Genomic DNA, 90,285 nt, shown 5'->3' on the forward strand with positions numbered 1-90,285 from the left:
CCTGATACAATTTTTCGAATTGTCTTAAAGGTATGCTCTTTATCTCCAGGGTTAATACGTTCCGGAGAATATCCTACAAAGAAATCCTTACCCGCCTTCAATCCCGATTCCTTTTCTAAGATTGGAATACAAACTTCTTCAGTTGCACCTGGATAAACTGTTGATTCATATACAACAATTGATCCTTTAGTAATATTTTCCCCTACGGTTTTTGAAGAACTTTTTAATGGTGTTAAATCTGGTTGTTTATTATTACTGATTGGTGTAGGTACTGCAACTATAATAAAATCACAATCTCTTAAATTTGCCGGGTCAGTCGTATAGACTATATCAGCTTTTTCTAATTCAAGGGGGTCTACTTCATTCGTATAATCTTCACCTTGTAATAATGTATTTATTCTATGCTCATTTATATCAAACCCAACTATTTTATGTTCATGTCCAAAAGCTACAGCTACTGGGAGTCCTACGTAACCGAGTCCAACAACTCCTATTTTTCTATCCATTTCTTAAACACCTCTAGTTTATTATTATTTATTCATATTCGCTATTTAGTATCTCAGCAAGAGGGTAGTTTAGGAGGTTTTAACGGAAAGGCGGGTATGATTACGTAGTGAACTGTGAGCCAATACCCCATGATAATGGCTGTGTGGCTCGCGTATCATACCCGCCAAGGTTCAGGTAAAACCTCTTAAAATTATCCCTTTAGTATCTAACATATATACCGGATGTACTTAATTCAAATTATTATCAATCTCAAACTACCACCTTGCAAAAGATAAGGCGTTAGCATGTATCACACTAGCTGTCTGTTAGGACTATTCCTTAAGATTATTTCAACATCAACTTATAATTAAATGCACTTTCCTTTTGAGCATACACAAAAGTACAAGGCATTAGAATTTTAAACTAAGTTATTTATTATTATAAAAAGATTTTTTATGAATTGCACCCACACTTAATAATCTCTCATAATGACTTTTATCACGGTATTTAAAAACTTTAGCCGGACTACCTCCTGCAATCCCGTATTTTGGTATATCGTTGACAACTACAGAGCCTGCTTGGATAATTGCACCATCTCCTATCGTTACACCTCCAAGTATTAAAACTCCATGGCCTAACCAAACATTGTCCCCAATTATTACATCTTTTGTGATATATGACCTATCATAAGGTAAAGCTTCTCCCTGATAATTATGAGAATCCAGTATAACTCTACAATCGGGGCCAGAATGAAAATTATCTCCTATAATTAATCTACCTTTGCCATTTACCACAAATCCGTTGAAATTTGTATTTTCCCCTAATTCAGTGTTTGTATTGAACCAAGACTTATTGTTCACAATAAGGGGGGCTTTAAACGACTTAACAGTTTTTTTTGCTTTTCTTGTGTAATATGTTTTAATTATCTTTCTTAAAGTTTTTCTAATTAGAGTAATCATTAATTTCCCCCTAATAACAACTTTTTTTTTGATTTATTGAAACCTAATTTTTTGGTTAGCTATCAATTAAATTGTTTTTGTATTATAAATGTTTATTTACTCCAAATTACAACTAAAAAAGATCGTTTCAAAATTCGGTAAAAACGTCACTATGATTTCTTATTTCAAAATTAAATCAGGCTATATTTCTGCCTGATTTTAATACGAGTTTTCTATATTTTAATTTTTATGTTTAATTTAAAATCGACACTTTTTAGTTTATAGCTTCTCTTTTTTACTTTTTAATCTTTAATCATTCCGTATTGTAAAATAGTGTCTTCTGAAATTTTATTTCTAGCTACTTTACCAATTACGTTGTTAATTTCTGATGGTGAAATACCAATACCTGGCCTTTTAAAAGTAAGCATCTCTCTTGTAATTACTGTACCCTTTTCGATATCTTCATTAGCTACTAGCGACCTTCGTGCATTCTGCCTTGAAATCTCTTCTGATTCCAAAAATTTTATATCATATGAGCCTCTTATGCTATCTATAAAATTTATTCCATTTATTATTTTACTTGCATCATATTGGTCCATCGCATGATAATGATCATTCCCCGGTAATGATTTATCCAATGTGAAATGTTTCTCTACGACTACCGCTCCAAGATTATATGCTGTTTTAATTACATCTACATCTTTGTCGGGTTTTGTATGATCTGAATAGCCAATTATTACATTAGGATACTTATTTTTTAAAGTTACTATTCTATTTAGGTTGGCGTGTGCAAAAGGTGTAGGATACTCAAGAACACAATGGAGTAATATAATTGGTTTATTATTGTGTTCTCTTATCACTTTAAGTGTTCTATCAATTTCTTCTTCATTTGATGCCCCAACTGAAAGTAAAATAGATTTCCCTTTTTTGGCTTGGTATTCAACAAAAGGTAGATTGTTTAAGTCAGAAGATGAAATTTTATAGACATCCATTAATTCATATAAATAATCAGCAGACTCTATATCAAATGCTGTTGATAGAAATTCTATATTAAGTTCATTACAATAATCAAAGAGCTCTTTATAGTCTGAGTATGTGAAACTATCAAACTTCTTAAATAATTCATATTGAGAAGTTGTAGATTCTTCTGTTGTATCCCAATAGGATGGAGAATCTTTTGCAGCTAATGTATCCGCCTTATATGTTTGGAATTTAACTGCATGGATGCCTGCTTCTTTTGCTTCTTTCACCATTAATTTTGCTGCTTCTATAGGTGTAATATTCATTTTGATAGCAATATCATAATAATTGACACCTATTTCTGCTATTAATACAAATTTCCCTTTAAGTGCTCTATCAATTATTTGACTCATCATACTATACCTCCATTTACATGCTTTGATTAAGAATTAAATTAATGACTCGCTTTAGACCACTTTTCAAGTCTTTTTTCAGCATTTGGTTATTCATTTGTTTTCTTATTTGAGGGCTATTTATTAACCAAAGCAACGTCTCTTTAATTGTACGATCTTCAACTTCATATCCAAGTCCCAAATTTATAAAACCATTCTTTAAATAGCCAAACTCATGGTGCAGTTCCCTTTCGTTTTGTGCCAAAAGAATAGTGGGTACTGCCATCGAAGCAAGTTCCAACATCGTTCGTCCCTGAGACGATATCGCAATATCTGCTCTGCCCATATACTCTGTCATTCTTTTTACGTCTTTTATAATATCAATACTTATATCTGTTTGGTTAGCCTCAGAAATTAACTTCTCAGTATGCTTATATCCCAGCCCAACAATAAAAGTATAATGAATATTTTTATTTGAAATCTTTTTGATTATATTAAAGATTCTATTTGTTAAATCACAAGGATCAGTTCCACCAAATATAACAAGGATTTCTTTTACCTCCTCTTTATATTCAGCTGGTTTCGCAAGTAGGAACTCATCCCTTATACAATAATAACTACTTCCCCAATAATGATTATTAAAGTCATTACTTTTTTCATAGAGATCATTTATGACTACATCTGCATATTTTGCTCCTGTGCCAAGGTCTTCAAAATTGACTACTCGAATACCTAGTTTTTTACAGAACCTTACATAATCTTCTGTCGTGTCAAGAATATCATTTATTATGATATCACTTTGATATTCTTCTATTAAGCCTTCAATATCATAATTATCTTCTATAATGTGATACTTAAAATGACTCTCTTGAATTTTTTTTATTCCAGTATCAGATCGACTTGAGAGAACGAATATTACATCATGGTCAATAAGATTATGTGCTAAAAGTAAGCATCTATATATGTGCCCTAATCCTATCTCTGCATAACCATCAGTCCTAATTAATATGCACTTTTTTGAAAGTTCTTTTTCTGCAATCCACCAGTCCTGCGGGCTATCAATATCAATAGATTCATTGTCTGGAACTTCATAAATTGAAATGTTAGAACCAAGTCTACTCTGTTCTGTTACAAATTTTCTTCTTGTAATAACAAATGCTCCCGTTTCGAACAAATTCTTAGGAAGATACTGACGATTAAGCCTTTCTTTATAAAGTGGAACGATTTTTCCATCCTTTTCTGTCCAGGAAAGATGTGGACGATTAATTCCACTAATTATCGTGTCATAATTGTTTTCTAGGAATTGGTAAATAGCATTATCTAAAGTTGCTGTAGTTAATAAAGGTGATGTAGGTTGCATAGTAATCACCTGATCATACAATATTCCTTTCTCCTTCTCCATCTCTATCAGTGTATGATAGATTACAGGGTCTAAAGTTACTTGATCTGTAGCCAATTCTTCTGGCCTTTTTACTACCTTTGCACCATATATTTCAGCTATTTTTTTTATTTCTTCATCGTCAGTAGATACAACAACATCTAAATTATATGAACTATTTATTGCATTTTCTATACTGTAGCTAATAAGAGGTTTTCCGCACATTATTCTCACATTTTTCCTTGGAATACCCTTAGATCCTCCTCGTGCGGGTATTACAACTAATACCTTCAACATTATACCTCCTTATTCTTGCTAGTTATATCTTTAATGTATTTTTCCATCACCTTGTAATTGCTATCTATATATTCAGACACTTCTTTAAAACAGTCATAATTTGAAGTTTCAATTCGAGTAATTAATTGCTCTAAATCTTGTGTTATATCACTATTAATTCTAAAAGCAAGTTTTTTATAGATAGATAGCAAACGTCTACTTTCCCTAAATCCACCAAATAAACCAGAATATATATTTGATGCTCTGTATGCATTAATTCCAGGCGATCTAAGTGCCTCAGACACTCCATTACCTCGCCCATCTTCATGTAATAAGATACTTGGGAGGCGTTTACTTAAAAAGTATATATGAGCATGGACACGATACCCAATATGAAGATCACAATCATCATAAAAATTTAATTTAGTAGCATCATACGAAACGTCGACTACATTTGCCCCCATTCCTTCAGCTACGGCAGCCAGTTTTCGGGTGTTTTTAGCATCACTTTCTGAGGTAAACTCATCAACTTCTCCTATTCCTCTATGGAATGAAACAATTATCTCCGCATCTTTATACCTACTCTTTATATACTTTAATACTTCAATACTTTGTTGAGAAAAGAACTCACCTTGTGCTGGTGTATAAACAACCCTATTTATTTTTTGGGGAGGGACAAACATTTTCCCAATTGAATTAATATCATACCAAACAGGACAACCAGTCATAGTAACATTTTTATAACCGGTATTTCTTAAAACCCTTAATGTTTGATGATCTCTACAACTCATCCCAGCAGCAGTATCGTTCATTTTATCTAACAATTGCTTAGCAGAGCTAGTAAACTCATACAACTTCTCAGTTGTCTTATCTCCCGGAGTTCCTTTCCATCCTCCACCAAGTGTGAATATAGGAACTTCTATTTTCTTAATATCTTTGACCAATTTATAAACTCCAGGAAACATATCCATTTGGAAGCCCGGTCCTCCAAGTATAATAATTCCTTCACTATTATTTACAAATTTAATATCATCTATTTCTTTCCAATGAGAATGTATAATAAATTCAAATTCTGGTGCTATATAATTTAGCAGTGCAATAGCTCTCTCTGTTATTAAGAAATCTCCTACGTTTTTCTTGGCGCCCGTTAATGCAATAAAGTATTTCTTGTTTGAATTGGTCACTTTTCCCATCCTTCCAAAATTACATTCAAGTTAATAATCTAGTTTTTTTTATTAAAGATAAAAAATATATACTATTACAAAAGAAATAGTGAAAATTAACATATAATAATTATTAAAAAACGAAATAAATATTAAGTTACTTATTAGTAAAACTTGAGCAGTATAAAGCACTTTAGCTTTTACTTGAAAATGACTTTTAGTATAACTATCAGCAATTCGTTTTACATAATAAAACATAAAGAAAAATGATATATATGTTGCCAAAGAAGCCCCAAATATCCCTAGGGAAGGTATTAATAAAAGGTTAAGTAAAATATTCACTCCTGAAGTAATTATAGTAATTAAAGCTACCTTTTCTATTTTTTAAAATTATACTAAAGAAGACACAGCTAATACGTATCCCAAATGCCATATTGTCCCACCAAATAAAAGACCAAATAAACAAATAATTTGATTGATATGAGACATGTCCAAAATATTTAATGAATAGTGGAACTAAAATTAACCCTAATAAACTTATTATCAATATAAGTAAAATAGCAGTATCAAAAACTTTCGAGTAAAACTTTTGATTTACTTCTTCTTTCTTCATCATTTTAAAAAACCTAGGTGCAAATGCCATATTAAACGAGGTTACTAACAAAATGAGACCTGCATTAAATTGTGCACCTAAAGCATAGATCCCTAATTGATACAAATCTAGAAATTGTTCAATTATTATCCTGTCACCGACATTATTGACCCAAGCTGCTAAAAAGTGTGGAACCAAAGGCAAAGCAAGAGCTAAAGAACTTGTTATGTAGATGACTCTACATTCTGGAATCTTTAACCTTGTAATAGAAGCAATAAATATTAAATAAATAATTGCCATTATAATTCTTGCATATATAATGGCTTGGAGACTCCCAACAGCTCCCATATCCTTAACTATTAGTAAGTACACTGTTAAAACAACTGTTAATAAAGTTTCAGTAGCATTAAAAGTAACATACTTAAAAGCTTGCTCTTTTATTCTCAAAATAGTTAATGGTATCGTAGGAAAAATTGATAAGAAACTTAAAAGAATCATATAGCTATAATAAGGATCTGTAGGAATATTGTTAAATAAAAATGGAGTTATAAAACTCTCTGATTTTAGTAATATTAAGCTAAGGAAAAAAGAGAAAGTAACTAAAAATAAAAAAACAGAGAGAATAAATCCCCTTTTCTCTCTAGCGCTATCGTAGTCTATATAAGAGCGCGTCACACTAGTTCTTAAAGATGTTAAATAAAATATAGACAGAACACCAACTAAGGCATTGATTGTTTGAATCAACCCATATTCTTCGGGAGTCAGGTAATTCATATAAATTGGTAACATTAAAAAGACAATTAGGTTAGGTAGCATACTTCCAATTGTGTAAATAACTGTATTTTTTATCACTATCCTCACTCGTTCCTATCACTTAACATAAATAGTAAAGCTTTTTATTTTTAAATAGAGGGCTGACAGTAGCCTAATGAATTTTCATTGTAAATTGACACTGACATTATAAACTGCTTCCAAATAAAACCTAAGAAGCGAAACAGAATAACTAATTACTTTTATTTGAAAAGAATTAAGAATAATATTTTAATTAATAATATACTTCTTTAAAGGGCTTATTACGCATTTCCAATGATCTATATATTTATCTTCTTATTACTTTCCATTATAAATCAGATCAATTTCATTAATAATATTCTCTATAGCATTTTCCTTCCAGAAGTATTCAACATTAAAATTTGTCTCCTCATCCTCGTTCTTTATTTTTTCCAAGGCTGAAGCAAATTCATCACTATTGAGAACTAATGTAGCTAAATCATTTTTATAAAGTTCACCTATATATTCGTGACCATAAAACTTAAAAATAAAAGTCTTTAATCCATACCCAAGACCTTCAAATATTGCTGTAGAATAAACACCTACTTGAATATCAGCTTGCGCAAAGTAGTAATGCATATCATAATTATTAGTGTCAATAATTTCAATATTTGAATTTATTAACCACGGATAGTCAGTTCTCCACCTTTCATATTCTCCTGGATGGAGTTTATAGATAATCCGATAGTTACTATCGTTAATTTTCTTAGATATATCTACAGCCATTTCACTTAATTTTTTTCCTATTGTGCCTTGCGACACAAACAATATTGTTTTTTTAGTATCATTTTTCTTATTCTCATATTTATATTTTCTAATTTTTTCTTCATAATAAGGCCAGCCTACCACCTTAATTTTTGAATCAATTATCGGAAGTCGTGTAGTATCTTTCCAAAACTCTCCGAATACAAACAAGTAGTCAGGAAATGTGTTTAGCTCCATCTTTTCTACAAAATTATATGCTATATGGAATTTTCCCATAGTTCCGTGTTGTAACTCAATGACAGGAATTCCTCTTTCTTTTGCAAGCTCAGTTATAACGTGTCTGTCCACACTGTATGATATTAAATTAACTATCATTCTTGGCTGTACTTTATCTAATATTTTTCTATAATATTTCTTATTCGCTTTATAAGATAAATATAAATTCTCAACCAAATTAATAACTTTTTTTGATTCTAGGTTTGTTTCAAAATTACTATTTAGTTTGTCTACTAATTCCTCAATCTGTTCTCTCTCAGCTTTATTCAGACTAAACTTAAATATTCTCTTCATGAATTCATTATGGATTGCTACCCTAAATCCAATATAGTCTACAAATCTAACATTATTTGTCTTCGAAGGTTTGTAATGTTTTTCTAAAAAAGGTTGTTCAAAGACATAATATGAATGATTCAACTTATCTAAAAAACTATCGGTATATAAGCATTCATAATGTTCTCCATTTTTAACTTTTCTTGGATGATTTAAAACGATCAAATCTTTTTGTTTTAAATACCACATTGGATTACGAAATATAAAATTAGGTATTTGTTTTAATTTTAGGAATAAACGTTTAGCATATTTTTCTTTTGATAAATTAGTATGTGCTTGTCCTAAGTTTTCTTTTTTGTTAAGAATATCAAAATATAAAACAAATCTAACATAGTGCCAATATTTGAACCCTCTGATATCTAAGCTGAATAAGTTATTTTGTTTTTCAAATTTTATAAATGATTCAATATATTTCATAATTTACCTACCTATATATATATTAATAACAGGAGATATATTTGATTACCTATAACTTTGAACTTTATACAAAATGTTGAGCGAATTAGTAAAAGTATAAAGTAACTAGAAAATAAGCAAAAGCTTTAATAGAATACCGAAAAAAAAACAACTAGCGTTAATAATTGTAAAGGTTCCAACATTTAGTGTTTAATTTTCTTCTAGTACTATTTCTATTATATCTCCTACTCAATTCTTAATAGTCTTTTAGAATTCTATCATATTCCTTGACTATATTTTCTGCATTAAAATACATAGATCTCTTGTAACCTAAATTTGCAAAATGCTTGAGCATAGTGTCATTTTTCAGCATAGTGATAGTGTTTTCAGCTAAACTCTTATAATCTTTTATAGGAACTAATATTCCAAATTCACCATCATTAAGGATCTCCGATGGTCCAGATTTACAATCCGTTGCAATTACAGGGGTTTTGGTAGCCATTGCCTCGACAATCACATGGCCAAATCCTTCAACTCTTGAACTCAAAATAAATAAATCCGCTCGATTCATATATTTGTATGGATTTTTTTAAATCCTAAAAAAATAACACTCTTACTTATACCTAATTCTTCACTCAACTCTCTAAGCTTGGATTCTAACGGACCTCTTCCCAATATAACTAATCTCGATTTAACAGAATTTGATACTATACTAAATGCTTTCAACAATGTGGTATAATCCTTTAATTCTATTAACCGACCTACAGCTATAATAATTTTTTCATCACCATTAAATATTAAATCTTCTACTGGTTCCACACTTAAATTCTCTATTTTCTTAAGTTCGATAGGATTATAGATAACTTTAATCTTCTTCTCATTAATGCGAAAATTCGTAACTAAATCATTTTTTTACTCCTCTAGATAACGCAATTATCTTATCGGCAAAAAAATTATAAGTTATATTGGTAAGCAATCTATTTATTCTAGTAACACTTCCTGTCTCGGTTCTATTACTAGACTCTCTTACAATAGTAGGGATTTTATTAAACCAAATTGCTTTAACTATTAATAATACTAAGTTAGTTTGATTGATGGTACTGAACAAGATGTCAGGATTTTCATTAGTTATTAGTTTTTTTCAATTTAAATAGGCAGTATCTTAATTTTTTGCTACCTAATACAATAATCCGCACATGACTATCAACCAAATGCATGTAATCACTGTCTTTTTTTGTACCTAGTACTAATACTATGTCAAATCTTTCTTTATCTAAATTATTTATAATATTAATTACTGTTCGTTCTGCTCCCCCTCCACCTAAAGAAAATAAAAAAAACAGGATTCTTTTCTTATGGTTTTTCATTACGCCCCTCCTCTATAAAAAATAAATTATTCTTCTTAATAGGATCAAACAAATCAAGAATAGCTGAGCTTCCTTTCACCATTCACTCTTTTGCAAATAGACAATTAATAGTTTCTATTAAATATCCATTGAAAACTAATACCTGACGCTTCAACATACCAATATGCCAAATATAAAATAATAATTATATACTGAAGTAAAGACTTCAAGTGTTTATCTTTAAAATTAAGAAGCCTTGGAATAGCAAGTGTTGTAAAAATACTAGTATAAATATAAAATCTTGCTAAATATGCACTATCAGAAGTTGCAATTGAAACAGCTGCATTAACAAATAACATATTAATGTAAAATAGATCAAAGGTATTTAAGTCTTTTTTAATAGTTAAAGTAAAATAGATTATTAACGGCGCAACTTGGACAGCCACCCTTAATAAATTTACTTCCCGCATCATATAATCATACGTACTTAACTCTCTTCCTCTGACAGATTCAACAAATTGAAAAACAGTGTCATATGAGTAAAGAGCAATGACTGTAATTATTGCCATCAAACCTATCTCTTTGAGATTAAGTTTTTTGAGTGGTATAAAGTACAATATTAATAAAGCTAAAGCACTCATATGAAATAAACTAGCTATTAATACCACAATTAAATATTTTATGAATTTCCTTTCCACTATGAACCGATGTCCGGCAAAAATAATAGCACATGCAAGATACTGGCGGACACCATTAAATGAACCATGCCAAGCTCCTATGAATATATACAGTAAAACGCTAAATGTTAACATATTACTATGTTTAGCTATAGTTCTAATTGATAATCCTATAGTTATAAGTGCTGCTAAAAAAAACATTGTTACATAATCGTCAAAAATCCAACTTGAAACTTTGGCGATTATTGCAATACCTGGTTCATTTAGTGTCAAGATATATTCCCAAATATTAATTACATAGCTTGTGTAATGAATAGAATATTGTCTATAATCAGTACCAACTTGCCACCGTAATCCTGATACTATTATTAAAACTGCCCCTGTCATAAATACAAAAAATTTATTATAATAAAAGTTAAAATTATTATTACTATCATTATATTTACTTACTGTAATTTGAGCTAATAATGAGGTAGCCAATACTATTAATATTGTCAAAACATATACGACCATTCTATTGTCTCCAGTCCAATCTATCCTTACATTAAGATAACTTCAGTACTTTAAGCTTTTTTTGCATTTTCATTTTTATAAAACCTTTTCTTTTGTATATTCCTATATAGATATATCAATCTATCAGGAATTATACTCTTTGCAAGAGCTTCGAATGTCGGTTTTATATACCATAAGAGTGGATAATTTAAGAGCCTATATCCTATCATCGTGGTCTTATATGCATTCCATCTTACGCGAAAAGTTCTTCTTTTTATTGCTGCTAAATCTTCTCGGACAAGGTATAGAGGTTCCATAATATTCATCCCTTTAAACCCTTCATGAAAAAACCTAAACCATAAATCCACATCTTGTCCACGTACTGTACGTTCTGAAACAGTATAACCACCTAAAGTGTCGTAAACATGTTTATAAGTCATTATTGTTGCGTGAAAAAATGGAACATTATACCGTAATGTGTACTTATCAGGTTTTTCATTATTATGCATAATGTCAGCCAATCCACCACTACTAAACCTTCTCATTAATGTTCCAACAACATGGATACTAGGATTATTCTGCAAGAAAAATACTTGTTTTTCAAAACGATCTGGCAAAGAAATATCGTCTCCATCCATACGAGCAACATATTTCCCCTTAGCTACCTCTAGACATCGATTTAAGGAGTAAGAAAGCCTTGAATTAACTTTATTCTTGAGGAGAATAATTTTCCCGGGATATTTCTCCTTATAAAAGTAAAGTTTTTCATAGGTATTATCAATAGAACAATCATCACAAATTATTAATTCCCAATTAGTGTACGTTTGGTTAATAATAGAATCTATTGCTTCATCTATTGTACTTTCACAGTTATATGTCGCCATAATTATAGAGATTTTATGTGTATTTTTTTCCATTATAAATTCTCCTTATACCATTCTATCGCTTCCGCAATACCCCTTTCAAAACTCCACTCAGGGCGATATCCTAAATAATCTATCGCTTTACTAATATCAGCATTGCTGTGTTTAATATCACCAGTTCGATTAGAACCAAAAATTGGTTTAATATCTTTCTTTAATGCTCCGCACAATTCATCATATACATCGATTAGATATTCTCGACCACCATATGCTATATTGAAAGCTTGGCCTGCAATTTGACTCGATGCAGTACAAGCCTTTAAGTTGGCTTCGATAACATTTTCAATATAAGTGAAATCTCTACTCTGTCTACCATCTCCATTAATCGTAGGTCTCTCACCTTTTAATAATTGGCGGATAAATTTAGGGATAACTGCAGCATACGCTCCATCTGGATCTTGTCTTCTTCCGAACACGTTAAAATATCTAAGGCCATAAGTATCTAAATTATAAAGAGTTTTATAAAGTCTGCCATACTCTTCATTTACTTTCTTCGTTAAAGCATATGGTGATAAAAGGTTACCTTCTCTGCCTTCCAGTTTAGGTAAGTTTGGCTCATCACCATAAACAGAAGAGCTCGAGGCATAAACAAATTTCTTAATATTATTTTGTCTCGCTGCTTCCATCATATTTAAAGTTCCTTTAATATTTACCTCTTCATATAATAATGGCATCTCTATACTCCTAGGGACACTCCCCCAGGCTGCTTGATGCAGAACATAATCAACACCATCACAAGCATGCATACACGTATCTAAATCTCTAATATCTCCATTAATAAAGGTGTAATTTGAATTATTTATAAACAGATCAATGTTTGATTTTTTTCCAATTGAAAGATTATCTAAGCATCGAACCCTATATCCTTTATTTAATAAAACCTCACATAAATTAGAACCAATAAAACCAGCTCCACCAGTTATTAGAAAAATACTATCTTTTTCAAAAGTTACACTTTCATACCCCATCTTATTGCCGCCCTTCTGTTCAATCTCTAGTATCTACCAGGTCCAAAAGGGAGTTCGATTAGAAGTACCTTATTCATTATTCTTTTACTCACAGAATAATATTTCTCATTTTAGATTCTGATAGATAGCACGTGATATGTTTATATTTGTTTACCACATTTATTTAAGTAGAATTGTTCTAAATTCTTTGCAACATGAGCAATTTCATATCCAGCATTTATAATCTGGTTATTTAAACTTCTTTTTCTTTTCCACCTATTCTTCAATACAATCTGAGCCCAATCCTTGCTATTCTTTGTCAAAGGTATATATTGTAATAGATTGGTTACCTTCGCCTCATTTGGTATTACATCTTTGGATGCAATACAATGCAATCCAGATGCTTGTGCTTCCACAAGCACAATACCTAAACCTTCAAAATAAGATGGTAAAATAAAAACATCCATGGAAGATAAAAGGTCTGGTATATCTTTCCTTGGACCCGTAAATATTACGTTCTCTTGTAAACCTAATGAGGTAACTTTAAATTTTATATCATCGAACAATTCTCCAGTACCTATTAACATAAGAACTGCATCTTTATTCTCTTCATATACCTCTTTAAATATATCAATCAAAAACGAATGATTTTTTTTGATAGGTAAATCTACCTATATGTCCTATTACAAATTTATTTTCTAATTTAAATAGCTCTCTGACTTTTTTACGTTTCTCTTCATTGAATTGAAACTTGTTCACATCTATTGCATTATTAATAACCTTATATGAATTATTAAACATCCAATCTCCAGCCATTTTAGAACATGCAAAAAAATCAGTTGCTTGTTCAGAGATAAATCTTTTGTTCCAATGATGAATATATTTGTATAAGGGATTATTTGCGGTCTGGGTATTGTGACTATGAATGATTCTACAATTCACCCCATATTTTTTAGCAATTTTAAGTGGTTTCACATACATAAGAGCATTCGCATGTACATGAACAATATTGTAGTCTTTATTTCTTTTAAAAAACTCATTAATTTCTCTATAATTTTTTATAAAATGACGCGGAAACTCAGAAGTAATATATACTTTTCCACCTAGTTTCTCGATCTCATTTTTTAATAAATTATCTTTAGTACTTCTGATTAAGAAATCAAATTGAACCTTACTCCTATCTATATTTCTATAAATATTCATTATAAAGGATTCCGTCCCACCGCTACCTAACCCATTTAAAACATGTAAAACTCTTATGGGTTTATTCTTCATATCTGCACCTCCTTCTTAAAAAAATTTTATTTTTATTACTACTTTCTTTTTATAGACCATAAGTATTATACCTATACATTTCTATAGATTCTCTTAACTTCTTCCAACACAGTATTAATGTTAAATCTCTTTGCTACTTCTATATTATATTGTCCCATCATAATCCTATTATCTGGCTTATCAATAAGCTTTTCTATTGCTCTTGCAAAACCTTTAACATCCTTTGGGTTACAGGTATATCCAGTTTTGCTATCAACTGAATAATCAACAATTCCATGTACATTAGAGGTTATGATCGGCAAACCTGAAGCCATAGCTTCTATTGCTGCTAAACCTAGTCCTTCCCTTAGAGAAGGAAAAGCGAAAGCATCAGAAGATTTACAAATCTCTGCAATATCTTTTCTAAATCCTAATAACTGAACTTTCCCCTCTACTCCCAAATTTACTATTAGATTTTTCAAATGGCTCTCTAATGGCCCTTGACCACATATAATATAATAAATTTGAGGATGGTTAAGTTCTTTTATAGCTCTAATTATTGTTTCATGGTTTTTATTCTTGTTAATTTCCCCAACCGATAATATTACAAATGCATCATCTGGTAGCCCAAGTTCTTTACGCTTTGCTTTTTTATCAACTAATACACTACTAAAATTGCTGGTATCAATTCCAACTCCTGGTGTAAATTCAACTTTTCTAGCCCTAAATGAATTTTTAGCTCTATTATAATCTTCCTTATTTATAGTTATAAGTACATCAGTATCTTTCGCCAGAAAACGTTCTACTGGATAATAAAATAGCCAATTTATAAGTGGCGCGCCGTCAAAAAAATGAAAACCGTGGGCAGTATAAATTATTTTTGTCCCTTTTTTTCGAGCTTCAATGGCTGCTAACCTAGTTAAAACTCCACCCATTGGCGTATGGCAATGAATAATATCGTATTCATTCTGATTAATTAATTCCTTTAGTTTCTTATACAACATAATGTTTTTTATTTTAAACGGCGAACGCAGGAACGGTAAATCAATGTATTTGTCACAATACGGGATATTACAGTCTTCTTTATTTTCATAATCATTTCTTGCACAAACATGCGTTTCGTAACCGTTCTTTTTTAGCCATTCTAAATAAGGAAGATGGAATACCATAATATGTTTTTTTACTACTGTAGCAACAAATAATACTTTTTTCATTGTTGATTACTATCCCTTTCAGTTAATAAAATAGATGTCTTGAAATCATATATGCAATATTTATCTTTATATTCAGAAATAGACTTATCATAAACCAAACTACCAAACACCTTTTTTACAGTACTCAGCTTTAATACACTTATTAAATAATTGAACAGCTTAATTAGCTTGATCTTTTTGCCGTGTGTTTCTGCTATAGCCACAACCATTTCTGTAGTACACACATACTCTTCATTTTGTGGATAAAACAAACCGCTTTTTCCATCATCAATTAATAACCTTACGAATTCACTTAAAATTATCTATATAGATCATGCTTCTTTTATTTTTAATGTCTAAAAAGAAAGGAGATTTTTTTGCAAGGTTTACTAATTTCGGATAATTACCATTACACCCTTTACCATAAATCATAGGAGGGCGTAGAATAATAACTTTAAAGTTATCATCCGCTAGATCTTCAATTAAATATTCAGCTTCAAGCTTAGACTTTCCATAATTACTAATAGGTCTTGGAGGAGTATGTTTATCAATCAAACCACTCTCAATTCCATAAACACTCATCGAGCTTAAAAAAACAAATAGATTAACCCCATCATTCTTTGCCTTTTTAGCTGTTTCATATGCCAAATCACGATTTACTTTATAATACAAGTGAGCATTTTCTTCAGTTTCCTTTATATGTGCTATCCCAGCAACATGAAATACAACATCATACTTTGAAAAATCTTTTTCCTTCCACGAATCATCTCTTAAACTAATTGAATCCGTTAAATACAAATCGGGCGGGTACTTGTTAAGCCATTTTTCCAGGTTCTTTCCTACGTAACTGTGCTTACCTGTTATTAATATATTTTTCATTTAGTAACGCTCTCCCTGCTACTTGCAACTTCCTTCTTACCGTTTACTCCATTACCACCTTCAACAACCCCATCACTCTTCACTACACTCACGATGGTCCCAAAGAAACACTTAAAATCCATCCAAAAACTGATCTTCTCAACATACTCCCCATCCAACTTCGCTTTCACTTCAATAGTAAGCTCGTCTCTACCATTAATCTGTGCCCAGCCAGTTAATCCAGGTGGTACATCATTAGCACCATACTTGTCCCGTTCAGCAATCAGATCATACTGATTCCATAGTGCTGGTCTTGGCCCAATAACACTCATCTGTCCCACAAAAATATTCCAAATCTGCGGAAGCTCATCAAGTGAGGTTTTTCTCAGAAATTTACCCATCTTTGTGATATACTGTTCTGGATTACCTAATAAGTGCGTTGGAGTGTCCTTCGGTGTATCTATTCTCATAGTACGGAATTTCAAAATATTGAAATGTGTCTTGTTAATTCCTACACGCTTTTGCTTAAAAAGAACTGGCCCTCTTGAATCAATCTTGATAGCAATAATTAGAATTAAATAAATTGGTGATAAAACAATAAGTCCTTTTAAAGAAAGAATGATATCTATGAATCTTTTAATTTTCATATACATGCCTGTAACACTCCTTGAAAAATTATTTAGTAAGTTAGGACTTAATTGGAAGCTTTTAAATTATCATTCCAACCAACTACTAAACCACTAAATTAATCTACTTCTGATAGCTACCTCGTATTTAATATTCATTATGCAAAATAGATTAAAAAATTAATATATAGTATGTTTATCTGGTAAAGTTCGCAACCTAATACTACATGTTGTGTTTTGTTGTCAAATTACGATAGTCACCTCATAATATCTAATCAATCTACCAATCAAATACGAAATAGATATTCTCGCATTTACCACCCTAAACCCTTATCCCGCAAGGTTCCTAGCGTTCAATATAACAATGATAGTCAGTTCCCCATCACCATACAATCTAGAGAGCACATTTCTCTTATCTCTATGTGACACTTTCTATACTCTCCTCCACCCTCTACAAAAACGGAACATCTCCATCTTCTTCCTCATGGTCTATATTCCCATGCTCACTACACTCCACTTCCTCATCAACATAACGATATGTCCCACCTAACGGACACACATACTCACCATGCTCAACCAAAAATGAAGTGAATTCTAAATCACTATGATTCTTATCCTCTAACACTAACTCCTGATTATATCTCTTCAACAATTCACTAGAATTAACATCACACACATCAATCTCGGTCTTACTAATATGCCCAAGTACCGAAGGTACAGCAATAGCAGCCAATATCCCTAAAACAACCACAACAGCCAAAATCTCCACCAAAGTCAACCCATCATTCTTCCTAGCAGCAAAATTCTTTAACATGTACTTACACCAACCTCCTGATGTATTTATGTACAAAAAAATAAAGGGGCATTGAACCACACCTCACACCACACCATTGATAACTCCTCGTATCTAAGGTGAGGATTTCTCCCCAACCACAGTGCAACCGAGTACCTCCATTGATATAGGTAAGGAGACATCACTTTGTTACTTTAATCTACTAACACTTGGGCCGTAAGGCACATTAAATCCCTGTCTTTGCCTTATCTACCAACAACTCCATGTACTCCATAACCTGCTCCCTAAGCTCTTCCCTCTCCACCGCAAAATTCAACTGCGCCTTAAATAAAGCCAAACTTATCACCAACATCATGGCGCACTCCACTAAACTCATAAGCAACCACCATCTGCTTCTCATTCAATTCCTTAATCGCATCCGTTAACTGGATCTCTCCTCCAGCGCCAGGTTTCTGTCTATCCCAAATCTCAAAAATCTCCGGCCGAAGGACGTACCTACCCATAATCGCATGATTAGAAGGCGCATCCTCCATCTTTGGCTTCTCTACCAAACTATCAATATGGAAGCAACCCGCATCAATCTCCCCATTCTTCTTAGAGATCACACCATATTTAAGTACATCCTCCATAGGCACCTGTTGCACACCTAATACAGAAGAATTAAACCGCTCATACACCTCAATCAACTGTTTCAAACAAGGCTTCTCTGGCGAATGAACAATATCATCCCCAAGCAACACCGCAAACGGCTCATCTCCAATAAAACGCTTCGCACAACCAATCGCATGTCCAAGGCCGAGTGGCTCCTTCTGACGAATATAATGAATATTAGCAAGCTTCGAGATCTCCTGAATCTCTTCCAACTGCTCAAACTTTCCCTTCTTCGCCAACGTTTCTTCCAACTCATAAGGTTTATCAAAATGATCTTCTATCGCACGCTTCCCACGACCGCTCACAATAATAATATCTTCAATCCCAGAAGCTACAGCCTCTTCATAATGAACTGGATTGTCGGCTTATCCACAATCGGCAGCATCTCTTTCGGCTGAGCCTTCGTCGCCGGAAGGAAACGAGTCCCCAACCCTGCCGCAGGAATAATTGCCTTTCTCACCTTTTGCATAATGTCATCCCCTCTTAAACTGAAACTTTTGTTCTATATAAGTGCTTCAACTCATCTTCTTTATTATTCGCAACTGCTAAAAGATACTCTCTCAATTCTGCTTCACTCATCGTCTCAAAATTCCTCAAGAAGTAACTCAGTACCTCTCCATTCTTCAACGGCGCCTTCCCAATATGGATTTTCGGGAACACATCCGCCTTATGAATCTCATTTTCATTCAATAACTCTTCATACATCTTCTCCCCAGGACGAATCCCAGAATATCTAATCCCAATTTCATCGATAGAATAGCCCGAAAGGGTGATTAGGTTTTTCGCCAGATCAACAATCTTAACCGGATCCCCCATATCCAACACAAATACCTCTCCACCACGTGCCAAGGTACCAGCTTGAATTACAAGTCTTGAAGCCTCTGGAATCGTCATAAAGTAACGCGTCATATCCGGATGTGTTACCGTCACCGGACCGCCAGCCTGAATCTGCTTTTTAAACAGAGGAATAACACTCCCCCTGCTTCCAAGCACATTTCCAAATCGCACAGCAACAAACTTTGTCTTACTCTCCTGAGCCAACTGCTGAACAACCATTTCCGCAAAACGCTTAGTCGAACCCATAATATTTGTCGGATTAACTGCCTTATCTGAAGAAACGAGCACAAACGTATCAATACCAAAGGTATCTGCCGCTTCCGCTACATTCTTAGAACCGAAAATATTGTTCTTCACCGCTTCTTCCGGGTTACGTTCCATCAATGGTACATGCTTATGCGCTGCTGCATGATAAACAACATCAGGCATATACTTTTCCATAATAGAAAAGATCTTGCTTCTATCTTGTATGTCTGCTATCTCTGTATAAATGTTAATCGCTGCATCGTATTTGGCACGAAGCTCTAACTCAATCGAGTAAATACTGTTCTCCCCATGACCAAGCAAAATCAGGTTTTCAGGAGTAAAGTTAGATAACTGACGACAGATTTCGGACCCGATGGAGCCTCCAGCACCCGTTACAAGTACTGTTTTACCTGTAATAGATTCCGAGATACTTGCCATATCTAGTTTTACTGGATCTCTACCAAGCAAATCTTCCACCTCTACATCACGAAACTCATTGACAGATACTTTTCCTGACATGAGGTCTTCAAGCATCGGAATAATCTTTGTTTTTGCATCAGTTTTGACACATTCCTGATAGATCGTGTTGATCTCTTTTTTTCCAAGTGAAGGGATGGCGATAATGATATTCTCAATTTCCATCTTCATTACAACAGATTCAATATCACTAACTCCACCGTTTACCGGTATACCTAAAATTTGAAGTTTTTGTTTTTTCGGATCGTCGTCAACAAAAGCTACCGGGACTAAATCTGCGTCTCTGTTTTGTAACAGTTGTCGTGCCACCATTGTTCCGCCTGCACCTGCTCCCACAATAAGAGTGCGCTTCTTATTTATGTTCTTTTTATAATAGAAGTCTCTGTATACACGCCAAGAAAAGCGGGATCCACCAATTAGAATCATATGTAACATCCATGTGACGATTAACACACGCAGATATACATGACCATTAACAAGCAGCTGCACAAATCCGGCCACCGTAACAGAATAGGTCACAGCCTTTGTAATTCCCATTAGTTCCCCAATACTCGCATACTCCCAGGCCTTATGGTATAGCTTGTATGTATAAGCAAATAAATGATGCCAGATGATCAACGTTAAGGAGCTAAGAAATAGTGTACCTGAGCTAAGTATATTCGCATCAGGCATAAGCAGCCAAAAGCCCACATAAATAGAAGACAGGACAATTAAAGAATCAACAATGATTAAGAATGATAGTCTCTTTTTGTATGTCATAGGTGGAATCCCTCCTTTTCTTTGAATTATTTGTAATTATTATAGTAATATAGTCATGCTACAATGCCGAAAAATAGGAGGATGATTCATCCTCTTATTTTCCACCATAATAGTAGTAATACGAACTTTCATTTTGCTTTTTCATGTTTAATACTACACCGAGTAGTTTAGCCTTGGCTGAATTTAGTAGGTCTTTTGCTTTGATAGCACTGTCTTTGTCCGTGGAACCGCTAGCTACCACCAGAATTGTACCGTCACATTGATTTGCAAGAATCTGGGCATCTGTTACCGCAAGTACAGGTGGTGTATCAAAAACCACTAAATCATAGATTCTATATGCTTCTGCAAGTAATTCTTCCATTACACGAGAGCTTAATAGCTCTGCAGGATTCGGGGGAATTGGACCGCTTGTTAATATATCAAGATATTCAATACGTGTTGGTTGAATCGTATCCAGTAATGCAGACTGCCTGGTAAGCACCGTCGTCAGGCCACGGAAATTCTCCTGTTGGAACGTATAATGCGCTGTTGGTTTGCGAAGGTCAGAATCTACAAACAATACCTTCTTCCCTTGTTGTGCATTAACCACCGCAAGGTTACTTGCTGTCGTTGACTTTCCTTCTGATGGTCCTGAAGAAGTAATCATAATGGAACGTAGTTGTTGATCAACAGACGAGAACTGAATATTTGTACGAATGGTACGATATTGTTCTGAGATTGGAGATTTTGGTAATTTATCAGAAATTAAATGTCTGCTCGCCGTTGCTTTAGCTGTTGACTTTTGCTTTTTTCTAAGACCCAACTGTCTCACCTCTCGTTCTTGCTTTTACTTGGTGTCTTTGCATCGCTTCTCGAATGTCTTTATCTTCGATTATGGTAATGGAACCCAATACAGGCAATTCTAATAGTTTTTCCACATCTTGCTCGTTTTTTACTGTGTTATCAAGGAATTCTAACAAGAATGCTATGCCCACTCCTGCCATAAGACCTATAACGAATGCAATGGCCATATTAAGTACAGGCTGTGGCTTGATTGGGGATGGATTTTCTCCAACCTGCGCTCCAGAAAGAATGCTAACATTATCGACATTCATGATGTCAATAACTTCTGCTTGGAATGTTTGTGCCGTCACATTCGCAATAGTAGCAGCCAATACAGGATCAGCATGTTGGACAGTTATATCTAAAACTTGAGAGTTATTCGCACTTCCAACTGTAATCATGCCGTTCAACTGCCCCGCATTAACTTCCCCATCCAAATTCTCACTCACTTTATCCAATATTGCCGGGCTTTTAATAATTACATTATACGTATTAATTAATTGCAGGTTGGTTTGTATATCCGCAGAAGTAAATTGAGCTTGTTCAGATTTCGCCTGATTTACTAGTAGTTGTGTAGAAGATTGGTAGATTGGTGTTAACAAGAAATAGCTCACTACCCCACTGACTGTTGTTGCAAGAACGGTTAAGAGTATGATGAGCCATAGACGTTTTTTTATGGTTTGAAATAGTTCTTTTAGACTAATAGTTTCTTCCATGTCGACCTCCGATAGTTATTGGTAAAGTTTATTTTTCTTACATATTTCTTCATATTATGTCACATAGAAACTATTATAGGTGAGATTCCCTTACTTATCTATATAATAAATGTAATTTCTTTGTAATAAAAGAGGAATTTCATTGAAAACGCTGTAGCATTTAGAGTAATTTTTGACAAATAAATCGTATTTTGTCGAATAGATAAAGAAGTTTGTCGAACTGCTAATAATTTTTCTCGTGTTGCATATATTTGGTTATAGTTTAAGGACAACATAGGGGAGATTATGATGCGGAGATATAGAGGAAAACGGGCAGTGGTTTTTGTTGTAGGGATAGGGGTGTTTTTATTATTAATTTATATAGTGTCCTCTTTATTCATGGGGGAGGAAAGAAAGGCAAAGCGCGTGGTTATGAATTATTATAAATATGAGAGTGCCCAGGATTATAGCAGATCATGGGAATTACTCCACACAGAAATGAAAGCTAAATTTGGCAGAGGCGCGTTTGCTTCTGACAGAGTACATGTTTTTAATGGGCATTTTGGGGCTGATACTTTTTCTTATGAAGTAAGTAAAGTCAATGATAGGAAGAATTGGAAGATGGAGAAGGATGGAAAATCTTTTGGTACTGCTTATGAGTTTGAAGTTAGGCAAGACTATCGAGGAAAGTATGGGCATTTCGCGTTTGTACAATTTGTGTATGTGGTGCGTGAGGACGGGGAGTGGCGGATATTGTGGGATTATAAGGAGAGAAATTAAATATGGATTTAGAAAAGGGACAGCATGCACTGTCCCCCGCTTTATGAAAGAGATTACTGCTGGTCTTCTTCCTCTTCCATTTCCATATCTTCTTCCATGTTCTCTTCGTCTTGCTCCATATCTTCTTCCATGTTGTTCTCTTCTTCCATTTCAGGATCTGCAGGTTCTTCCATTGGTGGCTCTTCTTCTGGCGGAGGAACATCCTGATTGTTTGCTGCACATCCTGTAATTAGCATCGCTGCTAAAGCAGTACCAGTTAATTTCAATAACCATTTGCTGTTCATATAAACCTTCTCCTTTCGTAAATGGAATTTCAAGACCCTTTTAGCTCATGTTGCTTGGTCCCTTTTTATATTCCCCATTTTTTGAGAAAGCTTACATGGTTTTTGCAAATTTCTTCAAATTACTGCTTTGGCCCTAATGCAAACATCATTTCCAGTTCACAGACGAGTTGGCCATCCACTGTTGCTACGCCCTTGCCTTTTCCAATACTGCCGCGGACTCTAGTCATTTCGACTTCCAGGCGAAGCTGGTCCCCAGGCACTACTTGCTTTTTGAAGCGACAGTTGTCGATTCCAGTAAAGAATGCAAGGCGTCCTTTATTTTCTTCTTTTTTCAGCATAGCTACTGCTCCGACTTGTGCCAATGCTTCTACAATAAGTACACCTGGCATTACTGGGAACTCAGGGAAATGTCCGTTGAAGAACTCTTCGTTTGCTGTCACGTTTTTAATGCCAATAGCACGTTGGCCTTCTTCTATCTCGACGATTCTGTCGATTAAAAGGAATGGATATCTATGTGGAATGATTGCCTTTATTTCGTTAATATCAAGCATGGTTTTAAGACCTCCTACTAATAGTTACTTACAATTATATAGGAAGGCATAAAAAATAGGAAGTCCTTTATAGGACTCCCTTATTCTTTGTTAACGAGATCGAGAATATGTTGCCACGTTTCTTTGTTCAATACATCCATTGGGTTGCCGCCACCAAGGACGCCGTAGCCAAACATGGCACCTGCAACGATTGCCACTACCATTACAATAACTAGGATGATTAGACGTAACCATATAGGTATAAGTCGGATTCTAAACTTATATTTTTTCGGTCGTTCACCTTTTGTTGCACTTACTTCTTCTTGCTGACTTTCTTTATTTTTCTGAGCTTTGCGCAACTCTTCCCTTGATAAGCTCTTTTTGCCTGTTTCTTGCTCCATTGCGCAACCTCTCCTTTTTCTTGGATTTCCTAAACGATTATGATTTCAATCCGTTTACAAGTCCCATCATCTGGTCTGCAAACTGGACAGATTTAGCATTGAATTGATAAGAACGTTGCATTAACGTCATTTCCGTCATTTCTGAAGCAAGGTCAACATTGGACTGCTCGAGCATTCCTTGCTGCATACGTATATCTTGACGTGCTCCACCTTGTAAGAATCCTACCACCGATTCTTGATTAGCAACATTCTCTGGAGGAAGTGCATATAGAGAACCTGGTCTTGCCTCAAGCATCTGCGGTCTAATCACTTCTGCAACTCCAAGCTCACGTGCAATGGCTTGTCCATCTGTCATAACGGCAGATAAAATGCCACTTTCCTGAAGTTTGACTTCTTTCACATTTTCCGGCAGGATGATTGGCTGCTCGTCACTATCCAGCACAGGATGCCCTTCGGAAGTAACAAGCATCACTTCGGCATTATTGACCGGCGACAAATAGAATACACCATTTCGTGTAAATTGTGTACTAGTTTGCCCATTTTCCGTGACTTGAACAGTAAAGAACTGATTTTCTTTAGTCAGTGCAAAGTCTAACATACGATCCGTCGCTTTCATAGGTCCTTGCGTTAAATGAAGCTGTGTTTTACTTAATCCTGACCCAGAGCCAACTCGAATGCCTAGCTCAGATTGACGGGCCGTTTGATTATCATATTGTGCTAATGGCTGGTTATTTGATTGTTGGGCAAGCAGCTCTTGAAAGGAAGCACTTCTTTGCTTATATCCGACTGTATCTACATTCGCCACATTGTGTGAGATTAAATCCAGTTGTTTTTGTAACTGATTCATTGTATTAGTAGCATTCAGCATGATTCTGTTCATTTATTTTCTCCCTCCGTTAAGGGCTTTTTAGTTAATGCGGCCAATTTCATTTGCTGCTTTTTGCATGCTCATATCATACGCTTGAATTACCTTCTGATTGGCTTCAAATGCTCTGTAGGCGGCTGTCATATCACTCATTGCTTGGGCGGTGTCCACATTAGAGCGTTCAATATGACCTTGAGAAATGGAATAGTTCACTCCAGGCGCTCCTGCTGCATTTTGAAGAAGAGGAACGTTTTCTGCGGTTCGGTACAGCCCATTTCCCTCTCTCACCAACTCATCTGGGTTATTGGCAAGCGCAATTCCAAGGCGAGTATTTCGAATATCGCCTTCTAGGATTGTGCCGTCTTGTTGAACAAACATAGAGCGTGATCTTATCTGAATTCGGTTATCATTTTCATCTAGCACATAAAGACCGCTGTTTGTCGTTAAATAACCTTCAGGATCAATAGAGAAATTCCCGTTCCTCGTATATCGCGGTGTCCCATCCACCTGCTCCACCGTGAAATAAACCGATGCATTCTCGGGAAGGTTTTGATTTAGGATTGCAAGATCTGTATCATTTCCAGTCGGACGCAAATCCCCCTGTGTATGCTTAGGCTTTGTTTCTTGTAGGTACACACCTGTACTAAGTCGTACCGGATCATTCGGATTTGACATAGGACTGAATGTATTCGTACCGCTTGCTTGCTCCATTCGTTGTAAGAGCATATCAGGAAAAGATCTTAATGATCCTTGGTCCGCTTTATAACCAGGCGTATTTGCATTAGACAGATTGTTCGACATCATTTCCATGCGACGTTGCTGAGAAATCATCCCCGCTGTTGCAGTATAGAATCCACGTAACACTCGACTTCACCTCAAATTTTATAACGTACAGATTTTTCTAATATCTATTATAGTACAAATAAGAGTTTGTCGATATATGTAATTTTATGATTATTGGATTTTTTTAGGAATATCTTATAAACTGCAAGAAAAAAAGCCCGTTTCCATTACTGGTAGGGGCTTAATTCCTGCATTTCATTCAGTTTTTGTCTATGGTAGTTGCGTTTATTAATTAAATTCTTTCGTATTGTTTCATCCAAACAATCGTCAATCAATATTTCATGATAACTCACTCTGTAAGAATGCCATTGCCTCAAAATTCTTTGGTACATGTTCAGATGCACCTCCACGGTTTTGTGATGTATTCTTTCTATACCCTTCGTGGAGGATTTCTAACATGCGTGGGTAGAATTCAGGGTAGACTGGGTAGACTCTAAATTATTTATTCAACACAGCGAAGAGTTCTTTTTTCAGGATTGGAGCCATCGTCTTAGCATATGTTGCTGTAATGTGGTGTTTATCTCTATAGACCAGTACATTTCCTTTAACCGGTTTGCAATAGTCCTCATCACACAAGTAATCCGTCAAATCCACATAGTTTACATTAGCTGGTACGGACTCTAATTTACTGAACGGACTCTCAGAAGGCAGTGCCTTTTCCCTCTCTTGCGCACATTCTAAGGAATCCTCTCCCTTTTCCTCCACACAAGACGGCACATTGAATTCAAACCAAGCATTGTCTCTTAGTGCGAAGACAGGAATGTTTGCTTCATTAAGTGTTACCCACTGCTGAACAAATCCTTCTGGCACCTCCGCCTTACGACCAACATCAGCCGTCGTAAATACTAAATCCGGTTTAGTTGATACAAGTGTCTGAATCAATTCCTTGTTCCACTCATAACAAGATTCCGATGTACTTGCATTCACTTCTTCACCAGTAAAACGACAAGCACTTTTCGTGTAATTGATGACCTTAATCTTCTCTTCTTGGGCAAATTCCTCCAGTGCAGGCAGCCATTGTGCTGAATGAGATCCACCAACAAGAGCCACTGTATATTCAGGGTTATCTGTTTCTCCATATTCACAGGCTATTACTTCCGAGTCCTCTAATGACTGATGACACTCGTCCTCATAGACCTTTGGAAGATCGTTCTGTGCCTGCAGTGGTGTTGGCAAGACAGGGACATCTTCCACGACATTATTGGAAAACGCCTCAAGAGCACCTGGGTATTCTTCATTCTCAACAAGGTTGGCAAGTTCCGCTTCTGCCTTCCCGATTTGATTGGCCCAAAGTGACGCCGTTAACACAACCGGCACCATACAAGCAATAACTACCGACCCGCGCTTCCATTTTGGGCTTTCTTTTTTCATGGAACGAATCGGTTTTTCAATTAGGTTGGTTGTAATGTATGACAAGGTTATTGACGCAAAGATAATGATTAATCCATCTAGCAATGGAACTGTCTCTTTGTCTGCAATAATGAAATAAAAGACCAAGATTGGCCAGTGCCATAGGTAAAGGGCATAAGAAAGATTGCCGAGTTTTGCTAATGGCTTTAGGCTTAGGAATCTATGGACTCCAAATGTACCTCCGTTGTTGCCGGCCAAGATGATGAAGATGGCAGCAAGGGTCGGCCATAGTGCGGCGTACCCTGGGAATACGGTTGATACTTGTAGGATGATTCCACACATAACGATTGCGACTAACCCAATCCAGCCGATGATAAAGCTGACGGACTTACGCAAAACAACCTGCGAACCGAGTACTGCAACTATACCTCCAAGTGCGAACTCCCATACACGTGTGAATGTGTGGAAGTAGGCAAATGCTTGGTTGGTGGATGTTAGATAGATGGAATAAGTTAGGGACACTGTGAAAACAGTAAGTAATACTGTGATAAGTGTCGCTTTAAATTTCCAATTGAATAGTTTGCGCATGAGTAGTGCCAGTCCGAATACAACAGTTGGCCAGAGCAAATAGAATTGCCCTTGAATGGACATCGCCCAGAAATGTTGGACCGGGCTTGCTTCGTTGTTTTGCGCCAAATAATCAACTGCGTTAAAGGCCAGCTGCCAGTTTTGATAATAGAAAGCAGATGCAAAGATTTCCTGGAGCGTCTGTGCCCATTGAACTTGTGGCAGCCAGAGCATGCTTGCTACTGTCACGACAAGCAGCACAAAGAAGGCTGCTGGAAACAATCGCTTTGCAAGGCCTAAGATGAAGTCTATTATGTCTATTTTCCCTTCCCTTTGAACTCTTCCTAGTAAAGAAGTGGTGATAAGGAAACCAGAGACGACAAAAAATACATCGACACCCCCAGAGACGTTGCCGAGCCATATGTGATAAATTGCGACTAGTAATGCCGCGACAGCACGCAATCCTTCTATTTCGGTACGAAACCGTTTTTTTGTAGCTGTTAATGGTTGGTTATTGGATGACATGGTGTCACTCCTTTATATAGAACGTCTAGTGTGAAGACGAACATTGGTTTTGTTGGTTGTTAGCCATGGACTATGATAACGGAGATTCTTGGGGGTGTAAACCGGTAAATGGTAGAAGGGTTGGTTTAGAAGTTTGGAGAGCTTGAGGGCGGGGTCAGTCCCCCGCGAGGGGGATTTAATTATTTTTGGGGTTTCTTTTTTGGGGGACAGACCCCTAAGTGTTGTTGCTTTAAATTTAAGTTAGTGCATTTAAAAAAGGAGCTGCCCTTGGGGGGTGCTCCTTTGGTGGTTGTTTTGTTTTGTGTTAGGCGAAGCTTTTGGATGGAAGGCGGTCGATGTGGTCGAGCATGATGCCTGTGCCGATTGCTACGCAGTCCATTGGTTGTTCTGCTACTAGTACTGGTACTTTTAATTCTTCTGCTAGGAGTTGGTCCATTCCGTGCAGGAGTGCTCCTCCGCCTGTCAGGATGACGCCGCGGTCGATTATGTCTGCGGATAGTTCAGGTGGCGTGCGTTCTAGGACGCTTTTTGCCGCTTGAACGATTACTTGGACGGATTCGCGTAGTGCTTCTTCGATTTCAGTGGATGTGACAGTAATCGTTTGCGGAAGTCCGCTTACCATGTCGCGTCCGCGAATGTCGATGGATTCGTTGCGGCCGCCAGGGAAGACGGTTGCGATTTCAATCTTGATGTTTTCCGCTGTTCGCTCACCGATTAGAAGCTTGTATTTCTTTTTGATGTGTTGAAGGATTTCTGCGTCGAACTTGTCCCCGGCCATTTTAATGGAAGAAGCAGTTACGATGTCGCCCATGGAAAGGACTGCAACGTCTGTTGTTCCGCCACCGATGTCGACAACCATGTTTCCACTAGGTTGGAAGATGTCCATGCCCGCTCCGATTGCTGCTACTTTTGGCTCTTCTTCTAAGTAAATTTTCTTGCCGCCGCTCTTTTCTGCCGCTTCTCTGATTGCTTTTTGCTCAACAGACGTGATGTTTGTCGGGCAGCAAATCAGGATGCGCGGTTTAGAAAGGAAGCCTTTTACGTTTAGTTTTTTGATGAAGTGTTTGAGCATTGCTTCTGTTACTTCGAAGTCTGCGATAACACCGTCTTTTAGCGGACGCATTGCGACGATGTTTCCAGGTGTACGACCTACCATCTTGCGGGCTTCTTCTCCTACTGCCAATACTTTGCCTGTGTTCGTGTCAAGTGCTACTACAGAAGGCTCGTTCAGTACGATCCCTTTTCCTTTTACGTGGATGAGTACGTTCGCCGTACCCAGGTCAATTCCGATATCTCTTGCAAACATCTTTCTGTTTTCCTCCTTGCGTCATTGCTTTATTTATGACTTTTATCTGAATGTTCTTTGATTGTTTAGTTGCCATTGCTAATTTTGAACACTATCTTTAGTCCTAATTGTATATTCTATCACATTTTACTAAATAAAGGTGAAATTTAACAGTAGTTTGGTGTCATTTTTTTGAGTATTTTGTCGAAAGGAGTTGTGGGATGTTGGAGGGAGGAGTGGACGGGTGAGTATAAAGACTTTTGTGGTTGGATTTTTGGTGTTGAGAGTGCTTGAGGGGCGGAATAAAGACTTATGGTAGTGAGTTTTCGGGCGTGGGAGGGCTTTAGAAGCGGTATAAAGACTTCTCGGACTGGGGTTTCGGGCGTGAGAGGTCTTTAGAAGCAGTATAAAGACTTTTGGAACTTGGTTTTCCTGATCTAGAGGTCTTTAGAAGCAGCCTAAAGCTCTCTTGCATTGCATTTTCCTCGTGCAAAGGTCTTTATAATTGGAGATGGTGATTAAGAGTTTGAACACCTACCCTCGCTCCAATAGATCTCCTCCCCTTCGCAATCCCTCCACGCACACAAAAACCAAAAATACCAGAGCATCTCCTTCGCCCTGGTATCTCCTGTTTATTTTACGGCTTCTTCTTCTTTCTTGTACTTCATCTTGGTTGCTTCGCCGCCCCGTAAATGCCTGATGGATTTATGGTAATCAAGGATTGTTTTGACTTCGTTTGCTAAGTCTGGGTTGATCTCTGGCAGTCGTTCGGTCAAGTCCTTGTGGACAGTACTTTTGGAAACGCCAAATTCTTTCGCTATCACGCGAACTGTCTTCTTCGTCTCCACGATATACTTTCCAATCTTGATAGTTCTCTCTTTGATGTAATCGTGCACACCACTCGCCCTCCCTAAATTGTGGATGTTGAGAAGTGTGAAATGAGACCCGCTTATTTCGATGTAACGAAGTGCTTATTTTTATAGTTGTATATGAAACATAAGTAGGATGGCTGGTGTAATTCTTCGAGACAATCTACGATCCCTCACCTCAAACACTCTCTTTGTATGTTTGGTTTGTATCAGTTTATTAGCTTGGTTGGTTGTTTATGCCAACAATGTCAAGAGGGACAAGGCTTTTGTTTGTATTTTTTTGAAAATAACACAATTTTTCCTCTGTTGAAATTTTTTAGGGGGTCATACATATGAAACGTTTTACATTGCCGCTATTGGTACTCGTGCTGTTAATGAGTGCGTGCGGCGCTGTTGAAGTAGAAAAAGAGGCTGGTAAGTTAGATAACCAAACGGTAACTGCTACAGAATCAGTTGAGGCAGGAGAGGTTACGGACCAGGAAGATGCCGTGGAAGAAAAGGAAACTGCTGCGGTTGCAGAACCGGTTGAAGAAGAATCTGTTGATACTGAACTTGCGAATCCTTCAATGGGATGGGCTGGGAAATGGGCGATAGATGCTCCAGCAGGCGTATATGGACAATTGTCTATTTATGATGAAACAGATGAAGGTTTTTATTTTAATATCAATGTATCCACGACACATGTTGCTTCCTTGGAGGAAGTATATGCAATTAAGGATGGAAATGTTGCGCGTTCTGCTGAAGATGAATACGGTTGTATACTGACATTACATAGAGAAGGAAACCGCATTGAAACCGAACAAACTTCTGGTTGCTCAGCATGGCATGGTGCTGCCATTAGCTTTGAATCAAACTTTGTGATTACTGAAAAATTAACGATTGGAACAGACTTTTCTGAACTGGTTAAGCAAGGGAAACTCAGCCAGAACACTTATGCATTGGGGACCGACTACGGAACAATTGTTCAGGAGGTCGGTGAAGCAAACAAAGTTTATATGGATGCTGGAGCAAGTATGAGAATGCACGATTCACTCACTTATGGAATTGATGCGATTTCCGAAAGCGGACCTGTCGTAGCTTTAGTTGCCAATAATACTGATCCACTGACACCCGATGAAATTAAAAGCATTATGGGTGAGCCAGAATCCGAAGAAATCAGCGAGTTTGATGGCTTTTACATCCTCTACTACTCTATTGATGAAACTTACAAACTGTTCTTCCGTATGGATGTGGAAACGAAACAACTGTTAAGTGTTTCCCTTGGTAACCTTTGAGTTCAACCTTTTAATCTATAAATAAATCATCATTAAAGGTATAGCATTCATTCTGTCGAATATTTTATATAAGTATTTGTATAGGATTGGAGTGTTGTTGATGAGTTTAGAAGCCAAGTTGACCTATTCAGAAAGTGGTCCGAATTCAGTGATGTTGCATTTTGTCGTAGAAAATACTGGTGGGTCCAGTGAAAAAGTTACCTTCCGTAGCGGCCAGCGATATGATTATATCTTGTATCGAGATGGTGCTCGGGTTGAGCAGTTTTCAGAAGGCAAAATGTTCACGATGATTTATGAGGAGATTATGGTGGGGGCCGGGCAAGAATTGAGTTTTGATATCCCGTTGAAGAATCTGCAGCCTGGCCATCATAAGGTGATGGTGTGGCTGGCGGATTCCGATTGGCCGGGAGTTAGGGACCGGTTGGAATTTGATATCTGAGTTTTGTGGGACCCGTTCTATAAGGACGGGTTTTTTATTTTGTTTAAGTCTTTTTTGAAACTGTTTCGTCTTAATAGGTGAGGTGATAAGGGTTGGCGGAGGAATTTGAGTTGGTCGAGGAGATCATCCGGGGCAGTGAGGCGGCGATGAAAGTGCTGACGCGCCGGTATTAGACTTTTTGACTTTTTTAAGACGGTAGATTTGTTTGGAATCCCCGTGCTTTTCTCATTGGTGGCGGTAGGTGTGATGGTAGTTGTTTCGGGTGTTGCTGTTGGGGTTGGTTTGCGGTATATGAAGGGGAAGGAACTGTCGATATAGATAGGTTGATGGATTAGGGGGCGGTCCTTTGGGAACGTCCCCTTTTTTTATTTCATGAATTTTTTTTTGCTGGTACTGCTAGATGATGGTGCATTTTATTGCGGTTCAACAGGGAGTTCAATCGTTTGTTCAATGGTTTCTCAACAAATTGGTAAGCCAGTAGCCCGCCAATCGTGGTCAGCAGAAGGATTACTATCATGGTGAGGTCCCAACCGATGACCTCTTGTATTTTTACGTTTTCAATTAAAAGGATGATAAATAGCATGAGAAACAAGCTGTGTGTTAAGAAGATTGAGAATGATGCTTTTCCGATATAGTCGAGTAGTTTATTGACTATAGTTTTTTGGTAGAGGTCAATGGATGCTAAGCCGGCCACAAGAAAGCATGAGCTGATGCCGTATAGAAGTGGTCGAATAGTTCCTTGTTCTATATATAGGAACCGAATGGTGTTGTTGGTCCAGAGAAACAGGAACCCCGCGATTCCTATGACGGTCAAGGCTCCTCCTATTAGGCTGTTTACTTTGACGCGTGAAGTTGTTAGGAAAAATGCCACGAACGCACCGAGCCATATGGTCAGATTGCTGACATTCAGCAGGGTGGCAGCCAGCATATTTTCTGGAAAGAAGTCGATGAAGTAACTCGTGATGATAACTGTAAGATATATTGCGATGGCCAGCCTGCCTATAGTTGGCCTGAACAATAGCAAGGTGAACATAAAATAGAAGAAAAAAATGTGAGTCAAGGACCATGCGACTGTCAGTATCGGATCATCTGATAGGAGAAACATGGATTTAATCAGATATGAAAGACTGAGTTGTTCGCCAAAGTATGGAAAGATGAGCAGAACGGAAAGTACTCCAAAGGTTGTGAGCCAATAATACGGGATTATCCGTGTAATGCGTTTTTGGAGAAAGATGCCAGCTTGTCCGGACTCCCCTATTTTGTGCTTGTATAAATAAGCAATCATGAACCCACTAATGACAAAAAACATGTCCACCCCGCCTGTTCTCCCCCATTCGCCCATGCCGAACCAGTCCTGGGCATATCTTTTGTAAAGAAGTCCGTTGAGATGACCTAACATGACGAAAAGGATGGCGACTGCGCGAAGTAGCTGGATAAGGTGGAGTTGTTGGGTTTTTGCCTTTGGCATGGGATTTGCGGCTCCTTTTAAGTTCAGGTTGCGAAACTCTTTTGTTCTTTATAGAGAACATTATAGCATGTTGGTGGGAGCTTGGGAATTAATTTGATTTTTGTGTGAGGTTAAATTTCTTTAAAATAGGGAGACATTAAACTTAATTTTGGCTTCCTTTAATTTTCAGTAAGTCGCCCCATGTTTTTAAACCTCTATCTTGGCTTAGTTGGAGCAATTCAGTGAATAGATAGGCAGTAGTGAGTGCATCCCCGAGGGCAGAATGGCGCTGGTAAATTCTCGTGCCAAAATCCCTGGCGTACTTCTCCAGATCTCTCATGTCGTAGCTAGGGGCGATATAGCCGATAAGGTCCAGTGTATCAAGGGATTTAGGGTTTTTCCATTTTAGATTGTTGCGTTTTAGTTCTGCTTGTATCGCCTGCATATCAAATGCTAAGTAGTGCCCGACATAGCAGACAGATGTTTGGTTGGCCATGTTGGTCAGTTTGGTGATGGCTTCAAGTGCTTGTGGTGCTTCGTCTGTTTGTTCTTGTGTGATGCTAGTTAGCTCGATAATTTCCCGAGGAATTTGTCGATTTGGGTTAATGTATGTTTGATAGGCGCTGTTGTCGATGACTTGGAGGTTCTTTATTTTCACGGCGCCAAGTTCTATTAGTCTGTCATCCCTGGCCACGTTGAAACCTGTTGTTTCGGTATCGAATACGGTGAATTCGAGTTTGTCGACAGGTGTGGAAAGCGGGATGTTTTCTGCTAAATTGCTCGGGAAATAATGCTTTTTTGCGAATGAGAACATATTTTGTAGGTACCTCCTTTTCGTATGCTGGGCTCCTCTTTTAATAGTAGGAAAGCATGTGGTTTTGTAGTTCTTTAATAAGACGGATGCTTAACATTAGCTCTTCCTTTTCGCGGGTGGAGAGTGTTGTCAGCGTTAAGGTTGATGTGAGCTCTTCTCCGTTTTGATGTTGCTTGTATCTGTTGCGGACGTAATAGTTTAGGATGGTACTGATTGATGCTTTGAGATCCTTTTGAAAGTTTTCTGAGAGGATCTTTTTTTCGTACAGCTGGTCTAGTTTTTCGATTGGCGTTCCGTATGTGATGCCGTGCATGAGTGCGAGTATCTGCAGGCTGTGATGGTAAGGGAACAGAACTTCTTTTTTCAGATCTAGTTGTTTTTTGTTGCGGCGGAATATGGATCTGAGTGGTTGTTCCAAGGTTGGGATTGGATTTTCCCTTTCCAGTTGGGATAAGCGGAATAGAAAGATTTTTGCTCGGTCTAGGGAGTTGATTATGGTTTGTTGGAACTGTTGGTGTAGGTTTTCGTCGCCGAAGATGTGGCGATATGAGAAAAAGTTTTGGGCTAAGAGCAAGCGGTCATTGGTGGCCTTTAGGGTCCATTCATGGATGCGGGACTCCCATTGTTGGAGTGTGCCGCGCCAGATTGGATTGGATGCCATCATATCGCCATTGCATCGTTTGTAACCGGCAAGTTCTAGGTTTGCGACGATTTTTTCTGCTAAATCTGCGAAGTATCGGGTGGCGATATGGTCGATATGATTGTTTGAGTTCTCCTGTGTATCGCCCTCGTAGACCAGGAAATGATCTTGGTCAGTAAGAAGGAACTGTTCTTTCCTTGCTCCGCTGCCCATGAGGTAGAAACAGAATTTCGTCGGTGGATCGGTTGGCATTTCTCTTATGGAAAGCTCGATACACCGGTGAATCAGCTGGTCGTATAAGGTGTTCATGACTTCTAAGGTGTGAAGGATCGGGACTTGTTGTTGAAGCATGGTGTTGAGGGTTGCATAAAGTTCTTTTTTGACTTGTGGGAGTTTCTCCTTGTTGATGTTTTTAAGCGCTTCTGTGTTTTGATGAATACCGGTTGGTTGCTTGGCTTGAAGCAGGTCTGTCATGGTGACGAGTCCTGCCAACTGGTTATTTTCGGTGGTGACTGGCAGATGTTTGATTCCGTTTAGAAGCATGGCGGTGAGCGCTTCATAGTAATAGGCAGTTCTCGGGACGGTGATTGGTTTTTCTGTCATGATGGTTTGGATTTGATCTTGGGTGTTTATGCCTCTAGTGATGACGCGATTGACGAAGTCGTGCATTGTGACGATGCCTTGGATTTTATTGTTGTTTAGAATGACGGCGGCGGTTTTCTTGGTATGTTGGGACAAATTTTCTGCGACGGATTGGATGGTGTCGGTTGGTTTGGCTTGAATGACTGTCGTTTTCGGTAGCATGATGTCTTGGACCCTTAGAATGGTGGGATCGCTTGTTGGATCGATGGAGGAATTCATGTTAATTTGTTCGGCAAGGGAATGGTAAACGTCGTGCAGTCTGGAACTAACCTGGTCAAGAATGTAGTCGCGAACGTCAGGCTCTGCCCATCTATCTTTTAGCACAGCATAGGGGATGTAGAGTGCTTCTAGGTCGTCGATGGCACGGACTTGAATGAGAGATGGATTTGGTTGAGATTTGAAGTTTGAGACCTGGTCCGGGTACAGGGGTTTCTTAGGGTCTTTTTGTTGGTTTTGCGGGAAGTGGGTAGCAAGAAAGTGATGGATGTTGGACAGGCCAATCAGTTCGTTCGGCTTGATAATTTCGAGCACTTCTTCACGTGATTTTTCGGATGGGATATAGACTTCAGCCATTCCGGAGAGCACAAGAAAGATGCCTTCACGGTTGTCTGTGGCATGAAAGATGATTTCGTCTTGGTTGTAGTGATGGGTGTGGCATTGGTTTAGAAGGTTTGTGGCTTCCGTTTGTGTGAGGTTTTTTGTTAGGATGTGCTTCATGTTAGCGGCTCCTTTTTTGCAGGAAAGAGGAGCAACGTGGTTGGACGCTGCTCCTCCCTGCTATTTGGTTTATTTGTCGATCCAGACGTTTCCATCTTTATACGACATTTGTTCTGGATAACGAAGGTCGACTACTTCGTCTTGAAGTTTTTGTGATGGTGCTTTTGTTCTAAGAGATACGACGATGATCGTGATGATCGCTGATGCTGCTCCAAAGACCCCTGCACCTGTATCGATGATTCCTAGGATGGTGAAGCCGCCGTATTTTGCCGCGAAAATATAGGATAGAGTGACGGCAAGTCCTACGAGCATTCCAGCGATGACCCCTGGTGCGTTCGCACGTTTCCACCATACTCCAAGAAGGAGTGCCGGGAAGAAGGTACCGGATGCGAGCGCGAATGCCCATGCAACGATCTGCGTGATGGCCCCTGGTGGGTTAAGCGCTACAAGACCGGCCAGAACGGTTGCGGTGACGATGGTAACTCGGCCGACCATGAGGCGGTTTTTATCGGTTGCATTCGGTCTCATGACACGGTAGTAGATATCATGCGCGAATGAGGACGAGATGGCGATCATCAGTCCGCCTGCTGTCGATAGTGCAGCGGCCATAGCGCCTGCCGCTACGAGTCCAATAACGAACACGCCAAGGTTGGCGATTTCCGGCGTGGCCATAACGACGATATCATTTGCGATGATAAGCTCGCTCCATTGGAGGGTTCCGTCACCGTTTGTGTCAGCAACTTGCAGTTTCCCTGTATTGACCCATGATTGTGTCCATGCCGGAAGCTGGTCGATCGGGCTTCCTGCTACTTGTTTCATTAGGATGAAGCGTGAGAAAGCTGCATATGCCGGTGCTGACAGGTATAATAGGCCGATGAAAAGTAGTGCCCAGGCGCCTGACCAGCGAGCAGCTTTCATTGTGGAAACGGTGTAGAAACGTACGATAACGTGTGGCAGGCCTGCTGTTCCGGCCATCAGAGTGAACATGAGGGCTAGGAACTGCCATTTGGTGCCGTTGGTGAATGGTGCGAAATATTCCGATACGCCGAGTTCTCGGTCTAGTTCCCCAAGCTGGCTGACAATGTTACCGTAGGATAGCCATGGCAATGGGTTGTTGGTTAGTTGGAGGGACATAAAAATAACAGGGACCAAGTATGCGATGATGAGGATGATGTACTGTGCTACTTGTGTCCAAGTGATCCCTTTCATTCCGCCGAATGCCGCGTAGAATGCGATCAGGACTACCCCAATCATGGTCCCGACTCTTGCGTCCACTTCCAGTAAGCGGCCGATTACCACTCCGGAGCCGGAAAGCTGTCCGATGGAGTAGGTGAAACTGATGATGATGGTACAGATGGCTGCGATGACGCGTGCGGTGTGACTGTTAAAACGGTCGCCGATGAATTCCGGTACGGTGTAGCGGCCGTATTTTCTAAGTTGTGGTGCCAACAGGAAGGTCAGGAGCAGGTAACCGCCTGTCCAACCCATTATGTATGCTAGTCCGTCGTATCCCAGTAGCATAATGGTTCCGGCCATTCCGATGAATGACGCTGCACTCATCCAGTCTGCGCCGATGGCCATTCCGTTGAAGATCGGTGGAACGCCGCGGCCTGCTACGTAGAAGTCGGAGGTTTGGCGTGCTTTGTTGTAGATGGCGATTCCGATATATAGTCCGAATGTGATCAGGATTAGTGTGAGTGAGACGAGAAACTGATTATCCAAACGTTTGGCCCCCTTTGGGTTTAGTGTGATTTCTTTTTATAAGTGCTTTTTTGTTGTGAGATTCATGGTGTGTGAGATTCTTGGATGTGAGAATTTCGGGTATAGAATTGGTTTGGTTTATGTGGGCTTCTAGGTGTGAGTTGGGTTCGATTGGGCTGGTTTGTCGAGTTAGTGATCTAGTGTTTTGCCTGCGCTTAGGACTTCGTTGGCCTTTTCGTCGATGCCATACTTGGCGTCAATTTTGTCGCTGACTTTGGCGTTGACGAATAATAGGATGATGAATGTGATAACAGAGCCTTGCGCTCCCATATAGTAGTGGAATGGGAAACCTCCGAAAATGGTAAATTGCAAGGACTCGGCAAACAGGACAATGCCAAACGAAACACCAAGCCAGATAGCTAAGTAGATTAAGATAAATTTATTCTTCTCTCTGAAATAAGCATCAGCAACGGACTTTTCGATTTTTCTCAAGGTTTAGCCTCCTTTTGTTTTTTGGGGTGTGGAGTTTCGACGTGAGTGACGAAATTCCTGCGGGGGTCTGACCCCTTTTGGGTTAAAATTTTTTAAAAGAATCGTTCGTATCGTTATCTTAGGCTGAAGATGAATTTGATGGTGTCGAGGAAGGGTGCCGGTACTAGGGCGATTTCCACGACGGCGTAGGTGATTAGGGTTGCTATTGGGACTGTCAGTAGGATTGGTTTTTGTTTTTTGATTGCTAGAAAGATGCTGGTGACGGTGATGATTAGGAATAGATAGAATAATAGCATGATGTGCTCGTCTCCTTTTTGTAAGCGCTTTATTTTTTGTTGTCGAATATCCCTCCCCTTTGTTGTGTGTTTTATTCTGTATTAAGACAGAATTTTATAATAATTCTAATAATTAGATTATGATATAAGGGCGGTTGCTAGTCAACTGTTTGTTTTGGAATAGAAATCTACAATTTTCGAGGTATCGTTTTCGGTGTGTATTAGTACAATGGGTTTTTAGTTTTAAAGAGGTGAATTACTGGTGGAAATTGTTAATTTTATTATTCTTTCGATTTAGTTAGATAGATTCTTCTGGTTATGTGGATTTATTGTTCTTGTTGAAAGATTTTTTCTTTTCAAAGCGGGGATTGAGTGTATCGCCAGGCGATATGGTTTGGAGCGCTTCCGTATATCGGGCGCTCCAGACCTTTTTGGGTGGGTTTTTAGAGGATTTCCTCTTCCCATTCGACTTCGTGCTCTTCCATTAGTTCTTCTAGTTCGTCTTGGAATTGACGGAGTTTGGTGCGGCCTTCGTCGAGGAGTTCGTTAGCTTCTAGGATCTTGTCGTAGCTTTGGAGTTCGAGTGCGATCAGGATCATTTTCATGGCTCGGAATTGGGTGTTGCTGGCGTCGATGTAGATTTCGTGGACTGCGCGTACTTCTTTTGTTTCGGGTCGGATGTTTTCAAGTTTTTCAATGAATTCGGTGTAGGCGGGTATGGTGACGGTTTCCATTGTTTCGTACATGGTCCAGTCGTCGGTGTAGTTGTTGCCGGAGACGCTGGAGTAGGAGTCAACTGCTTCTGCTTCGAGTTCAAAGATGCTCATCAGGTCCTCGTTTACGTAGGTCATCAGGTCCTCTTGGACGGGGTCGGCGCTGCAGGCTGAGAGTGTTAAAAGGGATAAGATTGCCAGGAAGCACAGGAGTTTTTTCATGGTTGGTTTTGTCATGGTGGTCCTCCATGGGTGTTGGTTTTTGACACTTTAGTATGGTATTCGGGGTGGACGGTTTTTAGCACTTGGTGGTTTCCCACCATTTTCATATGTGTATAACAGTATTTTTTTAGGAATAGTATGTAGTGAATAAAGTGCGGGTATAGACAGTATAAATCTGTAAAAGAAAGGAGCTATATATGGATAAATTCTATAAGTTACCCTTTGAAGAAGTGATGAAGTCTATTGAGGTTACAAAGGATGGCCTTACTGATTCGGAAGTGAAAAAAAGACAGGAGCAGTATGGTTTTAATGAACTTGGAGAAGAACAGCGAAAAAGCACTTTTCAGGTCTTTTTGGAACAGTTCAAGGATTTTCTTGTCATTATTCTTATTGTAGCAGCTTTATTATCTGCCTTTTTAGGAAAATTTGAAAGCACCATCGTAATCGTAGTGGTGGTTATCATCAATGCCATTCTTGGAACCGTTCAGCATGTAAAGGCGGAGCAATCGCTAAAGAGCCTGAAAAGCCTGTCCTCGCCCACTGCCAAAGTTTTAAGAAATGGAGATAAAATTGAAATACCATCCAAGGAAGTCGTGGTGGGAGATATACTCTACCTGGATGCAGGAGATTACATAAGTGCGGATGGCAGAATCATCGAAGCCCACAGCCTTCAGGTAAATGAAAGCTCCTTGACCGGTGAATCCATCAGTGTACTTAAGACCCTTGATCCGATTAATGAGGACGATGTTTCCATTGGCGATAAGACGAATATAGTATTCTCCGGGAGTTTTGTTACATATGGAAGAGCTGTCATTGTGGTTACAGAAATCGGAGAGAAAACGGAAATCGGTAAAATCGCCAACTTGATGGAAAGTGCTAAAGAAAAGAAAACGCCGCTTCAGATGAATCTTGATAATTTCGGAAAGAAGCTTGCCGTGGCTATTATTATCATTGCTGTTCTCATTTTTGTGATTGATATCATTCGGGGACGGACATTGATTGACTCCTTCATGTTTGCCGTTGCCTTGGCAGTCGCGGCCATACCGGAAGCTTTAAGCTCCATCGTGACAATCGTGCTTGCGTTTGGCACACAAAAGATGGCAAAGGAAAATGCCATCATTCGAAAGCTTCATGCAGTAGAAAGCCTCGGAAGCATCTCAGTCATTTGCTCAGATAAGACCGGTACCCTGACACAAAATAAAATGACCGTGCAGAAAGTGTTTCTGGATTCAGAAATCCATGAGCATGACAAATTGAGGCTGGACAAGAAGCTGCATGAAAAATTCCTTCTTATGCAGCTTTTGTGTAACGATGCAGAGACCACCAAGGATAAGGAGATTGGAGATCCCACCGAGATTGCCTTGGTGGATTTTGGGGAAAAAATATATGAATTGGACGAAATAAAAACCAGAAGATCCTACCCTAGACTGAAGGAAGTCCCATTTGATTCTGACAGAAAGCTGATGAGTACTGTCCAAACCCTAGATTCCAAACAGGTACTGATCACTAAGGGTGCCGTTGATGTTTTATTAGATAGGGTAGTAAAAAAAGAAACTTCAGATGGCCTATCTAATTTTTCAGAAGAGGACAGAAAGAAAATCGAGGAAGTGAATCATTCCTTTTCGGAAAGCGGATTGCGTGTTCTGGCCTTTGCTTATAAAGAGGTGGAGAATTATGAGAATATCTCGACTGAGGATGAACATGACTTAATATTTGTCGGATTGACTGCCATGATGGACCCTCCCCGTGCGGAGTCTAAGGAAGCGGTCGAACAATGCATTTCAGCAGGCATCAAACCTGTGATGATCACAGGAGACCATAAAATAACTGCTTCTGCGATAGCAAAGGAAATCGGGATTTTCAGAGATGGCGATAAAGCGGTCGAAGGATTTGAGCTTGAAAAGATAAATGACGAGGACTTAAAAAGCATGGTGGAGGACATTTCCGTCTATGCACGAGTATCTCCAGAGCATAAAATACGAATTGTCCGAGCCTGGCAGGAAAAAGGGAATATCGTTGCAATGACCGGCGACGGAGTCAACGATGGTCCTGCATTGAAACAGGCGAACATTGGAATCGCCATGGGAATCACAGGAACGGAAGTGGCCAAGGATGCCTCTTCCATGGTCTTGACAGATGATAATTTTTCCACCATCGTTAAGGCGATTGCCAACGGAAGAAGCATCTATGCCAACATCAAAAATTCCATCCGGTTCCTGCTTGCCGGTAACACCGCAGGAATTCTATCTGTTTTATATGCTGCTATAGGCGGATTGCCTGTTCCATTTGCGCCAGTGCATCTGCTATTCATCAACTTGCTCACAGATAGCCTACCGGCGATTGCAATTGGACTTGAACCTCATAATAAAAAAGTGATGAATGAAAAACCGAGGGATGTGGAAACCCCGCTTCTCAATAAAGTGTTTGCAGCCCGGCTCCTTAGTGAAGGATTCCTGATTGCCGTGGCTACCCTGATTGCTTTTCATATCGGACTAACCATGGACGACCCGCTGACAGCCAGTACCATGGCTTTTTCCACACTATGTCTTGCACGGTTGTTTCATGGCTTCAACGCACGTTCCAGACAGTCGATATTCAAAGTTGGATTGTTTTCAAACCTCTATTTGATAGGGGCAGTCCTCATTGGCATCGCGCTCCTGCAGCTTGTTCTGCTGGTTGATCCTTTAAAGGGGATTTTTGAAGTTGCCACACTAACTTCTGCCCAGTTCGGCTATGTCTATGGTCTGGCACTTATGCCGCTGGTGCTGATTCAACTGTATAAGTTGATATTTGTGAAAGATTGAAAAAGGACCTGTATTCCATATGGAGTACAGGTTTTTTTAGTTGTGAATTGATAGGTCCCTTCACTTACATCGTTTCAATTGTCAGTTTGATCGCTGCAGTCAGGTCAGTCTGGGACCAGCTTGGTGTGTTGTTGAGCTGGGCCGCGAGCTGGTGTGAGGCTGGAATGTGGATGAAGCCTGCCGGGATTTGGGCTGTGTTCGGTTCATCTGTATCAGTAGGGTTAGCCTTACTACCTGTTCCCTGTTGCGCTAGCTTGTGCAGGGCCGCGTACATGACGTTATTACATAGGTAGGTTCCTGCTGTATTGGATATTTTTGCAGGAAAGTTATTTTCAATTAAATGGTTTACCATCGCGCGGATCGGCAAGGTGGAAAAGTAGCCGTCGGGTCCATCTGGGTTGATTGGTGCATCCTGAAGCACGACTCCATTATTATCAGGCGCACCACCAGCATCCTTACAATTGATTGCAATTCGCTCCGGTGTAATGTGCGCCCTACCCGCAGCAAGCCCAAGGGAAACCACGGCATCTGGTTGTAGCTCCTCGATATACTCCAATAACAATTTTTCCGATTCGGTGAAATCAACAGGCAGCACCCGGCTTATGACTTGGTATTGACCAATTTTTTGTTGGTCCAATTCCCTGACAATCTCCTCTGTTGGATTGATCTTAAAATTCAAAAACGGTTCAAAACCTGTTAAAAGTAGGGTTTTGGTCATGTTGGAAGACCTCCTTATATTTTGGAAGGGGAAGGACGGGTTTGGCGCCTCGATCGATGTTCGAAGGAGCTAGTGAACCGTCCCACCTGCTTTTTCAAAGTAATATTGCTCCGTAAGTTAATGCTCCCACAATGACGTATGCGGGGTGCACTTTCCATTTTTCAAGAAGTAGGTAGCTTGCGATAATTAGAAACACTGTTTGGATGGTGCCACTTGCTTCGTAGGATTCAGCGAAGAATCGAAAGGCCATGACACCAAGCAGGAGTGCGATGGTTGGTCGCACGTAGTTGGACATTCTTTTTACTTTAGGTGAGTCTCGGAATTTGTACAGGAGGCTCATGAGCGCGATCATCAAGATGAGTGATGGTGCGACGGTGGCAAATACGCCTACTGCTGCGCCTAGGATTCCTGCTTGTTCGTAGCCGATATAACCGGCCATTTTGGTTGCAATCGGTCCTGGTAAGGCGTTTCCGAGTGCGAGTACTTCACTGAATTCAGAGACCGACAGCCAGCCATAGCGGTGGACGACTTCGTTTTCCACGAGCGGAATGGATGCGGGGCCTCCACCGTATCCCAGGATGCCCGGTATGAAAAAGGCGAGGAATATCTCCCAATATATCATCATGATTGGGTCCCTCCTTTTTCAGGTTTTGGTTTGTCTTTTTTCAGAACCGCCGCAGCAAGTAATAGCGCGATTACGATTCCTGGGTGGATGCCGAGAATCTCGATGAATAGGAAACTAGCTAGGATTAGGAAGATGGCTACGGGCCAACCTAGTCCTTTTTGTGATTTTGATAGAAAGTCCCACGTCAGGACGGCAAGTAAGACGCCGACCACAGGTAGTACTGCTTTGGTCATGCCTTGCACCCACGCTTGGTCTTTGAAGCTTGTAAGCGTGGTGAGCAGGACGATCATGAGTATGATGGTCGGAATGGTGGAGGCTAGGATGGCGTTCATCATGCCTGTGTAACCGCCGACGCGATATCCGATGTAACCGGCCATCTTGGTGTTGATGGGTCCGGGCATTGTGTTGGCGAGTGCCAGGATGTCAGAGAAATCATCATCTGAGAGCCATTTGTACTTGCCTACTACTTCTTTATGTACAAGCGGAATGCTGGACGGACCTCCGCCGTATCCGAGCATCCCAACACGGAAGAATGCGATAAATAAGTCCCATTGCTTCATGGTGTGGTGGTTTCCTCCTTTGTGAGGAGGGGCTGACTGGCTCTACTTTGCTTTGGTGCTTTAGTGGAGTGAGGGTCAGACCCCTCTTTAGTTGTTTAGCGCTTTAACGGAGAGCGGGTCAGACCCCTCTTTTATTCTTTAGTGCTTTAACGGAGAGCGGGTCAGACCCCTCTTTAGTTGTTTACCTCTTTATCTCGTTACCACGCTGCGATGGCGCCGTCGGTTCTTGGTTCGGTGCCGCCTGTGAGGGTGCCGGTTTTTGGGTCGCGCCAGATGATTTGGCCGCGGCCGAAGCTGCCTCCGTCCAGTGTGATTTGGATGTTGTGGCCTTTGCGTTGGAGGGCTTGGGCCAGGTGTTGCGGAAAGTGATGCTCGACGTGTACGGTTTTGTCTTCCATCCACTGCCATCTTGGTGCATCCAAGGCAGCCTGCGGGTTCAGGTGGAAGTCGATGGTGTTCATGACGACTTGCATGTGGCCCTGTGGCTGCATATAGCCTCCCATGACGCCGAACGGTCCGACCGCTTCGTTGTCTTTTGTCAGGAAGCCAGGAATGATGGTGTGGTATGTCTTCTTCCCTGGTGCCAGCGCGTTTTCGTGTTCTGGGTCTAGGGAGAAATCATGTCCTCTGTTTTGTAGGCCAATGCCTGTTCCTGGTACGACGACGCCTGATCCGAAGCCCATGTAGTTGCTCTGGATAAAGGATACCATATTCCCTTCCCCGTCGGCAGTGGCCAAATAGACGGTTCCTCCTTTTGGTGGAGTCCCCGGTTCTGGCGTGAGGGCTGTGTGGGTGATGAGGCCCCTTCTTTGTTTTGCAAAGGAATCGGACAGCAATTCTTTTGCGGTGTGGGTCATGGTCGTTGTATCTGAAACGTATTTCTTGGCGTCAGCAAATGCGAGTTTCATTGCTTCGATTTGTTTGTGATAGGTTTCGAGACTGTCGCGTTCGGTGAAAGTGTCTTCTTTTAGCATATTGAGTGCCATGAGGGCGACGATTCCCTGGCCGTTCGGCGGAATCTCCCAGACGTCGTAGCCTCTGTAGTTGACTTTGATCGGCTGCACCCATTCCGGTTGGTAGGCTGCCAGGTCATCATATGTAAGAAAGCCGTTGTGCTGTTTGGAGAAGTCTGCGATTTTATGGGCTAGTTCCCCGCGGTAGAAGGCTTCTCCGTTTGTTTCACCGATTTGCCTTAAAGTGTCGGCATGGCCTTTGGAGGACCAGATTTCGCCAATTTCCGGCGCACGTCCGTCTGGTGCGAATGTTTCGAACCAGTGCGTGAATTCTTCGGTTGTGCAGAGTTTTTTATAGGCATTGTAGGCGCCTTTCCAGTACTTGCCGAGTGTTGGCGAGATTGGGTAGCCTTTTTCCGCGTAGTCGATGGCAGGTTGCAGCACTTCTGAGAGTGGTAGTTTGCCAAATTTTCTTGGATAGCTCTGCCCAGGCAGATGGTGCGCCGGGAACAGTCACAGGAATAAGGCCCATTTTCGGCATCGTGTCGTGGCCTCTTTCTTTTACCGCTTCAATCGAGATGGATTGTGGTGCAGGGCCGCTTGCGTTTAGGCCGTGGAGCTCTCCTTTTGTCCAGACGAGGGCGAATGCGTCGCCGCCGATTCCGTTGGAGGTTGGTTCCACGACCGTCAGGCAGGCAGCAGTAGCTATGGCTGCGTCGATGGCGTTTCCTCCTTTTTTCAGGATATCGAGTCCGGCTTGTGCAGCTAATGGTTGTGATGTGGCAACCATGCCGTTTTGAGCGAATACAGTGTTACGGTTAGATGGATATGGGTTGTTCAGATAGTCGAGTTTGAGTGTCATTTGTGTTCCCCCTATTATTTCGTTATGCGAATTAATTTCTATTATACGTAATTTTCTTTATTTTTTCAAAATAAGAAATTTTGTTTTGTTGTTGGGGGTGAAATGGATTCGCGTGTTTGGGGTGTTGACGTATTGTGGGTAAGAGCCTTCGTGGTGGGTGGTGGAAAAGTATTTCAGGATGTCTTTAGTGGTGACGAGCGGGTCGTGTTGGTTGTTGTAGAGGTATTGCTTGTAGCTGCTGAATGGGTAGTCTTCGGGATTGTGGACCATCTGGGCTGCGACCGGGTTCAGGTGGATGTATTTGCTGACGTCGATCTGGTAGTCGATGTCGTGGATGATGCTGGACTTGAATCTTCCTTCTAGGAGGTGGCCGGTGAGTTTGTATTTGCGGTTGATGTACTGGGCGTATTTGGTGTTGATCTTTTGCATAATGAGACTGATGTTAGTGGTTTCGGTTTCGATAAGCAGGTGGGTGTGGTTGGTCATAAGGCAGTAGGCGTGCAGTTTGAACGGGTATTTGTGTTTGATTTCGAGGAGGATGCGCTTGTAGGTTTGATAGTCCTTGGGTTCAAAAAAGATAATGCTGCGGCGGTTTCCTCGTGTTGTGACGTGGTACATGGCTCCGGGGAACCAGAGCCTTGGTTTTCTAGGCATGATGGGTGGTACTCCTTTCGGGGTGGGATTTTGGTTTTTTGTTGGCGTGCGACTTAGTGGAAAGTGCTGAGGTCATGGTGTGAGGGAATGGCACGCAATGGGCCAACTTATATAGTATTCGACAAGAAGTGCAAAACACCTTTAGGGGTCTGACCCCATTTCAAAAAAAGTTTTAAAACAAAAAAATACCGCCAAACGGTACCTGCGTTTGGCGGTTTTGACATTCTCTTGTTTTTGCGCTGTTGTGTTGTTTGTGTATCGGTATTGTTAGTATACCCAGGTTGGCTTGGTTTTATTCCTTGTTTGGGTGGAAGGTGAGAAAAATTTGCATAGAAAAAGAGCAGCTTTCCGGAGTATGTTTCCCGTTTGTAAGCTGCTCTTTGGCTCAATAGAGTTTATCGTTCTAGCATTTATTTTATTAACAAGACTTTAGATTATGTTAGATAGCTAACGGACTCTTCTTCTTCGTCAGAAGATCCTTCGTCGCCGTCTTTGTCTTCTCCGTCTTCAGGCTTGTCTTCGCCCTCTGCTGGAGTTTCTTCTTTTTCTTGTTCACCAGCTGGCTCGCTTCCTTCTTCAGAAGCTTGTCCTTCTTCCTCTAGTAGGGAAGTGACTGGTTTGTTAAAAAAGCTGCTCGGATTCACTGCTACATTGTCCTTGCGGATTTCAAAATGAACGTGTACTGCGTCTTTGTTCAGTTGGTTTGTGTGTGCTTTGGCGATTGTTTCACCTTGATCTACGAAATCGTTGACTTTGACTTGTACGTCTGTCAGTGATTGATAGATTGTTTTTACACCATCCAAATGCTCAATTTCTACGACGTTTCCTAGTAATGGATCATTTTCAACATGCGTTACAGTTCCACTTAAAGAAGCGACTACTTCGAATGTTTCGCCGTCTTTCATTGCAATGTCGATACCTGTGCTAGGTTGGTAAATGCCATTGTACTCAATGAAGGCTGCTTCTTGGTCTTCTTTAGATGCATTTGCATCCCAGAAAGGTCTGTGGATAACAGAAGAGTTAACATCTGTTACCGGCATTACAAAGTTTTCTACCGGGCTGTTTACTTCCATGGAATCTTGATCACCATAAGAAATGCTAGTTCCTTGCCCATCTGTGTTTCCTGGGTTACTTTCTGTTTCATTACCTGTTTGGGATACTAAAACCGCTGTCAAAATGATTGCCGCGCACCCAAGATAGATTGCTGGGAACACCCAACGCTTTTTCATTAAGCGTTGCCAATTTGAATTTTGAGAAGTCCGTTTCTTTTCTTCCTCTCTCATTGTATCATCACCTCAGCAATCATTCTGAACAGATTCACAGAATAATATACATCCACGGTGAAAATTTTTTTGAAATGCTTATTTTCCTTCACTGGCGGGGGAATTATGCATAGATTTTTAAAAAAAGTTCGAAAAGGGGTCAGACCCCGGCAGGAGCCGGGGGCTGACGGGTGTACCTATATTCGACATGGAGAGGCAAAATCCTTTGGGGGTCTGACCCCCAAAGGGTTATTTTTTTCATTTTTTTATCATCCCCCTCCCTCACACTCTATCTCTTCGCTGTCACCTTGTTGATGTATTGGTCGGCGCTGGCGATTTGGACGTCTTTGTAGTAGTGGGAGATGATTTGGGTGTAGTTTTTGCCTTCTAGGGCCATTCCGTTGGCTCCGTATTGGCTCATCCCTACTCCGTGCCCAAAGCCTTTGGTGGTGATGACGATGTTGTCTCCTTTACGCTCCCAGGTAAAATCGCTGGAGCGCAGCTTAAGGAGGTCACGCACTTCCCTTCCGCTCAGCTTCTTCCCATTGATATCTACCGCCTCCACACGGTTACCCGTTGTACGTGCGATGATTTTCCCCACCGACCCGTCACTTCCCAATGTTACCCCGAGTTTGGATTGAAAATCTTGTACCGGTAAGGAAACTTGGCTTAAGTATTTTTCAGAATCTACATCCCACGGGCTTTTTACACTTCGCAAATATGGGATTTCGTTTGGCCAGTATTCCTCTGAGTTTTCTGTGAACCCGTTGCTGGTGGAGAAATAACTTGCTTCAATTGGTGCATTATTATAGGTAAGGACGGATCCTGCTGTTTCCGCAACCGCCTGTTTTATTTTATCTATCTTCCAATTAAAATCTTCCGCTGCCCAAATTGCTTTTAGTTCCTCGGGGCTTTTATACACCTGGTGCTGTTCGGTGTCTGTGACATCTGCCCCTTCTGGTGTGCCTAGTTTTTCTTCCGCCATCAGCTGCCTTAATATATACGTACGCGCCGCCAATGCCTGTGCCTTTAGCGCTTCTAGTTCAAAGTCGGCAGGCATCTCTGAAGCGACCACGCCCACAATATAGTCCTCGAGCGGAATGTTTTCGATCATCTCTTGCTTGTGACGATAAACCGCTACATCAATCGGAGAATCAATTGGTTCCACTTGGTTTTGGATTTGTTGATTTGGTTGGAGTTCCTCTGCTAATTGGCCGCTTTCCTTATCGACAAACGGCATGACTAATAATGTTGGTACCATTAATACCATGACAAATAGAATAGAAGTGAGTACGATGATTGGTTTCAAGTTTCTCATAGCGCCGAGCCTCCGATAACAATAAAGTAGTAGTTGTTTGTTGATAATTAATGGCTGGATACCTTTACTCTTCATTCTTATGGAAGTGGACAAGCAATTATGACTAAAATATGGGCAGGTTTAACGACTTCGTTCAGAACTCTCAAACCCTAAAAAACTCCTAAAAACTTCTATATTATATAGACATAACCCAAAACTATCAGAAAACAATACAACATCCCACCAAGAAAATGGTCTGACAGAAAAAAAGTTGGGCTATTAATAAGCAGTGAAAAAAATGCTGTGCTGGGGTCAGACCCCAGCAGGAATTTCGCCCCTCACGTCGAAGGCCAGCAAAAAAAGTTCAAAAAAGGGTCAGACCCTTAAAGGAGTCTGACCCTCAATGTAGAATATAAATATATAATTGGCTATTTTGGTGTGTTTAGGCTTCTTTGATTTGCTCTAGGATAACTGTTTGTTCTTGTTCCATGGAGCTTATTCGTTCGATGTCTGCGCCTAGTGCTGCTAGTTTGTTGTGGAAGTTTACGTATCCACGATCTAAGTGTTTTAGCTCGGTTACACGAGTGTATCCGTCTGCGATTAATCCTGCTAGGGTTAATGCTGCTGCTGCACGAAGATCTGTTGCTGCCACTTCTGCACCTTGTAGTTTAGAAGGTCCATTGATCACAACGGAACGTCCTTCGATCTTGATGTCACCGTTCATACGACGGAACTCTTCTACATGCATAAAGCGATTTTCGAATACTGTTTCCGTAATCATGCTCGTGCCTTCAGCCGCTAACAATAGTGACATCATTTGGGATTGCATATCTGTTGGGAATCCTGGGTGAGGCATTGTTTTGATGTCAATTGACTTCAGTTTTTCAGGTCCGATAACGCGTAATCCGTTTTCGACTTCTTCAAACTTAACGCCCATTTCTTCCATTTTGGCGATTAAAGAGCTGGAATGTTCCGGCACTGCGCCTTCCACGATAACGTCTCCGCCTGTGATTGCAGCTGCTACCATGAATGTACCTGCTTCAATGCGGTCAGGGATGATGTTGTGTTGGCATCCGTGTAATTCGGAAACCCCTTCGATTCTAAGAGTACCTGTACCTGCTCCACGAACTTTCGCTCCCATGGAGTTCAAGAAGTTTGCCAAGTCCACGATTTCCGGTTCTTTTGCAACGTTTTCCATGATAGTTGTACCTTCAGCAAGAGTTGCAGCCATCATGATGTTTTCTGTTGCTCCCACGCTTGGGAAATCAAGATATATTTTCGCGCCTTGTAATCTTCCGTCTACTTCGGCATCGATATAACCATTTCCAACTTTCACTTTCGCACCCATTGCTTCGAATCCTTTTAAATGCTGATCAATTGGTCTAGAACCGATGGCACAGCCTCCAGGTAGAGCAATTTGTGCTTTTCCGTTACGTGCAAGCAATGATCCCATTACTAGGACAGATGCGCGCATTTTGCGTACATATTCAAACGGTGCTTCTGTGTGAAGCTCTCTTGTTGCATCGACAATTATACGATTATTTTCAAACTCAACATCGGCATTCAAATAACGCAAAACCTCGTTAATCGTATAAACGTCGGAGAGCTCAGGTACATCTAAGATTTCGCATTTGCCTTTGCTAGCTAATAAAGTTGCGGCGATGACAGGTAGTACTGCGTTTTTTGCTCCCTCTACTTTAACAGTACCCTTTAACCTTTGTCCGCCGCGGACGATGATTTTTTCCAAAACGTTCCCCTCCGCGTCTTTTATTCTATATATTAATATTCAACAGTAATAATTGGCGTGCCTACAATCACGGTAGTCTTATCGCCCATTCCTTGTGTTCGTAACCCAATTTGTAAGTTCATCTTTCCCTGATGTGTCGGAAGAACATTATTCCATGCATCAGTATATGCTGAAACTGATACAAAGGTATCTTCCTGAATCTCTTCAACTATTTGTGCTGAAAATGCGTCTAGCAAAATATTTGTCGTATTTTGCAAACCACCTTCAATTTTAGCACTGAAATCGCCAGACATACAACTAAATATTTCAAAGTCTTCATGAGAAATATTGGTAAGATTCGAATGGAAATTGTTAATTATCTCTGTTGCTACAGGCTTTTCCCAACCATACCCAGTTACCTCATATAATACATACGATGTTTGGGATGCGTTTGCGTGGGTGGTGATGAGCTGAAGAGTCTCTTCTTGTTTTAATAAGTCATTATAATGAGTCCCAACTGCCTTCCATTGATCCTCTTCTTCCATCACATTCCAACTAAGATGGCCCATACTCTGTTTTAAACGATTTACCTCTTTTTGAAAAGTGACTAAATCCCTAATTTTATAGACGTTCTTCCGCCCATAAAGTTTCCATTCCTGAACATTAATTTTCTCCTTTTGAAAAACTTCTGCGATTTCAAGTATCTCAGTACTGATATCGTTTGGTAATTGAGCTCTGCTTCTTTCATTCCCAAGAATTACCCCTGTAAAACATATTACGAAAATAAAAAATAGTCCTAGCAATCTATTAATATAAAGTTTCCACTTTTTTTCTGCATATTTAGTATTAGTTTTCAAGCCCTTATTTGTGTTCCCCATCTTATTAAACATATCCCCCACGCCCCTTTGTTTGTTACTAAACAGTGTCGCCAATATGGGAGTAAGAGATACATAGAAATGTTCGTCAAAATATTTGTGGTTTTTATATATTTTTTTAATATTTGGGGTCAGACCCCGGCAGGAATTTCAGCTCTTATGTAGACGGCAACAAGTGCGGGTAGTTTCTTGGTCTTGGGCAGGTTTGGGTGGTTGTCGGTTTTTGGGGAGGTTGGTCGAATGGCTTGTATTTGGTGTGTTTTGGACAGTATTCTGGCTTCGTTGGACAGTATTTTCGATTTTCCCGCTTGTATTTGGGTCAGTTTGGACAGTATTTAGAGGATTTCCGCTTGTATTTTAAATTCTGCTGTATTATTAGCGGTTTGAAGCTTTCTAAATTCGAGAAATTACTATAAATAACTCCAGATTAACCCGAATCCAGTAATAAGCCAGGGGAATGAACCCCCTGGCATACAGAATTACACTTATTTTCACCAAATCATCGGCAGTCTTTGTGATAGGAACAGGTAGTCCAGGAAGAAGTTGCTGACGGAGGATCCGATGGCGATGGTGATTAGGATCAGCAGCAGTCTGATTTGGACAACTTTGTTTGGTTTCATCCATTTTTCGTAATTTACGGCTTGGAGTGCCCACCAGGTGATGCTAATGAATAGTAGGTGGGAGATGATGCTGACGAGTGCTTGTACTCCTATATCGATCATTGTGAAAGCAGCCTCCTCTTTATTTTCAACTAATAAATTTTAGTTTCTTCCTATAATAATCCACAAAAAAGAAGGAGCATGTGATCTCCTTCTTTCTTATTAAATCATATTCCCCTTAACCGTGACAATCGGTTAGTTGCCTGGTACTAAGATATCTTTTAAAATATCGAAATTGTTTCCGAACATGTCTAGGGCAAGGCCTGGCAGGATACCGAGCACTAGTGTTCCGATTGCGCAAACAAAGACGGTGATCCAGATTCCAACGGGAACGTGGATTTTTTCTTGGCTTGCTGCTGGGCGGAAGAACATCTGGGTCATGATTCCAAAATAGTAAAAGTATGAGACGACGGTGGTCAAAATTAAGACCGATGCCAGGACATAAGCGTTGCTTGGTTCAGAAATGGCACCGACGAAAATCGACAGTTTTCCGATGAATCCGGCTGTGCCCGGGATACCTGCCAATGAGAGCAGGAACACCGACATCAACACTGCAAGCAATGGGGAGCGCTGGTACAGTCCGGCGAATCGGCTCAGATCCTCGGAGCCATCTCGTGCGGTGACGACTTGTAATACTGCAAGTGCCCCGATGTTCATGAACAAGTAGGCGATCAAGTAAAACCACATTGCTTCAAAAATAAAGATGAAGTTTACGGTTGCCAGTGGCACCAACAAATATCCGGCGTGTGCGACTCCTGAGTAGGCGAACATCCGCTTGACGTTGCGCTGGCGCAGAGCAACGAAGTTACCGATGATCATGGAGGCCACGGCCAATACTGCGATGAATTCTCCCATGGAGAACAGCATAGATGCGCCTTCTGCTGCACGGGTCGGAAAGAACAGTGTCACGAATAGGCGCAATACGATGATGAAGCCTGCTGTTTTGGATACGACTGCAAGGAATGCCGTTACTGGTGTTGGCGCGCCTTGGTAGACGTCAGGTGCCCACATGTGGAATGGTGCGGTCGCGAGCTTGAAGGACAAGCCAACGAACATCATCATGAAGGCGATGACCAGTAAATATTGCATGTCGCGTGCGTTGATTTGGGACAGTGTGACCCACATTTCCTGCAGGTTGGTGGTGCCGGTCAGGCCGTATACGTAGCTCATTCCGAACAGATTGATGGCGGTGGCGATCCCGCCGTTGATAACGTATTTCATGGCGGCTTCGTTGGATTGCAGGTTCTTTTTGCGCAGTCCTGCTAATACATAGGAAGCAAGGGATAACAGTTCAAGTCCGACAAACAACGTGATCAGGTCGCCGCTTGAGGACATAATCATGGCACCTAGGACGCCTAACAGCAAGAGGTAGAAGAACTCCCCTCTATACTCGCGCAAGCCTTCTTTTGGCTCGTAGCTGATAGCCATTAGCATCACGAAGGCTGCTCCGACTAAAATCAACGTTTTGAAGGCCATCGCAAAGCTGTCGAGTCGGTATGTTTCGTAAAGGATGGTGGTGACTTGCATTGGATCTTTGTCGTACATGCCCACCAAGAATGCGAGGGCTGCCAGGATGCTGGCGAATCCTAGCCAGCCGAGCAGTCTCCGATCTATTTTTTTCGGTAAAAATAAGTCCAGTAGTGAGAGAAGGGTTGCTACACCAAGGATGATGAATTCCGGTGCCATGACACTCCAATCAAAGCTGAGTAAGGTTTCTAAATCCATCTCCTGTTCACCCCCCTATCCCTAAAATGATGGCGTTGATGGTGTCTTGCAGCGGTTGTGCGAGAATGCTAGGGTATACTCCGATCAGGACGATGAAGAATAGCATGGCAAAGACGGGAATGTACTCGATTCCGCGCAGGTCCACCACTTTTTCGCTATAGCCTGCTGCTTTCGTTCCAAAAGTCATGCCAAGCACTGCACGCAATAAGTATGCCGCTGTTAAAATGATTCCGAGCGTCCCTACTGCCGCGACCACAGGCATTTCATTGAAAAGCCCCATGAAGGCAAGGAATTCGCTGACAAACCCAGACATGCCAGGCAGACCGAGTGAGGCCATGGCCCCAACAAGGAAGAATCCGGCTGTGAGCGGCATCGCTTTGGCAAGTCCGCCAAGTTTGCCGATGTCGGTCGTTCCTGTGCGTTCGTACATCACTCCTATTAAAAAGAACAAGAGTGCCGCGATGAATCCGTGGGAGACAACCTGGAAGATCGCGCCTTGGATTCCCGCTTCGTTCAGGGCCGCAAGTCCGATCAGGACGATCCCCATATGCGAGATACTGGAGTAGGCCAGCACCATTTTGAAATCTGTTTGAATGAGTGCGAGAAATGCTCCGTAAAGGAGATTCATTACTCCCAAGATTGCTAGAATGAAAGCGAGCTGGTCGAATTGTTCAGGAAAGATTCCTACTCCGAAACGGATAAGTCCGAATGCCCCTATTTTCAAAAGAACGCCGGCATGCAACATGACGATGGATGGCGGTGCCTGGACGTGGACTTTCAGCATCCAGCTGTGAAGCGGAACGATCGGCAGCTTGATACCGAATGCAACAAGCAATGCGATCAGCAGTCCCATGCGCAGGTCGTCTGACACTTCCCCAAGGAACATGGCGTCGCTGTTGCCGGTGAACATGGCTGTGATTTCGGCGATATTCATCGTTCCTGTTTTGGTGAAAAGGACCACAAACACGATTAATAGAATCGCAGAACCGAGACCGTTGTAAATAAGGAAACGGTATGCTGCGCTTTCTTTTTCAAAATAACCCCATTTTCCGATCAGGAAGAACATCGGGATCAAGGTGAGCTCAAAGAAAAAGAAGAATAAAAGCAGGTTTTCCGCTGCAAAGACACCGAGCATTCCTATTTGTAAAAGAAGAAAGAGAATGAAATAGCCTTTCCATTCTTTTTTTACATGAATGCTTGCGATGGCTGCAAGGGTGGAAAGCACTGCTGTCAGTAGAATCATGACGAGCGAGAAGCCATTGATGCCAAGCTCGAAGGAGATCGGCTGGTACACTTGAAAGCCGTAGATATCTTTCGTCAGCCCTTTGTTACCGAATGTGATCCATTCGTGTTTGACTGCAAATTGCTCAAGACCTGCTCCCGCCTTGTATTGCCAGAACGCGATAACGGCGAGTATCAAGGACGGCAAGGTTGCCAGAAAGCCGACAATTTTAATGGCTTCCACGTTTGTTTTTGGTGTAATAAGAAGTACTAAAATACCTAAAAGAGGGGCGAAGATCAACGCTGTCAGAAATATACTGTTCATCCGATGTACCCCCCTGTGAAGACGAAAATGATGATGAGAATGGCGAGTCCGACAAACGCGACTGCTCCGTAAGTCTGGGTTTGGCCGTTCTGTACTTTGGCTCCTAGTCTGCCGATTTGTTGGGATGCCGCGGCAATGCCCTTCATCGTTCCTTGGACAAGGAACTCATCGATGTATTTCAGGAACAGGCTGATCACGCGGGTTCCATAGACGAATGTCATATTGTAAATTTCATCGACAAAGTATTTGTTGCGTAAAATTCCGTACAGATGCGGTGCGCCTTGACTGAATGTTTCGCGCGCGATGGAGCGGCGGAAATAAATCAGGTAGGCAAATCCGATTCCAGCTAAAGAAACTATTATAGCAGCTGCCATAATCCATTTTGGCCCCTCGATATGGGACGGTCCATAAGGGATAGTCCCTTCTGTTAGCCAGTCTCCGAGAAAATGGCCGAACCATGGGGTGTTCATGTAACCAGCCACAACTGCCAGAACACCAAGCACTATCATCGGAATGGTCATGACAGAAGGCGATTCGTGCACGTGGCGCTGGTCTCCGCGCGCTTCGCCTGTGAAGACAAGGAAGAACAGGCGGAACATATAGAATGCCGTGAAAAATGCGGCAATCAGTGCCAGTAAGAAAAGAAATGGATTTCCATTCACCCAGGCGGCAAGGAGGATTTCCTCTTTACTGAAGAACCCGGAAAACAATGGAACACCTGTAATGGCAAGGGTTCCGATTAAAAATAAGATACCTGTGGTGCGCATTTTTTTCCAAAGACCGCCCATCTCGTCGATGTTTTGCGTGTGGACGGCATGGATGACGCTTCCTGCTGCAAGAAATAACAAGGCTTTAAAGAATGCGTGTGTGGTGAGGTGGAAAACCCCTGCCACATAGCCCGCAGAACCGAGTGCAAGCATCATGAAGCCCAGCTGGCTGACGGTGGAGTAGGCTAGCACTCTCTTAATATCTTTCTGAACAAGGCCGATCGATGCTGCGAAAATCGCAGTGAATGCACCGACGATTGCGACCGTCATTAGCGCCGTTTCACTCGCATTGAACAGCGGAAACAGGCTCGCGACCAAGTACACTCCTGCTGCAACCATCGTTGCGGCGTGGATTAGTGCGGAAACCGGTGTCGGACCTTCCATCGCATCTGGTAACCAGGAATGCAGGGGGAATTGACCTGATTTTCCCATTGCTCCGATAAAAATAAGGATGGCAATGAGGGTTAGCATGCCCGCAGAAATTGCGCCTGCATTGACTGCTTCAAAAATCACATCGTATTCAAAGCTGCCAACCTGCCAGAATAATAGGATGATCCCGATGAATAACCCGACATCCCCGATACGCGTCATGATGAACGCTTTTTTGGCAGCGGCTTTTGCTTCATTTTTATAAAAATAGAACCCGATGAGTAAGAATGATCCCACTCCGACCAGCTCCCAGAAAATGTAGAGCTGAAGCAGGTTCGGTGACATGACAAGTGCCAGCATGGCAAAGGTAAACAGGCCCAGGTAGGCGTAAAATACATGGAAACGGTGGTCTCCATGCATGTATCCTTTGGAATAAATATGTACAAGTAAGCTGACAAGTGATACTACGACAAGCATCAAGGCGTTTAATTGATTGACTTCATATCCCGCCGTCAATACGACGTCTCCTATTTGGAGCCAGTCGAATGTGGCTTTGAAGGTTGGTGCTGAAAACCGCTCCCATAGTGCTGTGAAGGAAAAGATGAGTGATAGAGCGATGAGTGCGATTCCAAGGAATGCGCTCTTTTCTTTCAATCTTTTGCCGACAAACAGTAACAGGATAAAGGAGATCAGCGGAAAAAGCGGGATGATCCAGGCATTCTCCATCATCGTATCAAGTCCCCTTCTTTTTAGTTCTTCAACGTATTCATTTCGTCGATGTTAACGGTGCGGCGGTTGCGGTAGAGAGCTATAAGGATAGCCAGGCCTACTGCGGCTTCTGCTGCTGCGACGGTAATGGTGAACAGGGAGAATACTTGCCCTGTGATGGATGGTGCGATGCCGAATTTGCTGAATGCGACAAGGTTGATGTTGACGGCGTTCAGCATGAGCTCGATACAGATCAGGACGATGACGGTGTTTCGTTTTGTCAGAGCCCCGTAAAGTCCGATACAGAATAAAATAAGTGCTAGTACCAGGTAGGCTGATAATGGAACTCCGCTCATTCCTTGGTCGCCTCCTCTTTTATAACGTCCGTGTCTTCGTCATCTCGTCTTGCCAAAATAATCGCTCCGACAAGTGCGACAAGCAGGATCACGGAGGTCAGTTCAAATGGAATGACGTATTTTGCATAAATGGCTACACCGATCTGTTCGGTGTTGTTCACATGCAAGTCGGCTGATTCTTGGGAGCCAAGGTCAAGGCTGTAGAGTCCGAAGTACATGACTGCTGCAAAACCGAGAACGCCGGCGCCGACGAGTATTTTTCGCCCAAGTCCGGATGTTTCGGATTCGTCATTGTGACGTGTCAGCATGATTCCGAAAAGCATGATGATGGTGATAGCTCCGGAATAGATGAGAATCTGGACAGCCGCTACGAACTCAGCGGATAGCATGACATAGATGCCGGCGATGCTGATAAAGGTAAACACAAGGGCTACCACCATGTGTACGACCTTTGTCAGGTTCAGCATGAGCACTCCACCGGCGATCGCAGCGATTGCTAGGAAAAGAAATGCGATGAATTCACCGGATATTGTCATGCCTTATTCTCCCTTCTGATGTTCGTATCGTTTTCATCGAGCCATTGCAAGTCTTTGAAAAGTCGATCACGGCTGTATTCGGCAAGCTCAAAGTTGTTGGTCATGATGATGGCCTCTGTCGGGCAGACTTCTGTGCAGAGGTCGCAGAGGATGCAAATTTCAAAGTTGATATCGTATGTGTCGATGATTTTCCCTTTTTTCGTTGGATCCGGATGTTTTTTCCCAGTAAGTTGGATGCAGTCTGTCGGGCAGATATTGGAGCACTGGTTACAGACGATGCATTTTTCCGGGTAAAATTTTTGGATGCCGCGGAACCGGTCCGGTAGTGGAAGCGGTTCGTTTGGGTAATCATAGGTTACTTTTTTCTTTGTTAAGTTTTGTAGGGTATATTTTAAACCTTTTGCAAGACCGAGCATTTCGCTTCACCCCTATTCTTCCGTTACCCCTTTTAGTAATGAAAGTGAGTTTTTGTTATTTGTTAAACACCGCTGTTAATTTCCTCAAAAGGCTTCGCTTTCCGCGGGGCGACCTTGAGCCTCCTCGCTTCGCTGTGGGGTCTCAACATTGTCGCTACTTCCCCGCTGGAGTCTTCGCCTTTTGCTCCAATTAACAGCTATGAAACTCTCTAAACTTCAAATTATTTATAGAACAATTCCTTCATGATCGCTGAGAAAAAGATGTTTGCCAATGCTACCGGCAACAGTACCTTCCAGCCGAACTCCATCAGCTGGTCTGCGCGCAGACGCGGGAACGTTACACGGATCCAGATGAGCACGAATACGACGACGCTGAATTTCAATGCGAACCAGACGGCACCCGGGATAAATCCTAGAAATTCGAATGGTGGCAGCCATCCACCAAGGAACAGGACGGTGGTCAAGGATGCCATCGCGAACAGGTACACATATTCTGCTAGCATGAAGAACGCCCAACGGAAACCGGAGTACTCGACATGATACCCTGCGACAAGCTCGGATTCTGCTTCTGGCAGGTCAAATGGTGTACGGTTTAACTCTGCGACAGACGCGATGACGAAAATCAGGAATCCCACCGGTTGCAAAATGATGAACCAGAATGTTTCGCCTTGAGCGGCAACGATTTCGTTTAAGTTGAGGCTTCCTGCCAAGAGGACAACCCCGATGACGGACATAACTAGCGGCACTTCATAGGAAATCATTTGGGCCGCTGCACGCATGCCTCCAAGTAACGAGTATTTGTTGTTTGATGCCCAGCCTGCCGCTACGACGCCGACCGTTGTGATACCGGAAATGGCGATATAGTAAAGCAAGCCGACCCCGATGTCCGCAAATTGAAAACGGTCGGTGAACGGGATGGTTGCAAGCACCATGAACGCCGGTGTGAAGGCGATAACTGGTGCGATAATGTATAACGGGCGATCCGCAAGTTTCGGGATCGTGTCTTCTTTTATCAGAAGTTTTAACACGTCGGCTACGGTTTGGAGCAAGCCCCAGGAGCCCCCGACCTGGTTCGGTCCCATACGTCCTTGCATGAAGCCCATTACTTTACGCTCAGCAAGGATTCCGTACGTTACAAAGCCAAGGACAGCAAGCAGCAAGGCCGTTGCCAATCCGAAAAAAATGAAAAAGTTCGTCCAGGATGGTGATGAATGCAGTAAGCTTTCCATCATTAGCCATCCACCTCCCCGAGGACAATGTCAATTGCCCCTAAAATGGCGATCAGGTTTGCCATGTTTTCGCCTTCCAAAAGCTTTGGTAATATCTGCAGGTTGTAAAAAGACGGACGGCGGAATTTAAGTCTGTACGGTTCTTTTTTTCCGTCACTGGCAATGTAGCAGCCAATCTCGCCGCGCGGGGATTCGATGCGTACATATGCTTCTCCCTTTGGCGCCTTGATGATCTTCGGTACTTTTGCCATGATTGCGCCTTCTTTCGGGAATTGTTCGACGGCTTGTTCGATGATCTTTAAGGATTCCTCGATTTCCTCCATGCGGCAGTGGTAACGCGCCCATGCGTCTCCGCCTTCCCGGGTTGGAACGTCAAATGTGAAGCGATCATAGATGGAGTATGGCTCATCTTTGCGAAGATCCCACTTCACTCCGGTACACCTGAGGTTCGCACCACTCAGGGAGTACGCAAAGGCATCCTCCTTCGTGTAACGGCCAACCCCCTTCACACGGCTCATGAAAATTTCATTGCCTGTTACAAGGTCATGGTAGCCCTTCAGCTGCTCCCTCATATATGGAACAAATTCTTCTACTTTTTCAATCCATCCCTCCGGAGCATCCCATTTCACGCCCCCAACTCGCATGTAGTTGAAGGTAAGGCGGGCCCCTGACAGCTCATTTAATAGATTGATAATCATTTCGCGCTCACGGAACGCATATAGAAACGGACTGACCGCCCCGATATCAAGTAAATATGTACCATACCAAACTAGGTGACTGGCAACACGACCAAGTTCCATCGCTAGCACACGAAGGTATTCGGCCCGGTCTGGAATTTCGATTCCCATCATCGTTTCCACCGCGTGACATAGCACATAGTTGTTGGTCATGGCGGATAGATAATCCATCCGGTCGGTGTACGGGATGATTTGCGTATACTGGAGGTTCTCCGCGAGCTTTTCTGTTCCGCGGTGAAGGTATCCAATGACCGGTGTTGCTTCCTTGATGATTTCCCCATCGATTTTTATGACAAGTCGGAACACGCCGTGGGTACTCGGATGCTGTGGACCGACATTCAGTAGCATCTCCTCTGTGCGAATCATCTGCTACACCTCCACATCGTACGGCTCATAATCTTTGCGCAGCGGATAACCAACCCAATCATCCGGCATCATGATGCGCGTCAAATTCGGGTGTCCTGTAAAATGAATCCCAAGCAGGTCATATGTTTCACGCTCCGGCCAGTTTGCCCCTTCCCAAATAGGCTGGATGGACGGGATGACAGGATTCTCTCGATCTATTTTTACCTTTAGGGCAACAGACTGCTTGTTTTTATAAGAATATAAGTGATTGTAAATTTCCATATGTGTCTCAAAGTCTGTGCCGTGCATTTCTGATAGAAATTCAAACGTCAGCTGCTCATTGTAACGCAGGAATGATGCCACTTTAAAATAGTTCTCCGGTTTCGCGACAAGCGTCGGGACATCTTTGGAAAGCGGGTTGATGTACGCGTCTTCCAAGGTGTTTTCCCCGAGGTTGTCGTTGATGACTTTTACATATTTATCGAGGTATTTCTGGTTTGGTGATGGTGTTGCTGGTTCTTCTTGAGCTGTTGCGTCGGCGGTTGTGCCGGAAGCTGCTTTTGCCTTGGCGGCGGCAGCGGCTTTCGCTTTGGCGGCTGCGGCGGCCTTTGCTTTGGCTTTTGCAGCGGCGACGGCTTTTGCTTTTTCGTCTTGGAGATCGGCAGAGCCAGTGTCTGTGTCAGCGGATTCCGTTGATGCGGCTCCTCCGTCACGTTGTTGTTTGGCAAGTGGGGCAGCTTTTGCCTTGGCTGCAGCAGCAGCTTTTGCTTTTGCGGCTGCGATGGCTTTCGCTTTGGCATCATCGCCATCGGTTGCTGGTGTTGGTGTTTCGCCTGCGTCGCGTTTTTGTTTTGCGAGTGCGGCAGCTTTTGCTTTTGCTGCTGCAGCGGCTTTCTTTTTGGCTAGTTCCTTGGCGTCTTCTGTTGTTTCTGTCGATTCGGCTTCAGTTGACGCTTGTTCTTTCGCTTTTTGTTTCGCCAGTGCGGCGGCCTTTGCTTTTGCCGCGGCGGCGGCTTTCTTTTTTGCTAGTTCTTTGGCGTCGTCTGTGTCTGTGGATTCAGTTGTGTCAGGTGTTGCTTCCTCGGCGGCTTTGGCCTTTTGTTTCGCAAGTGCAGCTGCCTTCGCTTTCGCCGCGGCGGCGGCTTTCTTTTTCGTCAATTCTTTGGCGTCGTCACCAATCGGTGTTTCAGCTGGTGTTGGTTCTTCTATATTTTCAGAAGCCTTTGCTTCCATTTTCTTTTTCGCTTCTAATTTTGCAAGTGCAGCAGCTTTTGCTTTGGCTGCGGCCTCTTTCTTTTTTTCTTCCAGGCTTTTCTCGTCGCTCACTGCTAGATCACCTGCTTCCCTGTCTTGGCTTCATAACGAATTTTTTCGCGGAGCTTGTTGATTCCATAAATAAGAGCCGCTGGATTTGGTGGGCATCCCGGTATGTACACATCTACAGGTACAATTTGGTCCACACCTTTTACAACGGCATAGGATTTAATATATGGACCGCCTGCAGTCGCACAGGAACCCATGGCAATGACCCATTTCGGCTCAGGCATTTGGTCATACAGGCGCTTCAACACAGGTGCCATCTTTTTCGTCACAGTACCAGACACGATCATACAGTCAGATTGACGCGGTGATGTACGAAAAAAGGACCCAAAACGGTCGAGGTCATAGTGGGACGAGCCAACTCCCATCATTTCGATGGCACAGCAAGCTAGACCGAATGTCATCGGCCACATGGAATTGCTACGGGCCCACGCTTTCAGCTCCTCCAATGTTGTCAGGAAGACCGTCTGTTTCAGTTCTTCCATTTCCTCTGGTGAGATACTCTCTAGATTTAGATCCATTTCAACACCTTCTTCTTCCAAGCGTATATTAATCCGATTAGTAATAAAACTACGAAAATAAGCATTTCAATCAGTGCAAAAATCCCCAATTTCTCGTATGCCACCGCCCATGGATAAAGGAAAACCGTCTCCACATCGAAAATGACAAATAACAGGGCAAATATGTAATAACGAACATTAAACTGAACACGTGAATCATGAAAGGGATCAATTCCACTTTCATAGGTCGTCTGCTTGGCTGCTGATGGCTTATTCGGACGCAAAACACGTCCAATAGCAAGCGCCACGACCGGAAGTAATACCCCTAGAGCCAAGAATACAACCACTATCAAATAGTTATTTTGATATAAGTTAAGTAGATTCATGCCCGCCCCCTCCGAAGTCTCTCTTCATTTTCAGACTGCTCACAATATTTAAAAATGTAACCGATAACAATTATATCAAATACCCATATCGGTGTCGACAGGAGATATCCTTATTATGGCTATTGTTTTTAAGGAGGCGAAGGGAATAATTTTGGTGGAGGGTGGAGTTTTGTGTTTTGCGCTTCTGATGCGAGTCGTTTTGCTTAACGTTGAAGGGATAATTACCTTGTTTTGAAAAGAGCGGAGCTTGGTGAGTGGTGGAACCAATAAGTACGTGGTTACTTGGAGGGGTTTTAGTTGAAAGTAGGTAATTGTGGGTTAGTTTTTACGCACGTGGTACATATAAACGTTTCGAATTGGATTAACAATCGGGCATTTCGTCCGAAATCAATTTCGTAAAACCACTTATCCATTGTTAAAGTGGTTTTATCCATTGTAAAAACTTTTTATCCATTCTAAATTTGATTTATCCATTGTTAACCTACTTTTATCCATTGTAAAACCAATATATCCATTATAGGCGTTTCACTACTTAAATCCTTTAGCACATCACCGTACAGCGGGTCAGACCCCTCTTTATCTCTTTAAAGCAACAAACAAAAAAAATAACAACAATCAACCAAAACAAAAAAACCCCCCTCCCCTCCAAAGCACGTCTGCTCTGGAAAGAGGGGGGTTTTCACATTCTTATATGCACAGGGTATTGTTACCCTCTTTTGGCTACGTTGATGCGGTTGATTGCGCGTTGAAGGGCAAGTTCGGCACGGCGGTAGTCGACGTCGTCTTGTTTGGACTGAAGTCGTTGTTCGGCGCGTTTTTCTTGCTTCTTCTGCACGTGTAAGATCGATTTGCTCTGCTGCTTCTGCAGTTTGGGCAAGGATCGTTTACTTTATCAGGACGCACTTCTAGGAAGCCTCCGTTTACTGCCACTTGTTCGGTTTTGCCGTCTTTTTTCATACGGACGCCGCCGATTTGAAGTGGAGCAACCATCGGGATATGTCCTGGTAGAACTCCCAGCTCACCGCTTTGAGCACGGGCTACTACCATTTCTACGTCTGATTCATAAACCGGGCCATCGGGAGTAACTACGCTGACTTTTAATGTCTTCATTTCATTCCCTCCTAGGTCCCTTTAATTAAACTTCTACACCCATTTGCTTCGCTTTTTCGACTACTTCTTCGATGCGTCCAACTAGACGGAATGCATCTTCAGGAAGGTGGTCGTATTTGCCGTCAAGGATTTCTCTGAATCCTTTAACTGTTTCCTGAACAGGAACGTAAGAACCTTTTTGTCCAGTGAACTGCTCGGCAACGTGGAAGTTTTGAGATAAGAAGAACTGGATACGACGAGCACGGTGAACGGTTAATTTATCCTCATCCGTTAACTCATCCATACCTAAGATAGCAATGATATCTTGTAGTTCTTTGTAACGCTGTAAAGTAACCTGTACTTCACGTGCTACTGCATAGTGGTCGTCTCCAACTACTTCTGGTGCCAATGCACGGGAAGTGGATGCTAGAGGATCAACCGCAGGGTAGATACCCATCTCGGAAAGCTTACGCTCAAGGTTAGTTGTTGCATCTAAGTGAGCGAAAGTTGTCGCTGGAGCTGGATCCGTGTAGTCATCGGCAGGAACGTAGATCGCTTGGATAGACGTTACAGAACCTACAGATGTAGACGTGATACGCTCTTGTAACTGACCCATTTCAGTAGCAAGTGTTGGTTGGTAACCAACGGCAGATGGCATACGGCCTAGTAGGGCAGATACCTCAGAACCTGCTTGTGTGAAACGGAAGATGTTGTCCATGAAGAATAGAACGTCTTGTCCTTGGTCATCACGGAAGTACTCAGCCATTGTAAGACCTGTTAGTGCAACACGCATACGTGCTCCAGGCGGCTCGTTCATTTGTCCGAATACCATGGCAGTTTTCTTGATAACACCAGAATCCGTCATCTCGTGGTAAAGGTCATTTCCTTCACGAGTACGCTCACCAACACCTGCGAATACGGAGATACCACCGTGCTCTTGTGCGATGTTGTTGATTAATTCTTGGATAAGAACCGTTTTACCTACACCGGCACCACCGAATAGACCGATTTTACCACCCTTGATGTAAGGAGCAAGTAAGTCTACTACTTTGATACCAGTTTCAAGGATTTCAACGTCTGTTGAAAGTTGATCGAATGTAGGAGCTTGTCTGTGAATCGGATCACGACGAGAACCTGCTGCGATTGGAGCATCTAAGTCAATGTTTTCTCCTAGTACGTTGAAAACACGACCAAGTGTTACGTCACCTACTGGTACAGAAATAGGGTGACCAGCATCTTCTACTTCCATGCCGCGAACGACACCGTCTGTAGAAGCCATAGCGATTGTACGCACTGTGTTGTCTCCAAGGTGAAGAGCAACCTCTAGCGTTAAAGTAATGTCTACTTCGTTAGCGCTACGAGCTTTATGATTAATATGAAGAGCGTTGTATATTTCAGGAAGATGTCCGCTGTCGAATTTTACGTCGACAACTGGACCCATGATTTGAGTAACGCGACCTTTCATCGTATTCCCTCCTAACTTACTTTTGCAAAATTTTAGTTCAAAAACGATCTATTGTTGAGCCGAAGCACCAGCCGTAATCTCGGTGATCTCTTGAGTGATTGCCGCTTGACGGGCACGGTTGTAAGAAAGTGTAAGGCCTTGGATAAGCTCTTTCGCGTTATCTGTCGCACTTTGCATCGCTGTCATACGAGCAGCGTGCTCACTTGCTTTTGCATCTAGTAATGCACCGTAGATCAGGCTTTCCGCATATTGCGGTAGCAATACTTCAAGGATACCTTCTTGGGAAGGTTCGAACTCATAGGATGTAATCTTGTTGGATGTAGGTGCAATGTCAGTAAGAGGAAGAAGTTTCTTCTCTGTTACTTCTTGGGAAATTGCACTTACAAAGTGGTTGTAATACACGTATAACTCATCAAACGTTCCATCCGCGTACATGCTGACTGCACGATTCGCAATGTCCTTGATGTCTGAGAACGATACTTGGTCGCCTAGACCAGTAATTTCGGAGAATACAGGGACATTACGCTTTCTGAAAAAGTCGCGGCCGATTCGTCCGATGGCAATTACTGCGTATTCATCTTGAGACTTATGACGTTTTTGAATCGTCTGATGAACCGTACGTAAGATGTTACTGTTATAGGCACCTGCAAGTCCACGGTCTGAGGAGATTACGATGTAGCCTGTACGTTTTACCGGACGGCTTTCTAGCATTGGATGCGATACATCGGTACTTCCTAGTGCGATACTTGCTACAACCTCTTGGATTTTATCCATATAAGGATTGAAAGCTTTTGCATTCGTTTCAGCACGATTCAGTTTCGATGCGGAAACCATCTGCATGGCTTTTGTGATTTGACTAGTCTTCTTCGTCGAGGTAATTCTCGTTTTTATGTCGCGTAATGATGCCAAAGGATTTCACCACCTTTTTAACCCTATTCAGAGCGGTTAGACACATGGAAAGGAGGAATCGAAGGTTGGTTCGGGTTCCTCCATCGCATGGTGTAACTCACTATGTCGATCTATTACTTTTCAGTAGCTACGAAAGTCTTTTTGAATGCATTGATTGCTTCAGCCATTGCTTCGTCGCTTGGTAATCCTTTAGTTGTACGGATTTCTTCTAAAAGTTCTTTACGGTTGTGCTCTAACCAAGTAAGCATTTCGTCTTCGAAACGAGTTACATCTTGTACAGGAACATCATCGATGAAACCTTTTGTAAGAGCATAAAGAATCGCAACTTGCTTTTCTACTTTAAGTGGCTTGTTCAAGCCTTGCTTAAGTACTTCTACCGTACGAGCTCCACGGTTAAGTTTTGCTTGAGTCGCTTTATCTAAGTCAGAACCGAATTGCGCGAACGCTTCTAGCTCACGGTATGATGCAAGGTCAAGACGTAATGTACCTGATACCTTTTTCATCGCTTTGATTTGAGCGGATCCTCCAACACGTGATACGGAAAGACCAGCGTTGATCGCAGGACGAACACCGGAGAAGAATAGGTCTGATTGTAAGAAAATTTGTCCATCAGTGATGGAGATAACGTTTGTTGGGATGTAGGCGGATACGTCACCAGCTTGCGTTTCGATGAACGGTAAAGCTGTTAAAGACCCAGCGCCTTTTGCATCACTAAGCTTCGCTGCACGCTCTAACAAGCGGGAGTGAAGGTAGAATACGTCACCAGGATATGCTTCACGACCTGGAGGACGTTTTAATAGTAGGGAAAGCTCACGGTATGCCGCAGCTTGCTTTGTTAAGTCATCATAGATAACTAGAACGTGCTTGCCGTCATACATGAATTCTTCACCCATTGTTACTCCAGTGTATGGTGCTAAGAATAGCATTGGAGCTGGTGCAGATGCAGATGCCGTTACAACGATTGTGTAATCAAGTGCACCGTGCTTACGTAGAGTTTCTACTACTCCACGAACTGTAGATTCTTTTTGACCGATGGCAACATAGATACACACCATGTCTTGGTCTTTTTGGTTAAGAATCGTATCGATCGCAACAGATGTTTTACCTGTTTGACGGTCTCCGATAATTAACTCACGTTGTCCACGGCCGATTGGTACAAGTGCATCAATCGCTTTGATACCTGTTTGAAGTGGCTCATGAACGGATTTACGATCCATAACACCAGGAGCTTGTGCTTCAATTGGACGAGTTTTGCTTGTTTCGATTGGACCCAATCCATCAACTGGTTGTCCTAATGCGTTTACTACACGGCCGATAAGTGCTTCACCTACCGGTACCTCCATGATACGGCCTGTACGACGAACTGCATCGCCTTCGCGGATTTCAGTATAAGGTCCTAAGATTACTATACCGACGTTGTTTTCCTCTAAGTTTTGGGCAAGACCCATAACTCCGTTAGAAAATTCAACAAGCTCTCCAGCCATGACGTTGTCGAGACCATGAGCACGAGCGATACCATCCCCAACTTGGATAACAGTACCGACATCGCTAACTTCGATTTCAGACTGATAACTTTCGATTTGCTTTTTTATCAGCGCACTAATTTCTTCAGCTTTGATGCTCATGAATTTCACCCCTATCTACTATCTATTCGTTGTAAGTTGACGTCCTAGACGTTCTAATTTTCCACTGACACTTCCATCAAAAATACGGTTGCCGATGCGAATCTTCAAGCCGCCGATTAAAGATGGATCTACGATATTGCTGATGTTTAAAGAAGATTTCCCAACTTTTGCTGCAAAAACAGCGGAAAGTTGAGCCTGTTCTGCCTCAGTTAAAGCGCGAACAGAGTACACTTTCGCGTCTGCCACATTAAGGGCTTCGTTGGAAAGTGCTTTGTACTCGTCAATCATATCAACAACGATACCTTGACGGTGACGGTCTATTAAAAGCTGTAACGTGTTTACGATAAATGGTGATGCGGAAGCAAATGCCTCACGGACGATTTGCTTTTTAGAGTCTTTGCGTACTTTCGGGTTGCTCAGAACAACGTCAAGTTCCTTGTTGTTCAGAAACACCTTTTTCACTTCTGCAAGCTCAGAGTCAAACTGGGCATAAAGATTGTTTTCTTTTGCCAGGTCGAAAAGAGCCAATGCATAACGCTTTGCTACTCCGTTTTTGCTCATCGCACTTCGCCTACCTGTTTCACGTAATCATCGATAAGCTTTTGCTGATCTTTTTCGTTTAGTTCTTTTTCAATCACTTTAGAAGCGATTAATACGGACAAGGAAGCAACCTGTTCACGCAAAGCAACAACTGCTTGTTCTTTTTCCTGAATGATTTCTTTTCTTGCCGCTTCTTTAAGACGTGCAGACTCCTCTTGAGCAGCTCTTACGATATCTGCTTTTTGATCTTCTGCTACTTTTTTCGCGCTTTCCACTAAAGCCTGAGCTTCAGTACGAGCTTCTTTTAATAGAGACTTTTGCTCTTCTACAAGAGCTTTCGCTTCTACATTGCTTTGTTCAGCTGCTGTAATTTCGTTTGCAATGTGATCTTCACGTTGCTTCATCATTCCAACAAGCTTATCCCAAGCAAATTTTCTAAGGAAATATAGTAAGATTAAAAATGTGATTAACTGGAATAGTGCATCTCCTAAAGTTAGAAGTCCTGCACCAAGCACTAAGTGATCTAAGCTATACAATGCTTTCACTCCCTTCGAGGAATACATAAGAAAAGCACAAGCACCTAAAGGGCACCTTGGCTAGATTTTCAAAAAAATAGTTCATACTAAAGGAAAGGCGAAGGTTCTCGAGTGAGACGGACTTCGCCATTATTGATGCTAAGAATTATTCGGGCAGTTAATTAACCACCGATAACCATGAACGCGATAACTACTGCGATGATAGGAATCGCCTCAACTAGTGCAACCCCGATGAACATTGTAGTTTGAAGAGTGGATTTAAGCTCAGGTTGACGAGCGATCCCTTCTACTGTACGACTTACGATTAATCCGTTACCAATACCTGCTCCTAGTGCTGCTAAACCAATTGCAACTGCTGCTGCTATAAGACCCATTGATAATTTCCTCCTTATGATTAAAAAAAGTTTTTTTGGTTATTAAAAATTTATAAATTAATGGTCGTGACTCACTTTGTGTGCCATATAAACCATTGTTAACATGGTGAAGATAAATGCTTGGATGGTACCAATGAAAATACTGAACGCTTGCCATACTAACATCGGAATGATTGCTACTGCTGTTCCAATGATTCCGGACATGAAGCCCATTTGATAACCGTTAACTGCAAGTCCCGCAAGCAACCCTAGCAAGATTTCCCCTGCAAAGATGTTCCCGTATAAACGAAGACCAAGCGTTAATGTGTTAGCAAATTCTTCAATAATCTTAAGTGGGAATAAGAACGACATCGGTTTGAAGAAGTCCTTCCCGTATTCCTTGAAGCCTTTCATCTTAATCCCATAATAATGCGTCAATGCTACTACCATTGCCGCGAGACTAAGCGTAATAACAGGATCTGCTGTCGGCGATTTCCACCATAAAGTGTGTTCATCCCCAAGTATGATCGCAAATGGCAACCCGAGCATATTCGCGACAAATACATACATCATAATTGTCAGAGCTAATGCAAGGAATCTACCTCCTGTTTGCCAATCCATGGTACTGTTAATGATACCTTTAGCAAAGTCAACCAACCATTCCATGAAATTCTGCGCTCCGGTAGGTTTCAATGCCAGTGTTCTTGTGCAAAGTATTGCGATAAGGAACACGATTAAGGCTGTTATAATAGTCATCAAAATATTCGACAAGTTGAAATGAAGGTCGTAACCAAACAAATCAAGCGTCGCTATAGGAGCACTGTGACCCAACACTACTCACCTCTCTTCCCCACTGCTTTAAAGAGTGTTACAAATGAATCTATGATAATGACAATATAGGATGTCATAATCCCTATGATAACGCCGTAGAGACTCAGAGTTTCTGGATATCTCATAGCGATGACCACACCGAGAACTGCAGCGGCCATTCTTGAAAAAGAACCTAATGTGACAGCTTTGCGACCTTCGGCAACCGCTTCCGTGAACTTCTTCACTTTCTTATGCAGCAACCAATGGCTGTAAATACTTATCACTGTCCCAAGGATCAAACCTAGGAACCATTCTTGGTATGAGGTGAATCCCCATCCTATTACAAAAAAGGCAAGTAAAAATAAGAAATACTTCATATGCCTCATAAACTGTTTGGTTGATTCAGGCATATTTATGACTCTCCTGAGAAGAATTTTTGGACCAGGTATAATACTCCTATTACACCAGTTGCTAGTCCTAAAAGAAGTCCAATAATAAGGAACAATGGTTCTGTACCAATCTTGCCATCCAGCCATCTCCCTGCAAATAATCCAACTAAGGTGGGACCAACTAAGTAGGAAAGGATTCCGGACATCAAAGCCATTGCTTGGAATGGGCGGCGTTTATCTTCCATAGAAAACACCCCGTTTACATGCGGTAAAAAACTTGAGGTCTTGCTGATAAATCGGTGCTAAATATGTATAAAATTGGTTTTAAAAAACCTATGAAAACCCTATCATTTTATACCCTTTGTAAGCATACAATAGCACTTTATTAATGTCAATGTGTTCTAAGGAAAAATCGACATTCTTTTCGTTGGTAAGATTTCTCTTCGAACCAGCTTCTTTTACGCTATGTATTTTTCCAGAAAAAAACAGCCAAATGATGAACAGTTTTCCTCATTCGGCTGTTGTATAACATTATTTTATCACAGAAGACATATAGGTTAAGTTTGTCGATTGTGAACATTATGTGACTATTCGGTAGTTTCAAGTTGTGTTGCTTGACAGGGTTCGACAAAAATGTCTCCTCAACCCCAGCTCACTCAAAGTAAAGATCGGCTTCCACGGTGTCTTCCTTGTCCAGTTTTTTCGCGAAGACGACTGCTTTGACCAGTCCTTTCACTTTTACGCGATCTGCCGGGATTTGATTTTTAAATAACCCGCGCGGCAGGTCCCGCTCCCAGTCCAGATAGTCGATGAAGTGGAGGGTGTCCGCTTCGTAAAGCGCTATGCCCAGTTCCTCGGCACCTTCTGGCAAATACACTTCGTACTGATACTCCCCTTCCTTATCTCCATATCCAAACTGGAATCCCATGATCCGCGGGTAATCAGGTTCTTCTATTATATAGAGGTAAGGCAGACGAATTTTCTGCCTGTCCGCGTTGACGACGACTTCTCCTTCGTGCATCCCAGCTTTTTGCTGGTTTGGAGTGATGTCGAGCGTGATGTTGGTTTCGCGTTTTTCTTTCGGTTTCAGTGTGAAGGTGATCGGTGTCTTCCACTGAACTCCCTTTTTCTGTTTTGGTGCTTCTATGGAGTATGTGACCTCTTTGTCCGAGACGTTTTCAATGGTAATGGGTACTTCTTTCTGAGTCCGGGTTTGTTTCTTTTCCAGCATTCCAAAGTTAAGGGACCCCGGGTACACAAGACTGTTCGTTTGGATGGCTTCCTCCAGCTGGATACGTCCTGTTCCTTGTTCGAGTACGGAGTAACCTGTGCCGTCTTCTTTTATAAGTGGCTTGGTTGTATTCATCAAGGCGGCCTTCACCTGAGCTGGCGTCCAATCGGGATGGGCCTGGATGATGAGTGCACTCGCCCCCGCCACATGCGGTGCGGCCATGCTTGTTCCTTGAAGTGCGAGGTATCCGTTTGGAATGGTGCTATCGATCGCCACACCCGGTGCGACCACATCCGGCTTGATTTCCCACGTATGTGTAACCGGCCCGCGCGAACTGAAGCTGGCAATGTCATCTTTATGCCATTTGAATGTTGTCTTCACCATCGAGAAACTTCTTTTCAAATGCTTTTTTAAAAATAACCCGTCCTCCTTGGAGATCGAAACGACCGGTATGTCCATCTCTACTTCCAATGTCCCTGTAAAATTACCTTCAAGGTTATTGTAGATAACAACACCTGCCGCACCGCGCATTTTGGCTTGATGTGCTTTTTCCGAAAAAGGAATCTTGCCGCGCTCGAGCAGCACTATTTTCCCCTCTATCTTCTTGTCTTCCCAATCCTCTTCTTCTCCAAGTCCCGCATACACCATACCAATCGGCTTGGATGGAAAATCCCATGGCATCGACCCTTGTAGCGGCAGCATCTCTATCTCTCTTTTTGAAAAAATAGGTGAGAGATGCGGAATGTGAAGGGGTGGTGTAGAAGCACCGACCGAGATTGCCTCTGACGATGTTCCAGGTGATCCTACTGTCCAAAGGTTCGGACCGGAGTTGCCACTTGACGTGACTGCCACCACCCCATGTTCTACCGCTTTATTCAGTGCAAGGCTTGTCGGCCAATCCGGCCCATTTATGGTGTTTCCAAGCGAAAGATTCAGCACATCCACTTTGTCATGAATCGCCCTTTCGATAGCGGCTATAACGTGCTCACTTGAACCATGGCCCCCTGGACCAAGAACCCGGTACGCAATAAGTTCCGCTTCCGGTGCCACGCCATTAAGATGCCCGTTTGCCCCGACAATCCCAGCGACATGCGTTCCGTGGAGGGTCGGCATTCCTTGTGACCGCTTTGTTTCCATCGGATCATTGTCCTCATCGACAAAATCGTAGCCGCCTGCGTAATTGTCCCGGAGGTCGGGATGAGTGTAATCAATTCCTGTGTCAATGATTCCGACTTTCACACCTTTTCCGGTGAGACGATCTCCATCTTTGTCATAGAGCCGGTGCATCTTCTCTCCGCCACCAATAAATGGCACACTTTCGTCAAGATTGGGGGTGTAGTTGGTGACAGGAGAAACTTCGAGAATTCCTTGTTCCTTTTGAAGCTTATCCAGATCTTTGAGCGGACCGTGGATGGCAAAGCCTTTGAACACGGCGGTATAAGTTCGTTTTATTTTTAGATTAGGATATTTCTGCTGAATTAAGTTTTGGATGGCGTTTTGACTATTTTCCTCCACGATTAAAATAACCGTCTGTTCCTCCAACTCGTTGCCTTTACTTACCGGAAGTGGCGGTCGTTTTGGGTATATGGGTGTGTTGGTTGTAGTTGTATGTAATGAGTCGTTAGTGTGTGTGTTTTTGGCTGCTAATGTAGTTTTTAGTGGCTGCACTAGTGTTGATGTCACCAGCAACAAAGTAAATCCGATACATAATAAAATTTTCCCTAATTTCACGTCCTTCACCTCTGATATGTAGCATTTGTTATTGATGGGGGATTATGCATAGGTTGAGAGTGAAGGTGAATTAGTCAAAAAAGCGGATGAATTAGTCAAATAAACAGGGGAAATAGTCAAATAAACCGGAGATGTATACAAAAAAACCGGTCAATTTATCAAGAATCCATATATCCCCAGTAAATAACAGTAAAAAGGCTGCTTAGAGATCACCATCGATCTCCAAACAGCCTATCATTTATTTCGTTCCGTACAATCTGTCGCCAGCGTCACCTAAACCTGGGACGATGTAGCCTTTTTCGTTTAGCTTTTCATCAAGTGCCGCGATGTAGATGTCTACGTCAGGATGCGCTTCTTTAAGTAATTCCACACCTTCAGGGGCAGCGATTAAGCACATGAATTTGATGTTTTTCGCGCCACGTTTTTTCAGGGAGTGAATTGCTTCGATTGCAGATCCGCCTGTTGCAAGCATTGGATCTACGACGATGAAGTCACGCTCTTCCACATCAGAAGGTAATTTTACATAATATTCAACAGGTTGAAGCGTTTCTGGATCGCGGTATAAGCCGACATGTCCAACTTTTGCAGCCGGAATCAATTTCAGCATTCCTTCTACCATGCCAAGACCAGCACGTAGGATTGGAACGATTCCTAATTTTTTCCCTGCTAATACGTTTGATTTTGAAACAGAAACCGGTGTTTCCACGTCCACTTCTTGAAGTGGAAGGTCACGGGTAATCTCGAATGCCATTAAACTTGCCACTTCATCAACTAGTTCACGAAACTCTTTCGTACCTGTGTTTTTGTCGCGGATGTATGTAAGTTTGTGCTGAATTAACGGGTGATCAAATACGTACACTTTTGCCATTCGAAATCTCTCCTTTTATCATGTCTAGCCGGCGGTTCTGTATTAGAGTTGTCCGGCTCTCAAATCACACTTCCATTGATTCTACAGAAAAAGCGGGATTGATTCAAGTAATTTTCCCAAAAAAGAGAGGTCTAACCTCAGACCTCTCCCATTCACACCTTTATCCTAAAGAAGGATACAATTCATATTTTCCAGAAACTGCTTCCACTCGCGCTTTTGCTTCTTCCAGTTTCGCTTCGTCTTCATGATTCTTCAATGTGAAGGCAATGATGGACGCAATTTCATCCATATCTTCCAATGAGAAGCCGCGGCTTGTGACAGCTGCTGTACCGATACGGATACCACTTGTTACAAACGGGCTTTCCGGATCGAATGGAATCGTGTTTTTGTTCACTGTGATTCCCACTTCATCCAACACTTTCTCCGCGATTTTCCCTGTGATGGAAAGAGAGCGCACGTCCACAAGTAAAAGATGGTTGTCCGTTCCGTCCGAAACAAGAGAAAGTCCTTCATTTTTCAACGCTTCCGCTAAACGGTGTGCATTATCGATGATTTTTTGTGCATAATCTTTGAAGCTTGGTTGCAATGCTTCGCCAAATGCAACGGCTTTAGCTGCGATTACGTGCATTAACGGACCGCCTTGAAGGCCAGGGAAGATGGATTTATCAATTTTCTTTGCCCATTCTTCCTTACAAAGGATCATCCCGCCACGAGGTCCACGCAATGTTTTATGCGTTGTTGTCGTAACGAAATCCGCGTAAGGTACCGGATTCTGGTGAAGGCCAGCTGCAACAAGACCGGCAATATGCGCCATGTCCACCATCAGGTAAGCTCCCACTTCGTCTGCGATTTCACGGAACTTCGCGAAATCAATGGCGCGAGGGTATGCACTTGCACCTGCAACGATCAACTTCGGCTTGTGCAGTCTTGCTTTTTCCGCAACGTCTTCATAATTGATAGTATGAGAGTCTTTATCCACTCCATACTCCACAAAATTATATTGAATACCACTAAAGTTAACCGGGCTGCCGTGTGTTAAGTGGCCGCCATGGGAAAGGTTCATCCCAAGGACCGTGTCTCCCTGTTCTAGAATGGTAAAATAAACTGCCATATTCGCTTGGGCACCAGAGTGTGGTTGAACATTTGCATGCTCGGCTCCGAAAATTTCCTTCGCACGGTCACGGGCAATGTTCTCCGCTACGTCTACGTGTTCACAACCACCATAGTAGCGACGACCTGGATAACCTTCTGCGTATTTATTTGTTAGTACAGATCCTTGAGCCTCCATAACCGCTTCACTCACAAAGTTCTCAGAAGCAATCAACTCGATTTTCGTGCGTTGTCTTGCCAATTCATCCTGGATGGATTGAAACAATTGCTGATCCTGTTGTGCTAATTTCACTTTCGGAATCCCCCTTTAAGTATGAACACTAAAATTTAAAATGTTTTTGAAAAACAACTACATTCGGCTTTTCAACCATTACCTCCTCTATTTTATCACGATAAATAATAGATAGAAACAGAAAAGGAAGATTGATAGCGCTTACCTTAAAAAACTTTCGTGAAAATAAAAAAAGAACGAAAAGGGGTCAGACCCCCGCAGGATTTTTGTCATCCATGTCGAAGGGGCTGCCCCGCGTTTGTTTTATGTTGTTTCTGTTGTGACGATTTCGTATATTGCTCTGGCGCCGCCGATGAGTTTGGGGCGGGTCCGGGCGATGGTGATGTGGGCGTTGCCGACGGATTTGACGGTGCTGCGAACTGGGACTGCGACGTGTTTAAGGTGCATGCCGATTAACGTGTCCCCGATATCGACCCCTGCGTCGGCTTTGATATGTTCGACCATGACCGCATCTTCCATGTGATGAAACGCGTGTGATGCCATAGCACCGCCTGCATGTCGGACAGGAATAACGGTCACTTCATCCAATCCGCGTCTCCACGCCGTTTCCCGCTCCACTACTAAAGCACGGTTCAAATGTTCACAGCATTGAAACGCAAGCTCGACTCCTGTTCGAACACGGAATTCGTTCAACACCGCAAAAAGCGTTTCCGCGACGCCTTCCGTTCCTGCTGTTCCTATTTTCTCCCCGATCACTTCACTTGTGCTGCAGCCTACGACCAGAAGCTGACCCTTTTTCAAATCTGCCTGATCTTGCAAGTCGTTCAAAACCTTCTGCAACTGTTCTTTCCATTCATTTTGCAACATTATTCGTTTCCCCGCCTTCCTTTAACCAGCTCTTACTTCTCCAACTGATGAATCTTATTCACGCGGTTTTCATGGCGGCCGCCTTCGAATTCAGTGGTCAGCCAGATCTTTGCAATTTCACGGGCAAGACCTGGGCCGATAACACGCTCACCCATAGCCAATACATTGCTGTCATTGTGTTCGCGGGTCGCTTTCGCACTGAACATATCGTGCACTAACGCACAGCGAATGCCCTTCACTTTATTCGCCGCAATGGACATGCCAATTCCTGTTCCACAAATTAAAATACCGCGGTCAAACTCACCCTCTGCCACTTTTGTCGCAACCGGCTGTGCATAGTCCGGGTAATCCACAGATGTTTCACATTCACAACCGAAGTCTTCAAACTCTATGTTCAATTCTTTCATTAATCCTTTGATTTCCTCACGGATGTTGATGCCGCCGTGATCTGATGCAATTGCCACTCTCACATTTTCATCCCCTGTTCGAATGATTATTTTATATGTACATCTTACCCGTCTATAGCGAAAAAATCCATCAGGATGTTCGCGCAACACTATATATGCCCAATAAAAAAAGCCCGGGCAACAAAGTGCCCAAGCTAAATTTTCACCCCAAAAAATCTTATTACACCTTAAACCTCGAAATCATCCGCTTCAAGTTGCTCGCCTGACCAGCAAGCTCTTGGGATATTTTCTCAACATCAGCAATCATGCTTGCCTGTTCTTGTGTGGTCGCCGTCACTTCTTCCGCTCCGGCAGATGTTTCTTCCGCAATCGCCGCCACTTCTTGGGACTGTCGCGCAGTCGTTTGGATGCTGTCCATCTGACGGTCAACAAGGTTTGCGATTTGTTTAACCGAGGCTGCAACCTCCAATACGGAGTTGGTCATTTCCGCAATGACCGTGTTGGTTGCCGACCCTTTTTCCGCTTCGACATTTGCGGCCTTCACCTGACCGGTGATTTGCGTTACCACGTTTTTCACTTCTTCTTGAATGTTTTTAATCAGTTCAGAAATTCCTTGCACCGCTTTGGCACTTTCATCTGCCAAGGAGCGAACCTCTTCGGCCACGACCGCAAATCCGCGTCCATGCTCTCCGGCCCGCGCCGCTTCAATCGAGGCATTTAGCGCTAAAAGGTTCGTCTGGCCAGCAATATCTCCAACAAGCGAGATGATATTTTCCACTTCTTTTGCATTCTTTTCAAGTCGCTCCACCGTCTTTAGGGACGTCTGATTTTCGCCAGCAAGCTTTTGAATTCCAGACACCAACGAATGGATGACCTCCTTACTTTCTTCAAGGTCCTTCACCATCTCTTCAGAAAGCTGTTGGGAGGACGTAGCTTTTTCATGAACCTCATCGGCAATTTTAATGACTTCTTCTACCGATTCAGCCGTATCTTGAATGGAAGCAGCGGAACTCTCCGCGCCTCTGGCAATCTCTTCAATCGTATAAGAGATGTTTTCTGCCTGCTCGGAAGCCTGCATGGAGACATCGCTTATTTCTTCCACTTTTTCGTTTGTTTTTTCAAACGTTTCGTTAATGGTTTTCACCATGTCGCGCAGATTATGTAACATGAGGTTGAATGCATCCCCGACCGCACTGATCTCATCGCGTGAATTGGATACCGGTACATCCTCCGACAAATCCCCATTCGCCGCCTTCTGAGCGACTTCTTCCAGCTGTTGCAACGGTTTGGTGATGTATTTTGCTGCAAAAAAAGCAAGAATCCCGGACCATACAATTCCAAGAACCAATGTAAGGATCGTAAAGAGGCCAGCCCCCATAAATCCTTCCACATAATCTACTAAAAAATAGATGAAAAAGCCACTGACCGTATACGTGATGACCGCTAAAATCGTTGTGAATAACACGAGCTTGTAGCGTAAGCCAAACTTATATTTCCCGTTTTCCCCCATCGTACTTCCTCCTCCATGCATGGTCCGCACAGAAATCTCTCTTCTTTATCGCAGCCTGCATGAGTGCTATTTTATTTTTTCTACTATCGCCTCTATGACGTTTTGAAGCTCTTCGAATGTCGCGCGATACGTCTCCACCGAGCCACCATATGGATCCATTACTTCTCCACTTTGCTCAGCAAACCCCTTCAAGGTATAGGTTTTCCCCAAGCTATTAGGGTAGCTGTTCTCCAGCAACATTTTATGCTGTGCCGTCATCGTGAAAATATAATCCGCCCACTCAATCAACTCGTCTGACACCTGGGAAGACTGATGCTCAACCGGCAGTCCCTTTTCCTTTAAGACTTCCCGAGCCTGACTGGAAGCTTCACTGCCAGGCATCGCAAATACACCAGCAGATTTCACCTCAACATCCTTTATATCACGGCCTGCCAAAATTGCAGCAGCCATTGGGCTTCGACACGTATTCCCTGTACACACAAATAAGACATTCATTCCTGACTCCTCCTTTTTCTTTTATTATAAACGAAAAGAAGGCAGAAATAGTCATAGACACATTGCATAACTTGGTGCATTCCATTCAAAAACTAGTCATAAAGACCCTCTCTCTAGTTATGTCGGCAAAACGGGCGACTTTTAAAGAGGAGAAAATAAAAAAAGACCCACAGGAGGCCTTTCTTTTCACACAAAAAACAATAATTTAATGCCGAAACCGAGTAAAATACTGCCGCCAAGCGCTTCGCTGTAAGAACCCAGCCACCCTTGCAACTTCCTGCCGAAAATAAGCCCCATCCACGTCAAAAGCATGCTCACCGCACCAAAAAGCAAAATGGTTAACAACGTCCGCGCCCCGTATATCCCAAGGCTCAGCCCCACCGAAAAACTATCTAAACTCACACTCAGCGCAAAAACGAATAACCCCGCCCCAACCGGCGAAATCATCGGCCCGTCCTCTTTTTTAAAAGAAGAAAACATCATCTGCAACCCAAGCATCACCAGGAGCAGCCCACCAATAAGTGTCGCAATCGAACCAAATTCCTGTGACAGCACCTTGCCGACTGCCATTCCACCAAGCGGCATGAAAATATGGAAAACCCCAATAGTAACCCCTATGTAAAAGATCTGGCGCAATCTCAGCTTGATCATGCCCATCCCAAGCCCAACCGAAAAAGCATCCATCCCAAGCGCAATTGCCATCAATAATAGTGTCATGAATTCCCCAAACGTAATCCCCATGCTCTGCCTCCCCTTAGGACTTGTCTACTTCAAGATATGCACAAGCCTTCGGTAATAGAAGGAAAACGACGCAAAAAAGGACCCCGGGTTGTCGAGGTCCTTTATATTATTCTTTTATAAACTTATGTCCAGCAGCTTTTTCAAGCCGGTTCATAATCGCCGCACCCACTCCCGTTCTCGGGAACGTTTCGCTGAAAATGACGTCCACATCCGTCGCATTGAAAGCGCGAAGGCCATCGTATAACTGGCTCGCCACGGTTGCGAGGTCATTTTTGGTGCCACAGGAAATGGCAGTAATCTCTGTGGCTTGTATTTGGGCTATCGTCTCTTCCGTTGCGAGAAGTCCTACCTTATGGCCTTTAAGCTGAGCGCCTTTGATCGTTTGCTCCATGAAACTTGCACTTCCTTCCACCAGATACACAGGTGCAATTGGCGCATAATGCGTGTATTTCATTCCTGGCGATTTAGGTTTATGAAGTTCTTCCTGCGAAAATAAAGCAGGATCTACGTCTACTTTACCAACCACTTTCTCCAGCTCTTCCTTTGTCACACCGCCCGGACGCAGGATCATCGGTGTCTCTGCCGTGCAATCCACAACCGTAGACTCAAGGCCCACTCCCGTTGCACCGCCATCCACAATTCCGGCGATCCTGTGGATTAAATCTTCTTCTACATGCTTCGCCGTTGTCGGACTTGGCTTGCCTGAAAGGTTCGCGCTTGGGGCGGCAAGCGGCAATCCTGAAATCTCTATAAGCGCCCGCGCTACAGAATGGTCAGGCATGCGGACTGCAAGCGTTTCAAGCCCTGCCGTCACATATTGTGAGACTCCTTCTTTCTTTGTAAGAACAAGCGTAAGCGGGCCAGGCCAGAAAGCTTCCATCAGTTTATGGGCAGACTCTGGCACGTTATCCACAAGTTCTGCTAGCTGTTCCAACTTCGATATATGCACAATAAGTGGGTTGTCACTAGGACGTCCCTTCGCTTCAAAAATCTTTAATACAGCTTGATCTGACAAGGCATTAGCTCCAAGACCATATACCGTTTCGGTCGGAAAGGCCACCACTTCATTTTCTTTCAACAAACCGGCCGCTTCCATAATCTGTGGATAACTATGTTTAATTGGTTCTTCCTTATCCACAGCCCATAATTTCGTATACATTTACAATCCCTCATTCTACAATCTATTAACATGTGAATATGTAAGCATTTCTCCTGAAAGTATAAATAACTTCCACAAATAACACAAGCCTTATCCACAAACTGTGGATAAAGCCTCACCAAACCGTGGATAACTCTGTGGGTAATGTGGATTTAACACAAAAAAGAGCAAAAAAGGGGGTCTGACCCTCACTGCGGTGATGCGTTAACTTGTTGATAAGGGGTCTGGCCCGCTCCGCGTTAATGCGTTACCTCACTGCTAAGGGGTCTGACCCCTTAGCTCACATACCATCAGTGTGCATCCTTCTTGTTGGGTGATTTTCTTGGAAGAAGTCGGATGCGAGCATGGTTTGTGGTGCAGTGTGTATAGGCTGTGGATAAAAGTTGAGCAGTTCGAAAAAATTGGATGAAGTTATTTTTGTTGGTAACGAGGTAGAGCTGCTCTAATCCTTTTTTCCGTGCATGCTGTTGAGTATGCTCAAACATTTGCAGCAATTGAAACTGCTTAACGGACGGACCAATTACAAGTGAGCGCAGGAGTCCTGCATTTCCGTACTCTTCTATTCCAATGGTTCCGCAAATCCCCTCATTCTCTTCTTCTAGAATGATGAAATCCTCTATTTTATCTTCCAAATCCACAATACTGATATTTGCTCTTCTTAAAAATACCTGCAATGCCCAAAGGTCATCTTGTGTTGCTGATCGCAATACTTTCATTTTCTTCACCTCATCTAGTAGTTTTCTATTACTACTCTATTGAGAGTGATGAAAAAGTAGAACCTTAAGCCGTAATTTTATTCCATAGAGATGATAGAATCTCTACTAGGAAGAATTCCACTTCCATTTCTTCCGGTTCTTCATTCACCAGAAAGTCCTGTGTATTCGCTTTGGCATCAGTTTTTGCAGTCGTTGCAGTGACAGTTGCTGTTTCTTCAACTGGTTTCTCTTCGGCTTCTTCTTCCTCAAAAGGGCTTGCCGTTGCTTCTCCGTTTGAAAAGTCCAGAAAACATAATGGCGGGAACAATACGCACCACCAGTTCGCTCCAGTGCCTTCTCCAAGTGTGATCAGGATTGCTTCATAATCTCCTGCAGGATAGATAAATTTTCCGTACATTTTTGTCGGGAAATCCACTCTGCCAAAATCTACATTATAAGACTGTACCATACCCTCCTCTGCCATTACCTCTTCCACGATTTCTTCGATTTGATCCATGTTACCTGTAATCACTTCGCGGGCATTATCCATGGAAGTTAACCCTTCCACCCAAACTGTGATCTCTTCATTCACACGATCACGAATCTTTCGCTTTAGTTCCTGATCCTGTTCGCTATCGCTATTTGCTAGAATACGAAGCCTAATCGCCTCATCCGGAATCACCATCGCACCATTCTTCACATTCGCACCAGCCGTCGCCTGCTCTCCCAAAAGCGAAAGATAAGCCCCCACAAAAAGTAATACTATATATAAAGTAATTTTATTTTTCTTCAACATTTCCCCCAGCTCCCCTCTAGCAAACAGTCTAGGCAAAAAACAAAAATCCTAAACTACTAAAATGCAAAAAAATAGAGTGAGAAATGAAAAAAATTTTAAAAAGGGGGTCAGACCCCCAAAGGTTTTTCGCCCTCCATGTCGAAACCCCTTCGAACCGCGATGTGCTCGGATTTGGTAGTTTGCTAGTTTTGTGGTTTTGGGTTTGGTCAAAGCGGGTATATATACAGGACGCGTTACTTTATGTGATGTAGTTTTTGTGTAAGGGAGATAGGCTTTATGAGATCGTTCACTTGCAATATTGAGGCATTCCGCATTGGTGAAATGAAGAGTGCATTCAATCACATCAGCATTCCTATCGTCTTTGAAATCTTGGTAGGCGGCAGATGGATGACCGGTAAAGTGTTTTACCATCATTATCATCGCACCATTTCTTACGATTCAAATTTGTCCCAGTTAATCAACCTGTGCACAGCGGAAAAGAAGGAAGAAATCCGTCAAGCATTTGTGAAATTTGTGGAAGAAAAAACAAATAGAGGCCTGACACTTGCCAGACCTCAACAGGAAGACGGAGCAATAATGGAAGCGTAGATGAGTTTCTAAAGAACCTTCCATCTTCCATCGGCCGAAAACCAGTACCACCTTGCCCTAATCGACAGAAGCAAGCAAGGTGCAGCTCCCTCCTTCTTTTAATAACATGACGTCACCCGATCAGCGCAAAAACCATTCGATCTTTGCCGTTGATGTCCAATACAACCTCCACCTTACTTTGAGGAAATGTCTTTTCCAGCAACGCTTTTACGTCTTCTCCTTGTCCCATCCCTACTTCAAATGCCACAATGGCCCGTTCCTTCAACACTTTTGGAAGCTCGTCCATAAACCGCTCATAAAATTCCAAACCGGAAACACCGCCAACCAATGCACGATACGGCTCAAAATCTTTTACTACCGTTGACAGCCCTTCATATTCCTTTTGCGGAATATAAGGAGGATTGGAGACCACCACATCCACTTTGATATCTTGCTCGATGAATGGAAGCAGTAAATCACCTTGGAGAAATGCTACTTCTGCTCCAAGTGCTTCTGCATTATCCATCGCTACTTCCAGCGATTCCCCGGCAATATCTGTCGCATGCACGTTAAGGGAGCTATTTTCCAAAGCAAGGGTAATTGCAATCGCACCGCTGCCTGTCCCAACATCCACGACGCTCAATTTTTCGCCAGCAGCATCAGAAACAGTATCGTCACCAAAATGCTTTTTCACACGATCCAGCACTCCGACCACCAACTCTTCTGTCTCGGGTCTTGGAATCAACACCTCTTCACTGACAAAAAAACTGCGGCCGTAGAACTCTTCTTTTCCCATCAAGTACTGCACCGGGATTCCGGCCACATGTTTATGCACGTTGAAAATAAAAGAGCTCTGCATCTCCATTGGCATCATTTCTTGCATTCTACTAAAAAGTTGAGCCCGATCCAATTTCATATGGTGTCGCAACAACAATTCTCCCGCATTTTCGTCGCGATCATTCTTTTTTAAAAAAAGAAGAAGCCCAATTCAGGGCTTCGTACACCTTCATGGCCTTCATCATTTTTCCATCTGTTCCATTCTTAGCGCTTGATCTTCCATAATTAAAGCATCAATAACTTCTTGAAGCTTTCCTTGAAGAATCTGGTCAAGTTTTTGAATGGTCAGGCCGATGCGGTGATCGGTTACACGATTTTGCGGGAAGTTGTACGTACGAATACGCTCAGAGCGGTCACCGGTACCTACCGCCTGCTTACGGTTCGCATCATATTCAGCTTGTACTTCACGTTGGAACTTATCGTACACGCGGGCACGAAGAACTTTCATCGCTTTTTCTTTATTTTTGATTTGTGACTTTTCATCCTGACAGGAAACCACTGTGTTTGTCGGGATATGCGTCAAGCGCACCGCGGACATTGTGGTGTTAACAGACTGTCCACCAGGACCACTGGATGCAAATGTATCCACACGGATATCCTTGTCATGAATCTCAATTTCAACCTCTTCCGCCTCAGGCAATACTGCTACCGTCGCCGTTGAAGTATGGATGCGTCCGCCTGATTCCGTCTCAGGAACACGTTGTACGCGGTGGGCTCCATTTTCAAATTTCAGCTTAGAGTATGCACCCTTACCTGTAATCATGAAAATGATTTCCTTGTAGCCGCCAACACCTGTGGACGCAGCTTCCATCACTTCTGTTTTCCAGCCTTGAGCCTCGGCATATCGGCTGTACATGCGGTATAGATCGCCTGCAAACAGCGCCGCTTCATCTCCACCCGCAGCACCGCGGATTTCCATGATAACGTTCTTGTCGTCATTCGGGTCCTTCGGTAAAAGAAGGATATGTAGGCGATCAGCCAAGTTTTCCTGTTGCTCCTCAAGCTCAGCGATCTCTTCTTTTACCATCTCGCGCATATCGGCATCCAATTTATCCTCAAGCATCGCTTTTGCATCATCCAGCTGTTCTTTTACAGCCTTGTATTCACGGTACGCTTCCACAGTCTCCTGTATATCAGACTGCTCCTTGGAGTACTCGCGCAGCTTTTTCGTATCGCTGATGACTTCCGGATCACTCAATAGCTCCGTCAATTTCTCGTAACGCATTTCTACTGCCTGCAAACGATCAAACACGTGCATTCACCTCTATAAATGTATACAGAAAAATCTGCAATTATTTTTATATCTACAACATTCTAATTATAGTATAGGTTAGGTGGTCCGTCAAAATCAACATGACGGAAACCAACCCTTACCGCATAAAAGAAAACCCGTCCCGAAAAATCAGAACGAGCTCATCTTATCTTTCTTTGATTGTCAGTTTAACGTGGTATCGGGGAGTGACCTCTAGGAATTTCTCTTTGAGCTCTCTTTTCACACGCTTCTTTTCTTCTTTGGAAATGCCGCTTGGCGCATAAGCGGTGACTCTCGCCGTATCACCCGTAATGTAGACGGGACCAGGTTTGAGGTCGCTGTTCAACTCAATTACTTCGGCAAATTTATTCTCGTCGTCACCGTAGTCAAGACGGTTTTCTGAGAGATCGAGAAAGTTCGGGTTCTGGTTGGTGTTGTAGTCCTCTGTGTTGAGGTCTCGTTTATAGAAGCCGTCTTGCTCATCGTTTTTCACACCAATCAATCGTTCTCCGTCAAAATCCTCGTCCGCTCCGAAGCGTTGTTCGCCACTGCATCCACTAATAAAAAAAGAGCATATCACCAATAACAGGACTGCATGTTTCATGCAAACACCTCCTGTTTCTTAGCGTATCCTCTTTCTTTTTTATCTTACAGACTAAATTTAGGAAATATTTATTTTTTCATTTCTTGCAGCACAGATACTTTGTGAGGAACTTCATGGTGATGACGACAGCGAGGTTCGTATGATTCCGAAGCGCCCACCAAAATTATTGGGTCATCGTAGTTAGCCGGTTCTCCATTGATCAAACGTTGCGTACGGCTTGCAGGGGATCCACAGACAGCACAGACAGCTTGTAGCTTTGTCACGGTTTCAGCGATCGCCAATAGCTCCGGCATTTTCCCGAACGGCTCTCCACGGAAATCCTGATCCAGTCCAGCTACAATCACACAATAGCCTCTGTTCGCCAACTCCTGCACCACTTCCACGATCTGATCGTCGAAAAATTGCACTTCATCTATACCGATTACTTCCGTCTCAGGTTGCACCTTGTCTAAAATCGACTGAGAACTCGGAACAGGCAAGGCAATGATGGAAGTTCCGTTGTGGGAAACAACCGCTTCATCACTATATCGATTATCGATGGCTGGCTTAAATACTTGAATTTCCTGTTTGGCAAATTGGGAGCGTCTCATGCGGCGAATCAGCTCTTCAGACTTACCTGAAAACATGCTGCCACAAATCGCTTCCACCCAACCGGAATGCTTCATTACATACATATACGGCCTCTCCTTTTTGATAATTTTACGTATAAAAAGTGCTTAGCGGTCTCGTCCAAAAAACGAATTCTAAGCACTAGTTTATGTAAATAGAAGTAAAAAAACAGGCAAGATATAGGATAACCTGCCTGTTTTACTTTATTACTTAAGGCCGTATTTTTTGTTGAAACGCTCAACACGTCCATCAGCAGCAGCATGCTTCTGACGTCCAGTGTAGAATGGGTGAGAATCAGAAGAGATCTCAACTTTGATTAGAGGGTAAGTAGTACCGTCTTCCCATTCAATAGTTTCGTTTGTTTTCATCGTAGAACCTGTGATGAATTTGAAACTAGTGTTGATGTCCATGAATACAACTTTACGGTAATCCGGATGAATTCCAGCTTTCATTCTTGTCATCTCCTTTTCGCCCTGAATCTTTCGAAACAGAGTTATCATTCAAATGATACCAGCTATGTTTGGCCGCCATCACTTATCTTAAAAACACACTGATGAAATTATATCAACTTATGGGTTGTTTTGCAACATTACTTTTGGAGTTATATCTAAAGGTATGGCAACCAATGTTTTCCATGAGATATGGTAACCACTTTAACACCGCTGGTGATTTCCGCAATAGGCTTCGCTTTCCACGGGGCGGTGCTTGAGCCTCCTCCCGGTGGAGTCTTCGCCCTTTGCTCCAATCACCAGCTAGAAATCATCTATCAATCAAAACGCACCCTGACAAAGCATGGGTGCGCGTGATTTTATATGATTAGCGTTTTGCTGTTCCTGCTTTTTGGTCTTCTTCGAGCATTTCGAAGAATTCCTGGTTTGTTTTGGATTGGCGAAGTCTGCGCAATAGTTTTTCTGCAAAATCTGGTGAGTCGGACATCGTTTTGCGGATGGCCCATAGCTTGTCCAGATGGTCTTTCGGGATAAGCAGCTCTTCTTTACGCGTTCCGGAGCGACGGATGTCGATGGCCGGGAAGATACGGCGTTCTGCAAGTTGACGGTCAAGGTGAAGCTCCATGTTACCTGTACCTTTGAATTCCTCATAGATGACGTCATCCATACGGGAACCTGTGTCTACAAGAGCCGTTGCAAGGATCGTCAAGCTTCCGCCCTCTTCAATGTTACGCGCAGCACCGAAGAAACGCTTTGGACGGTGGAATGCCGCAGGGTCGATACCACCGGAAAGTGTACGTCCACTTGGCGGGATAACGAGGTTGTATGCACGTGCTAAACGTGTGATGCTGTCCATCAGGATAATAACGTCACGTTTGTGCTCTACAAGACGCAAGGCACGCTCTAGTACTAGCTCTGCCACTTTGATGTGGTTTTCAGGTACTTCGTCAAATGTGGAGCTTACAACGTCACCAGCAACGGAACGTTCGATATCCGTTACTTCCTCTGGACGCTCGTCAATCAGAAGGATGATTAGCTCAGCTTCTGGATGATTCGTCGTGATGCTGTTGGCAATTTCTTTGATCAACATCGTTTTACCGGCTTTAGGAGGTGCAACGATAAGTCCACGCTGTCCGAAACCTACCGGCGCAATCAAGTCCATGATGCGCGTGGAAAGGCCTTTTGGCGTTGTTTCCAGCACAATTTGACGATCTGGATATAAAGGAGTCAATGCCGGGAAATGGACACGCTCTTTTGCAGATTCCGGGTCGTCTCCGTTGACTGCTTCTACGTGAAGCAGCCCGTAGTAACGCTCATTTTCTTTTGGAGGACGCACTTTACCGGATACCTTGTCCCCATTTCTTAAATCAAAACGACGGATTTGGGATGCGGAAATATAAATATCCTCTGAACTTGGAGAATAGTTGATCGGACGCAGGAAACCAAAGCCTTCCGATTGGATGACCTCCAGTACCCCTTCCATAAACAATAGACCATCTTTTTCAGCCTGAGCTTTTAAAATAGCAAAAATAAGTTCTTTTTTCGTCAGTTTGCTGTAGTAAGATACTTTATGTTGACGGGCAAATTCATATAGTTCTTTTAATTTTAAAGTTTCTAAGTGAGAAATAGTTAAATCCATAAAAAGAAAACACCACTCTATTCGTTTTTATTGTTTGATACGATTATGATCCAAGGATAAATGTTTGTTTGTCTTCCAACACTGATTCAAGCCGAATTCGAAGGATGGGAAATATTCTAATAGTCGCTGCACTTTTTAAGGAAAATGAAATGGAAGTGAGGACGTTTCCCTTGTGTTTGTGGGATAAACTCTCCTTATGAAGAAATTGTAGAAGAATCGCTAGGAAGATATAAGGTAGATTTTGCATAAATACTCGTAGTATTGTTTATTTTACCCACAAAATGGTCTTTTAAGCAACTATTTTCTGTAGACAAGCTTTGAGTATTGCGTTTATTTTCTGGGGAATATTCTTGGATTTCCCCTATTTGTGTCGAATGGGACTTGTTGTCTATTACAATATTCGGAAGGTGTGCGGTTTTTTTGACGTTGTGATATAGGAAAACCGTAAATGGGAAGGTCCATTCACGGTTTTATTTATGGGGTGGCGTTGACTCCCAGTTGATTTTCGTTCCGGGTGCTTGTGACTGATTTAATATGTTGTTTAGACACCGCTGTTGATTTCCGCAAATGGCTTCGCTTTCCTAGGGGCGCTGCTGGAGCCTCCTCGGCTACGCCGAGGCCACTGAAAAAGTTCTTAATTTTAGATATTGTTAAGACACCGCTTTTGATTTCCGCAAATGGCTTCGCTTTCCGCGGGGCGACCTTGAGCCTCCTCACTTCGTTGCGGGGTCTCAACAATGTCGCTTCTTCCCCCGCTGGAGTCTACGCCATTTGCTCCATTCAAAAGCTAAAAATTGAATGTACAATTCGTACTTAATTAAGCAGAAGAATGTTTAAA

At 42.1% G+C, this 90,285-nt stretch carries 85 protein-coding genes and 5 pseudogenes (1 of these 90 cut by a window edge); 5 read left to right on the forward strand and 85 right to left on the reverse strand.

Features of this window, described 5'->3' with window-relative positions:
- From M313_RS0121775 to M313_RS0121880, 22 genes and pseudogenes are all read right to left on the reverse strand, one after another.
- Nucleotides 1-506, reverse strand: the start of a protein-coding gene (locus M313_RS0121775; RefSeq protein ID WP_010200234.1) for a nucleotide sugar dehydrogenase. It extends 775 nt beyond the left edge of the window; 506 of the gene's 1,281 nt are visible here — the first part of the coding sequence; it begins with the start codon at nt 504-506; its stop codon lies beyond the left edge, outside the window.
- Between the two features lie 408 nt (nt 507-914).
- Complete coding sequence (locus tag M313_RS0121780) at nt 915-1,445, reverse strand: acyltransferase (protein ID WP_010200243.1); 531 nt, start codon at nt 1,443-1,445, stop codon at nt 915-917.
- Between the two features lie 281 nt (nt 1,446-1,726).
- Nucleotides 1,727-2,800 carry an N-acetylneuraminate synthase family protein gene (locus M313_RS0121785; RefSeq protein WP_157182539.1) on the reverse strand — a complete coding sequence of 358 codons (1,074 nt, stop codon included), beginning with the start codon at nt 2,798-2,800 and terminating at the stop codon, nt 1,727-1,729.
- Nucleotides 2,801-2,813: 13 nt separating this feature from the next.
- Nucleotides 2,814-4,451 carry a cytidylyltransferase domain-containing protein gene (locus M313_RS0121790; protein WP_010200248.1) on the reverse strand — a complete coding sequence of 546 codons (1,638 nt, stop codon included), beginning with the start codon at nt 4,449-4,451 and terminating at the stop codon, nt 2,814-2,816.
- Nucleotides 4,451-5,614 carry a polysaccharide pyruvyl transferase family protein gene (locus M313_RS0121795; protein ID WP_010200251.1) on the reverse strand — a complete coding sequence of 388 codons (1,164 nt, stop codon included), beginning with the start codon at nt 5,612-5,614 and terminating at the stop codon, nt 4,451-4,453. The genes M313_RS0121790 and M313_RS0121795 overlap by 1 nt, the downstream gene beginning before the upstream one ends.
- A gap of 304 nt (nt 5,615-5,918) precedes the next feature.
- Entirely contained in the window at nt 5,919-7,037 is a 1,119-nt protein-coding gene (locus M313_RS0121800; RefSeq protein ID WP_157182541.1) for an oligosaccharide flippase family protein, read from the reverse strand.
- Between the two features lie 258 nt (nt 7,038-7,295).
- Complete coding sequence (locus M313_RS0121805) at nt 7,296-8,747, reverse strand: glycosyltransferase family 28 protein (protein ID WP_010200258.1); 1,452 nt, start codon at nt 8,745-8,747, stop codon at nt 7,296-7,298.
- A 235-nt stretch (nt 8,748-8,982) separates the two neighbouring features.
- A pseudogene (locus M313_RS26545) lies at nt 8,983-9,545 on the reverse strand (glycosyltransferase).
- 305 nt (nt 9,546-9,850) lie between these two features.
- A complete protein-coding gene (locus tag M313_RS0121820) occupies nt 9,851-10,093 on the reverse strand; it encodes a hypothetical protein (RefSeq protein WP_010200269.1) in 243 nt (80 codons plus the stop codon).
- Between the two features lie 104 nt (nt 10,094-10,197).
- A complete protein-coding gene (locus M313_RS24825; RefSeq protein WP_010200270.1) occupies nt 10,198-11,262 on the reverse strand; it encodes an EpsG family protein in 1,065 nt (354 codons plus the stop codon).
- A 50-nt stretch (nt 11,263-11,312) separates the two neighbouring features.
- Nucleotides 11,313-12,158, reverse strand: coding sequence for a glycosyltransferase family 2 protein (locus tag M313_RS0121830; RefSeq protein WP_010200271.1), 846 nt, complete (start codon nt 12,156-12,158; stop codon nt 11,313-11,315).
- Nucleotides 12,158-13,132 carry an SDR family oxidoreductase gene (locus tag M313_RS0121835; protein WP_010200272.1) on the reverse strand — a complete coding sequence of 325 codons (975 nt, stop codon included), beginning with the start codon at nt 13,130-13,132 and terminating at the stop codon, nt 12,158-12,160. The genes M313_RS0121830 and M313_RS0121835 overlap by 1 nt, the downstream gene beginning before the upstream one ends.
- Before the next feature lie 140 nt (nt 13,133-13,272).
- On the reverse strand, nt 13,273-13,749 hold the full coding sequence (locus tag M313_RS24830; RefSeq protein WP_010200273.1) for a glycosyltransferase: 477 nt from the start codon (nt 13,747-13,749) through the stop codon (nt 13,273-13,275).
- A complete protein-coding gene (locus tag M313_RS24835) occupies nt 13,742-14,386 on the reverse strand; it encodes a glycosyltransferase (RefSeq protein WP_010200274.1) in 645 nt (214 codons plus the stop codon). Before M313_RS24835 ends, M313_RS24830 begins: the two co-directional genes overlap by 8 nt.
- A gap of 71 nt (nt 14,387-14,457) precedes the next feature.
- Complete coding sequence (locus M313_RS0121845; RefSeq protein ID WP_010200276.1) at nt 14,458-15,579, reverse strand: glycosyltransferase family 4 protein; 1,122 nt, start codon at nt 15,577-15,579, stop codon at nt 14,458-14,460.
- Nucleotides 15,580-15,867: 288 nt separating this feature from the next.
- A complete protein-coding gene (locus M313_RS24375; protein ID WP_326929628.1) occupies nt 15,868-16,437 on the reverse strand; it encodes an NAD-dependent epimerase/dehydratase family protein in 570 nt (189 codons plus the stop codon).
- On the reverse strand, nt 16,434-17,069 hold the full coding sequence (locus M313_RS0121855) for a sugar transferase (protein WP_010200278.1): 636 nt from the start codon (nt 17,067-17,069) through the stop codon (nt 16,434-16,436). Before M313_RS0121855 ends, M313_RS24375 begins: the two co-directional genes overlap by 4 nt.
- Before the next feature lie 424 nt (nt 17,070-17,493).
- The gene (locus M313_RS24380) at nt 17,494-17,856 is read right to left on the reverse strand and encodes a prepilin-type N-terminal cleavage/methylation domain-containing protein (protein ID WP_010200279.1); all 363 of its coding nucleotides are present in this window, start codon (nt 17,854-17,856) and stop codon (nt 17,494-17,496) included.
- A gap of 205 nt (nt 17,857-18,061) precedes the next feature.
- Nucleotides 18,062-18,955 (reverse strand): annotated as a pseudogene (galU, locus tag M313_RS24385) (UTP--glucose-1-phosphate uridylyltransferase GalU).
- Between the two features lie 14 nt (nt 18,956-18,969).
- The gene (locus tag M313_RS0121870) at nt 18,970-20,805 is read right to left on the reverse strand and encodes a polysaccharide biosynthesis protein (RefSeq protein ID WP_010200284.1); all 1,836 of its coding nucleotides are present in this window, start codon (nt 20,803-20,805) and stop codon (nt 18,970-18,972) included.
- Nucleotides 20,806-20,899: 94 nt separating this feature from the next.
- Complete coding sequence (locus tag M313_RS0121875) at nt 20,900-21,607, reverse strand: CpsD/CapB family tyrosine-protein kinase (protein WP_010200285.1); 708 nt, start codon at nt 21,605-21,607, stop codon at nt 20,900-20,902.
- Nucleotides 21,597-22,343 carry a YveK family protein gene (locus tag M313_RS0121880; protein ID WP_010200286.1) on the reverse strand — a complete coding sequence of 249 codons (747 nt, stop codon included), beginning with the start codon at nt 22,341-22,343 and terminating at the stop codon, nt 21,597-21,599. The genes M313_RS0121875 and M313_RS0121880 overlap by 11 nt, the downstream gene beginning before the upstream one ends.
- Nucleotides 22,344-22,628: 285 nt before the next feature.
- Between M313_RS0121880 and M313_RS0121885 the strand changes: the two genes are divergently transcribed.
- The gene (locus tag M313_RS0121885) at nt 22,629-23,102 is read left to right on the forward strand and encodes a hypothetical protein (protein WP_034775309.1); all 474 of its coding nucleotides are present in this window, start codon (nt 22,629-22,631) and stop codon (nt 23,100-23,102) included.
- Nucleotides 23,103-23,155: 53 nt separating this feature from the next.
- Here M313_RS0121885 and M313_RS0121890 read toward each other — a convergent pair whose 3' ends face one another.
- The 8 genes from M313_RS0121890 to spoIIID all read right to left on the reverse strand — a co-directional run bounded on the left by M313_RS0121890 (nt 23,156) and on the right by spoIIID (nt 30,648).
- The gene (locus M313_RS0121890; protein WP_010200288.1) at nt 23,156-23,386 is read right to left on the reverse strand and encodes a hypothetical protein; all 231 of its coding nucleotides are present in this window, start codon (nt 23,384-23,386) and stop codon (nt 23,156-23,158) included.
- A 119-nt stretch (nt 23,387-23,505) separates the two neighbouring features.
- Nucleotides 23,506-23,937 (reverse strand): 3-hydroxyacyl-ACP dehydratase FabZ, encoded by a 432-nt coding sequence (fabZ, locus tag M313_RS0121895; protein WP_010200289.1) that lies wholly within the window; start codon nt 23,935-23,937, stop codon nt 23,506-23,508.
- An 80-nt stretch (nt 23,938-24,017) separates the two neighbouring features.
- Entirely contained in the window at nt 24,018-24,317 is a 300-nt protein-coding gene (locus tag M313_RS0121900; RefSeq protein WP_010200292.1) for a DNA-directed RNA polymerase subunit beta, read from the reverse strand.
- 37 nt (nt 24,318-24,354) lie between these two features.
- On the reverse strand, nt 24,355-25,197 hold the full coding sequence (locus M313_RS0121905; RefSeq protein WP_010200295.1) for a flagellar hook-basal body protein: 843 nt from the start codon (nt 25,195-25,197) through the stop codon (nt 24,355-24,357).
- A gap of 27 nt (nt 25,198-25,224) precedes the next feature.
- Nucleotides 25,225-26,046: a flagellar hook-basal body protein gene (locus M313_RS0121910; protein WP_010200297.1), complete on the reverse strand. Its 822-nt coding sequence runs from the start codon at nt 26,044-26,046 to the stop codon at nt 25,225-25,227.
- A 417-nt stretch (nt 26,047-26,463) separates the two neighbouring features.
- On the reverse strand, nt 26,464-28,467 hold the full coding sequence (locus tag M313_RS0121915) for an acyltransferase family protein (RefSeq protein ID WP_010200302.1): 2,004 nt from the start codon (nt 28,465-28,467) through the stop codon (nt 26,464-26,466).
- Between the two features lie 304 nt (nt 28,468-28,771).
- Nucleotides 28,772-29,773 (reverse strand): rod shape-determining protein, encoded by a 1,002-nt coding sequence (locus tag M313_RS0121920; protein ID WP_010200303.1) that lies wholly within the window; start codon nt 29,771-29,773, stop codon nt 28,772-28,774.
- A gap of 611 nt (nt 29,774-30,384) precedes the next feature.
- Nucleotides 30,385-30,648: a sporulation transcriptional regulator SpoIIID gene (gene spoIIID / locus M313_RS0121925; protein WP_010200304.1), complete on the reverse strand. Its 264-nt coding sequence runs from the start codon at nt 30,646-30,648 to the stop codon at nt 30,385-30,387.
- A 305-nt stretch (nt 30,649-30,953) separates the two neighbouring features.
- On the opposite strand from spoIIID, the gene M313_RS0121930 reads away from it, so the two are divergent.
- Both M313_RS0121930 and M313_RS24390 read left to right on the forward strand, forming a co-directional pair.
- Nucleotides 30,954-31,895: a DUF4309 domain-containing protein gene (locus M313_RS0121930; protein WP_010200305.1), complete on the forward strand. Its 942-nt coding sequence runs from the start codon at nt 30,954-30,956 to the stop codon at nt 31,893-31,895.
- Between the two features lie 100 nt (nt 31,896-31,995).
- Entirely contained in the window at nt 31,996-32,334 is a 339-nt protein-coding gene (locus M313_RS24390) for a BsuPI-related putative proteinase inhibitor (RefSeq protein WP_010200306.1), read from the forward strand.
- A 370-nt stretch (nt 32,335-32,704) separates the two neighbouring features.
- Here the strand turns inward: M313_RS24390 and M313_RS0121940 are convergent, their stop codons facing one another.
- From M313_RS0121940 to M313_RS0121970, 7 genes are all read right to left on the reverse strand, one after another.
- Nucleotides 32,705-33,802: an acyltransferase family protein gene (locus M313_RS0121940; RefSeq protein WP_010200307.1), complete on the reverse strand. Its 1,098-nt coding sequence runs from the start codon at nt 33,800-33,802 to the stop codon at nt 32,705-32,707.
- 142 nt (nt 33,803-33,944) lie between these two features.
- On the reverse strand, nt 33,945-34,595 hold the full coding sequence (locus M313_RS0121945) for a 3'-5' exonuclease (RefSeq protein ID WP_010200313.1): 651 nt from the start codon (nt 34,593-34,595) through the stop codon (nt 33,945-33,947).
- 40 nt (nt 34,596-34,635) lie between these two features.
- Nucleotides 34,636-36,594 carry a DUF294 nucleotidyltransferase-like domain-containing protein gene (locus tag M313_RS0121950; protein WP_010200316.1) on the reverse strand — a complete coding sequence of 653 codons (1,959 nt, stop codon included), beginning with the start codon at nt 36,592-36,594 and terminating at the stop codon, nt 34,636-34,638.
- Between the two features lie 69 nt (nt 36,595-36,663).
- Complete coding sequence (locus M313_RS0121955; protein WP_010200319.1) at nt 36,664-38,316, reverse strand: sodium:solute symporter family protein; 1,653 nt, start codon at nt 38,314-38,316, stop codon at nt 36,664-36,666.
- A gap of 168 nt (nt 38,317-38,484) precedes the next feature.
- Complete coding sequence (locus M313_RS0121960) at nt 38,485-38,787, reverse strand: DUF4212 domain-containing protein (protein WP_010200322.1); 303 nt, start codon at nt 38,785-38,787, stop codon at nt 38,485-38,487.
- A gap of 113 nt (nt 38,788-38,900) precedes the next feature.
- Nucleotides 38,901-39,083 (reverse strand): hypothetical protein, encoded by a 183-nt coding sequence (locus tag M313_RS0121965; RefSeq protein WP_010200325.1) that lies wholly within the window; start codon nt 39,081-39,083, stop codon nt 38,901-38,903.
- A gap of 422 nt (nt 39,084-39,505) precedes the next feature.
- Nucleotides 39,506-40,012 carry a hypothetical protein gene (locus M313_RS0121970; protein ID WP_010200328.1) on the reverse strand — a complete coding sequence of 169 codons (507 nt, stop codon included), beginning with the start codon at nt 40,010-40,012 and terminating at the stop codon, nt 39,506-39,508.
- Nucleotides 40,013-40,194: 182 nt separating this feature from the next.
- Between M313_RS0121970 and M313_RS0121975 the strand changes: the two genes are divergently transcribed.
- Nucleotides 40,195-42,801: a calcium-translocating P-type ATPase, PMCA-type gene (locus tag M313_RS0121975; protein WP_010200332.1), complete on the forward strand. Its 2,607-nt coding sequence runs from the start codon at nt 40,195-40,197 to the stop codon at nt 42,799-42,801.
- A gap of 64 nt (nt 42,802-42,865) precedes the next feature.
- On the opposite strand, the gene M313_RS0121980 is transcribed toward M313_RS0121975, so the two are convergent.
- The 42 genes and pseudogenes from M313_RS0121980 to spoIIR all read right to left on the reverse strand — a co-directional run bounded on the left by M313_RS0121980 (nt 42,866) and on the right by spoIIR (nt 83,490).
- On the reverse strand, nt 42,866-43,519 hold the full coding sequence (locus M313_RS0121980) for a pyroglutamyl-peptidase I (protein ID WP_010200335.1): 654 nt from the start codon (nt 43,517-43,519) through the stop codon (nt 42,866-42,868).
- A 94-nt stretch (nt 43,520-43,613) separates the two neighbouring features.
- Nucleotides 43,614-44,141 (reverse strand): chromate transporter, encoded by a 528-nt coding sequence (locus tag M313_RS0121985; RefSeq protein WP_029326646.1) that lies wholly within the window; start codon nt 44,139-44,141, stop codon nt 43,614-43,616.
- On the reverse strand, nt 44,141-44,704 hold the full coding sequence (locus tag M313_RS0121990) for a chromate transporter (RefSeq protein WP_010200337.1): 564 nt from the start codon (nt 44,702-44,704) through the stop codon (nt 44,141-44,143). Before M313_RS0121990 ends, M313_RS0121985 begins: the two co-directional genes overlap by 1 nt.
- Nucleotides 44,705-44,901: 197 nt before the next feature.
- A pseudogene (locus tag M313_RS24395) lies at nt 44,902-46,519 on the reverse strand (gamma-glutamyltransferase family protein).
- Between the two features lie 57 nt (nt 46,520-46,576).
- Nucleotides 46,577-47,173 carry a transposase gene (locus tag M313_RS25530; protein ID WP_010200340.1) on the reverse strand — a complete coding sequence of 199 codons (597 nt, stop codon included), beginning with the start codon at nt 47,171-47,173 and terminating at the stop codon, nt 46,577-46,579.
- A 434-nt stretch (nt 47,174-47,607) separates the two neighbouring features.
- Nucleotides 47,608-48,456, reverse strand: coding sequence for a stage II sporulation protein SpoIIQ (gene spoIIQ / locus M313_RS24400; RefSeq protein ID WP_010200341.1), 849 nt, complete (start codon nt 48,454-48,456; stop codon nt 47,608-47,610).
- Between the two features lie 268 nt (nt 48,457-48,724).
- The gene (spoIID, locus tag M313_RS0122015) at nt 48,725-49,753 is read right to left on the reverse strand and encodes a stage II sporulation protein D (RefSeq protein WP_010200343.1); all 1,029 of its coding nucleotides are present in this window, start codon (nt 49,751-49,753) and stop codon (nt 48,725-48,727) included.
- Nucleotides 49,754-50,174: 421 nt separating this feature from the next.
- Entirely contained in the window at nt 50,175-51,479 is a 1,305-nt protein-coding gene (murA, locus tag M313_RS0122020; RefSeq protein WP_010200345.1) for a UDP-N-acetylglucosamine 1-carboxyvinyltransferase, read from the reverse strand.
- Nucleotides 51,480-51,511: 32 nt separating this feature from the next.
- A complete protein-coding gene (locus tag M313_RS24840; RefSeq protein ID WP_010200347.1) occupies nt 51,512-52,348 on the reverse strand; it encodes a YwmB family TATA-box binding protein in 837 nt (278 codons plus the stop codon).
- Nucleotides 52,349-52,824: 476 nt separating this feature from the next.
- Nucleotides 52,825-53,055 carry a DUF1146 family protein gene (locus M313_RS0122030; RefSeq protein WP_010200349.1) on the reverse strand — a complete coding sequence of 77 codons (231 nt, stop codon included), beginning with the start codon at nt 53,053-53,055 and terminating at the stop codon, nt 52,825-52,827.
- 132 nt (nt 53,056-53,187) lie between these two features.
- Nucleotides 53,188-54,717: an NADH-quinone oxidoreductase subunit NuoN gene (gene nuoN, locus M313_RS0122035; RefSeq protein ID WP_010200351.1), complete on the reverse strand. Its 1,530-nt coding sequence runs from the start codon at nt 54,715-54,717 to the stop codon at nt 53,188-53,190.
- Nucleotides 54,718-54,724: 7 nt separating this feature from the next.
- Nucleotides 54,725-56,263 (reverse strand): complex I subunit 4 family protein, encoded by a 1,539-nt coding sequence (locus tag M313_RS0122040; RefSeq protein WP_010200353.1) that lies wholly within the window; start codon nt 56,261-56,263, stop codon nt 54,725-54,727.
- A complete protein-coding gene (gene nuoL, locus M313_RS0122045; protein ID WP_010200355.1) occupies nt 56,260-58,128 on the reverse strand; it encodes an NADH-quinone oxidoreductase subunit L in 1,869 nt (622 codons plus the stop codon). Before nuoL ends, M313_RS0122040 begins: the two co-directional genes overlap by 4 nt.
- A gap of 20 nt (nt 58,129-58,148) precedes the next feature.
- Nucleotides 58,149-58,463: an NADH-quinone oxidoreductase subunit NuoK gene (nuoK, locus tag M313_RS0122050; RefSeq protein WP_010200357.1), complete on the reverse strand. Its 315-nt coding sequence runs from the start codon at nt 58,461-58,463 to the stop codon at nt 58,149-58,151.
- Nucleotides 58,460-58,999: an NADH-quinone oxidoreductase subunit J gene (locus tag M313_RS0122055; protein ID WP_010200359.1), complete on the reverse strand. Its 540-nt coding sequence runs from the start codon at nt 58,997-58,999 to the stop codon at nt 58,460-58,462. Before M313_RS0122055 ends, nuoK begins: the two co-directional genes overlap by 4 nt.
- Nucleotides 58,996-59,415: an NADH-quinone oxidoreductase subunit NuoI gene (nuoI, locus tag M313_RS24410; protein ID WP_010200360.1), complete on the reverse strand. Its 420-nt coding sequence runs from the start codon at nt 59,413-59,415 to the stop codon at nt 58,996-58,998. The genes M313_RS0122055 and nuoI overlap by 4 nt, the downstream gene beginning before the upstream one ends.
- A gap of 221 nt (nt 59,416-59,636) precedes the next feature.
- Nucleotides 59,637-60,647: an NADH-quinone oxidoreductase subunit NuoH gene (gene nuoH / locus M313_RS0122070; RefSeq protein ID WP_010200362.1), complete on the reverse strand. Its 1,011-nt coding sequence runs from the start codon at nt 60,645-60,647 to the stop codon at nt 59,637-59,639.
- Nucleotides 60,647-61,747 carry an NADH-quinone oxidoreductase subunit D gene (locus M313_RS0122075; protein WP_010200363.1) on the reverse strand — a complete coding sequence of 367 codons (1,101 nt, stop codon included), beginning with the start codon at nt 61,745-61,747 and terminating at the stop codon, nt 60,647-60,649. The genes nuoH and M313_RS0122075 overlap by 1 nt, the downstream gene beginning before the upstream one ends.
- 3 nt (nt 61,748-61,750) lie before the next feature.
- Nucleotides 61,751-63,052 carry an NADH-quinone oxidoreductase subunit C gene (locus tag M313_RS0122080; RefSeq protein ID WP_010200365.1) on the reverse strand — a complete coding sequence of 434 codons (1,302 nt, stop codon included), beginning with the start codon at nt 63,050-63,052 and terminating at the stop codon, nt 61,751-61,753.
- Nucleotides 63,053-63,054: 2 nt separating this feature from the next.
- Complete coding sequence (locus M313_RS0122085; RefSeq protein WP_010200368.1) at nt 63,055-63,567, reverse strand: NuoB/complex I 20 kDa subunit family protein; 513 nt, start codon at nt 63,565-63,567, stop codon at nt 63,055-63,057.
- Nucleotides 63,558-63,932: an NADH-quinone oxidoreductase subunit A gene (locus M313_RS0122090; RefSeq protein ID WP_010200369.1), complete on the reverse strand. Its 375-nt coding sequence runs from the start codon at nt 63,930-63,932 to the stop codon at nt 63,558-63,560. Before M313_RS0122090 ends, M313_RS0122085 begins: the two co-directional genes overlap by 10 nt.
- Before the next feature lie 706 nt (nt 63,933-64,638).
- A pseudogene (locus M313_RS24415) lies at nt 64,639-65,042 on the reverse strand (F0F1 ATP synthase subunit epsilon).
- A gap of 25 nt (nt 65,043-65,067) precedes the next feature.
- On the reverse strand, nt 65,068-66,486 hold the full coding sequence (atpD, locus tag M313_RS0122105) for a F0F1 ATP synthase subunit beta (protein ID WP_010200375.1): 1,419 nt from the start codon (nt 66,484-66,486) through the stop codon (nt 65,068-65,070).
- Between the two features lie 48 nt (nt 66,487-66,534).
- Nucleotides 66,535-67,395 carry a F0F1 ATP synthase subunit gamma gene (locus M313_RS0122110; protein ID WP_010200377.1) on the reverse strand — a complete coding sequence of 287 codons (861 nt, stop codon included), beginning with the start codon at nt 67,393-67,395 and terminating at the stop codon, nt 66,535-66,537.
- Nucleotides 67,396-67,508: 113 nt separating this feature from the next.
- Nucleotides 67,509-69,020 carry a F0F1 ATP synthase subunit alpha gene (gene atpA, locus M313_RS0122115; protein ID WP_010200381.1) on the reverse strand — a complete coding sequence of 504 codons (1,512 nt, stop codon included), beginning with the start codon at nt 69,018-69,020 and terminating at the stop codon, nt 67,509-67,511.
- An 18-nt stretch (nt 69,021-69,038) separates the two neighbouring features.
- Nucleotides 69,039-69,581 (reverse strand): F0F1 ATP synthase subunit delta, encoded by a 543-nt coding sequence (locus tag M313_RS0122120; protein WP_010200382.1) that lies wholly within the window; start codon nt 69,579-69,581, stop codon nt 69,039-69,041.
- Nucleotides 69,578-70,123 (reverse strand): F0F1 ATP synthase subunit B, encoded by a 546-nt coding sequence (atpF, locus tag M313_RS0122125; RefSeq protein ID WP_050780711.1) that lies wholly within the window; start codon nt 70,121-70,123, stop codon nt 69,578-69,580. The genes M313_RS0122120 and atpF overlap by 4 nt, the downstream gene beginning before the upstream one ends.
- 134 nt (nt 70,124-70,257) lie before the next feature.
- Entirely contained in the window at nt 70,258-70,470 is a 213-nt protein-coding gene (atpE, locus tag M313_RS0122130) for a F0F1 ATP synthase subunit C (RefSeq protein ID WP_010200387.1), read from the reverse strand.
- 57 nt (nt 70,471-70,527) lie between these two features.
- A complete protein-coding gene (gene atpB / locus M313_RS0122135; RefSeq protein WP_010200389.1) occupies nt 70,528-71,280 on the reverse strand; it encodes a F0F1 ATP synthase subunit A in 753 nt (250 codons plus the stop codon).
- Between the two features lie 2 nt (nt 71,281-71,282).
- On the reverse strand, nt 71,283-71,669 hold the full coding sequence (locus M313_RS0122140) for an ATP synthase subunit I (RefSeq protein WP_010200393.1): 387 nt from the start codon (nt 71,667-71,669) through the stop codon (nt 71,283-71,285).
- Between the two features lie 2 nt (nt 71,670-71,671).
- Nucleotides 71,672-71,893 (reverse strand): AtpZ/AtpI family protein, encoded by a 222-nt coding sequence (locus M313_RS0122145; RefSeq protein ID WP_010200395.1) that lies wholly within the window; start codon nt 71,891-71,893, stop codon nt 71,672-71,674.
- 407 nt (nt 71,894-72,300) lie between these two features.
- A complete protein-coding gene (locus tag M313_RS26715) occupies nt 72,301-74,610 on the reverse strand; it encodes a S8 family serine peptidase (RefSeq protein WP_010200397.1) in 2,310 nt (769 codons plus the stop codon).
- A gap of 238 nt (nt 74,611-74,848) precedes the next feature.
- Nucleotides 74,849-75,478, reverse strand: a complete 630-nt coding sequence (gene upp / locus M313_RS0122155) for a uracil phosphoribosyltransferase (RefSeq protein WP_010200399.1) — start codon at nt 75,476-75,478, stop codon at nt 74,849-74,851.
- A 160-nt stretch (nt 75,479-75,638) separates the two neighbouring features.
- The gene (glyA, locus tag M313_RS0122160; RefSeq protein ID WP_010200401.1) at nt 75,639-76,880 is read right to left on the reverse strand and encodes a serine hydroxymethyltransferase; all 1,242 of its coding nucleotides are present in this window, start codon (nt 76,878-76,880) and stop codon (nt 75,639-75,641) included.
- 243 nt (nt 76,881-77,123) lie between these two features.
- Complete coding sequence (locus M313_RS0122165; RefSeq protein ID WP_010200404.1) at nt 77,124-77,687, reverse strand: TIGR01440 family protein; 564 nt, start codon at nt 77,685-77,687, stop codon at nt 77,124-77,126.
- 32 nt (nt 77,688-77,719) lie between these two features.
- Nucleotides 77,720-78,157, reverse strand: a complete 438-nt coding sequence (rpiB, locus tag M313_RS0122170; protein WP_010200406.1) for a ribose 5-phosphate isomerase B — start codon at nt 78,155-78,157, stop codon at nt 77,720-77,722.
- Between the two features lie 157 nt (nt 78,158-78,314).
- Nucleotides 78,315-79,604 (reverse strand): methyl-accepting chemotaxis protein, encoded by a 1,290-nt coding sequence (locus M313_RS0122175; RefSeq protein ID WP_010200409.1) that lies wholly within the window; start codon nt 79,602-79,604, stop codon nt 78,315-78,317.
- A gap of 66 nt (nt 79,605-79,670) precedes the next feature.
- Nucleotides 79,671-80,099 (reverse strand): low molecular weight protein arginine phosphatase, encoded by a 429-nt coding sequence (locus M313_RS0122180; RefSeq protein WP_010200412.1) that lies wholly within the window; start codon nt 80,097-80,099, stop codon nt 79,671-79,673.
- Between the two features lie 186 nt (nt 80,100-80,285).
- Complete coding sequence (locus tag M313_RS0122185; RefSeq protein ID WP_010200415.1) at nt 80,286-80,840, reverse strand: manganese efflux pump MntP; 555 nt, start codon at nt 80,838-80,840, stop codon at nt 80,286-80,288.
- 106 nt (nt 80,841-80,946) lie between these two features.
- Complete coding sequence (locus M313_RS0122190; protein WP_010197416.1) at nt 80,947-81,999, reverse strand: L-threonylcarbamoyladenylate synthase; 1,053 nt, start codon at nt 81,997-81,999, stop codon at nt 80,947-80,949.
- A 290-nt stretch (nt 82,000-82,289) separates the two neighbouring features.
- Complete coding sequence (locus tag M313_RS24420; protein ID WP_010200417.1) at nt 82,290-82,715, reverse strand: GNAT family N-acetyltransferase; 426 nt, start codon at nt 82,713-82,715, stop codon at nt 82,290-82,292.
- Nucleotides 82,716-82,779: 64 nt separating this feature from the next.
- Nucleotides 82,780-83,490, reverse strand: a complete 711-nt coding sequence (spoIIR, locus tag M313_RS0122200; RefSeq protein ID WP_010200419.1) for a stage II sporulation protein R — start codon at nt 83,488-83,490, stop codon at nt 82,780-82,782.
- Nucleotides 83,491-83,766: 276 nt separating this feature from the next.
- Between spoIIR and M313_RS0122205 the strand changes: the two genes are divergently transcribed.
- Entirely contained in the window at nt 83,767-84,078 is a 312-nt protein-coding gene (locus tag M313_RS0122205) for a hypothetical protein (protein ID WP_010200421.1), read from the forward strand.
- Nucleotides 84,079-84,190: 112 nt separating this feature from the next.
- Here M313_RS0122205 and prmC read toward each other — a convergent pair.
- From prmC to rho, 6 genes and pseudogenes are all read right to left on the reverse strand, one after another.
- Nucleotides 84,191-85,067 (reverse strand): annotated as a pseudogene (gene prmC, locus M313_RS24425) (peptide chain release factor N(5)-glutamine methyltransferase).
- 8 nt (nt 85,068-85,075) lie between these two features.
- Entirely contained in the window at nt 85,076-86,146 is a 1,071-nt protein-coding gene (gene prfA / locus M313_RS0122215; protein WP_010200427.1) for a peptide chain release factor 1, read from the reverse strand.
- Nucleotides 86,147-86,312: 166 nt separating this feature from the next.
- A complete protein-coding gene (locus tag M313_RS0122220; RefSeq protein ID WP_010200430.1) occupies nt 86,313-86,750 on the reverse strand; it encodes a hypothetical protein in 438 nt (145 codons plus the stop codon).
- Nucleotides 86,751-86,818: 68 nt separating this feature from the next.
- Nucleotides 86,819-87,424, reverse strand: a complete 606-nt coding sequence (locus M313_RS0122225; RefSeq protein ID WP_010200432.1) for a thymidine kinase — start codon at nt 87,422-87,424, stop codon at nt 86,819-86,821.
- Nucleotides 87,425-87,565: 141 nt separating this feature from the next.
- Nucleotides 87,566-87,811 (reverse strand): type B 50S ribosomal protein L31, encoded by a 246-nt coding sequence (locus tag M313_RS0122230; RefSeq protein WP_010200435.1) that lies wholly within the window; start codon nt 87,809-87,811, stop codon nt 87,566-87,568.
- A gap of 364 nt (nt 87,812-88,175) precedes the next feature.
- A complete protein-coding gene (gene rho, locus M313_RS0122235) occupies nt 88,176-89,447 on the reverse strand; it encodes a transcription termination factor Rho (protein ID WP_010200439.1) in 1,272 nt (423 codons plus the stop codon).
- Nucleotides 89,448-90,285: the final 838 nt, after the last annotated feature.

It is taken from the genome of Bacillus sp. m3-13, assembly GCF_000175075.1.
GTDB classification, from domain to species: domain Bacteria; phylum Bacillota; class Bacilli; order Bacillales; family Bacillaceae_I; genus Sutcliffiella_A; species Sutcliffiella_A horikoshii_C.

What these genes read in the sequence shown, in the direction of transcription:
- spoIIR (WP_010200419.1), bottom strand. Translation starts at nt 83,490, where the DNA reads ATGTTGAAGAAAAATAAAATTACTTTATATATAGTATTACTTTTTGTG.
- M313_RS0121985 (WP_029326646.1), bottom strand. Translation starts at nt 44,141, where the DNA reads ATGATATATTGGGAGATATTCCTCGCCTTTTTCATACCGGGCATCCTG.
- M313_RS0121975 (WP_010200332.1), top strand. Translation starts at nt 40,195, where the DNA reads ATGGATAAATTCTATAAGTTACCCTTTGAAGAAGTGATGAAGTCTATT.
- M313_RS0121835 (WP_010200272.1), bottom strand. Translation starts at nt 13,132, where the DNA reads ATGGGGTATGAAAGTGTAACTTTTGAAAAAGATAGTATTTTTCTAATA.
- M313_RS0121930 (WP_010200305.1), top strand. Translation starts at nt 30,954, where the DNA reads ATGAAACGTTTTACATTGCCGCTATTGGTACTCGTGCTGTTAATGAGT.
- M313_RS0122085 (WP_010200368.1), bottom strand. Translation starts at nt 63,567, where the DNA reads ATGGATCTAAATCTAGAGAGTATCTCACCAGAGGAAATGGAAGAACTG.
- M313_RS0122040 (WP_010200353.1), bottom strand. Translation starts at nt 56,263, where the DNA reads ATGAACAGTATATTTCTGACAGCGTTGATCTTCGCCCCTCTTTTAGGT.
- M313_RS0121870 (WP_010200284.1), bottom strand. Translation starts at nt 20,805, where the DNA reads ATGACATACAAAAAGAGACTATCATTCTTAATCATTGTTGATTCTTTA.
- M313_RS24835 (WP_010200274.1), bottom strand. Translation starts at nt 14,386, where the DNA reads ATGAAGAATAAACCCATAAGAGTTTTACATGTTTTAAATGGGTTAGGT.
- upp (WP_010200399.1), bottom strand. Translation starts at nt 75,478, where the DNA reads ATGGCAAAAGTGTACGTATTTGATCACCCGTTAATTCAGCACAAACTT.
- M313_RS0121855 (WP_010200278.1), bottom strand. Translation starts at nt 17,069, where the DNA reads ATGTATATGAAAATTAAAAGATTCATAGATATCATTCTTTCTTTAAAA.
- M313_RS0122180 (WP_010200412.1), bottom strand. Translation starts at nt 80,099, where the DNA reads ATGAATGTCTTATTTGTGTGTACAGGGAATACGTGTCGAAGCCCAATG.
- M313_RS0122145 (WP_010200395.1), bottom strand. Translation starts at nt 71,893, where the DNA reads ATGGAAGATAAACGCCGCCCATTCCAAGCAATGGCTTTGATGTCCGGA.
- M313_RS0121900 (WP_010200292.1), bottom strand. Translation starts at nt 24,317, where the DNA reads ATGGAGCAAGAAACAGGCAAAAAGAGCTTATCAAGGGAAGAGTTGCGC.
- M313_RS0121965 (WP_010200325.1), bottom strand. Translation starts at nt 39,083, where the DNA reads ATGCTATTATTCTATCTATTCCTAATCATCACCGTCACCAGCATCTTT.
- rho (WP_010200439.1), bottom strand. Translation starts at nt 89,447, where the DNA reads ATGGATTTAACTATTTCTCACTTAGAAACTTTAAAATTAAAAGAACTA.
- M313_RS0121790 (WP_010200248.1), bottom strand. Translation starts at nt 4,451, where the DNA reads ATGTTGAAGGTATTAGTTGTAATACCCGCACGAGGAGGATCTAAGGGT.
- spoIID (WP_010200343.1), bottom strand. Translation starts at nt 49,753, where the DNA reads ATGAGAAACTTGAAACCAATCATCGTACTCACTTCTATTCTATTTGTC.
- M313_RS0121820 (WP_010200269.1), bottom strand. Translation starts at nt 10,093, where the DNA reads ATGAAAAACCATAAGAAAAGAATCCTGTTTTTTTTATTTTCTTTAGGT.
- M313_RS24380 (WP_010200279.1), bottom strand. Translation starts at nt 17,856, where the DNA reads ATGTTAAAGAATTTTGCTGCTAGGAAGAATGATGGGTTGACTTTGGTG.
- M313_RS0121990 (WP_010200337.1), bottom strand. Translation starts at nt 44,704, where the DNA reads ATGAAGCAATGGGACTTATTTATCGCATTCTTCCGTGTTGGGATGCTC.
- fabZ (WP_010200289.1), bottom strand. Translation starts at nt 23,937, where the DNA reads ATGCTTGATATTAACGAAATAAAGGCAATCATTCCACATAGATATCCA.
- M313_RS0122140 (WP_010200393.1), bottom strand. Translation starts at nt 71,669, where the DNA reads ATGCCTGAATCAACCAAACAGTTTATGAGGCATATGAAGTATTTCTTA.
- M313_RS0122225 (WP_010200432.1), bottom strand. Translation starts at nt 87,424, where the DNA reads ATGTATGTAATGAAGCATTCCGGTTGGGTGGAAGCGATTTGTGGCAGC.
- M313_RS25530 (WP_010200340.1), bottom strand. Translation starts at nt 47,173, where the DNA reads ATGCCTAGAAAACCAAGGCTCTGGTTCCCCGGAGCCATGTACCACGTC.
- spoIIQ (WP_010200341.1), bottom strand. Translation starts at nt 48,456, where the DNA reads ATGAGAGAGGAAGAAAAGAAACGGACTTCTCAAAATTCAAATTGGCAA.
- M313_RS0122075 (WP_010200363.1), bottom strand. Translation starts at nt 61,747, where the DNA reads ATGATTCGCACAGAGGAGATGCTACTGAATGTCGGTCCACAGCATCCG.
- M313_RS0121805 (WP_010200258.1), bottom strand. Translation starts at nt 8,747, where the DNA reads ATGAAATATATTGAATCATTTATAAAATTTGAAAAACAAAATAACTTA.
- M313_RS0121920 (WP_010200303.1), bottom strand. Translation starts at nt 29,773, where the DNA reads ATGTTTGCAAGAGATATCGGAATTGACCTGGGTACGGCGAACGTACTC.
- M313_RS0121970 (WP_010200328.1), bottom strand. Translation starts at nt 40,012, where the DNA reads ATGACAAAACCAACCATGAAAAAACTCCTGTGCTTCCTGGCAATCTTA.
- M313_RS0121890 (WP_010200288.1), bottom strand. Translation starts at nt 23,386, where the DNA reads ATGAACAGCAAATGGTTATTGAAATTAACTGGTACTGCTTTAGCAGCG.
- M313_RS0122220 (WP_010200430.1), bottom strand. Translation starts at nt 86,750, where the DNA reads ATGAAACATGCAGTCCTGTTATTGGTGATATGCTCTTTTTTTATTAGT.
- M313_RS0122230 (WP_010200435.1), bottom strand. Translation starts at nt 87,811, where the DNA reads ATGAAAGCTGGAATTCATCCGGATTACCGTAAAGTTGTATTCATGGAC.
- M313_RS0122205 (WP_010200421.1), top strand. Translation starts at nt 83,767, where the DNA reads ATGAGATCGTTCACTTGCAATATTGAGGCATTCCGCATTGGTGAAATG.
- atpE (WP_010200387.1), bottom strand. Translation starts at nt 70,470, where the DNA reads ATGGGTCTTATAGCAGCAGCAGTTGCAATTGGTTTAGCAGCACTAGGA.
- M313_RS0121785 (WP_157182539.1), bottom strand. Translation starts at nt 2,800, where the DNA reads ATGATGAGTCAAATAATTGATAGAGCACTTAAAGGGAAATTTGTATTA.
- atpF (WP_050780711.1), bottom strand. Translation starts at nt 70,123, where the DNA reads ATGTATTCCTCGAAGGGAGTGAAAGCATTGTATAGCTTAGATCACTTA.
- nuoI (WP_010200360.1), bottom strand. Translation starts at nt 59,415, where the DNA reads ATGCTCGGTCTTGCAAAAGGTTTAAAATATACCCTACAAAACTTAACA.
- nuoK (WP_010200357.1), bottom strand. Translation starts at nt 58,463, where the DNA reads ATGAGCGGAGTTCCATTATCAGCCTACCTGGTACTAGCACTTATTTTA.
- M313_RS0121880 (WP_010200286.1), bottom strand. Translation starts at nt 22,343, where the DNA reads ATGGAAGAAACTATTAGTCTAAAAGAACTATTTCAAACCATAAAAAAA.
- nuoL (WP_010200355.1), bottom strand. Translation starts at nt 58,128, where the DNA reads ATGATGGAGAATGCCTGGATCATCCCGCTTTTTCCGCTGATCTCCTTT.
- M313_RS24375 (WP_326929628.1), bottom strand. Translation starts at nt 16,437, where the DNA reads ATGAAAAATATATTAATAACAGGTAAGCACAGTTACGTAGGAAAGAAC.
- M313_RS0121830 (WP_010200271.1), bottom strand. Translation starts at nt 12,158, where the DNA reads ATGGAAAAAAATACACATAAAATCTCTATAATTATGGCGACATATAAC.
- M313_RS0122190 (WP_010197416.1), bottom strand. Translation starts at nt 81,999, where the DNA reads ATGTATACGAAATTATGGGCTGTGGATAAGGAAGAACCAATTAAACAT.
- M313_RS0121885 (WP_034775309.1), top strand. Translation starts at nt 22,629, where the DNA reads ATGATGCGGAGATATAGAGGAAAACGGGCAGTGGTTTTTGTTGTAGGG.
- M313_RS24840 (WP_010200347.1), bottom strand. Translation starts at nt 52,348, where the DNA reads ATGTTTAATAAGATGGGGAACACAAATAAGGGCTTGAAAACTAATACT.
- M313_RS0122120 (WP_010200382.1), bottom strand. Translation starts at nt 69,581, where the DNA reads ATGAGCAAAAACGGAGTAGCAAAGCGTTATGCATTGGCTCTTTTCGAC.
- M313_RS0122055 (WP_010200359.1), bottom strand. Translation starts at nt 58,999, where the DNA reads ATGACAATATCCGGTGAATTCATCGCATTTCTTTTCCTAGCAATCGCT.
- M313_RS0121915 (WP_010200302.1), bottom strand. Translation starts at nt 28,467, where the DNA reads ATGTCATCCAATAACCAACCATTAACAGCTACAAAAAAACGGTTTCGT.
- nuoN (WP_010200351.1), bottom strand. Translation starts at nt 54,717, where the DNA reads ATGGATTTAGAAACCTTACTCAGCTTTGATTGGAGTGTCATGGCACCG.
- atpD (WP_010200375.1), bottom strand. Translation starts at nt 66,486, where the DNA reads ATGAAAGGTCGCGTTACTCAAATCATGGGTCCAGTTGTCGACGTAAAA.
- atpA (WP_010200381.1), bottom strand. Translation starts at nt 69,020, where the DNA reads ATGAGCATCAAAGCTGAAGAAATTAGTGCGCTGATAAAAAAGCAAATC.
- M313_RS24420 (WP_010200417.1), bottom strand. Translation starts at nt 82,715, where the DNA reads ATGAAAGTATTGCGATCAGCAACACAAGATGACCTTTGGGCATTGCAG.
- nuoH (WP_010200362.1), bottom strand. Translation starts at nt 60,647, where the DNA reads ATGATGGAAAGCTTACTGCATTCATCACCATCCTGGACGAACTTTTTC.
- M313_RS0121945 (WP_010200313.1), bottom strand. Translation starts at nt 34,595, where the DNA reads ATGTTCTCATTCGCAAAAAAGCATTATTTCCCGAGCAATTTAGCAGAA.
- M313_RS0122185 (WP_010200415.1), bottom strand. Translation starts at nt 80,840, where the DNA reads ATGGGGATTACGTTTGGGGAATTCATGACACTATTATTGATGGCAATT.
- M313_RS0121780 (WP_010200243.1), bottom strand. Translation starts at nt 1,445, where the DNA reads ATGATTACTCTAATTAGAAAAACTTTAAGAAAGATAATTAAAACATAT.
- M313_RS24825 (WP_010200270.1), bottom strand. Translation starts at nt 11,262, where the DNA reads ATGGTCGTATATGTTTTGACAATATTAATAGTATTGGCTACCTCATTA.
- M313_RS0121950 (WP_010200316.1), bottom strand. Translation starts at nt 36,594, where the DNA reads ATGAAGCACATCCTAACAAAAAACCTCACACAAACGGAAGCCACAAAC.
- M313_RS0122175 (WP_010200409.1), bottom strand. Translation starts at nt 79,604, where the DNA reads ATGGGGGAAAACGGGAAATATAAGTTTGGCTTACGCTACAAGCTCGTG.
- M313_RS24390 (WP_010200306.1), top strand. Translation starts at nt 31,996, where the DNA reads ATGAGTTTAGAAGCCAAGTTGACCTATTCAGAAAGTGGTCCGAATTCA.
- M313_RS0121905 (WP_010200295.1), bottom strand. Translation starts at nt 25,197, where the DNA reads ATGAACAGAATCATGCTGAATGCTACTAATACAATGAATCAGTTACAA.
- M313_RS0122090 (WP_010200369.1), bottom strand. Translation starts at nt 63,932, where the DNA reads ATGAATCTACTTAACTTATATCAAAATAACTATTTGATAGTGGTTGTA.
- M313_RS0122165 (WP_010200404.1), bottom strand. Translation starts at nt 77,687, where the DNA reads ATGTTGCAAAATGAATGGAAAGAACAGTTGCAGAAGGTTTTGAACGAC.
- M313_RS0122030 (WP_010200349.1), bottom strand. Translation starts at nt 53,055, where the DNA reads ATGATCGATATAGGAGTACAAGCACTCGTCAGCATCATCTCCCACCTA.
- M313_RS0121845 (WP_010200276.1), bottom strand. Translation starts at nt 15,579, where the DNA reads ATGAAAAAAGTATTATTTGTTGCTACAGTAGTAAAAAAACATATTATG.
- M313_RS0121940 (WP_010200307.1), bottom strand. Translation starts at nt 33,802, where the DNA reads ATGCCAAAGGCAAAAACCCAACAACTCCACCTTATCCAGCTACTTCGC.
- M313_RS0121980 (WP_010200335.1), bottom strand. Translation starts at nt 43,519, where the DNA reads ATGACCAAAACCCTACTTTTAACAGGTTTTGAACCGTTTTTGAATTTT.